Consider the following 111,669-nt stretch of genomic DNA (forward strand, 5'->3'; position numbering starts at 1 on the left):
CGACGACCTGCAATCCGCGGACGAGAAACTCGGCGACAGCATCGTCGACTACTGCAAGCAGGCGGCCGCCGACCCGGACAGCTCCAGCATCGTCATCTGCCGGCACGAGGGCGGCAACAAGGGCAAGCGTCTGCTCGATCGGCTCGTCCGCGCCGGCGCGCGCAAGGTCGAGGTACCCGACCTGAAGAAGCCGGACGCGAAACTCAACTACGTGCTGCAATGCTTCGAGAAACAGGGCAGACGAGTCGAGCCGATCGCCGCCCAGCAGCTCGTCGACGTGCTCGGCGGCAGCATCGGCGAACTCACCGCCATGTGCGGGCAACTGTGCTTCGATTTCGACGACGATCCGATCGGACTGGACCGGGTCAACCAGTATCTGACCGCCAACGCGCAGGTCACCGGATTCAACGTGGCCGACGCCGCCATGGCGGGCAACACGGCCGACGCGATCGTCAAGATGCGCTCCGCCGTGGAACAGGGCGTCGAACCGGTCGCGCTCATCGGCGCGTTGGCGTCGAAGCTCAGGGCCGTGGCGAAGGTGTCCGCGTTCAACACGGGCAGGATCAGCGCCGCCGAACTCGGCATGTCCCCGTGGGCGCGCAAATACGTGAAACTCGGCGGCTGGACGTCCGCCGGCATGGCCGCGTGCATCCGCACGCTCGCCTGGGCCGACGAGGAGTGCAAGACCAACGGGGGAGACCCCATGTATGCGCTGGAGCGCAGCATCGAGACGATCGCGACGAAAGGACGGGCATGAGCGGGGAGCGAAACGGGATGCGGGGCGACGGGACGATCGTCATCGAGGCGCCTACGGGCGACGACATGCGTGCATTGGGACGCCGTATCGCGGCGCGCGTACGTGGCGGCGACGTGCTGCTTCTGTCCGGTCCGCTTGGCGCCGGCAAGACGACGCTCGCGCAGGGATTCGGCGAAGGGCTCGGCATCGGTGAGCCGATCGTCTCGCCGACGTTCACCATCGCCCGTGAACTCGACGGACGGTTCGCCGACGGGAGCCCCGCGCATCTCGTGCACGTGGACGCATACCGTCTCGGCGGCGCCGACTACGCGCCCGGACAGGCGGCCGTGAACCGTCTGCTCGACGAACTCGAATCGCTGGGACTTGACGAGGAGCTCGAAGACACCAGCGACGATACGGTCGTGCTCATGGAATGGGGCGAGCAGATGGCCGCCGCGCTCGCGCCGGAACGGCTTGAAATCCACATCGCGCGCCCGCTGTCGGAAACCGGTTCCGGCGTCGCGTCCGGTGCCGTGGACGCCGACGGCGAACTCACCAGCGACGGCACGCGCATCGTCACGCTGGTGCCGGTCGGCGCGCGCTGGAGCGGGTTCACGCTCTGAGCGGGCGGCCCGCACGCGGCGGTGTACACTCTCTACAGGTCTGACTACAGGTCCGAAGAATCATGTCGGAGGAATCACGAGCACACGTCGGGAGGATGCATTGGGCTGCACATTGGTGATCGACACGTCATACGGCTCCACCGTAGGCGTCACAGGGCATGAGCCGATCGTCGAGACCGACTCGCGCACCCACGTCGAACGACTGCAGGTGAACATCGCGCGCGCGGTCGACGAAGCCGGATACGCGCCGCGCGACATCGACACGGTGATCGTCGGCACCGGTCCCGCGCCGTTCACCGGACTGCGCGCCGGCATCGTCGCCGCCAAGGCGCTGGCGTTCGCCACCGGCGCGGAACTCATCGGCCACGACGTGCTCGCACCGCAGGCGCAATGGAACCTCATCCGGCGCGGCAAGGCCGGCACGCTCGGCGATCCGAAGACGCGCCACGTGCTCACGCTCGCCGTGAACGACGCACGCCGCAAGCAACTCTACTTCGCGCTGTATGCGAGCCGGCTCGACGGCGATGGAACCGGCGAGACCGGCGACAACGGGAACACCGGAACCGCGGTCCGCGAGCTCATCGCCATGGACATCGACTATCCGCCATCAATCGCCGACCGCGTGAACGCCGCCGTACGCGAGGTCGCGGCGACGGCGGACGGCGAGATCGTCGTCGACGTCGTCGGCCATGGCGCGGCGAAATACGCCGACGCGCTGCGCGGCATCGACCATCTCGGCGACGTGACCGACGAATCCGTGTTCGACCAGGGACGGCAGGGCGTCGAGATCTTCGCGACCGACGCGACGCTCGCGCATGCGCGCGACCCGCAGGCACCCGTCGAACCGCTGTATCTGCGCCGGCCGGACGCCGAGGTGCCGGCGCCGCTCAAGCACGTGCTCGGCCATGAGGGAGCGGGGAGGAAGGACTGATGCTCGTCGCACTGGACGACCTCGACCGTGAGACCGCCGTCGCCGCCGTACGCGCGCTGGAGGTCGAGCTGTTCGGCAACCACGCGTGGAGCGAGAACGCGGTACGGCAGGAGCTCGACGCCCCCGCACGCGTCTACGTGTTCGACTGCGAACGCGAACAGGGCGACGGCGCATGCGGAGACAGGGGGGAAGGCCATGTGCCGGGCCCCGACGGCTGCGTGCCGGGCATCGTGCGCGGATTCGCCGGATACTGGTACGACGGCGAGGACGCGGAGATCATGGACGTCGGCGTCGGCCGACGCTACCAGCGCCGCGGACTCGCCGCGCGCATGCTCACCTGGCTGATCGGCCACGCGCGCGAACAGGGCGCGCGACGCATGCTGCTCGAAGTCGCCGTGAACAACGAGCCCGCCATCGCGCTGTACCGGCGGTTCGGATTCGAACGCGTCGGACTGCGCAGACGCTACTACCAACCGGAAGGCATCGACGCGTACGTGATGGCGCTGGAACTGAGCCCGCGCGTCGTCGGGTTCGCGGGAGCGAGGAGCCGCGAGGTGAGCGGGGCGGACGCGACGAATACGGCGGCGGGCGGAACGGACATGAACGGAGAAACGGAGAAGACGCGATGAGCGAACCGATCGTACTGGGCATCGAATCCACTTGCGACGAGACGGCGGCCGCCATCGTCCAGGGGCGCACGCTGCGCTCCAACGTGGTCGCCTCCTCGATGGAGGAGCACGCGCGCTACGGCGGCGTCATCCCCGAGATCGCCTCGCGCGCGCACGCCGAAGCGTTCGTGCCGTGCGTGTCCAAGGCGCTGGCCGATGCCGGCCTCGAACTCGCCGATGTGGACGCAATCGCCGTGTCCGCGGGCCCCGGACTCGCCGGATGCCTCGCCGTCGGCGTCTCCGGCGCGAAGGCACTCGCATGGGCGAGCGGCAAACCGCTGTACGGCATCAACCACGTGATCGGGCACATCGCCGTCACCCAGCTCCAGTTCGGACCGTTCCCCAAGGACACGCTCGCGCTCATCGTCTCCGGCGGGCACACGTCGCTGCTGCACGTCGAGGACGTGGCGCGGCACATCGACGTGGTCGGCACCACGTTGGACGACGCGGCGGGGGAGTGCTTCGACAAGGTGGCGCGCCTGCTCGGCTTCCCCTACCCGGGAGGCCCGCACATCGACCGGCACGCGCAACACGGCGACCCGCATGCGATCCGCGTGCCGCAGGGGCTCACGCAGGGCAAGGCCGGTGCGAAGCACCCGTACGACTTCAGCTTCTCCGGCGTGAAGACCGCCGTCGCCCGCTGGGTGGAGGGGGAGCAGGCCGCGGGGCGCGAGATCCCCGTCGACGACGTGTGCGCCTCGCTCGCCGACTCGGTGGCCACCGTGCTCGCGAAGAAAGCGATGCGCGGCTGCCGCCAGTATGATTCCGACACGCTGATCGTGGGCGGCGGATTCTCCGCCAACTCGCAGCTCAGGGCGAAACTGCTCGAATACGGGCGCTCCAACGGCGTCGAAGTGCGTATCCCGGAACTGAAGCTGTGCACCGACAACGGCGCGATGGTCGCGATGCTGGGCGTGAACCTCGTCGAGGCCGGGGTCGCGCCCAGCGCGCCCGATTTCGCCATCGATTCGGCCATGCCGCTGACCAAGGTGGTGATGTAGGGATTTCGGCGCCGGTCTTCGATGCCGCGTAGCGCGACACGCCGAGTTGCGTTATCGGAGACCGGCGCGTATATTCATCACTCGTTGCGAACGCGCCCGGTTGTGACTGGGAGTGGTTGATAATTGAATATTCCTGCGTAGCTCAGTTGGCAGAGCATCCGACTGTTAATCGGACGGTCACTGGTTCAAGCCCAGTCGCAGGAGCCCATCGGAAGCCATCGGCATGTCGCCGGTGGCTTTTTGTTTTCACTCCACCATGAACAGCCGACACGCCGAAGGCCGGGCAGTAAACGGTAGATATATACCGGCATGTCCGTGGGCGCCATACCGTGGCATCGATGCCGCGATCACGCGGAGTCCGAGAAACGGAGGAGACGGATCATGATGATCACCTTGTTGGATTTGTGTATTCTACTTGTCGTCGGTGCTGTGGCGTTGCTGATTTCATTCGTCATCGCGCCGTTGCGGACGCTTGCATTGGTGATTCAGAAACTCGTCGGGGCCTTTGGGGTGCTCCTTGTCATCACATGCGCCTTTCTCTGGTTCGATGGGCATAAACCCCCGATCGAGGTCGTGCTGCTCATTCTCGCCTGCATCGGCATCGGTGTGATGACCCAATGGTTCATCGAGCGACCCACCCGACGCGAACGGAGGCAATTGGAATACGAAGAACGGATGCTCCAGCTGCAGCGCCAGCGCGCGGAACTGGAGACTCGAGGGTTCATACCGGAGGAAGACACTGCCTACCGCACCTACCGCGCGTCGGCGACTCGCGGGAATCGGCCGCCATACGACGTGCGCTGATGGGAAGCGACACATGCGTGCGAATCCGAATCATGGTTCCCAATCGGGCATAATGGGATGTCGGCATTCACGAAAGGAATCAATGAGGATGCGGAACGAGAGTGAAGAAACGGAATCCGTCACCGTTGACGGCAAACCCACGGGAGCGAGGCGTCCGAAATGGCTGTGGCCTGTGGTCGCGGTCGTCTGCGTGGTTGCATTGGCCGCCGGGCTCGGCGGCTGGCGCGCCTATGGGGCGCATGGTTTGGAGGCTGCGAAGGCGTCGTGCGCGGAGGCCTCGGATGCGGCGCGTGTGGCGGCGAACGAGTATGACGCGCTGCTCAACGGGGATGCGGCCGCGGCGGCGTCCGTGAAGTCGTCGCAGGTGAAGGACGCGAAGACCGTCGACGCTCTGTCGAAGGCGGTCAAGACGGCGACTCCCGAATATTCGGGCTGCGTATCCGACGACAAGACCGGGATGGACGCGGCCACGGCAAAGCTCGATGAACAGACCGGCTGGTACAAGGCGCATGTGAAAAGCCTCAAGAAGGCGGTCGCAGCGGTGGAGTCGTCGAAGCTCGACAAGACCATCGATACGGCGACCGCGCTCCTCAAGTCCAGCGATGGGAAGGTCGCGGACGGCAAGACGCGCGACGAATTGGCGAAGGCCATCAAGGCGCGTGACGCGGACGCGATCGACAAGGCCACGTCCGCGGTGAACGCGAGCGTGAAGAAGAAGTCGGATGATGAGGCGAAGGTCAAGCAGGAGGCCGAAGCCGCGCAGCAGGCGGCTGCCCAGCAGTCGGCGGGCGCGGCCGCTTCGACCAGCGGCCAATCCTACGCGGGTGGTGGTTATGCGAACACCGGGTACTCGGGTGGCGGCTACAGCGGTTCGTCCTATTTGGGCGGTGGCTACACGGACCCGTCCACCCCGGCCATGGGCGGTGGCACGACCAGCGGTGGCACCACGGGAGGTGGGGCAGCCGACAGCGGCCCCGAATGGGGAGGCGGCTGCGAGGTCAGCACTTCTAACCCGTCTTGCGATACCGGTTGGATTCAATGGTGATTTGTAAGGTCTCGGCTCAACTGAGCCGAGACCTTTTCTTATGTGTGTTTTGCCGTTATCGGGTGTTTGGTTTTCCTGTGGTGCGTGTTGGGATGATGTCCGGGGGCTCGCCTGCCTGTCCTCGCCCGAGGGTGGGTGGCCGCGACACGCCGGGTTGCGTCATCGGGGTTCGGCGCGTATATTTTCCACTCGTTGCAAACCTGCGGGTTGTTCCGCTGGAGCGTGATAATTGAATATTCCTGCGTAGCTCAGTTGGCAGAGCATCCGACTGTTAATCGGACGGTCACTGGTTCAAGCCCAGTCGCAGGAGCTTCACCCCGGAAGGGCCTCGGCTCGACAGGGACGTGATAATTGAATATTCCTGCGTAGCTCAGTTGGCAGAGCATCCGACTGTTAATCGGACGGTCACTGGTTCAAGCCCAGTCGCAGGAGCTTTGACGGAAAGCCTCAGGTGCATGCCTGAGGCTTTCTGCATGTCGAAACCGAGGTGACAACGTAGCCGCAACCTTGGCGCAACGGATTCGGCGCGTCAGCCACGGCAAAACCGCGGATGGCGGTACCATCGAAGACGAACGGGAACGATCACGGCGAGGAGGCCGTCATCATGGATGTGAGGATACTGAGAATCGAACGGGGCGTATTCGCCGTGCTCCACAACGGAAGCGGAGCCGGAACCGTGCGCAAGCAGACCGTCGGCCTGAAATGCATGTGGCTGGCGGACGGTGCCAACGGTGCCCAGGGCGTGTTCCCCTCGAAGAAGACCGCAGCCCAGTGGCTCGTGCAGCGCGCCTGACGGCGTCGGCCCGCATACACCCTCCATACGGCTTCGGTTCACCTATGCGTTCGCTTGGTGAACGCAGCTTGCGCATGTCGCCTCACCGCCCTACAGTGTGCAACTGTTGATTACACGTCCAGGCCTGCACATTGGTAACGCGGACCCAGATAGCAAAGGACACCATCATGGCGCAAAGCTCCATCTCCATCACAGTCAACGGCGAAGCGAAGGAGGTGGAAGCAACCACCACCGGCGTCGAACTCTTCGCGGACGACAAGAACATCATCGCCGTGCGTCTCAACGGCGAACTGCGTGACCTGTACACGCCGCTCAACGACGGCGACGCCGTCGAGTCCGTCGCGCTCGACTCCGAGGACGGCCTCGGCATCATGCGTCACTCCGCCACGCACGTCATGGCGCAGGCGGTGCAGGAACTGTTCCCGAACGCCAAGCTCGGCGTCGGCCCGATCATCAAGGACGGCTTCTACTACGACTTCCAGGTCGACCAGCCGTTCACGCCGGACGATCTCAAGCAGATCGAAAAGCACATGCAGCGCATCATCAAGTCGTCCCAGTCCTTCCGCCGCCGCGTCGTGAGCGAGGAGGAGGCCCTCGCCGAAGAGGCCGACCAGCCGTTCAAGATCGAGCTGATCCAGGACAAGGAAGCGCACCTCGACCCGTCCACCGCCACCGAGATCTCCGGCAAGGAGCTCAGCTTCTACGACAACGTCGACCGTGACGGCAACGTCGTGTGGAAGGACCTGTGCCGCGGACCGCACCTGCCGAACACCCGCTTCATCAAGGCGTTCAAGATCGAGCGTTCCGCCGCCGCCTACTGGCGCGGCAGCGAGAAGAACCCGACCATGCAGCGCATCTACGGTACCGCGTGGGCCACCAAGGAGGACCTCAAGGCCTACCAGACGCGTCTCGAGGAGGCCGCCAAGCGCGACCACCGCAAGCTCGGCGCCGAAATGGACCTGTTCTCCTTCCCGGAGGAGATCGGACCGGGCCTCGCCGTGTTCCACCCGAAGGGCGCCGCTGTCATCAACGCGATGGAGGACTACTCCCGCGAGATGCACCGCAAGCACCACTACAGCTTCGTGCAGACCCCGCACATCACCAAGGGCGGCCTGTACGAGACCTCCGGCCACCTGCACTGGTACAAGGACGGCATGTACCCGCCGATGCACCTCGACGAGGAGCGCGACGCGGACGGCAACATCACCAAGCCGGGCGCCGACTACTACCTCAAGCCGATGAACTGCCCGATGCACAACCTGATCTTCAAGTCGCGCCAGCGCTCCTACCGCGAGCTTCCGCTGCGCCTCTTCGAGTTCGGCACCGTGTACCGCTACGAGAAGTCCGGCGAGGTCCACGGCCTGACCCGTGTGCGCGGCCTCACCCAGGACGACTCCCACATCTACTGCACCCGCGAGCAGATGAAGGACGAGCTGACCAGCCTGCTCACCTTCGTGCTCAACCTGCTCAAGGACTTCGGCCTGTCCGACTTCTACCTGGAGCTGTCCACCAAGGATCCGGACAAGTACGTCGGCTCCGACGAGATCTGGGAGGAGGCGACCAACACGCTGCGCGAGGTCGCCGAGGCGTCCCATCTCAACCTCGTGGCCGATCCGGGCGGCGCCGCGTTCTACGGCCCGAAGATCTCCGTGCAGGCGCGTGACGCGATCGGCCGCACCTGGCAGGTGTCGACCATCCAGCTCGACTTCAACCTGCCCGAGCGCTTCAAGCTCGAGTACATCGCGAAGGACGGCACGCACCAGCGTCCGGTGATGATCCACCGCGCGCTGTTCGGCTCCATCGAGCGCTTCTTCGCCGTGCTGCTCGAGCACTACGCGGGCGCGTTCCCGGCGTGGCTCGCCCCAGTGCAGGTGCTCGGTGTGCCCGTCGCCGACGAGTTCGCCCCGCACCTCGCCGGCTTCGTCAAGAGCCTCGAGGACGAAATGGTCCGATGCGAGATCGACTACTCCGACGATCGTTTCGGCAAGAAGATCCGCAACGCCTCCAAGTCCAAGGTGTCGTTCATCCTCATCGTCGGCGAGGAGGACATGAACAACAACGCGGTGAGCTTCCGCTTCCGCGACGGCAGCCAGCTCAACGGCGTCCCGGTCGACGAGGCGCGCGCCCAGATCCTCAAGGTAATCGCTAAGCGCGTCCAGGTCAACTCCGCCGACGACTTCAAGGCCGCCGTGGCCGACGAGCCCGTCGACGCCGAGTGATCCGCCGCTGATCCTCAGCGGGCCGGCCGGGATGCGGACGCCACGTCCCGGCCGGCCCGCGTTGTCGGCTTAACGCCATACAATCGTTTCGTTTGTCAGATATCCGTCTCATAACCTGCTAGGAGCATTATGTCAGGTCATTCCAAGTGGGCGACCACCAAGCACAAGAAGGCCGCCATCGACGCCAAGCGCGGCAAGCTCTTCGCCAAGCTCATCAAGAACATCGAGATCGCGGCCCGCATGGGCGGCGGCGACCCGGATGGCAACCCGTCCCTGTACGACGCCATTTACAAGGCCAAGAAGGCCTCCATGCCCGCCGACAACATCAAGCGCGCCGTCAAGCGCGGCTCCGGTGAAGAGGCCGGCGGCGCCAACTACGAGGACATCGTCTACGAGGGCTACGCCCCCGCCGGCGTTGGCCTCATCATCGAGTGCCTGACCGACAACCGCAACCGCGCGGCCGCCGAGGTCCGTTCCACCCTGACCAAGGGCAACGGTTCCCTGGCCACCTCCGGCTCCGTGTCCTTCAACTTCGAGCGCAAGGGCCAGATTGTGGTCCCGTCCGAGGGTGTGGACTTCGACAAGCTGTTCGAGGCCGCCGCCGAGGCCGGTGCCGAGGACGTCCAGGACGACGGCGAGGTCTTCACCGTCATCACCGACCCGTCCGACGTGCACACCGTGCGCCAGGCCTTGGTCGACGCTGGTTTCGAGTACGATTCCGCCGACTTGGTCATGGCCCCGAAGAACGAGGTCGAGCTCTCCCTCGAGGACGCCCGCAAGGTCTCCAACCTCATCGACAAGCTCGATGACCTCGACGACGTGCAGAACATCTACTCCAACTGGACCGCCTCTGACGAGGTCATGGCCCAGCTCGACGAGGAGTAGTCCGCACGTGATCATCCTTGGCGTCGACCCCGGGCTCACGCGCTGCGGGGTCGGCGTGATCGAAGCCGGCGCCCACCGCCGGCTTTCGTTTATCCACGTGGACGTCGTGCGCTCCTCGCCGGACGTGTCGCAGGACCTGCGCCTGCTCGCCATCTACAACGGCCTGGTCGAGAAGATCGAGACGTACGCGCCCGACACCGTGTCCATCGAACGCGTGTTCGCCCAGTCGAACCGCAATACGGTGCTCGGCACCGCGCAGGCGGCGGGGCTCGCCATGCTCGCCGCCGCCCAGCGCAACATCCCCGTGGCGCTCCATACGCCGACCGAGGCGAAGCTCGCCATCACCGGCAACGGCCACGCGCAGAAAATCCAGATCGAGCGCATGGTGACGCGCATCCTCAACCTCAACACGATGCCGACGCCAGCCGACGCCGCCGACGCGCTGGCGCTGGCGATCTGCCACGCCCTGCGCCCGGCCGGCGCGCTGCAGGGCGGCGAACGCGAGGAACATCTCACCCCGGCGCAACGCCAATGGGCGGAGGCATCCAAGAAGGCGACGAAACGCCGGTTCAACGCCGACCGCGGCATGTGACGCGACCACACCGCCATGCGACTTCGCGAAACGCCGCATGATGGTGTACACTGTCGAACAGCTGTTCGAAAGGAGTCGCCGTGATCGGTTCGCTGAAAGGTGTGGTGGAGACGGTCGACGCCTCGTCCGCGCTCATCGAGGTCGGGGGAGTCGGCTACGAGGTGCGCATGCCCGCCGCCGACCTGTCACGCGTCCACGGCGGCGCGGAGACGCGCGTCTACACGTATCTCAACGTCTCTCAGGACGCCATCACCCTGTACGGGTTCCTCGAGCCCGCGGCGAAACGCACGTTCCTGCAACTGCTCAAGGTCTCCGGCATCGGCCCGAAGGTCGCCCTGTCGCTGCTCTCCACGTTGAACCCGAACCAGCTCGCCAAGGCCGTGGCCGACAACGACGCCACCGCCCTCGCCAAGGCTCCGGGGCTCGGCAAGAAGGGCGCGCAGAAGATCATCCTCGAACTCAAAGGGTCGATCAATCTCGAAGACATCGAATCCGGGGCGGCCGTCACCACCGCCAAGCCCGAGGACAAGGGCGCGCTGCAGGTCGTCGAGGGACTCATCTCGCTCGGCTGGCGCCAGCAGGACGCCGAACACGCCGTGCGGGAGGCGTGCGAGGCCAACGGCATCGCCACGCCTCTCGCCGTCGGGGACGTGCCGCGCGTGCTCAAGCTCGCGCTGAACTCCCTGGACCGCGGCATCTGACAGGAAGACGTCTGACGAAGGACCGGAGGTGAACGGATGAACGAACCCTACATCAGCGGCTCGGTGGCCGAAGGCAACGAGAACATCGGGGCGAACGAGGAGTCGCTGCGCATGGTCTCCTCCCAGCCGGTCGGCAACGAGCCGGTCAGCGACGAGGAGCTGCGACCGCACGTCCTCGACGGTTTCATCGGCCAGCCGCGGCTCAAGGCGCAGCTCCAGCTGTTCCTCGACGCCGCGCGCAAGCGCGAGGTGCCGCCGGACCATATCCTGCTCGCCGGCCCTCCAGGCCTCGGCAAGACCACTCTGGCGATGATCGTCGCCAACGAGCTCGGCGTGCCGATCCGCATCACATCGGGTCCCGCCATCCAGCATGCCGGCGATCTCGCCTCCATCCTGAGCTCCCTCGACGCGGGGGAGGTGCTGTTCGTCGACGAGGTGCATCGTCTGCCGCGCGCCGCCGAGGAACTGCTGTACATCGCGATGGAGGATTTCCGCGTCGACGTGATGGTCGGCAAGGGGCCCGGCGCATCCTCGATTCCGCTCACCCTGCCCCGTTTCACGATGATCGGCGCGACCACGCGCGAAGGCATGCTGCCCTCGCCGTTGCGCGCGCGTTTCGGCTTCACCGCGCATCTCGACTTCTATCCCGTCGATGAGCTGGAGAAGCTCGTCGAGCGCTCGGCCTCGGTGCTCGGCCTCGCGTTGGAGGAGGGGGCGGCCCATCAGCTCGCCCTGCGTTCCCGCGGCACGCCGCGTATCGCGAACCGTCTGCTGCGCCGCGTGCGCGACTGGGTGATCGTCCACGACCTGCCGTCGGCGGGGCCGGACGACGTCAAGGAGGCGCTGGCCCTCTACCAGATCGACGCCGAGGGGTTGGACCGTCTCGACATCGCCGTGCTCAACGCCATCGTGCGCAACTTCAACGGCGGGCCGGTGGGACTCAACACCCTGGCCGCCATGGTGGGCGAGGAGTCGGAGACCGTGGAGACCGTATGCGAGCCGTATCTCGTGCGCGAGGGGTTCCTGGTGCGTACGCCGAAGGGCCGTGTGGCCACGCTCAAGGCGTGGGACCATCTCGGCATACGGCCGAAAGAGGACGTTGTCAACAAGCTTTTCTAAACTTCAGAAGTTGGACTAGTCGTTTCCAATCGGAAGGAATTCCCCTCAATGGATCCCAATATGCTTTTCATCGTCGTGCTCGTCGTGGTCATGGGCGGCATGATGTGGTTCCAGTCCAAGAAGAACAAGGAACGCCAGCAGCAGGTCAAGGACTTCCGCGCCAACCTCAAGCCCGGCACCGAGGTCATCACCATCGGCCAGATCATCGGCAAGGTCGTCTCCGTGGACGAGCAGTACGAGGAGATCGTCATCGACTCCGAGGGCTCTCTGCTGCGCTTCTCCTACAGCGGCATCGCCAAGGAGTACGAGCGCCCCGCCTTCATCTCCGACGACGAGGTGGATGAGAACGGCAACCCGCTCCCCAAGGACGAGGACGCCGCCGACGACGAGGCCCAGGTGGACGTCGACACGTCCGTCGAGCAGAACAACGCCGACGCGAAGAAGGCCGAGTGACCATGACCGGTAGCGACATCACGATTCGCGATCTGGAGAAGGTGGGAGCCGAGGACGCCGCATACCTCGTGTCCCTGATCCGTTCCGTCCCCGGGTTCCCGAAGGAAGGCATCATCTTCCGCGATTTCATGCCGGTGCTCGCCGACCCGCGCGGCCTCGACATCCTGCTGCGTGCGCTCGAAGCCGCGCTGCCGGTTCCGGCCGATTCGTTCGACGCGATCGCCGGTCTCGAATCCCGCGGATTCCTGTTCGGCCCCTCTCTCGCCCATCATCTCGGCAAGGGCTTCATCGCCATCCGCAAGGCGGGCAAGCTCCCGCCGGAGACCATCGGCGAATCCTATGACCTCGAATACGGCACGGCCAGTGTCGAGATCGAGACGACCGCCGTCAAGCCGGGGGAGCGCGTGCTCATCGTCGACGATCTGATCGCGACCGGCGGCACGGCGAAGGCCGGCGCCGACCTCATCGAGAAGGCGGGCGGCACGATCGCCGGATTCGGCTTCGTCATGGGTCTCGAAGGCCTTGACGGGCTCGACAAGCTCGGCGACGTCCCCACATCGACGCTCATCTCCATGCCGGCCTGATCCCGGCGCAACGGTTTTCGGCCGCCACCACAGCCCATCATGGGCATGGTGGCGGCCATGTCAATAGTCAACAAGTCACAAGCACACGGAAGAGCCATGGATCTTTACGAATACCAGGCGCGACAGCTGCTCGAGGAGCAGGGCATCCCCACCCCGAAGGCCGTCTACGCGCAGAACTCCCATGAAGTAGCCGAAGCCGCCGAACAGCTCGGCTACCCCTGCGTCGTCAAGGCGCAGGTCAAGATCGGCCATCGCGGCCAGGCCGGCGGCGTCAAGCTCGCCAAGACCCGCGACGAGGCGATTCTCGAGGCGGAGGACATCCTGCCGATGACCATCCACAAGCACAAGGTGAACGGCGTGCTCGTGGCCGAGGGCAAGAACATCCTCCACGAGTACTACGTGTCCATCTCCGTGGACCGTACCTCCCGCGACTACGACGTGCTCGCCACCGCCAACGGCGGCACCGAGGTCGAGGAGATCGCCAAGGAGCATCCGGAGGCGGTGAAGCGCCTGCACATCGAGGCCCTCGACGACTTTGATCTCGAGGCGGCCACGAAGATGGCTGAAGGCATCGGCTTCTACCATGCGGACGTCGACCAGGCCGCGCAGATCCTGCTCAAGATGTGGAAGTGCTTCAAGGAGAACGACGCGACGCTCGTCGAGATCAACCCGCTCGCCAAGATCGGCGATCCGGACGACGAATCCTCGAAGAGCCTGTGCGCGCTCGACGCGAAGATCTCCCTCGACGACAACGCCGCCTTCCGCCACGACGGCTGGAAGCGTTTCGCCGACCCGCTCGCCAACGACGAATTCGAGCGCCGCGCCAAGGACCATGGCCTGCACTACGTGCACCTCAACGGCCAGGTCGGCGTGATCGGCAACGGCGCGGGCCTCGTCATGAGCTCCCTCGACGCCGTCTCCGGCGCCGGCGAGGAGCAGGGCACCGGCATCAAGCCGGCCAACTTCCTCGACATCGGCGGCGGCGCCTCGGCCGAGGTCATGGCCGCCAGCCTTGAGATCGTCGTCTCCGACCCGCAGGTCGAATCCGTGTTCATCAACGTCTATGGCGGCATCACCTCCTGCGAGCAGGTCGCCAAGGGCATCCTCGAGGCGATTGACACGCTCGGCGGCACCAAGCCGATCGTCGTCCGCTTCGACGGCAACGCGGCCGCCGAGGGCCTCGCCATCCTCGCCGAATCCAACAACCCGAACGTGCACGTCGCCGAGACGATGGAGGAGGCGGCGCATCAGGCCGCCCGCATCGCGGCCGACGCCATCGCAGCCAAGGAGGCCAACTGATATGACGCTCTTCATCGAAGACGACGCCCCCGTCATCGTGCAGGGCATGACCGGCCACCAGGGCATGACGCACACCGCGCGCATGCTCAAGGCCGGCACCAACATCGTCGGCGGCGTCAACGCCCGCAAGGCCGGTCTCGATGTCACCTTCCCGGCCGCGCGCGACGGCGAGGATGCCACCATCCATGTCTACGGCTCCTGCGCCGAGGCGCGTGAGGCCACCGGTGCCAAGGCGTCGGTCGTGTTCGTCCCGCCGCGTTTCGCCAAGGCCGCGGTCGTCGAGGCAATCGAGGCGGGCATCGAGCTCATCGTCGTGATCACCGAGGGCATCCCCGTCGCGGATTCCGCCTACTTCGTCGAACTCGCGCTGCGCCACGGCGTGCGCATCGTCGGACCGAACTGCCCGGGCCTCATGACGCTCGCCTCCTCCGAGGAGACGCACGGCGTGAACCTCGGCATCATCCCCGACGGCATCGTCGGACGCGGCCCGCTGGGTCTCGTCTCCAAGTCCGGCACGCTCACCTACCAGCTGATGGGCGAGCTGAGCGACATCGGCTTCACCGCGTGCCTCGGCGCCGGTGGCGACCCGATCGTCGGCACCACGCTGCTCGAGGCGCTGCAGGCGTTCGAAGCGGATCCGAACACGAAGGCCGTGATGATGATCGGCGAGATCGGCGGCAGCGCCGAACAGGACGCCGCCCAGTGGGCCTCCGAGCACATGACCAAGCCGGTCGTCGCCTACATCGCCGGCTTCACCGCCCCCGAGGGCAAGCAGATGGGCCACGCCGGCGCCATCGTCTCCGGAGGCAAGGGCACCGCGAAGGACAAGAAGGAAGCACTGGAGGCGGTCGGCATCCGCGTCGGGCGCACGCCCGGCCAGGCCGCCGACATCATGCGTGAGGTGCTTGCGGGTCTCGAGCGGTGAACAATCCCGTAACATCGGCCCGCATCTCCGCGCTGCTCAAGGGCGTTCTCGCCGCGCTGGGCGCGATGGCCCTGTACGCCATATCGCTCGGCTGCTTCATCGCGCTGATGCTGCTGGTCATATCCATGGAGGAGGGCGGCGAGAGCCTGCCCTCCTCGGCATTGCCCCTGACCGAGACCATAGTGCTGCTCAGCCAGGGAACCGGCTTCACGTCCGGCCCCATCGTCGTGGGGGTCATGCCCCTGCTGCTCACCGTGATGCTCATCGCGCTGATCGCGCAGTGCGCGTCACGGGCCGACGCGGGGGCGCTGGGATGGTTGGGCGGTCTGGCCGTATGGATCGCGCTCAACCTGGTGTTCTCCGGCGGCACGAACATGGAGCTGCATGACGCGCCCGCGGTGATAGCCATGAAGACGGCCTGCGTGTGGACGATCGGCTACGCGTTCGCCACCGTTCCCGTCTCGTCCGCCGCATCGACCGTCCGGAGACGACTGAACGAACGGCTTTCGCCGCAGGTGCGCCGTATGGCGGCGCTCGGCCGGGTCGTCACCGGCATGCTGGCCGTCGTGCTGCTCGTGGCCGCCTTCATCGTCACGGTCGTATGGATCGTGCGCGGGTGGAGCGCCATGACCGCCCTGTTCGAATACGACGGCATGGAGAACGGCTCGCGCGTCCTCACCACCATCGCATCCCTCGCATGGCTGCCCAATCTCGTCGTGTGGGCGTTGTCCTGGTTCGCCGGGGCCGGGTTCCATATCGGCGAACTCGGATCGTTCACCATGTGGGTGGGCCAGTCGGCGGGTCTGCCGCCGCTGCCGGTGTTCGGTCTCATGCCCGAGCCGATTGCGGACGACCGCATCCGCATCGCCCTGCAATGCCTGATTCCGGCGTCCGCAGGCGTCATCGCGCTCCTCGCCATGCTCGTGCCGGGGCCGATGCGGGTCCGTCCGGTGAAACCCGCCGACGGCTCCGATGCCATGAAGCGGATCGTCGTCACCATGGCCGGCCATCTGGCCGTCCTGGTCGTTGCGGGAGCTGTGACGGTCGGCGCATGGTGCGCCTGCTTCGCCTTGTCCGACGGCGCGCTCGGCGCGCATCGGCTGTCCCACGTGGGCGTCGACATCCTGCCGTCCACCCTGCTCGTCGCGCGTTCGATCACATTCGGATTCGCAGCGGCGTGGCTTGCCGTGGCGGTGGTGTTGTCCGCCGTCTACGGGATACACTGGATTGTCGAACGCCATGCGGCACGGATCGCGAATGCCGCGGCCGTCGCGGCCGAACCGGCGGACCATGTCCCGGCGTCCGCGGACGACGGCGAGGATTCCGCCGACACCACGGACGCCGGGAATCCCGCCGACGTGGACGACGCCACGAAGGAGCATGAACGCGGAAGCGTGAAACCCCGTTCCGTCCGTTCCGAACGTGCCGTGCGTTCGGACACGTTCGAACGCGCCACCGCCGTGCGGCGCGCACCGCGCACCGTACGATCAGACAAGCTTGACCAACCAACCAAGGAGGAATCCGATGACAACAACGAATCGTCCGATTAAGCGGGCGCTGGTCTCCGTCTTCCACAAGGAAGGCATCGAAGTGCTCGCCGAGGCCTTCGTCAAGGTCGGCACCGAAGTGGTGTCCACCGGCTCGACCGCGAAGCGTCTCGCCGAACTCGGCGTGCCCGTCACCGAAGTGAGCGAGGTCACCGGATTCCCTGAGTGCCTCGACGGCCGCGTCAAGACCCTCGATCCGCACATCCACGCCGGCATCCTCGCCGACATGACCAACCCGGACCACGCCGCCCAGCTGGAGAAGTTCGGCATCAAGCCGTTCGACCTGGTCGTCGTCAACCTGTACCCGTTCGCCGACACCGTGCGCTCCGGCGCCGATGAGGCGGCCACCATCGAGAAGATCGACATCGGCGGCCCGTCCATGGTGCGCGGTGCGGCGAAGAACAGCGCCACCGTCGCCATCGTCACCGATCCGGCCGATTACGCGCTCGTCGCCGCCCGCGTGGAGAACGGCGAGGGCTTCAGCCTCGAGGAGCGTCGCTGGCTGGCCGGCAAGGCGTTCGCGCACACCGCCGCCTACGACGCGACGATCAACGAGTGGACCGCGAAGCACTGGCCGAAGCCCGCCACCATCGACGAGACCGACCATGACGATGAGGGCCAGCCGGTCGACGACGCGAAGTTCCCGGCCGCGTTCACCCGCACCTGGGACCGCTCGCACACGCTGCGCTACGGCGAGAACTCGCACCAGCAGGCCGCGCTCTACCTCGACCCGCTCGACCAGACCGGCTTCGCCCACGCCGAACAGCTCGGCGGCAAGCCGATGAGCTACAACAACTACGTGGATGCGGACGCCGCATGGCGCGCCGTGTGGGATCTCGCCCCGTCCATCGCCGTGGCCGTCGTCAAGCACAACAATCCGTGCGGCCTCGCCATCGGCGCCACCGCGGCCGAGGCGCACCGCAAGGCACACGCCTGCGACCCGGTGAGCGCGTACGGCGGCGTCATCGCCTGCAACACGACCGTCACCCTGGAGATGGCGGAGAGCGTGCGTCCGATCTTCACCGAGGTGATCGTCGCCCCCGCCTACGAGGACGCGGCGCTCGAACTGCTGAAGACCAAGAAGAAGAACCTGCGCATCCTCAAGGTGGCCGAACCGCCGAAGGGCCACACGCAGTTCCGCCAGATCGACGGCGGCCTGCTCGTGCAGGACATGGACCTCATCAACGCTACCGGCGACGATCCGGACGCGTGGAAGCTCGTCTCCGGCGAGCCGGCCGACGCCGACACGCTCAAGGATCTCGTGTTCGCCTGGCGCGCCATCCGCTGCGTCAAGTCCAACGCGATCCTGCTCGCCCACGACCAGGCGACCGTCGGCATCGGCATGGGCCAGGTCAACCGCGTCGACTCCTGCCATCTGGCCGTCGAACGTGCCAACACGCTGGCGGACGGCGCCGACCGCGCCACCGGTTCCGTGGCCGCGTCCGACGCGTTCTTCCCGTTCGCGGACGGCGCCGAGACGCTGATGAACGCCGGTGTGAAGGCCATCGTGCAGCCCGGCGGCTCCATCCGCGACGAGGAGGTCATCGAGGCCGCGAAGAAGGCCGGCGTGACCATGTACCTGACCGGCACCCGCCACTTCTTCCACTGATCGACGAACGGGGCCGGCCGTGCTCCTCTTCGGAGGGAAGCACGGCCGGCCCCGTCGGCATGGATATCGCAAACCGCAAACGCACGCAAACCAGACAAACGCACTGAGGTACAGGCATGAAAAACCATCCCTTCGTCTCCGAAGCCCATGAGGGCAAGCCGTGGTTCGAGTGGATCGTCGCCGCGCTGGTGATCGCTTCCGGCGTGCTCGCGGTCCTCGGATACACGATGGCCGCCACGGTGTTGATCTCCGTGACGGCCATCGTGACCGGGCTCATCCGTCTCATCATGCGCGAACGAAGCCCTTGGAAGGTGCGGTCAGTCGCGTTCGACTCCTTCATCGGCATCTGCCTTGGCGTCGGACTGCTCGCCACCTACTTCAGCGTGTACGGCATCACCCTGTGACGCCGCGGCGTCGTCCGCCTCGCCGTCCTCATCGGCCGTCGTCTCCTGCGCTTCCTGCGCGGAGTCGGCGGCCTCGTTGTATGCGGTGAGCTGGGCGGGGTCGTCGCCCTTCGCCTTCGGGGCGACGATCATCTGCTGGAGCACCATCACAAGCGCGACGAGCGCGGCAGCGAGCACCGGGCAGATCCAAAACACCCACAGTTGGCTGAGCGGTTCGACCTGAAGCTTCTGGTTCTGGGCGAACAGCGCGATGCCGGTGGCGCGCGCCGGGTTCAGCGCGGCGCCGGTGACCGGGAAGGCGACGGCGGCACCCACCGCGTAGGACACGCCGGTGGCCAGCGCGTAGCGCTTCGTGCCGTAGGTCGCCATGGCGGCGCCCACGATGAGCAGACCGGCGGCGAGCTCGACGGCGATCGCCTGGGTGATGGAGAAGTTGAGGCCATACTGGGTGAGCGTGCTGTAGGCGACGGAACCCTTGTCGAAGCCGTTGACGGTGGTGGTCAGCCACTGGGCCAGCGTGACGTTCTCGGAGGTGGGCAGCAGGAACTTAACGAGCATGCCCGCGAGCGTGGCGCCGATCACCTGGAAGACGATGTAGAGGATGCCGTCCACGAGCTTCGTGCGGCCGGTGACCATGGCCGCGACCGTCACCGCCGGATTGAACTGGCCGCCGGAGACTCCGCCGAGCGCGAGCACGGCGGCCGCGTAGACAAGACCCGTGCCGAGCGCGATGTAGGCGAGGTTCAGCTGGAAGACGATCGAGCCGAACGTGCTGAACACGTAGATGGCGAAGCAGATCAGGAAGGTGCCGACCAGCTCGGCCCCCACGCGAAGCGGCCACGGCTGTTCCTTCGTGATGTTCTCTTCAGATGTCATGTGTGTTTCCTTCGATTCTTGTTCGGAGTTGTTCCGGGGGCGCGGCCCGTCGGAGCACTGACAGTCTAGCAGTAGCACATCGGGCCGTATCCGGGGGGTACGGTATCATATTCAGGTTGGAAATACCCCTAGGCCACGTTGGGAGAACGATGCCAAACGCATATTCCCGCGCCATGAAAGCGCATGAAAGCAACAACGAAGGAATCCGACTGCAGAAGATCCTCGCCCAGGCCGGATTCGGTTCCCGCCGCAAGTGCGAGGAGATGATCACCGAAGGACGCGTCGAAGTGGACGGCGAACTCGTCACCGAGCTCGGCACCCGCGTCGACATGTCGCGCCAGCAGGTCCGCGTCGACGGATCGCGCGTGCGCATCAACCCGAACCACGTCACGCTCGCGCTCAACAAGCCGCGCCGCGTGCTCTCCGCCATGGACGATCCGAAGGGCCGCTACACGCTGGCCGACATCGTCGGCGACAAGTACGAACGCATCTTCCACATGGGACGTCTCGACTACGATTCCGAGGGTCTCATCCTCATGACGAACGACGGCGAGCTGAGCCAGCACGTCATGCACCCCAAGTACGAGGTCGAGAAGACCTACATCGCCACGGTCGAGGGCAAGCTGTCCGGCACCGTGTGCCGCCGTCTCGTCAAGACCGGCGTACAGCTGGACGACGGCTGGATCAAGCTCGACCACTGCGCGATCATCGACCAGAAGCGCGACGCCACAATCGTCAAGGTCGTGCTGCACTCCGGCAAGAACCGCATCGTGCGACGCATCTTCGGTTCGATCGGCTTCCCGGTCAAGCGTCTCGTGCGCACGCAGATCGGCCCGATCAAGCTGGGCGAGCTCAAGTCCGGTTCCTACCGCGTGCTCAGCCAGACCGAGGTCCGTTCCCTGTCGAAGGCGGTGGGCCTGTGATTCGCGTCGCCATCGACGGGCCCGCCGGCGTCGGCAAGTCGTCGACGTCGAAGGCGCTGGCCAAGTACTACGGTTTCGCCTACCTCGACACGGGCGCCATGTACCGCGCCTGCGCGTGGTGGTGCCTCAAGCAGGGCATCGACCTCGACGCGGAACAGGTCGATGAGCGCGTCGTCACCGAGGCGGTGGGCGAGTTCTTCACCGGCGATCATTTCGACATCTCCGTCGATCCGGACGCGCCGGCCGTGACCGCCGACGGTGAGGACATCTCCGAGGCGATCCGCTCCTCCGAGGTCTCCACGCACGTGTCCAAGGTGTCGAACATCATCCCGGTGCGCAACGTGCTCATCGCCGCCCAGCGCGCGTACATCGCGCGCGAGGCGGACAAGGAGTCGTTCTCCGGCGGGCTCGGCATCGTCGCGGAGGGCCGCGACATCACGACCGTGGTCGCCCCGGACGCGGAGGTGCGCGTGCTGCTCACCGCCCGCGAGGAGGTGCGCCAGGCGCGCCGCACCGGCCAGGCGGCCGGCGGCGTGGGTGCGGAGGACGTGGCCGCGCGCGACCGCATGGACTCGCGTGTCACGAACTTCACGACCGCCGCGGACGGCGTCGTCACCGTCGACAATTCCGACATGGATTTCGCGCACACGCTCGACACGCTGATCGGGCTCGTCGACGAGGCCATCGAGGAGCAGGAGTACGCGCGCTACGCCGCGAACCTCGAAGGCTACGAGCTGGACGAGGGCGACGAGGCGCTGATCGAGGGCCGCGGCGCCGGCGAGACGTCCGGGAAGCCCGGTCCGAAGCAGGTGGGCGTGCTGGCCGTCGTGGGGCGTCCGAACGTGGGCAAGTCGTCGCTCGTCAACCGCATCCTCGGCCGTCGCGTCGCCGTCGTGGAGGACACTCCCGGCGTGACGCGCGACCGCGTGAGCTATGACGCGGAATGGTCCGGCACCGATTTCAAGCTCGTCGACACGGGCGGCTGGGAGGTGGACGTCGAGGGCATCGACTCCGCCATCGCCTCGCAGGCCGAGGTCGCCGTGAACCTCGCCGATGCGGTCGTGCTCGTCGTCGACGGCCAGGTCGGCATGACCGACACGGACGAGCGCATCGTGAAGATGCTGCGCGCCTCCGGCAAGCCGGTCACACTCGCCGTGAACAAGGTCGACGATCGTGAAAGCGAGTATCTCGCCGCCGAATTCTGGAAGCTAGGACTCGGCGAGCCGTATGCGATCTCCGCGATGCACGGCAGGGGAGTGGGCGACCTGCTCGACGCGGCGCTCGACTCGCTGCGCAAGGCGGAGAAGACGTCCGGCTATCTCACGCCGTCCGGCCTTCGCCGCGTGGCGCTCGTGGGGCGTCCGAACGTGGGCAAGTCGTCACTGCTCAACCAACTGGCCCGCGAGGAGCGCACGGTCGTCAACGATCTGGCCGGCACCACGCGCGACCCGGTCGACGAGGTCATCGACATCGACGGCGAGGACTGGTTGTTCATCGACACGGCCGGCATCAAGCGTCGTCAGCACAAGCTCAAGGGCGCGGAATACTATTCGTCGCTGCGTACGCAGGCGGCGATCGAACGCTCCGAGCTGGCGCTCGTGCTGTTCGACGCGTCCGTGCCGATCTCCGACCAGGACCTCAAGGTTATGAGCTCCGCCGTGGACGCGGGCCGCGCCATCGTGCTCGTGTTCAACAAGTGGGATGCGATGGACGAGTTCGACAAGCAGCGTCTCGAACGCCTGTGGGTCACCGAGTTCGACCGCGTCACCTGGGCGCAGCGCGTGAACCTGTCGGCGAAGACCGGCTGGCACACGAACCGTCTCGCCAAGGCGATGCGCGAGGCGCTGGAATCGTGGGACAAGCGCGTGCCGACCGGCAAGCTCAACGCGTTCCTCGGCCAGCTGCAGTCCGCCCACCCGCATCCGCTGCGTGGCGGCAAGCAGCCGCGCATCCTGTTCGCTACGCAGGCTTCGACGCGTCCGCCGCGTTTCGTGATCTTCGCGACCGGCTTCCTCGAGCATGGCTACCGTCGCTACATCGAGCGTTCGCTGCGCGAGGAGTTCGGCTTCGAAGGTTCGCCGATCCAGATCTCGGTGAACATCCGCGAGAAGAAGAAGCGCAAGTAGGCGGATTACGATTCGCATCGACCCGATAATCGCCGTTTCCGGTGATGGCTATGCGTCATCACCGGAAACGGCGATTTCGGTATCCGTCCCTTCCACCGATGACGTGCGTCCGGACGCCTATGCTATGCGGCATGGGGAAGACAAGATTTCATGGCAAGGCACAGGCGTATGCGGCGGGGAGACCCGGCTATCCCGAAACGGCCATCCGGCATATCGGCGGACTGATCCGACGGGAATCCACGTCGGCGGCCGACGACGCCGATAGCCCCGATAACCGTGGCGCTCACGTCATCGCGGACATCGGCGCCGGCACAGGCAAGCTCACGGTCGCGCTGACGGAGCTGGGAATGCCCGTATACGCCGTCGAACCGGATGCCGACATGCGCGCCGAACTGACGGACCGCACGCACGGACTCGCCGACGTGACGGTGACCGCCGGCACCGCCGACCACACCGGACTGTCGCCGCACAGCGTGGATGTGATTACCGTCGCACAGGCGCTCCACTGGTTCGATCCGGACGCCTTCGCCGCGGAATGCCGTCGCATCGCACGCGACGGACGATACCTGCTGGTTTCGCTGTACAACGTCACGTCGTTTGACTCGGCGATGCGACCGGACCGGCATGACGGGCACGGTGACGTCATCACGGGCAGCATCCGGCATTTCGAGGACACGACGGCCATGTTCTTCCACAATCCCGAAATCCGTTCGTTCCCCAATCCGATCCACTACACGCGTGACGCATGGCATGCCTACATGGACTCGCACTCGCACAGCCCGCTGCCGGACGAAGCGGGGTACGAGGAGTACCGGACATGGGTGGATGGACTGTTCGACCGGCGGGCGGTCGACGGCGTACTGACCGACGACACCGTCTGCATGGTGGCCAGTGAATACGTGCGTCCCTGATCTGATCCTTCAATCGAGTTGGACGAAGCGGATGTTGTTCTCGTTGAGCTGGTAGCCGACCGCGATCATCTCCTTGAGATAGGCGCGCATGTTGCTGATTCTCAAATGATCGGCGCGTTCGGGTCCGCCTTGGCAGACAAGGGGATCATATGCATAGCAGTCGCCGTACTTCGGTATCGGCAGCCGCTTTCTTGCCGCCTTATACCCCCGGATGCCCAATACATCCCGGCGGAAGTACTCATCGGGGATATCTGCCAGATAATACTTGAGCGCGGATGATCGGAAGATGCTGTTGCGGAACTGGAGCGTCGCCACCGAGTCCCGCGCCTCCAACACGATCAGATCGCCGAATGCGGTCGCGAAGATGGGATCGGTACCTGGCTCTTCCATGGCAGGTGATACAGACGGACCAGCAACCCGGTCCAATCATCGGGATTGACGACGCGAAGGTATCCATCGCAGAAAGTGCCGAGACCCCATCGTTCCCATACATCGACGATTTGGGGCGGCAGTCTGTCATGCCACCGCTCGTACGAGCTTGGAGGCATCGGGCGGAACGGCACAAAATCATCGAAACAGCTCCGGTCATCCGGATCGATCATGGGCGTCCTTTCGCCGTGCGACTGGCCGCAGTCCAAGCGGCTCCGTTTCCCATATTAGAGACTCCCGCGAAGAGAGGTTACGACATGCGAGCCGCTGCCGGACGATCTTCAGGCCGACCTATTTGACAGACCGACCGACGGTCTGTATGCTGTCGATGATAGAAAACGAAAGGTTGACCGCATGGCACGCAATGCACATCCAGAGGAGACCGAACGGCGAATCCTTGATTCCGCCCGCAGGCTCTTCGCCGAAAAGGGTTACGAGAAGACGTCCATCCAGGACATCCTGAACGATCTGGGCGACCTCTCCAAGGGCGGCCTCTACCATCATTTCAAATCGAAGGAGGCGATTCTCGACCAGTTGAACGCCGACGAGTGGGCCGCCACCGCACGCCTCCTTGACGAACTCATCAGCCGCAAGGACATGAGCGCGCTTGAGAAGCTGCGTACGCTCATCGTTTCCGCCGTGGACGCCCCCGACCATCTGGACCTTGTCCGCTCCCAATTGGCCTTGCTCAAGGACCCCGCGTTCTTTACGGCGAACATGCGCTTCTGGTCGACAAGATTGCCGGAATCCTTCCGCACGCTCATCGATATGGGCGTGCAGGACGGCTCCATTCCCACAACGTATCCCGAGGAGGCGGCGCAGTTGCTCTCGCTCCTCGGCAACTACTGGCTCATGCCCTGCTTCTATCCCGCCGATCACGCCGACATGGAACGCCGCATCCGCTGCCTCGCCACGATGCTCGACGCCATCGGCGTGCCGGTGTTCGACGAGACGCTTATCCCGCGGGCGGTCAAGGGTCTCACGGCGCTGATGCCGGAAGGGGAGGCGGCGGTCGCATAGGCGGACACCCCAATGCGCCACTTCGCAAATCACCGCACCTAGATAGAGGGACGTTTTCACGCCTTTTGCCACGGGCATTCTCGTCACCACAACAGACCGACGGTCGGTCTGAATAGATGGTCATAACTCATCCACAGGAAAGGAATCCGCAATGACGAACGTATCCAAATACCCGATCCGACCGCAAAGGGACCAAGCCGCGGACCCCCTTCACGTACGCAACTTCTATCTGCTTGTCGCGGGTCTCGGCATATCGCTCTTCGCCAACCTCATGCTGCGGTTCGCCATGTCCATGTGGGTGCTTGACGAGACCGGCTCGGCGGCGGCGTTCGCTTCCATCCTCACCGCGAGCATCCTGCCCACGATCCTGCTCTCGCCCCTTGGTGGCGTGGTGGCGGACCGCACGAACCGCCGGACCGTCATGGTGATGCTCGACGCGCTCTCCGCCGTGACGGTGATTGCCTGCGCGGCGGTCTTCTCGGTCATCGGATTCAATCTGGGGGCAATCGCCGTGATGCAGGTGGTGCTCGCCGTGCTCGATGCCATGGAGACGCCTACGGTGCAGGCGGCGCTGCCGCAGATGTTCCGCTCCCATGGCGAGGACGTGATGCGGCGCGCGATGGCTGTGGTGAACGTGGTGAACCAGACGAGCACGCTCGTGCCGGCCGTACTTGGCGGCGTGCTCTACGCGGCGGTGGGCGTGATGCCCATGATGGGCATCACGATCGTGGGGTTCGGCACGGCCGCCGTCGTGGAGTGCTTCATCCGGCTCGGTGCCCCCGCACGCGCGGACGGTGGGCGTGCCTCGGCTTTGGACGATCTGCGCGCGGCCGGACGTTTCCTCACCCGCGAACGCCCTCATGTGCTGCACCTGGTGCTGATCTGCGCAGCGCTCAACTTCCTGGTGACGGGGTACGCGGAGGTCGGCTTCCCCTACATGGTGCGGACCGTGCTGGGCTTCGGCTCCACGGCGTACGGTCTTGCATACGGTCTCGTGGGAGTATCCGGTCTGCTCGGTGCGCTCGTCGGCGGACGGATCGCGAAGTCGCTTTCCATGCGGCGATTCCCGACGTCGATCGCCGCGTTCTCGCTCACCATCCTGCCGCAGACGCTCGTCATGATGCTTCCCGCAGGCGGGGGAGTGCGCCTCGCGGTACTCACGGCGAGCACCTGCGGGACCATGGTCGCCATCACCCTCGCGAATCTCATCGCCGTGCCGGCAATCCAGCTGGGCTGCCCTGAGGACATGACCGGCAAGGTGATGTCGCTCGCGCTCTCCGCGAGCATGTGCGCCCAGCCCCTCGGACAGATTGCGTACGGCTGGGCGTACAACGTCTACCCGGCGGGAGCGGTCCTGGCGATGACGCTCGTTCTGGCTGTCGCGATGCTGCCGCTGGTCGCGCACGTGGCCCAGCGGTTCTAGGGTGGGCTGTTTCGGCACGGTTTCGGCGCACCGTTCGATGTCATTGTGCACGCCCACACTGTTAAAGTACATCCAGCGCGCCGGAGCTATGGAACCTGACTTTGCCCTTCGGCATAGTTCAGCTTTTCAGTATATTGGATGAGCAAGGCTTCCTTACCTCTCGAACCCGTTATCGGCTCTGGAGCGCAGGGAGCCTTTCCATCAGTCTTCTGTATATGTAGCTTCGATGCTCATGTCCCATGCAGTCAACCCCGTGCCGCCGTCGGTGGAACTGGATGGCCAACCACGTGGTACGGGGATGCTTTGTCATCGCTGATGATGATTCAGCAACCGTCGAGAGCCCCACCCGCAAAATCGCGGGAAGCGAAACACGGTGTTCCACATCATGCCGTGTAAGGCCGGTTAGAATTGTTCGCATTCACGTACTGGCCTTCCACGGTGGTGCTCGTGCACGCGCGGATGCCGTCCAGCGTGCCCGCCAATCCGGAGTGGGCAGCGGCAGGTCGGGAGTGACCGGTCGTCATTCCGTCGCATTCCCGTTTGGCAGGGGTACCTTCCCGTCGTTCTCCGGAGGCAACTGGCGTATGAGGGGTGCCTGGGGGTGCCGCATCGAGGTACATTACGGCCGTTGCGGCGCCTGCTCCTCGGATAAGCCTTAATCAAGTACCCCTCGTAACGCAGGTGGATGTCCGGAGCGGTGAGGATGTACCCCTGCCAAGCGAGAAAGAGAAGCCCGGATTCGGACAAGCCCGACAAACCCACTCCTACATACCAAAATGTGAAGAGCCGTTAAAGCTCAGCGGGATCTCCGGGAAGAGACGCCCGCCGGTGTTGGACACGCACGCTTGCGAAGCTCGTTCGCGAGCGTGCGGGACAATGCCGCGCCGTTGATGTTCACGCGCAGCAGCTAGTTGGCCTATTCAAGACGCTTCAACATACGCAGCAGCAACGAAATAAATATGAAACACTACCGTGGTGTAATTAAAAAAAAGGAGTAATATGTCAATTCAATATAATTCAGCAAGACGTAACATAATATCCGAACAACAAGGGGTTCTTCTCTTTAAGAGATACCTACTGGGGCATAATTTTACACCATTTGATTGGCCACTGGAAAACGACAATGGCGTCGATGTGATTGGCATAGCATCATTGCCGCCATCAGAACTCACTCCCACAAGCACTAGATATACTCCTGTAGCCACAAGCCTTTTGGCCGGATTCCAACTTAAGTCATCTTCGGAAAGAGATAAGCCTCAAGATATTCCTGTAGGCAGACACAAAGATTACTGGATGCATGGAAGTTTACCTATATTCCTTGTCAATGTTCTAAATAAGACAAATTCTATATATATTGAAGATGCGATATCTGCGCTGCAAGATGATAATCTGGACAGTGTAACCGTCGATACAAGAATAGACGAGCCAGATGGATTGTTGGTTATCCAGCATGTCTGGGCCCGGACGGTTGCATGGTCATTGTGCCCGTCACTTGGTCGAACGCTTCGCAAACGGACACTAAGAGATATTAAGAACTATCAAGGACCAAACTCTCAGACCGATCCCATTTCCCCCTCTGTCTGGTCTTTTATCGCCAACTCCTTCTTTTCTGGAGATGGCTTAATGATTCGATCATGGAATGAAAATTATTCTTTCTTCAAGTTCATGGATGTAATGTTTCTCAATGATGATTTGAGGCAAGATTTTATTGCACAGATTTCCAATGTGGATGAGGAAAAGAATTCATATACTCCATCGAATGTATTTGGCGTACTGTATATACTGATTGAGATGTATACCGATTTTGGGAGGTTTCAAATAGAAATAAACGGCGACAGTAAAAAAGAACTTAGTTACAGAAAAAAAGAAATTAGTTTTGTTTCGATACATTATGCAATTATATTGACTGTGCTGTCGGCTCCTTTAAGGAGAGAGATAGCAATAATGCAGAAGAAAGATTTTTCGATGATTTAATCAAATATACTTACGGATCTATTTATAATATGGCGGACCATTCTGTCAAAGATGAAGAAAATGCATGGACCGTTCTTTTTGATATGAAAAAAAACAGTATCAAATATTTTATCCACACAGGCTTTACATCAAGAGCTTAAAGAAGCCTGCGGAAATAACATCAAGGCAAAATACTCTAGAATACTCAATATGAGCGCCATTGAAGCATCTCAATGGTAATTTGGGGCGCTATTGCTGTTTTGTGGGTAGTGGTTCGTCGTTGAGCCGTTGAGTGTGTAAGTGTGAGGGGCGTTCCCGCGCATTCTGCTTCCCGACCAAAGAAATGAACCACGGAAAACGCCTAGACAAGAGCTTATTCACCCGACTACTGAACGTCAAAAACACGGTCGTCGAGGACGCGCGGATCGTCGACTCGCCCCTGCGCCCCGAGCCCGTGCTCGAGGTCCATGTGCGCCCGCATGCAGGCATGCTCCGATGCTCTCGCTGCGGCAAACGCCGCTGCGGTTATGACCGGGGCGGCGGTGCCCGCCGTTGGCGTCATCAGGATTTCGGCTGCTGGCAGGTGGAGCTGGTCGCCGACATGCCCCGCGTGGACTGCCCGGAATGCGGGATCGTGGTCGCCCAAGTACCATGGGCGGAGCCCGGCAGCCGGTTCACGCGCGATTTCGAGTCGGAGTGCGCGTGGCTGATGAGCGCCGCCAACCAGAAGACGGTCAGCGGTTTCCTGCACGTGGCGTGGAAAACCGCGGGCAACATCGCCCGCAAGGTCGCCGAGCGGTTGAGGACGTCGATGCTGTGCCCGTTCGACGGCCTGCGCGCGATCGGCGTGGACGAGACCAGCTACTGCAAAGGCCACACGTACATCACCGTCGTCGACCACGAACGCCACCGCGTCATCTGGACGCACGACGGGTACGGCAAGGACGTGTTCGGCCGGTTCTTCAAGGCACTCACACCCGAACAGCGCGCCTCCATCCGGGTCGTCACCGGGGACGGCGCCCGCTGGATCGACTCATGCGTCGACGAGTGATGTCCGCAGGCGGAGCGCGTGCTCGACGGATTCCACATCGTCGGCTGGATGACCGGCGCGCTCGACAGGGGCCGCAAACGCTTGTGGAACCATGCGAGGCGCAACGGCGACGAGGAGGCGGCCAGACGCATGCGCGGCGTCAAATACGCGGTCCTGAAGAACCCCGACGGCCTGACCGGCAAACAGAACGAGACGCTCGACGGCATCGGGAACACGGACCCGAAAGGCCAGCTCTACCGCACCTGGCAGCTCAAGGAACTGCTGAGGACCCTGCTCGGACACCCAATCGGACAGGCCCGGGGAGAGCTGGACCACTGGGTGTTCTGGGCGTCCTACAGCCGCATTCCCGAAATCGTCGAACTCTCCAAGAAGATCCGGCGACGCCGGCCCGACATCCTCAGAACCATCCGGCTGGGCTATTCCAGCGCCAGGCTCGAGGCGTTCAACAACAGGATCAAGGTCGCCATCCGTATGGCTACGGCTTCCACCACGTCGCCAACCTCATCGCCCTGATCATGCTCCGATGCGGCGGACTCAACATACGACTACCACAACCAAGAACCTAACCCACGAAAACAGCAGAAGCCTCTTCTTCGGCTTGCTTTGCCATTCGATGCTCCTGCCATCCCCATCTCGTTGCATGAACAATGCACCAGCTAACAGTTCCTGAACTCGTACGGGATTTCGCCCTTAGACACCGGTAACGACTCGTCTACCCCCCATACTCCATAGATTGCATGCGGGCCGTGTCTTGCCAGCAAGCTAGCTGGCAAGACACGGCATATGCCGTCGATAGCAGAGAACGCGTCTACGTACGGGCTGTCAACAAGCACCGTAGCGTACCGAAGGGTGTCTCTCGCGACTTTCCATTGAATTCCTGATGTGTTGGGGGTGTATCCAACTCCTCCCAACGCCCCGCCTGTTGATGCCCTATCGTTTCGTGAACACCGCATAAACAGATAAAGCGTTTCCTGCTCGCGCGGCTACGGCTTCACTGAGTCTCGTGCGGGGCATTGCGACGGTAAAGTGTGTCCCGGACCCTGAATGCGCATCCTCCAGCGGCGATTCAGGGCCGCTCCGCTCATTCGTCGTTGCACCGAAAGGACCGCTCACATGCTCGTTGCCGCCTGTATCTTCGCGATTTTCGCAGGATTGCTCCATGTCGTCATCTTCATTCTGGAATCGTTCCATTGGACGGAACCGAAGACGATGGAGATTTTCTCCATTCGATCCGTTCAAGAGGCCGAGGCCACGAAGGAGATGGCGTACAATCAGGGCTTCTACAATCTTTTCCTCGGCGTCATGGCCATAGTGGGATCGGCATTGTCGCTGTCCGGATACCATGTTGCAGGAGCGGCTCTGATAACCGCCGGGACCGCATCCATGGCTCTCGCTGCATTGGTATTGTTCGCCGGCAGCCCCGACAAACGGAGTGCTGCGATCAAGCAATTCGCATTCCCCGCGATCGCTTTACTGCTTATGGGTGCTGCCATCCTGTTCTGACGAATCCGGCCGTTCCGGTTGGCTCGATACGAAGAAGACACGCCGATTTGCGTTTCCGTAGCCATCTGGTAAATTATTCGACTGTTGCAAATGCAACATCGGACCATAGCGCAGTTTGGTAGCGCACTTGACTGGGGGTCAAGGGGTCGCGGGTTCAAATCCCGCTGGTCCGACCAGATGGTCCGGAATCTCAACGATTCCGGACTTTTTGTATTCCACGACATGTCACCCGCTCTCTCTTGGAACGATGGAGGTTATAGGCCAAGGTGGGGCCCGCCACCGACACGCCTCATATCGCGGGCGTGTCGTCACGCAACACGCCGCCATCATCCTCCGAGCGCTTGCATCATCCGCGGCGCAGGGAATATCCTTGGACAAACGAAGGGAGTCTGTCATGTCAGAGCCGAACCAGACAGCACCTCAGGCGCAGCAGCCTGAAACAGAGATTCCGCAGTCCGAGTCCTCCGCCGTGGAACGGAGCGCATACGACGCGTACACGCAACAGTCGTACGTCCCTCCTGACGCCGAATGGCAATCCTACACGACGACGGGGGAGCACCCTCAGCAATCCGTATCCGGACAGCCCGGATATGGATATGCGGCACAACAACCCCAGCCGCAGATGGCGTACCCGTACGCCCAGCAGCCTGCGCCGCCGTATGGGGCACCCTACGGCTACCCGCGGCCCGTTTACACGGACCCCGCGGACAGCGGTTCGTTCGGATGGGCGGTCCTAGGATTCTTCGTCCCCGTCGCCGGTCTCATCCTTTGGCTGGTCTGGAAGGACACGCGCCCATTGGATGCGGCGAAAGCGGGCAAGGGCGCGCTCGTGTCGGTCATTGTATGGGCCGCGTTCGTCGTCCTGTACATCATCCTCGTCATCGTGATCATCATCGTGGGACTGTCGGCGAGCTCCGCCACCGGGGTCCTCGCCGCCGCGGCGATATGACGTCGTCCCGAGGGCGTGATTGGTGCGAATCCGGCGGAAGCGGCGTGTGAAAGCGCTTGTTTCCGCCGATTTCATCCTATCGTTCACCATTTCTACACGCCATGTTTTCCGGCATGACGATGGCGTTCTTCCAATATCCGGTACACTGGTCGTCTATCGAATAGTCGTAAAGGAGAGATAGTTGTCAGACGTTTTCGATAAGTCCGCCGCGAAGATGCGCGATCACGGCATGAGCGAAATGGCCATCAGCCAGTTCAGGCATCTGTACGATGTGTGGCGCAACGACGAGGGAGCCACCTGGATCAAGGAGGCCGATGTCGAACCTCTCACCGGCGTCCCGAGCTTCCACGATATCTACGACACGATCGATCACGACAAGGCCATCGGAGCCTTCGCCAAGACCGCGTTCCTCAAGCTCAACGGCGGCCTCGGCACGTCGATGGGCCTCGACTGCGCGAAGTCGCTGCTGCCCGTGCGCCGCCACAAGGCCAAGCAGATGCGCTTCATCGACATCATCCTCGGCCAGGTGCTCACCGCGCGCAGCCGTCTGGACGTCGAGCTGCCGCTCACCCTGATGAACTCCTTCCGCACCTCGGCGGATACGATGAAGGTGCTGCACCACAACCGCAAGTTCCATCAGGAGGACATCCCGATGGAGATCGTGCAGCACGTGGAGCCGAAAATCGACCTGGCCACCGGCGAGCCGGTCTCGTTCCCGCAGAACCCTGATCTCGAATGGTGCCCGCCGGGACACGGCGACCTGTACTCCACCATCTGGGAGTCCGGCCTGCTCGACAAGCTGGAGGAGCACGGATTCGAATACCTGTTCATCTCGAACTCCGACAATCTCGGCGCCCGCCCGTCCCGCACGCTGGCGCAGTACTTCGAGGATTCGGGCGCGCCGTTCATGGTCGAGGTGGCCCGCCGCACCGAGGCCGACCGCAAGGGCGGCCACATCGTCCGCGACCGCAAGACCGGCCGTCTCATGCTACGCGAGATGAGCCAGGTGCGTCCCGAGGACAAGAAGGACGCACAGAACATCGACAAGCACCCGTACTTCAACACCAATTCGATCTGGGTGCGCGTCAGCGCGCTGAAGGCGATGCTGGCCGAGCATGACGGCGTACTGCCGCTTCCGGTGATCCTCAACCACAAGACCGTCGACCCGACGGATTCGTCGACGACGCCCGTCCTGCAGCTGGAGACCGCCATGGGTGCCGCCATCGGCCTGTTCGACGGCGCCATCTGCGTGCAGGTCGACCGCATGCGCTTCCTGCCGGTCAAGACCACCGACGACCTGTTCATCATGCGATCCGATCGATTCCACCTGACGGATACGTATGAGATGGAAGACGGCAACTACATCTTCCCGAACGTCACGCTCGACCCGCGCTACTACAAGAACATCCACGACTTCGACGAGCGCTTCCCGTACAACGTGCCGTCCCTCGCCGCCGCCAATTCGGTGACCATCGAGGGCGACTGGACGTTCGGCCGGGACATCATCATGTTCGCCGACGCCAAGCTCGAGGACAAGGGCGAGGCCCGTTACGTGCCGAACGGCGAATACGTGGGTCCCCAGGGCATCGAACCCGACGACTGGATCTAAAACACAAAAAACGGAGCCAATTTTGGCGAAAAGCCGACGGCTCCGAAAAAAACACCGTAATATAGATGGAGGTTGCGCTCAAGAAGCGCAGTTGAGAATTAACCTTAACGATACGTGAGGACTAATGGCAGAGGGTAGCACCGGGAGGCGGCGTTTTTCCGACAAGTGGGGCAAGCATGAGCTTGACGTGTTGGCCGTGTTGTCATCCGCGTTCCCGCAATGGCTCACCTCACGTCAGATCGCACAGCGCGTGAAGGCGTATGCCGACTCGTACGGCGAGTTGGCCGATCAGGCGGCGAAGGCGGCATTCGCGAAGCAGTTCCAACGCGACCGTGCGAAGCTGGCCGCCATGGGCATCGCCATCGAGTCCCGTCAGCCCGAATACTCCTCCAAATCGGAGGGGCAGGACTTCGCCTCGTATCGTCTCCAGCTCGGCGACGAACCTCGGATTCGTCTGAGGTTCGAGCCGGAGGACATGTCGGTGCTCGCGGCGGCCAACTATCTCGCCCGCTCCATGTCCATGTCGAGCGACCACGAGCAGCAGTCCGGCAACGCCCACGCCTCGCGCACGGCTCCACGCGTGCCGCAGACCCCGATTCCCGGCCTCGGACTCGATTCGATCGCCCCGGGCCTCGGCACGCAGACCATCCCGGACGCGCTGGTGAAGGTCATCGACTCCCGTCGCTTCGCCGCCACCATCGATGTGGACGGCGAGCACATCAACGTCGCGTACACCGATTCCGATGATTTGGCGATGTATGTGCTGGAGCATCCGGGAGCCTCCATCGTGAGCCCGCAGGAGGCCGCAGACGCGTTCCACCGCCGTCTCAAGGCCGCGGAGGACATGCGTTCCGTCGAGGATGTGATGCGCGACGGCTCCATCGCGGCAGAATCCCGGGAAGGTTCGGACGCGGCCGATCCCGATGAGAAGGAGAGCGGCAAGTCCCACGGCAAGAAGGCCTCGTTCCAGACCGGCAGCGAGGTGGACCGCCGTCTGAGGCTCATGCTGTTCCTCTCCGCCCATCTCGGCGAGGAGTTCTCGCTCGAGGAGCTGGCCATCCGGTTCATCGGCAAGGCGAAGACGCCCGAGGAGCTCAAGAAGTCCGTGAACGTGATCCACAAGGATATCAACACGCTCACCACGGTCTCCGACGACGGCGAAATGGCGGGCAGCCAGTTCTTCGACATCGATTGGTCCCTGCTGGACGCCGAAGGCATCGTCTCCGCCACGAACTCGCTTGGTCTGGAACGTCTTGCGGGCATTTCGCCGCAGTATCTGAGCATGCTGACCGCATCGGTCAGCTATCTCGCGCATTCGCCGCTGCTCCCGGACGAGCAGCGCGCCCAGGCCGAGAACCTCTACCATCGTCTGCATCAGCACGTCAAGCCGGGGCAGACGCCATGGCTGAGCCTGACCGGATACGAGCTCGAACCCCATAACTTCGGCACCGTCAAGCGCGCCATCAACGCGAACTCGCTGCTGGACATGACCTACACGGACGGCGCCGGCAACACGCGCCGCCGGTTGGTCGCACCGGTCAAGATCTACGTGGATGAAGGCGTGTACTACGTGGCCGTCTGGACGGATGTGTCCAAAGCCGCCCCGGAGGACAAACTCAACCTGGTGCTCAGGAACCCGGCCGTCAACAGGGCGAACGGGAAGCCCCGCACATGGCAGGTGCTGCGCATCGCCCGCATCGAACAGGCCAAGCTGGTCGAACCGACCACGGCGCTCGACATTCCGGAGATGCCGTTGAGCGAGCTTCGCAAGTGGAGTTTCGACAACGGCACCGCCGCCACGTTCATCACCGATGCCAAGGACTCCGGATTCGTGCAGAACCTTCCCGGCGCCACCGTGGAGCCCTACGGCGACGGCGAGAAGGTCGACCTCATCGTATCCTCGGATTCATGGTTCGTGGCGTTCTGCATCGCGCATGCACGCCATATCGTGGCCGTGGCCCCGGAGACGCTTCGCTCGATGATCATCGCGCGTGCGCAAAGGGAGCTGAGCGTCGTCACGCATGACGGCGACACGGTCTGAAGCGGACGCTATGCCGCTATGACGGCGCGACGGAGGAAGGAGTCACCATGCCTTGGTGGGTTTGGCTGTTGCTGGTGTTGTTCATGCTCGCGATGATCGTCATCGGCGGCGTCTATGCATTCCGTCATGGCATGGCCGCCCTGCGTACCATCTCGCACACGGGGGAGCAGGTGACTGATCGGCTGGCCACCATGGGAGAGCCGGTCGAAATCTCCTCCGAAGACGATAAGCCCATCTTCACCCAGCCGTTGCAGGTCGCGGCCGAACGGTATGAGAACGCCCACGCCGAAGTCATCGCGCGCCGTCAGGCGACGCGTGACCGTCATGTGCAGGCATGGAAGCGATGGAAGGACGCTCTGTAGACACGATCATGGCCTCGAAGCACCATACGAACCACGTCAGCCGCAACGACGACGCCGGACGGGCATCATCGCCCGCCGCCCGATACGCGGCGTTCCGTAAGCGGCAACAGCGGCAGGCGGGGATCGCCGCACGGTTCGCCGGCACGTTGCCGTTCGAACTGGACGATTTCCAGAAGCAGGCGAACGAAGCCCTCGAAGCCGGCCGCAACGTGCTCGTGGCCGCACCCACCGGAGCCGGCAAGACCGTCGTCGCGGACTTCGCCGTCTTCCTCGCTCAGGAGCATAACGTCAAGGCGTTCTACACCACGCCGATCAAGGCGCTGAGCAACCAGAAATACCATGACCTCGTCGACGTCTACGGCGCGGATCGCGTCGGCCTGCTCACCGGCGACACCTCCATCAACTCGGAGGCGGACATCGTGGTGATGACCACCGAGGTCCTGCGCAATATGCTGTACGAGCATTCGACGACGCTCGACGCGCTCCGCTACGTCATCCTCGACGAGGTCCATTACCTCGCCGACCGGTTCCGCGGTCCCGTGTGGGAGGAGGTCATCATCCACCTGCCGGAGCGGGTACGCATCGTGGCGTTGTCCGCGACGGTGTCCAACGTGGAGGATTTCAGCCAGTGGATCTCCTCGGTGCGTGGCGAGACCGAACTCGTCGTATCCGAGAAGAGGCCCGTGCCGCTGGAGCAGCATGTGATCGTGCAGAAGGACGACCGCACCGAACCCGAGATCATCGACCTGTACCGTCGCGGAGGCGACGGCGACCAGACCCCCAAACTCAACCCGGAACTCGCCAACAGACTCGACCAGTTCGACCGCATCGCGGCGCGGCGCCAGGGCGAGGAGCGGCCGCGCAAGCATGGCCGCAGAGGGGAGTCCCGCGGCGGGCGCGGCAGGAACGGCGCTCCCGCACGCAAGCCGGAACGTCACGTGCCGCGACGTTGGGCGGTCGTGGACGAGCTCAACTATCTCGACATGCTGCCGGGCATCTACTTCATCTTCTCCCGCAACGGCTGCGATCAGGCGGTCGAACAGTGCATCAACGCCGGTCTGGAGCTCACCACCGAAGAGGAGATGCACCGCATCCGCCACATCGTGGACGAAATGGTGGAGGGGCAGCTCTCCCAGGCCGATCTCAAGGCGCTGGGCTTCTCCCGGTTCCGGTTCGCGCTCGAAGAAGGCTTCGCCTCGCATCATGCGGGCATGATCGCCCTGTTCCGCCAGATCGTCGAACGGCTCTTCGAGGAGGGGCTCGTCAAGATGGTGTTCGCCACGGAGACGCTGGCTCTGGGCATCAACATGCCGGCCCGCTGCGTCGTCGTGGAGAAGCTGGAGAAGTTCAACGGCACCGGACACGTCGCGCTGACGCCGGGGGAGTTCACCCAGTTGACCGGCCGTGCGGGACGACGCGGCATCGACACCATCGGCCATGCCATCGTCGTCGACCATCATGGGTTCGTGCCGGCCACGGCGGCCGCGCTGTCCAGCAAGCGCGTCTACCCGCTGCACTCCAGTTTCAAAGCCACGTTCAACATGGCGGTGAATCTTCTGAACTCCAGCGACTACGAGACCTCGCGCGTGACGCTTGACCATTCGTTCGCGCAGTGGGAGGCGAACGCCTCCGCGTGGCAGCTGGAATCGCAGATGGACACGCTCGAACACGCCATCGAAGGGTATGAGAAGGCGTTCGCCTGCGACCATGGGGACTTCCGCGGATTCATGAATCTGCGCATGCGACTGAGCGATTTGGAGAAGACCGAACGCAACCGGCTGAAGCGGACCGTGTTCCGCTCCGACGAGGAGCGGTCCAAGGCGTTCCGTGATCTCGACCGCCGTATCGGCGAACTGCGCAAGGCCGATCAGCATCACCCGTGCCGGGAGTGCCCCGACCTGCAGCAGCACCTCAAATGGGGGCATCGTTGGATGCGCGAGATGCGCGAGCTGAAACGCGTCAGGGAACGGTACGACTCACGCACCGGTTCGGTCGCACGCCAGTTCGACCGCATCTGCGACATCCTCACCGGGCTCGGCTATCTCGAGGAGGTCGACGCCGGTTCGACGCATGGTCGCGATTTGAGACTCACCGAAAGCGGCCAGCTGCTGCGTCACCTGTACAGCGAACTCGACGTGGTACTCGCCCAGGCGATCCTCACCGGCGCGCTGGACCTGCTGCCACCCGCGGGACTCGCCGCGGTCCTCTCCTCGCTGGTCTACGAGGCCAGACGCGGCGGCGGGGGAGAACCACGGTACTATCCCGGTTCCGTCCATGGTCCGATCGCCGTCGCGGCGGGCGAGCTCAAGGCGTTGCGCGACCAGATCGACATGTCGTGCGAGGATCATGGACTCGACCCGCTGCCCGATGTCGACGCCGGAATCCTGGACGTCATGTATGAGTGGGCGGACGGCCGTGACCTCGCCGACGTGCTGCACGGCACCGAACTCACCGGCGGCGATTTCGTGCGCAACGCGAAACGTCTGGTGGACATCCTGCACCAGATCGCGTCCGCCGAACCGTACATCGGTACGGGGCACGCCGATCTCGCGCATCGGGCGCGTCTCGCGGCGGATATGGTCAACCGCGGCGTCGTCGCGTACTCGGGCGTCGACTGACGGGCACGACCGGTGCCATGCGCCCGGCCCGCGGTGTACGCGGTGTCGCGATGGGCATGGAATAACCGCCACGTCCGAACTGTTGCGTAATGTGGATATGTCGAAAAACAAGGAGGAACCCGTACTATGGCCGAACGCAGTCTGCGTGGTATGAGCATCGGTGCGAAATCGCTGGAATCCGACAGCAACGTCGATTTCGCCGCACGTGAGGAAGTCGCCTACGTCTGCCCGAACGGGCATCGCACGATCCTGCCGTTCGCGGAAGGCGCGGAGATTCCCGACGAGTGGGAGTGCCGTTGCGGTTCCACCGCCCACCGTGAAGGCGAGGACGCCTCCGCCAACGAAATCGCCAAGCCCACCCGCACCCACTGGGACATGTTGCTCGAACGCCGCAGCGAGGAGGAGCTCAAGGAGCTTCTGGAAAAGCGTCTCAAGATGCATCGCGAAGGTTGGATTCCCGACTACGAGTGATGCAGGTGAACGACACCTGAACTTCATGCCCGGTCAACTCGACCGGGCATAATGCGTAGAAACCCGATACAGCAACAAGGGGAGTGACAATGGCCGAACATCCGAAGAACGTGGTCCTGCTCGATCTGGACGGCACGCTTACCGATTCCGCACCCGGCATCCTCGCCGCCGTCACGGAGACGTTCAAGGCGCTGGGCATGGCGGTGCCCGACGACGAGACGCTGCATCGCTTCGTCGGTCCGGCCATCAGCACGTCGCTCACGCTCAACCACGTGCCCGACGACAGGCTCGACTTCGCCGTGGAGACCTACCGCGACTACTACGGCAACAAGCAGGTGTTCGACGATCCGAACAACCCGGGGGAGAAAGTCTCCGGATGCTACGTCAACAAGCTGTTCGACGGCATCGCCGAGCAGCTCATCAAGCTGCGCGACGAGGACGGGTACTATCTCGCTGTCGCCACCTGCAAGCCCGAGTACCAGGCCAAGCCGATCTGCGAACGCTTCGGCGTCACGCCGCTGGTGTCCGGCATCTACGGCGCCAGCAAGGACAGCTCGCGCATCAACAAGGACCAGGTCATCCGGTACTGCTTCGAGAACATCGGTTTCGATGCCGCCGCGGGCGACCGTGCGCTGATGGTCGGCGATCGTTGGACCGATGCGGACGGCGCCAAGGCGTGCGGGCTCGATTGCCTGGGCTGCGGCTGGGGCTACGCCGAACCCGGCGAGCTGGCCGAACATGGATGCTACCGCATCATCGACCACGTGTCCGAATTGCGAGACGCAGTGAACGAGTACTTCGCGAAGTAAGTTCATTATTTGGACGGCGCGCGTGAATATTCAACCGAATATACAGTCGACTGAATATTCACGCGCGTCGTTTCATATAGCGCCGTAAATCACAATCGGTACGATACGAATAGGGAAACGACAAAGGCGAAACGGGGACCACGGGTGCGACAGGCGGCATGCGTGGCGTATCCGTGGGTATATACGGGCGGGCGTGTGCCTGCGAAGGCACCGCAATATATCTATTCTCAATTATCCGATAATGTACGTTATGTCAGATTGGCAATGTACGCGTGTACCCCGGCATGCCTCATCATCCGACATTCATGCCGCAATCCCCAATTGTCGCCCCCGTCGGACGCTCCCCCGATCACTTCCGCTTCGCGCGGTGCAGCCGCGCATCCATCTCGCTCATCATCGCGCGTCTCGCCTGCAGGTACAGGCATACGAGCTGCACGAGAATCAGCAGGATCACCACGGCTGCGGACGGCCAACCGTACCTGACGTAGAAATCACGCACGTCCGGATCGAACCCGCCATCGGCGAACCAGGTGAACGCCAGATACGGCGTCAACCCCAACAGCGCCGATGCCACGTGCGCGATCGTCACCGGCCAGCTCACACGATCCACGCCGCCCGTATACCGTTGCAGCAGGCCGCCGCGACGCAGGCAGATCACGATGATGTTGAGCGAAAGCACCACGTCGACGCACCACAGCGCCGCTGGAAGGATGTCCACCATGAGGCCCCCTGAATGTCGTAATACCGGGTATCGGCTCCGAAATACAACGAATCTGACATAACGTAGTCATGCCAGATTGATTCTCCACTACGTATACGACGGCTTCAGCGTCGCGCGGACTCCTGCTCCCGCTGGAGACGCCGCTCCTGGATCTTCCTACGCATGCGCGCAGCGGTCAGATCATCGATGGGGCGACCTGTGGAGCGTTTGGCCGGGGCCTTCGTCAGATCGACGTAGTCCTCCCCTTCCAACGCCACTCTGATCTGGTGCCATAGCGATCCGACCGATACCGCGAACACCGCCTTGCCGCTTTGCAGCAGGTCGAGCATCTGCTCGCTGGTGGTGCATTCGTGCACGTGCTGGCCGTCGCACATGATGGTGATGTGCTCGAGCTGGCCGACGGAACGCTGCGTGAGGAAGCTGATCGCCGTGGTCACGTTCTGCAGGTTCACGCCGGCGTCGAGCAGACGCTTGGACACGGCGAGGATGACGACGTCCTTGAACGAGTAGAGACGGCGTGATCCGGAACCGTGCGATGGCGTGATCGACGGTTCCAGAATCTGCTTGCGCGCCCAATAGTCGAGCTGACGGTAGGTGATGCCGGCGATCTTGGATGCGATGGAGCCACGGTAGCCGCGCATGATGTCCTCGTCGTCGGGAGTGGCGAACAGTTCCCCCTGCACGGCGTCCTCATTGAGATCGGTACGATCCTCGAGTCGCACGTGCAGATGAAGCCGACGATCATCCTCGTCCATCGCCACTCCCCTCGCTTGTTCCCGTGCCCGGCTACGCCCTGTGGACCATCGTCAGGAGATGACGGCCGACTTCGTGAAGAAGACGAGACGGAACTTACCGATCATGATCTCGTCACCGTTCTTCAACGTGGCCTGGTCGACACGCTGGCGGTTCACGTACGTGCCGTTCAGGGAACCGGCGTCCACGACGGTGAACACTCCCCCGGTGCGACGGAACACGGCGTGTGAACGCGAGACCGTGGAGTCGTCGAGCAGGATGTCGGCACGCGGGTCGCGCCCCACCGTCACCTCGTCCTCATCGAGCAGGTAACGGGAGCCGGACACCGCGCCTCGCGTGGAGATCAGCAGCGCCGTGCCCTCCGACAGTCGGGCGATGGTGTCGAGATCCTCCGTGGTGAGCGGACGGTCGCCGGTCGCGGTTACGGGAATGGTGATTGCGGGCAGACCGATGATGGTCGTCTCGCCTGCGCTGGGAATTGGTTCTGTCATGGTTTCCTATTCTACCGTCCTTGCGTACTTATATTGCTTTTCGCCGCGCACGGCGTTGATGACGACGTCGTCGGATTGTTCGACGGTGACGCGTGAACCGTACATGACTTTGAGTCTGGAGCCGATGCCGCCCGCGATGTTCACCGCGTTCTGCAGGTCCCCCGGATTGCCGATGGCACGCACCACATACGGCGTGTCGAGCGTGACGCCGTCGCACTGCAGCTTGCCGTCGTTGCCTTTGACGATCGAGGTGGAGGTGACGACGCGCACGTCTCCGATGGAGATGACTTCGGCGCCGGCGTTGCGCAGCTCCTCGATGAGGGTGAACAGCGTGGCCGCGTCGATGCTCTGCTTCGTGCCCTTGGTGATGCGGATGATCACGCCCTGCCCCTGCGCGGGCAGCCTGCCGGAGATGATGCCGCTGGTCTCCTCGTTCTGCTTGGCGATCTTCTCGGCCTGGTCGCGTTGGTCGGCGGCGGCCTTGAGGCTGGTGAGCTGGCTGGTGAGCTCGTTCTTGCGCTGTTCGAGGTTCGTGGCCTGCGTGCTGGTCTCGTTGATGAGGCGTACGAGCTCGTCCTCGCTCATCGTCTCGTAGGTGGACTGCGTGTTGTTGATCTGCGTCATGTAGCCGAAGCCGAGGAGGGCGCACATGAGCACGACGAGCAGCGTCGAGGCGAGCTTGGTCTTCAGTCCGGCCCCGCCGAGCTCACGTTTGCCGTCCCGACGTTTGCCGACCTGGGGGAACGATCCGGTCTCCAACGAATCGTTGCGTTTCTCGGCGGCGTCGCGCGCCTTCATCTCGCCGATGATGTTCCCGCCGTTCCGTGCGGGTTTCCTGCCTCGTCTCGCCATGTCAGCCTCGGAAGATGAACCGTCGGATGGCGGACACGTTGGAGAAGATGCGGATGCCGAGCACGACGATGACGGCGGTCTGCAGCTGCGAGCCGACGCCGAGCTGGTTGCCGAGCAGGACGAGCAGCGTGGCGGTGATGACGTTCGCGAAGAACGAGATGATGAACACGCGATCGGAGAAGCGGCGCTCGAAATAGGCGCGCGCGGCGCCGAGCAGCGCGTCGAGCGCCGCCACCACCATAATCGGCAGATACGGCTGTATCCATACGGGAATGTCCGGTTGGACGAACACGCCGATCACCACGCCGATGATCAGTCCGAGCACTGCTGCCATTACTTCGCCTTCCTCGCGTAGCTGATGTCTCCGACTACGGCCGCTTCCAGTGTAATCGACTTCGACTGTTTCATCTGCAGGGTGATGCCGGCGTCCTTGTAGGCGTCATACAGGGTCCCGAGCCTGTCGGGATCGGCGACCTGGGACAGCGCGGTCCTGTCCCCGATGGCCTCGATGCGGTACGGGCTGTCGACCGCGTCCAATCCGATGAGGATCGTGCCGCCGGCGGTGCGGATCGAGGTCTGGATGCCGAGCCGATGCCCGTTCACCGCGATCGCCTCGGCACCGGACTGCCAGAGCAGGGAGACGAGCTGCTGCAGGTCGGCGTCGGTGACGACGCGCAGATGCCCGCCGGAGGATTCACGCGGCGTGGCGCCGTTCGTGGAGCCATTGGAGGCGGCGATCGGGTTGGATACGGTGAGCGTGACGCCCTCGCCGGTCACCTTCACCTGGCCGCTGGCCATCTCGTCGTCCAACACGGTCTGCGTGGAGCCGGCGACGTCGAGACGTTTCGATTGCCGTTCGATCTGGCCGCGCAGCGTGTTCACCTCGCCGGTGAGCTTGCCGACGTTCTTCTGCGAGGATTCGAGTTCGGCGGCGAGCGACGCCCTCACCGCCTTGCGCGGATCGGAATGGAGCTGCTGCACGAACAGGCTGCCGAGGAATCCGACGCCGATGCAGACGATGAAGCAGACCACGCGCGTCACCCACATCATCATCGGCGATTCGCGGTGGGTGGCGAGGTTCGAATCGAGATAGATCGGGTCGAGCGGACGGTTGGTCAGATCGTCGATGAGTCTCAAGGAATCGTCCTGGCGGATGCGTCGGCGGCGTTCCCGCTCGCTCAGCGGAGCCGTTGCCTGGGCGGCATGATGGGATAGGAGTCCCCCGTACGCGTGGGAGAATGCCGAACGACGACGCCTTGTCGGCGCTCCGTCCGTTCCTCTCCCCGCTGGATATGATGCCGGCACCGGCTCGTCCACGCTCATGCGCGGGCCTTCTCACGCCGTTCGCGCTCTCGCTGCTCATGCCGTTGCGGCAGCTCCTGGCGCAGCACGGTGACTCCCTGGCGGAAGTAGATGTACCCGGCGAGCCAGTACATGGCGACGCCCCAGATGCCGGTGGCCAGCGCCGCCAGATGCAGCAGACGGAACAGCGACCCGGTGCCGAGGTCGGCGATGGTGAGCGAGACGATCGCCATCATGAGCAATGCGGTGCCGGTCTTGCCGACGAAATGCACGGGCAGCGGGCCATAACCGTATTGCGCGAGCCACAGCACCTGGATGGCCATGAACAGGTCGCGTATGCCGATGACGATGAGCATCCACCATGGGATGATACCGGCGACGCCGAGCGCGATGATCGAGCAGAGAATGAGCAAGCGGTCGGCCAGAGGATCGAGAATCTGGCCGATCTTGCTCACCTGATTGAGTCTGCGGGCGAGGATGCCGTCCAATCCGTCGGAGAGTGAGGAGACCGCCAGCACGATCAGGGCGTTCACCATTTCGTGGTTCGACATCAGCCATGCGATGAACGGAATCGAGATGATCCTGAACAGGCTGAGCAGGTTCGGAATCGTGAGATAGATGTCGCGCGGTTCCGGGCTGTAGGTCGACTTGGTGTTGCGTTCGGTCATGCTGTCGGTGTTTCGTTTGCCTCTGGTCGTATGGGGATTATGGCGTCGTCGCCCGCGTGGGTCAGATGCGCGACGCGGTCAGCGCGGTCACGATGATGCCGCGCGCGCCCACGTCGTACAGCTTGTCCATGAGCTGGTTGACCTTCGCCTTGGGCACCATGACGCGCACCGCGTTCCACTGCTTATCGTGCAACGGCGAAATGGTGGGGCTTTCGAAGCCGGGGGTCACGTCGATGGCGGCGGCGACCTTGGACACGGGGATGTCGTAGTCCATGAGCACGTAGCGCTGCGCGGTGATCACGCCTTCGAGACGACGGCTCAGGATGGTCAGGCGCTCGTCCTTCTCGTCCAGTCGCGGCGAGCGGATGAGGCACGCCTCGGAGTGCATGATCGGGTCGGCGAAGATGCGCAGGCCGGCGTTCCTCAGCGTGGTGCCGGTGGACACGACGTCGGCGATGAGGTCGGCGACGCCCAGCTGCACGGACGATTCGACGGCGCCGTCCAGATGGATGGTCTCCGCGTTGATGCCGTGGTCGACGAGGTAGTCGTGCACGAGCTTGTCGAAGGAGGTGGCGACGCGCTTGCCGTCGATGTCCTCCAGCTTGGAGAAGGAGGATCCGTTCGGCGCGGCGAAGCGGAACGTGGAGGCTCCGAAGCCGAGCGGCATGTGCTCGAGCGCGGCGGTGCCGGAGTTCTTGAGCAGGTCCTGGCCGGTGATGCCGCAGTCGATGGTGCCGCGGCCCACGTACACGGCGATGTCGAGCGGACGCAGGTAGAACAGTTCGATGTCGTTGTCCGGATCCTCGACGACAAGCTGACGCGAGTTGGTGCGCAGACGGTAGCCCGCCTCCGCCAGCATGTTCCAGGCGGGTTCGGACAGCATGCCCTTGTTGGGCACGGCGATTCTCAGCATGGTTTTCCCCTTAGTCATGGATGCGGCGCGGGCTATATCGCCCGCGCCGCGGAAACAGTCACAGGTGCTTGTAGACGTCCTCGAGGCTCAGACCGTGCTTGATCATCATGACCTGCACGTGGTAGAGCAGCTGGCTCATCTCCTCGGCGGTGCGGTCCGCGCCCTCGTATTCGGCGGCGATCCAGGTCTCGGAGGCCTCCTCGACGATCTTCTTGCCGATGAAGTGAGTGCCCTTGTCGAGCTCATCGACGGTCAGGGAGCCTTCCGGACGGGTCTTGGCCTTCTCGCTCAGTTCGGCGAACAGCGATTCGAACGTCTTCATGTGTCTGTGATGCTTTCTTCTTGGTTTCGGAATATGGAATCCCGCGGGGAAACCGTGCGTGTCGACGCTCAGTCGCGGTACGCGGCTGCGGCCTTCTCGCGGATGGAGTCGATGGCGGCCGCGCGGTCGTCGGCGCCGTACACGGCGGAGCCGGCCACGAGCACGTCGGCTCCGGCCTCGGCCACGATGTGCGCGGTCTTCGGGCTGACGCCGCCGTCCACCTGGATCTTGGTGTCGAGGCCGCGGCGGGTGATCTCGTCACGCAGGCGACGGACCTTGGCCATCTGGTTGTCGAGGAACTTCTGGCCGCCGAAGCCGGGCTCGACGGTCATGATGAGGATCATGTCGAACTCGTCGAGGATGTCGAAGATCGGCTCGACCGGCTCGGCGGGGCGCACGGCGAAGCAGGCCTTGCAGCCCATGTCGCGCAGCTGGCGGGCGAGACGGACCGGGGCGTGGGTGGCGCCCATGTGGAAGGACACGGAGGAGGCGCCGAGACGCGCGTATTCGGGGGCCCAGCGGTCCGGGTCCTCGATCATGAGGTGCACGTCGACCGGCAGGTCGGTGACCTCGCAGATGCGCTTGACGATCGGCTCTCCGAGCGTCAGGTTCGGGACGAAGTGATGGTCCATCACATCGACGTGGACGAGGTCCGCGTTGGCGATCGCCTTGAGGTCGCGCTCAAGGTTGCAGAAGTCGGCGGACAGGATGCTGGGGGCGATTTCAATCTTCTTCATGGTTCCATACCTTATCCATCAAATGGGACTATGGCCGGCGTCCGGGAGCGTTGCGCCGCCGGACGGGGCGGATGTTCAGTCGTCGTTCCTCGCGTGTTCGTCTTCGGAACGCTCCTCGGCCTGGCGCTGCCGTTCGAGCTCGTCCGCGGTGACCGCGGTGAGACGGGCGGCGAGCGTCGACGTCTCCCGTCCGACGCGGTGCAGCGCGGCGAACAGGACGCATCCGGCGAGGAAGACGAGGATGGCGGTCCACACGTTGGTCCTGAGGCCCAGGATCACGGTGGAGTAGTTGATGCGCACGTTCTCGATCCATGTGCGGCCGAGGCCGTACCAGATCATGTACATGGCAAACTGCTGGCCGGCCTTGAGCCGGTCGGCGAACCTGCGTCCGATCCATACGATGAGCGCGGCCCCGATGAGGTTCCAGATCATCTCGTACAGGAACGTGGGGTGGAACAGCGTGCCGGAAGGGCATGCGGTCCCCTGGTAGCACACTTCGGTGCTGCCGATCGCGTCCGCCGAATCGTTGAGCTTCAGTCCCCACGGCAGGGTGGTGGGCCAGCCGAACAGCTCCTGGTTGAACCAGTTGCCGAGGCGTCCGATGGCCTGCGCCACGAGGAGTCCCGGGGCGAGGCAGTCGGCGAGCAGGGCGAACGGGTAGCGCTTGTGGCGGCACCAGAGGAACGCGGCCAGCGCGCCCACGCCGATGCCGCCGAAGATGGCCATGCCGCCCTCCCACACCTTGAGGATATTGACGAGGCTGCCGGTGGGCGGGAAGTACGCGGACGGCGTGGTGATGCAGTGGTACAGGCGCGCGCCGACGAGCCCCGAGGGCACGGCGACGAGCGTGGTGTCGAGCACTTGGTCGAAGGTGCCGCCCACGCGCTTCCAACGGCGGGTGAGGATCCACACGGCGAAGCACACGCCGATGAGGATGCATACCGCGTACATGCGGATGGTCACCGGTCCGATCTGGAACTTCGAGAACGTCGGCGAGGGAATGTATGCGAGATTCATGGGTTTCATCGCTCTCATCCTACGACGGGCGCGCCGTGGATCCGACGCGCCCGTGCGGAACGGCGGACGTCAGGCGCGCGCCCCGTGGATGCCCGCGGCGAGTTCCTCGCTCTTGGCGGCGAGCAGCTTCAGGCCTTCGGCGGTGTCGCGCGGCGAACGGTTGTCGTCGGCGAGCAGCGTGTGCACAAGCGCCGAGCCGACGATCACGCCGTCCGCGTAGGAGCCGACCTTCGCGCCCTGTTCGGCGGTGGACACGCCGATGCCGACGCACACGTTCTTCGCGCCCGCCTTGCGGGTGCGTGCGACGAGCGTCTCGGGGGACGCGTCGATGCTCGCGCGTTCGCCGGTGACGCCCATGCGGGCGGCCGCGTAGACGAAGCCACGCGCGTTCCTCGCGACGACTTCGAGACGCTCGTCGGCGGAGTCGGGCGACACGAGGAAGATGCGGTCGAGCCCGTGACGGTCGGACGCCTCGATCCACTCCCCCGCCTCGTCCGGGATGAGGTCCGGGGTGATGAGGCCGGCGCCGCCCGCGTTCTCGAAGTCGCGGGCGAACTTCTCGACGCCGTAGTGGTAGATGAGGTTCCAGTAGCTCATGATGAGCGGCACGCCGCCGGCGTTGGCCACGGTCTCCACGGCCTCGAAGACGCGTCGGATGGTCTCGCCGTTGTTCAGGGCGATGGAGGACGCGGCCTGGATGACCGGGCCGTCCATGACCGGGTCGGAGTACGGCAGGCCGATCTCGACCGCGTCGACGCCGTGCTCGACCATCGTGCGGAAGGCGTCGAGCGAGACCTCGGGGTCCGGGAAGCCGTACGGCAGGTAGCCGATGAAGGCCGGCTTGTCCTCGGCCTTGAACTTCGCGAACATGGCCTCGGTGGGGCTGGGCCGGTGGCTGATGCCCAGCGGCTGGCCGGAGGGCGTGGTTGCTGCGTTTGTCATATCGAAAATCTCCTCCTGATGCTGTGCATCCGTCGCCGTTCAGGCGACCGTGTTCCCGTGCGCGCCGGTCACTTCGAGCGCGGCGGCCTGGTCGTCGGTCAGGTAGCCGAACCACTTGCCGGCGGTGGCCATGTCCTTGTCGCCTCGGCCGGAGATGTTGATGATCATCACGGCCTTGTCGTAGCCCTTCGCCTTGAGGTCGGCGGCGGCCTTGAAGGAGCCGGCGACCGCGTGCGAGCTTTCGATGGCGGGAATGATGCCTTCGGTCTGGCTCAGGTCGCGGAACGCGTTCATCGCCTCCTCGTCGGTGGCCCACGAGTAGTTGACGCGGCCGATGTCCTTGAGCCACGCGTGCTCGGGGCCGACGGACGCATAGTCGAGGCCGGCGGAGATGGAGTACGTGTCGAGCGTCTGGCCCTCGTCGGTCTCCAGCAGGTAGCTCTTGGCGCCCTGGAACATGCCGAGCTGGCCGGTGCCAGGGGCGAAGCGGATGGCGTGCCTGCCGGATTCGGGGCCGTTGCCGCCGGCCTCGTAGCCGTACAGGTTGACACGTTCGTCGTCGAGGAACGCGTTCATCACGCCGATGGCATTGGAGCCGCCACCCACGCACGCGCACACCGCGTCCGGATGGTCGATGCCGTACCAGTCCTTGAGCTGCTGCTTGGCCTCCTCGCCGATGATCTTCTGGAAGTCGCGCACCATCTCGGGGAACGGATGCGGGCCCGCGACCGTGCCGAGCAGGTAGTGCGTGTCCTTGACGTTGGTGACCCAGTCGCGCAACGCCTCGTTGATGGCGTCCTTGAGGATCTTGTCGCCGAGCGTGACCTCGACGACCTCGGCACCGAGCATGCGCATGCGCGCCACGTTGAGGGCCTGGCGGCGAGCGTCGATCTGCCCCATGTAGATGCGGCACTTGAGACCGAGCATCGCGCACACGGTGGCGGTGGCGACGCCGTGCTGGCCGGCGCCGGTCTCCGCGATCACGCGGGTCTTGCCCATGCGCTTGACGAGCAGCGCCTGGCCGAGCGCGTTGTTGATCTTGTGCGCGCCGGTGTGGTTGAGGTCCTCGCGCTTGAGGAAGACGCGGGCGTCGAGTCCGGTCTTCTCGCGGATGAGCTTCGCGAAGCGCGGCGCTTCGGTCAGCGGCGAGGGACGGCCCACATAGCGCTGCTGCAGCGTCATGAACTCCTTGTGGAATTCGGGGTCCTTCTTGGCCTCATCGTAGACGCGCTCCAGCTCGTCGAGCGCGGTGATGAGCGCCTCGGGCACGTATCGGCCGCCGAACTGGCCCCAGTACGGGCCGTGGTGTTCGCTCAACGGGGTGGTTTCTGATGCTTTCACTCTTGCTCCTGCCTTCACTAGTCGTTCAACCGCAAGTTCATGGTCGTCCGCCGTGGCGACGCCCTCGCCGACCAGCACCGCGTCGGCGCCGGCCCGGCCGTAGTCCTCGACCTCGACCGCGCCGAACACGCCGGATTCGGCGACTCGGATCACGTCGTGGGGCAGGTCGTCGGCCAGTTCGGCGTACTTGTTGACGTCGACCCTGAGGTTCTTCAGGTTGCGGGCGTTGATGCCGATGACCTTCGCCCCGGCGGCGATGGCGCGCTCGATCTCCTCGCGTGTGTGCGTCTCGACGAGCACGGTCATGCCCAGCTCGTGCGCCAGGCCGAGCAGGTGCCTCAGCTTCGCGTCGTCCAACGCGGCGACGATGAGCAGCACCAGGTCGGCGCCGTGCGCACGCGCCTCGTAAATCTGGTAGTCGGTGACGATGAAGTCCTTGCGCAGCACCGGGATGTGCACGGCGGCGCGCACCTTGTCGAGATCGTCGAGGGATCCGAGGAAGCGGCGTCCTTCGGTGAGCACGGAGATGGCGCTCGCGCCGCCCCGCTCGTATTCGCGGGCCAATGCGGCCGGGTCGGGGATGTCGCTCAGGTGGCCCTTGGACGGGGAGGCGCGTTTGATCTCGGCGATCACGGGGATGCCGTCGGCGCGCTTGAGCCATCGTTTCGCGTCGATCGGGGCCGGGGCCGTCAGCGCGGCCTTCCTCACGTCCTCCAACGACACGGTGCGCTCACGGGTCTGCTGGTCCTCCAGCGCGCCCGCCACCAATTCGTCCAGTACCGACATGGTCCTCCCTTGAATGTCTGAAGTCTGACCATGCGCCACCATAGGCCAACCATGTCCGCAACCGGCGCGCGCGTCCTACATTCCGGGCATGGGGGACGCATTCCGGCTCTCGCCGCACCGGCGTACCGCCGTACCGCCACGGTTCCGTGATGCCGTCGCCGTCAGTCGCCGCGCAACGCCGCCGTAGGGGTGAACCGCGCCGCGCGGGAGGCCGGATGGATGCCGGCGAGCGCGCCGACGAGGATGGCGGCGCACCATGCCGTCGGCAGGGATGTCCAGTCCAGTGCGATTGGTTGTCGTGTGGATAGTGCGACGCCTATCGCCGTTCCTGCGCCGAGCAGGACGCCGGCGAATCCGCCGAGTGTGGAGAGCAGTGCCGCTTCGGTGAGGAATTGCATGCGGATGGCGCCGGGGGTCGCGCCGAGCGCGCGTCGCAGTCCGATTTCGCCACGGCGTTCCATCACGGTGACGATCATCATGTTGGCGATGCTCGTTCCTCCCATGGCGAGTGCGATCGCGCCGATCATGAGTCCCAATGCGGTCAGTGAGTCGTCGGTGGCGTTGCGGGCTTCGGATAGGTCGGCGGCCGCGTTGACGGTCACGCCGGTTCCGGTGAGGTTCGCCGCGTGGGCGATCATGCGGCGCAGCGTCTCCGCGTCGCCGGGTTTCGTGCGTACGTAGATGGCGCTGATTCGGCTGATGGTTTGCGTTTGGTCCGGGTAGTGGGCTTTCGCGTATTTCGATCCGATGATCACGGATGAGTCGAAGTGCTGCGCTTGCGGCATCGGTTCGAGGATGCCGATGACGCCGTACCATGCGTCGTCGATGAGGATGCGGTCTCCGGTCGTGGTCACGCCGAGGCGGTAGGCGGCTTCGGAGCCGAGGATCGTGACGGGCAGGTTCTCGTTGTCCGTGTCGATGCCGTGGCCTTGTGCGAGGGAGGCGCCGAGGGCGTCGAGCGCGCCTGGTCTCATGACGGACAACGCCAGCGCGTTGCCGTTGGATTTGGGGACGAATTCGTTCTTGAAGATCCGCGCGTTCTCCGGTGGGGTGTCGAAGACGCCGACCCGTTCGACCTGTGGTTGGCGGGCGATGGTCTTCGGCGCGTACTGAGGCAATGGGATCGGCTGTCGTGCGGCGTCCTGTCCCGGCGTGACCACCTGCAGGTTCGCCCCGAGCGCGTCGAGTCGTGCGAGCAGCGCCGCCTGGTTCGATGCGGCGATGCCGGACAGCGCCACGTATGCGGCGACGCCGAGCGCGATGCCCAGTGAGGCGAGCGTCGTACGTGACGTCCGTCCGGTCGCGCCGATCCATGCCGTGTGCAGGAGGTCCATGATGCGCGTGCCAATCGGCCGCGTGGATCGTGTGTCGTCGTTCATGGTCGTTCCCCTTCCATCGGTTCCGTCGCGGCGGCGTCTCGCAGGGTGTCGTCCCGCACGTTGCCGTCCTGGATGTGGAGGCAGCGCGGGAAACGGGCCGCGATGTCGGAATCGTGCGTGACGACCACGAGGCTCGCCCCGTCGTCCGCCGCTTCGAGCAGCAGGTCGATGACCGCGTGTCCTGTGGCGGTGTCGAGTGCGCCGGTGGGTTCGTCGGCGAAGATGATGTCCGGCCGTTTGGCGAGGGCGCGGGCGATGGCCACGCGCTGCTGTTCGCCGCCGGAGAGCTGTGATGGGCGATGGTGGAGGCGTTCCTTCAGTCCGACGCGTTCCAGGGCCTCGATCGCGAGTGCCTTACGCGTTGCGCGGGGCGTGGATGTGTATTGGAGTCCCGTCGTCACGTTCTCCAGCGCGGAGACCGTCGGGATGAGGTGGAACTGTTGGAATACGAAGCCGATTCGCGCGGCCCGCAGCATGCTGCGTCTCCGTTCCCCCATCGCGGCCACATCGTCGCCGTCGTAGTGCAACGTGCCGCTGGTGGGCATGTCGAGCGTGCCGAGCAGCGACAGGAGCGTCGATTTGCCCGAACCGGACGGTCCCACGATCGCGATGCGCTCCCCGTGACCGATGGAGAGGGATGTCTCGTGCAGGATCTCCAATGGTTCGCCGTCCCGTCCGGGATGGCTTTTCGTCGCCCGCTCCAAGGTGAGGAGCGGCGCCGGCATGGTCGATGGCCGTACCATTCCGCTGCCCGTCATGACACCACCACCTTGTCGCCGGCTTCGAGCCCGTCGGCCTTCGTCAGCTGGACCCGCGCGTTCGCGACCAGCCCGATTTCGACGGGGATGCGCGTGACCGTGTCTCCGCGCACCACTTCGACCGCGTACGTGTTGCCCGCGGATGCGATGATCGCGGTCACCGGCACGATCAGCGATTCGCCGGAGCCCGCCTGCCTGGAATCCGCCGTATTCGGGATGATGAGTTGCACCGATGTCGTGCCGAAGCGCGCCACCTGGGTCTGGTCGGGGAAGTCGACGCGCGCGGAGGGCGGGGTGACCTGCCCGTCCTTGCCCGTGGATTGGCCGCCCTGGTCGACCGCCGTAAGCGCGGTGTCGATGGTCGTGTTGTCCGGCATGATGACCTGCACCTTGTCGCCGGCCTTGAAGGTGGCGGCCTGCGTGGAGGTCAGCGTGGCTTCCACGTGCAGGGCCGTACCCGTGTAGCTGCCGGGGCTGGCGTCCCTGTCTCCGAGTCTCGCGGCCACGGTCTTGACGCGGATCGGCGCCGATGGCGCCAGCACCACGGAGGACGGCTCGAACACGCCGTTGGCGGCGTCGCCGGCCAGGCCGAGCGAACGTTGCCATTGGCGGACCGCCTCACGGGTCAGCCAGTCGAAATGCCCGTCGATGGTTCCGGCGAAGAATCCGAGTTCCGCGAGGTTCTGTTCGAGCTGGGTCACGTCCGGGCCGTCCGGCGCATCCACCTGGAGCGTACGCCAGAAGGGCCGCTCGCCGTGGAAGAGCGGCACGGGCGTGCCGTTCATCTCGTACACCTGTTGCCCGGTGGCGATTTCGGCGCCGGGCGTGGGCAGTCGGGTGATGACGCCGGTGGCCGGCTGGAAGTCGGATGACGCGTCGTACTGTAGGGTCCCTCCCAGTCGGGTCTCGGCGTCGAGGACGCCCTTGACGACCGGCTGGGTGCGCAGCGTGGTCACATCGACCTTCGCGGCCGACGCCGCGCGTCCGATGCCGGTCGTATGCCCGACGAACGTCCACGGTTTGACCACCACGCACGCCACGGCCAGCCCCACGGCGACGGCGAGCGCCGCGATGCCCGTGATGGCGCGGCGGATTCTTCTGGTCCTCCTCGTTGCGGTTCGTGTCATGTCGGGCCTCTTTCGTTGCATGTTCCCGGTTCTTCCGGCCGGGGTCGGGGTTTGTACGTCTATTGGGCCGTGACGGATGAGGTGGCGGAGCCGTCGATTTCGCTCATCGTCTTCGTGTAGTCGTAGCCGAATTCTTCGGGCGTGCCGTCGAAGCCGTAGGCGATGTGGGCGTCGCCTACGGGGCATTCTTTGAGAAACCGTCTGAGCTCTTCCTCTCCGACGGTTTTGGGGATGAGAATCGTGGTGGGTTCGTCGCCGGTCGGGTCGGCGACCCAGGTGAAGCCTTTGGCCCGGGCTTTCCGGGCGTAGTGGAGTGCGGTGCGTTTGTCGTCTTCGGAGATGGTCTGGGGTGTGGCGAGGTCCTGCGCGGGTTGGCTGAAATCGGGGTTCTTCTTCTCGCAGTCGGAGTAGTCGGAGCGTTTCGGCTCGTATGGTGTGCCGGCGAGCGCGGTGGAGTCCTTGAACGCCACCCAGACGGCGTTGTCTTCGAGGCTGGTGTACATGGCGTTGGTGTAGAGCTGCTGGGTTGTGTCGTTGGTGTCGACGTTGGTGCCGTCGGCGTTGGCTTGGATGGGGTTGCCGGATTGGTCGATCATGCGCAGTTCGGCCATGTTTTTGGTGGTGGGGCGTTTGGCCTTGCCGTCGGCGCCGGGGGTGACGGGGCCGGCGGCGACTTGGGCGTCGAAGCCTTTGCCTGTGAGGCAGGCGACGAATCGTTTGGCGGTGGCATCGGTTTCGAGTGCGGTTGTGCCGGCCAAATCCGCGTCGTCGCCATTCGTGCCGGCGGCAGATGGTGTGGCGCAGCCGGCGAGCGCGGCGAGGCAGAATCCGGCTGCCGCGGTCAGTGCGAAGATGTGTCGGCTGGCTGCGAGGATTGGTTGGATGCTGGTCATAGCGTCCTCCTTGGTCATCTTGGGGATGGCGTGTCCCATTCCCCTGTGTGGTTGCCGTGTCTCCATCCAAGCGTGTGACGCGTGGAGTGTCCGTGTGGAGTCGGCTCACTTTCGGATTACCGTTTTCGTCGTCCCGTCGGGTTTGATGGTTCCGGCGGACCGGCCGGGGTCATCGTCCTTGTTGGACCGCATTGGTGTCGTATGGGTAGTCGCCGGTCCAGCTGAAGATGACGGGTGCTCCGTCGGCGGGGCATTCCTTGAAGAAGCGGCGCACGTCGGTTTCGGGCACGGTGTCGGGGATGATGATGTGCAGGGGTTCGTCGCCGGTCGGGTCGGCGACCCAGGTGAAGCCTTTGGCCCGGGCTTTCCGGGCGAATGCGAGCGCCGCGTCCTTGTCCTTCCTGCTGGCATGGGAGTCGTCGATGCCTGTGGAGGCCACGCCTTGGGTGAAGTCGGGGTTGGCGTGTTCGCACGCCGCGTAGTCACCCTGCCTGGACGCGTACGGCGAGCCGGCCAGGTCGGCGGCGCCGTCGGCGATGATGTACGGGAAATCGTCGCCGGTGACGGCGTTGCTGATGGTGCCTGTCGACGTGATGTTCGGGTACAGGTTCGGATCGGTGGTCCAATCCCGTGTGACGACGCCGCCACCGTCGTCGATGAGCTTGGGCTGTTTGGGGTTGCCGGCCGCGTCGATCTCCAGTAGGGCGACCTGGTCGTTGTGCTCCCCCACGACGCGCGCGTCGAATCCTTTCGAGACGAGGCATGCGACGAACCGGCGCGTGATGGTGGGGATCGGATACGTGTCGGTCGTGCCTTCGGAGCCGGCTTGCGCCGAAACATCCGTCGCGTCGGCGTCGTCCGTGGTGGGATGCGCGTATGGTGCCGTGCAGGACATGAGCGGCAGCGTCATCAGCGTCGCCGCCATGACCGCGGCGAGTCGTACGGCCGTTCCCGGTTTGTCGGTGGAAGCTGCGGTTATGCGTGCCATGATGCGGCCCTCCTTCACCATCCATCGAACACCGTCCGCGGTGGCATCCGGGTGGTCGGCGCTCTCACTTTCGTCTTACCTTGGTTCGGGGAGGATAATGACTGGTACGACGTCCGTCCTGGGACAGGAAGGAGACGGGGATGCGGATACTGATCGTCGAGGACGACCGTGAGCTGGCGGCCGCGTTGGATGATGCGCTGCGATACGAAGGGTATGCGACCGATGTGGCTTCGACCGGAGTGGAGGCGCTGTCGGCGCTCGCCGACACGGATGTCGGCATCGTGCTGCTCGACCGGGATCTGCCGGTCCTGTCCGGCGACGCGGTCATGGCGACGATCGCCGCGAACCGCATCCCCGTCGCCGTGATCATGCTCACGGCCGCCGCCGAGATCGGCGATCGGGTCAGCGGGCTCGATTTGGGTGCCGACGACTATCTGACCAAACCGTTCGCCTACCCGGAACTGCTCGCCCGCATCCGCGCCCTGCAGCGTCGGACCGGCAAAGGGCTCGCCGTACAGGCGGTCCTGACGCGCGGCGACCTGACCCTTGATTCGACGCGACGGCTCGTGTTCCGCGACCACGGGCGCACGCTCGTCAGGCTCACGCCCAAGGAGTACGGCGTGCTCCTGGAGCTCATGCGCGCCGACGGCGGCTACGTGGGCGTGGACGAACTCTACCGGAACGTCTGGGACGGCGACGGCACGGGAGAACCCTCCGACGCGGTCAAGACCACCGTATACTCGCTGCGGCGCAAACTCGGCGGCCGTGACCTGATCGTCTCCACCCGCGGCGAAGGATACCGGCTCTCATGACCGACGAAACCGATAGGACGACCCCCGTCGCCGGCTCCGGCGGAAGACCCGGCGTCCGGCATCGCGTCGCCACACGCTTCAGAGGGGTGCTCGACGGAATCCGTCCCAGGACGTTCCGTGCGAAGCTCACGCTCGCCATCGGCCTCGTGTTCCTCATCGCCCTCGGATCGGCCACCATCGTACAGATGTTCGTCGTCAACGGTATGTTCTCCTACGCGATGACCATCACCTACGAAAACGGCCGGAACGGGAATGGGGACGGCTCGAACGGATCGTCGTCGGACAACGACGACTATCTGTCGGCCCAAGGCTGGTCCACGGACCCCAATCCCGACGCATGGAGCCGATCGCACCGTTCCACGGGCGGGAACGTCCCCGACTTCCTCGGCTCCTCAAGCGACGGGAAGGGCGAGGGAAGCGCCAGCGGACGGATCAACGGCGAACCGTACCGCGTCGACTGGGGTGGCGACGGGTCGTTCACCATCCGCACGCCCTACGGCGTCTCCGTATGGAACCAGAACACCATCGCCAACGGGCTGCGCATCAGCGCCGCCATCATCTTCGTCGCATTCGGCGCGATCAGCATCCTCGTCATCTGGATCGTCACCTCGCGCATGGCGAAACGTCTGCAATCCATCAGCGACCAGACCGCCGCGCTCGACCCCTCCGACCTCGGCACGCGCATCGACGTGGAACGCGGGGATGCGGCGAAACGGAGCGCACGCGACGACGAGGTCACCCGGCTCGGCGATTCCATCAACGGGATGCTCGACCGCATCCAGGCCGCCTCCGAAGCGGAACGCCGGTTCGTGTCGAACGCGTCGCACGAGCTGCGCACGCCCATCGCCGCCGTCGAGACGAACCTCGACGCGCCCCTCGCGCAAGGACGGTTCCCCGCCGACGTGGAACCTTCCGTACGCCGTGCGCTCGCCGCCAACCGGCGCGGCGCCGAACTGGTCGACGCGCTGCTGACGCTCTCACGCATCCAAAGCGGCGCATACGGCAAGCTCGAAGGCAACGGCGCCGCGGATGCCGGCAGCGCCGCGGACGGGTCGACGGACGTCGCCGCCTGCGTGAGAGACGCCCTAGCGGACATGGACGCGGAGATCGCCGCACGCGGAATCGCCGTCACTATCGACATGGACGGGCATGACGGCATCACGGCGAAGACGAACCCGACGCTGATGCGGCTCGCCGTCGACAATCTCATCCGCAACGCCGTCATGCACAACACGGACTCCGAAGGCTCGATCGACGTGACGCTCGACCGCGAGGGGGACCGGCTCCTCCTGACGATCGGCAACACCACCGGGGAGCGACTGCCCGACGATCTGACCGAACTCGTCCAGCCGTTCCATCGCGGCGTGAACTCCCGCATCAGCGCCGTCTCCGGCGTGGGACTCGGCCTGTCCATCGCCGACGCCGCATGCGAGGCGATGGGCGTGACGCTGCGCCTGTCGCGGGAGGAACGGGAGGGAGCCGACCGTTTCCTCGCCGGAATCGTCGGGATTCCCGTGGCATAGGCGTTCCGGCGTCTTCCCCACCCTTGGCGGAGACGCCGGAACGCCGCCCGTGCCCGATGGAGACGTCTCAGGCGAGCGAGGCGCCGAGCTCCCTGATCCCGTCGAGCTGCTTGGCCGCGGCTTCGCGCTTGGCGGGGTCGTCGTCGCCCATCGAGAGGTTATCGACGTAGACGATCTCGACGTCCTTCACGCCGCAGTACTTCATGAACGTCTGGCGGCGGATCTGGTTGTCCAACGCCTCGCCGATCCCGTCGGACTCGTACCAGGATTCCGGGCCGCCGGTGAGCATGATGACGCGCACGGTCTTGCCGGCGAGCGCGCCGGGCGTGCCGTCGGCGTTGTAGGCGAATCCGCGGCAGATGACGCGGTCGAAGAGGCCTTTGATCATGGCGGGCATGGTGTACCAGTAGATGGGGAAGACGAGTGCGATCACGTCGGCTTGGGCGAGGCTGGTCTGGATGGCTGCGACGTCTTTGGGCGTGTCGGCTTTGCCGAGGTAGTGGGCGCGGTCGGCGCTGGTGTAGACGGGGTTGAATCCGGTGTCGTACAGGTCGATGGTGTGGGTTTCGCCGCCGTGTGCGCGGAATCCTTCGGCGAAGGCTTTGCCGGCGGCGTTGGTGAGGCTGTGGTGTTCGGGGTTGGATGTGATGATGAGTGCGGTGCGTGTGGTGGTTGTGTTCATGGTTCCATTGTCCCGCCATGCCGGACGGGGTGGACGGGGTGGCATGGCCGCCGGTTGACTTCGTGTGGGGCGGTCGTGTAGCATGCGGGTGTTGGATAGTAGTTCCCACGGCTATGGAAGCCGTTCGAAGCATTGGTTGTCGCCGTCATTGTTCCGTCTGCTGGGGGTTCCGGCGACTGTTTGTTTGTCCAGGAGAGTGTTCATATGAGATTCATCGCTGTCGATTCGACGTTCGATCATGATTCGCGTGCGACGGATGTTCCGGAGGGCGTGCGCGTCCGGATCACCCGGCTGACGCCGCATCTTGATTATGATGTGGCCGTCACGGTGCCGGAGGGCATGCTTCCGTCGCGTAGGGAGACCACGCCGGGCGCGTTGATCGTGGGCGGGGCGATGGTGCATCATCGTTCGTTCCGCGAGCTTGGCGAGGCGGAGCGTTGGGCCCGGGAGTTCACCGACGGTCTGCGGGATGTGGCGGCGGTCGAATGATATCGTGGCCGGCCGGCGGCGTGCGTCGCTGTTGTCGCGCCGTGCCGTCGGCCGCCGCTCCCCCGCCGGTCAGTTCTCCCGCAGTCCGCGCAGCAGGGCGATCTCCTCGCGGTGCGTGTCGGGTGTGTTCTCCTTGGTTTCGAGGATCATCGGCAGCGTGTTCATGCGCGGGTCGTTGACGAGACGCGTGAAGAACGGCAGGCCGAGCTTGCCGTCGCCGATGTTGGCGTGCCGGTCCTTGTGGGAGGCGAGGCCGTATATGGAGTCGTTCGCGTGGATGGCTTTGACCTTGTCGAGGCCGATGACGTCGTCCAGTCGGCGGATTACGCCGTCGTAGTCGTCGACGAGGTCGTAGCCGGCGTCGAACACGTGGCAGGTGTCGAATGTGACGCCTATGCGCGTGGGGTCGTCGAGCCGGTCGATGATGGAGGCGAGTTCCTCGAAGCTGCGCCCGCATTCGGTGCCTTTGCCGGCCATGGTCTCCAACAGGATCGTGATGCCCGTGCCGTCCGCCTGTTCGGACACGCGGTCAAGGGCTTCGGCGATCAGCCGGCATCCGGTTTCCGCGCCCTGTCCCACGTGGGAGCCGGGGTGGATGTTGAGGTAGGTCTCCTGGCCGGCTTCGCGGATGGGCGCGAGCAGGCGCATGTCCTCGGCGAGCGCGTCGATGGCGAACGCCCGTTTGGCCGGATCCTTGCCGGCGAGGTTGTACACGTAGGGCGCGTGGACGACGAGCGGCCCATAGTGTTCCGCTGCCAGTCGCGCGCCGAACGCGGCCGCCTTGTCCGGGTCGAGGGCCTTCGACCGTCTGCCGTATGGGGAGCGTGGGAAGAACGCGAACGTGGTGCCATGTTCCGCGTGTGAGCGTGCGATGAGCTTGTCCCATCCGCCCGCGGTGGACAAGTGCGATCCGATGAGCAGTTCCGTCATGTCGTCGCCTTTCGTGTGGTGTTGCGTGTAGTCTGCTATGCGGTGTTCCGTGACCGCATGCCGTGGGGTGGCCGCGTTTCCGTCAGCCGTTGCCGTGGTCGATTTCGGTCCAGGTTTCGCCGTCGTCGTCGAGCAGGAGATACCAGGTCATGGATTGGGGTCCGCGGCTGAGCGACGGTTCGAAGCCGTCGCAGGTGAAATCGACGTCGGCCATGAGTATGCGGTCGCGGCCGTAGCGCTTGTATGCCTCGTAGATGCTGGACGAGTAGCTTGGGGATTCGCGCTTGGTCTTGTCCTCCAAGTCCAGAATCCGATCGGTCCGCGTCTCGTCGTAGGCGACCTTGTCCAGCGTGCATCCGCCGAAGCCGGTGAACGCGTTTGCGATCGTCTTGCCGGCGGCGTCAAGCTGTTTCCGTGTGAACCGATCGGAGGCGGAGTACGTGTATCGCGCGTGCGCGATGTCGCCCGGCCGGTCCGACCACCATCGTGCGAACGCGAACAGTCCCACGACGGCCAGGACGATGATGACGGCGATGACGACTCCCACGCCGCGCCTCCGGTCATGTTCCTTCACTGTTCCGCCTCCTCCATGGATTCTCATGGTTTCTATAGTCTAGGGTGTTCTTCTGATCGGATGGAATCTGACCACGTTCAGGCGTTCATCGTTTCGTTCGCGTTGACACCTTCGACGAGCAATCGTGAGATACGCGCATCGGCGAACCGCAGCGAGCAGTCGTCCGATTGGATTCTTCCCAACAGGTCGATGGTGCCGAACCAGATGAGCTCATCGTCGAACACGGCGAATTCAGTGCAGGCGTTCACGGCCTGTACCGAGCATCCCAATGCGCGAAGCCTATCCATGTTGCGTGTTGTCCGCGAGCGCGATGTCTCCGTCGCGTTGGCCGGGACGCGTACGTTGACGGTGATGGCCACTCCCCTGCCTGCCGCTTCGAGAATCACATCGGTCACCTGGTCGATGGCATGCCGTGTAAGATATCCGGCGCAGAGCGTGATCGTCCGTCGGCAATGTCTGATGTCGTTGCGGAACATCGTATGGAATTCGTCCGCGTTGATGATGGGGACGGTCCGATCGCCGTGGCGTTGTCCGGCGAGCGCGTTTTTGCGTTCCAGCAGGGCTTTCGTCTTCGCTTGGCGTCTCGCATCGGATTCACTGCCCGGCAGCATCGGCGTGTATCCCTGCGCCGCATATGTCTTCAATCGTTTACGGTACATGCTGGCGGCCATGGGAATGGTCACGTCGATGTAGTCATAGACGCGTACCTCACGTTTCCCCTCGTTGTCCCGGTGCAGTCGTCCGACATACTGGGCGACCGACGCTTCCACGGATACAGGCGCCGTCAGCATGAGCGTATCCAATCGTCGGCAGTCGAATCCTTCGCCGATGTAGCTTCCGGTCGACACGACGGCGAGGCCGTCTTCCGAGGGGATGCGCTTGAGCTGTTCGAGCTTGTCGTGTCGGCTCTTCTTCGTTTCGGCACCGTAGAGAAGAATCACATGACTGCATTCTCTTTTCTGGAGAGCGTTCGCGAGCGCTTGCGCATGTTCGATGCGTTTCGTGAGCAACAGCGGTGTTCTGCCTTCATCGATGAGCGTCATGGCGTCGTTGACGATCATGGTGTTGCGGTCTTCGTCACCGCATGCGGCTTCCAGGTATTCGTGGTAGGTGTATGGTTCGACGAGCTCGTAATTGGTTGCCGTGAAGCGTGGCACGTATCGTCTGGAGAAACGTTGCGTCGCCATGTGCTCGTTGACGTCGATGGTGTCACGGACCGGCCCGCATCGCATGGTGACGATCGGTTGCATGCCGTCGTCGCGTTTCAGGGTTCCGGTGAATCCGTAGACGTATTTCGCGTTGGTTTCTCGGGCGATCGCTTCGGTGTCTGGGGATGCCACGTGGTGACATTCGTCGAAGATGATCATGCCGTAGCGGCTGACCACGTCTTTGACGTGTTTGGTTCCGGCGATGTCGCCTTTGTCGAACAGTGATTGCGCCAGTGCGATGTCGACGATGCCGTTGGGCTCGTTGCGCCCGGTTCCTATCTGTCCGATGATGTGGCGTTTTCTCCGGCTGACGCGTCCGGTTCTGGTCAGTAATGGCGGCAGCGTCGCGGTGATGTCGAGGAACTGCTCAAGTCGTTCCCTCCATTGTTCGAGCAGTGCGGAAGAGCGCAGGATGATCAATGCGTTGGTCTTTCTTTCGGCGATGAGGTTCGCCGCGATTACGGTTTTACCGAATCCTGTTGGAGCGGTGAGGATACCGTCATCATGTGCCAGCAAGTTCTGCGCCGCGATGTTCTGACGTTCGCGAAGCGTTCCCGTGAATTCCACTTGGATCCGTTCGCCCGGGTTGCGTTCGTTGCGGTATGACACGACGGTTCCCGTGCGGCTCAGCAATGAGGTCAGGGATTCCTTGCACCCTCTCGGCAGGAGAATATTGTCGTCGGTCTCCTCGCCACGGTAGATGATTCGAGGCTTGTCGTAGATGGGTTGGCGCATGGCTTGCGCCCGATAGAAGTCGGGGTTGGCGAACGCAGCGAGCCGGCGTATCGCGTTGAGTGCTGCTTGAGTCATACCGTCCTTGGGGATGACGAGCATGCTGCATTCGATGATGGTGACGGACCGTGGCGTGTCCGTCGAGGAAAGGTCGTGGAATCGGACTCCTGACGGTTGGCCGTTGTCCTTTGCTTTATCGGAAGCTCGATGTGCGCCGGAGGCGGGATTGCCCGATGGTCCGATTGCTGTTGTCATCCGAGCTGCGATGGCGCGTACCTGTTCAGGTACAACACGTTTGATTGAGGCGAGATACGCCCATTGGTCCGGGTATGGATTGAACTGTTCGTCGATGAATACGCTGTTGCCGTTGTCACGTGCCATGCGCTGCAATGGGAGTGCGATCAGGTTGCCGAATCCTCCGGAAGGAAGAACATCCTGATTGGGGAACATGCGGTCGTAGGACCGAAACTCGATGTGGACCAGGTCTGAGGCCTCGGTCAGCAACGCGTCTCCCATGTGCCGGACCTGTGCCGCATCCATCGGCTCGTCGAGGAACAGCCACAGGTGCCCGCCGTCTCCGGAGCGCGATCGTTCCATGGCCGGTTCTATGCCGTATCGCTTGCAGACGTTTCTGACCGCCATGATTTCATCTCGCCATCCGTCATCATCGAAGTCGATGGCGAGGAACCAGACCGTCGACTCCTTGGACATGGGGTAGAGCCCGACGACATTGACGAGCCGCTCATCCCGTTTGGTGAATGGTCGAGGAGCACCTGATCGGTCAGTGGCTTGCATCGTCGCTGCCCAGATGGAGTGGGAATACGTTTGCCGCTTGCCAAAGTGGTCCATTCGTTCCATGCCGCCGGCGCATACCCGGTTTTGCCGGTTTTCCTGGACACGAACCCGTGCGCATAGACATCGTCGCGACCGCGGAACAGGGAACGGAACAGCTTGATTTTCCGTTCGGATGAACTGCGCGCTGTGACCGGCCCATCACTGGCGTCGGTCACCGGACTACCGGGCATATCGGGGAGGGACGTGTCCGCCTGATTCACCTCAGGCTGGTCGGGATGTTCGCATGCTTTCGTTTCCTGACGGCCGTACCAGCCGGACCAGTCGGTGACGGCTTCGACGTTGTTGCCGTCCGGGTCGAGTATGAACGCGGAATAGTATCCGGGATGGTAGGGGCGCGGGCCGGGCGCGCCGTTGTCGCGGCCTCCGGCGGCGAGCGCCCGCATATAGAAGGCGCATACGGCGGCCTTGTCCTGTGCGAGGAACGCGATGTGGGTGACCGGGCATGCGGATGGTCGCGATGCCTCCGGTTCGGTCGTCTCATCCGCATGATCGGCTTCGTCGGCGGGCGACAGGTAGAAGTCGGAGTGCGGGGTGCCGTCGTCGACGCCGAATCCGAGCGTGGGTTCGTGGTGGGCTTTGACGATGTAGCCGAGCGGGGCGAGCGCCTGCGTGTAGAAGGCGATGCTGCGGTCGATGTCGCGTACCTTGAGCGTCAGATGGTCGAGCATGCCTCCACTGTAGCGCGGGCGGCGTGGCGTGCGTTCCGTCCGCGCTCCCCCGGTTCAGCCGAGCCGGTATGCGGCGGCCGCGGAGCCCATCGCCAGGGACGCGGTCCTCGCGTGCTCCCGGCATTGGCGGTACGCCTGTTGGAGGGCTGCGACGACGGCGAGCGTACGTTCCGCGTCGGTGTCGCCCGGCTGGACGGTGACGGCGTCCAACGCGCGCTGGCCGAGCGCCTGGAACCGGCTTTGCACGGGTTGCGGCCATTTCGCGTATCCAATCGCCGTAGGGAACACGTCGGTGACGAGCCGACGCGCATAGTCGATTCTCGCCTCGTCGGGCAGTCCGGCGATGGTGGCGAAGACGAGCACCCAGTCGCGGTGCAGGGATTCGCAGACCCGTCCGATCGTCGGCAGGTCGGCGGCCGGCTGCGTGCGGAGTTCCTTGGCGGTCCCGTCCGCCGTGGCGATCTCCTGCGACGGTGCTGTCGCGGCCGGCTCGGCCGCCGGGTTCGCGATCCGCTTGCCGGGGGCCGGTTTGCCGTCCACGGCGGATCTGAGCTTCAGCGTCTCGCAGGCGCAGGCCGCCTCGTCGCGCATCGTGGGCCACTGGTCTTCGGGGACCGGCTTGTAGGTGAAGTCGAGCGCCTCGCACACCGGTTCGGCGATCTGGAGGAACCGGGTGCGGGTGATGCGCCCCTTGCGGCCGCTCGTCCATCGGATCGAGGTCGCGGCCCAGATGATGCTGGGACTGTTCGGACAGGGCGCGACCATGAGCGGTTCCCCGTCGGCCTTGGGCATGGTGGCGCGGTCACGGTCGGTGAACAGGGTGACCAGCCGGATGTCGCGTCGTTTCGCCTTGCGGCGTTTGCGCGTGTCCTTGTCTTGCGTCCGGCTGTGCAGTCCCCAGGATCCGATCTCGAACGCGGCCTTCCGGTCGGGGAAATACATGTCGAGCTCCTGACCGTCCAACTGATCCGTATCCCCCTGGACGATCGTCTCGTCGGGCATCAGCCACGCGAAATACGAGTGGAACAACGCCTCCTCATAGGAAACCGGCATGCGGGACCAGCCTTTCGGATCTGTGGGACACCATCGGGACTCTGCGAACATGATAGCCGCGGTCACGCCGTCCCGCTTCCCGCCGCGCAACGCGGCATGTACCCGGGAAGCCGATACAATCGGAGCGTTCACCACGGGCGAGAAGAAGGGAAGCATCATGGAACGGGCGATCATGACCTCCGAGGCGTTCCTGCGGCGACCGTCCGACGAGGCGACGGAGGCCGATCTGCCGGTGGCGGCCGACCTCATGGACACGTTGGCCGCGCACGCGGACTCGTGCGTCGGCATGGCCGCGAACATGATCGGCGTCGCCAAGCGGATCATCGTGTTCCATGACGAGGCGACCGGCCGGAACATGATGATGCTCAATCCGGTCATCGTGGAGAAGTCGGGCCGGTACGAGACCGAGGAGGGGTGCCTGTCCCTGAAGGGCGTGAGGCCGGCGGTCCGCTACGAGCGCATCACCGTCACGTATCGGACGCGACGCTGGCGGGAGGCGACCGCCGCGTTCGACGGGTTCACCGCCGAAATCATCCAGCATGAGATCGACCACTGCGACGGCATCCTCATCTGACGGCATGTGCCGGGAACGGGCAACCGGCCATGGATTATGCCTATAGCGTCCGCCGCATGGCCACGTCATGCCGGCTGCATAATGATGGGGAACGCTGGCGGCGAAGGGACCGCGGCGACGACACGAAAAGGATGGTCTGGACCATGACGGACAAACGCGTGAAAGTGGGGAACAGCGACCTGGAGGTGTTTCCGCTCGTGCTGGGCGGCAACACGTTCGGCTGGACGAGCGACGAGGCGACCAGCCGCAGGGTGCTCGACGAATACGTGGAGGCCGGAGGCGACTTCATCGACACTGCCGACGTGTACTCGGCGTGGGCGCCGGGCAACGCGGGCGGCGAATCCGAGATCATCCTCGGACGTTGGCTCGCCGTGCGCGGCAACCGCGACAAGGTGGTCGTCGCCACAAAAGTAAGCGAGCACCCGCAGTACAAGGGGCTCTCGCACGACAACGTGATCGCCGCGGCCGACGAGTCGCTGCTGCGTCTCGGCGTCGACGCGATCGACCTGTACTATGCGCACTTCGACGACAAGGCGACGCCGCTCGAGGAGACGGCGGCGGCGTTCGACGAGCTCGTCAAGGCGGGCAAGATCCGCGCGATCGGCCTGTCCAACTACACGGCGGACCGCATCGGGGAGTGGTTCCGCATCGCCCGCGAACACGGCTACGCGCTGCCGGTCGCGCTGGAACCGCACTACAACCTCGTCACGCGCGGCGACTACGAGCGCACGCTCGCGCCCCTCGCCGCACAAGAGAACCTCGCCGTGTTCCCCTACTTCTCGCTGGCCGCCGGATTCCTCACCGGCAAATACCGTTCCGCAGCGGACTCGGAAGGCAAGGCACGCCAGGGCATGGTCGCCGGCTATCTCACCGCCGACGGCTTCGCGCTGATCGACGCGTTGGACGAGGTCGCCAAAGCCCACGGCGTGGCGATCGCCACGGTCGCGCTCGCCTGGCTGCGCCACCGCCCGCAGGTCGCCGGCCCGATCGCCTCGGCGCGCACGCCCGAACAGCTGCCCGCGCTCCTCGCCTCCGTGGACCTCGACCTTGCGGCCGATGAGATCGCCGCGCTCGACAAGGCGTCCGAACCGTTCACGAAATGACGTCGCCAAGATCCCGACCTCACGATGAGGCGGGACGACTAGATGACTACTAGGCACCGCTAAGGCGGGTCGCCTTCCGAACATCGCATGACGAATGCGGCCGGAAGACGACCCGCCTTTCTCATTCCGGGCATCGAAGAAGCGGGGCCGACACATCGGTGGGACACAACGAAGCGTCCTACCGAACGTCCATGCGTTTGAGTCGGCATGGCTCTTCCCCACTCCGAGTATTCATATGAAAGCTTATTTCTTATGAATGGCAAGGCTGTTTTCTTCCATATGTATGCGTCTTTCATATGAAAGAAAACAGTCTTCGGAAAACACTTCGAACTAGCCGGAAAAACGGCTGTATTTCGCCGTTTTAATTCATAATGCAGTCGCTATCATTTGAATATTCGGCACGGAAACGCGCGCTTGCCGACGGCCATTCGGTCCGAATGGCCGCGAACTACGAAGGCGGGTCAGTGCGACAGCGTCTCCATCGCCTCGGAGACGACGTCGACGAGCACGTCGACGACATCCGCGTCACCGATGCCATCGTCGCATCGCCGCGACCATTCCAGCAGTGATTCGATGATGCAGTCGATGATGAGGGAGACGGACAGGCGCACGGGGAAACCGACGCGCGCACCGCCGTCGGCAGCGGCGTCGTCGCTTCCCCATACCGCCGCGACGGCATCCGCCCACTGCGGTATGCGCGCGTACAACGCGACACGTAGCCCCTCGTCGAAACGCACGATGCGCAGCCGGCGCGCCAGCTCCTCCAACTGTGAAGGTTCGAGTCCGCCGAGCACCTGCGGTACCATACGCCGGACGAACCCGATTGGAGAGCCGCCCCTCCGCTCCTTGACCTCCCGACGCAGGTCGGCGAACATCTCGCCATCCGTCGGGAACCCCAGGACGAGATCCTCCTTGGACGGGAAATACCGGAACAGGGTGATCGCGGACATGCCCGCCTCGTCGGCGATGCGCTGCGTGGTGACCTTGTCGTAGCCGTACTCGTCGAACAGGCGCAACGCGGTCTCGCGGATCGTCGCGCGCGTGGCGATCTTCTTGCGCCGCTGCCAGCGGGCGCGCGCCACGGTCGCCTTCACCGAAACGCCGCGACGGCTCGTCCGATCCTTCTCATCCTCCACGTCGAACAGGGTCGGCGCGTCCGACAATGCGACTGCGGCCTTCCGACGCGGCATCGCATCGTCGTTCTTCCTCGCATCAACGGACATGGCTTCCTCCTCGCGTCCCACGCGTCTCCCCATCGGACATCACCATGGTACCCGCGAGCGGACGGACGCGCGTAGACTGAACCGCATGTGCAGAAGGTTCGCGCTTGACCTGGATTGGGACGCGGTCGCCCGGTGGCTCGACGTCGGGGAGGACGACATCAGACGCGACCGGCTGCCGCGCCCCTCGTACAACATCGCGCCCACACGAACCATCGGCGTCGTCGCGCAGGGACGCGACACACGCCGGCACCTGACCGGCGCGTACTGGACGCTCGTACCCCGGTGGAGCCGGAGCAAAACGCTCCCCTACCCCACATACAACGCGCGCGTCGAATCCATCCACACCAAACCCACGTTCGCCGAATCGACGCGCTCCATGCGCTGCGTCATCCCCGCGAGCGGCTACTACGAGTGGAAGGGCAAACGCCCGTTCTACTTCCATGCGGACGGCGACGAGCCGTTGGCGATGGCCGGACTGTACTCGTGGTGGCGCGCCTCCGACGCCTCGCCGTGGCGGCTGACCGCCACGATCGTCACCTGCCCGGCCGTGGACGGGCCGGCGAGCGTGCACGACCGCATGCCGCTGCTCGTACCGGACGACATGACCGCGGCATGGCTGGACCGTGCGGTCGACGGCGCGCGTCTGACCGGTCCGCTGCGGGAGCGGGGCACGGAGCTGTCGCGCCGGCTGCGGTTCCATGAGGTCGCGCCGTTGCCGGCGGACGACGACGGCCGGCGTCTCATCACGCCGGTCGAACACGTCGAACCGATCCGGCTGTTCTGAACGCCGGACGGAAGACCATTCAGGGAGGAATCAGGGAATCCCCCGATGGCAGGCGGCACCGCGCGATGGGACAATGGGATGATTGCGGCATATGGAATCCATACGTGAAGGAGTGAAGAGAACATGAGGCTGATCGGCAATATCCTGTGGCTGGTGCTCGGCGGGCTCGCCATCGCGTTCGGATGGGCGGTGATCGGTCTGGCGCTGTGCATCACGATCGTCGGCATCCCGCTGGGGCTCCAGGCGTTCAAGATGGCCGGGCTCACGCTCACCCCGTTCGGCAAGACCGTGCGCTACGGCGGCGGATTCGGCTCCACGCTCGCGAACATCATCTGGGTGGTGCTCGCCGGACTCTGGATGGCGATCGGCTACGTGATCGCCGGACTCGCCAACTGCGTGACCATCATCGGCATCCCGTTCGGCATCCAATCGTTCAAGATGGCCAAGCTCGCCCTCTGGCCGTTCGGCGCGCAGATCCAGGACCTGTAACCCATCCGTCCGCCCCGCCTCGGCGGGGCGCGGCACGTCCGTCGACTATCATGGATGGAAAATCGGAACATTAGTCGAGCCAAAGGAGCCTCGCATGTACGTCGTTCTGGAATCCTTCGCATACAGCTGAGAGCCGGGCCCCCACCTGCCTTCCACATCATGGTGTCACGGCCGGCGACCATACGGCCGTGACGCGTCTTTATGCGAACTTTCCGAACGCCGTCCATGAACGGTGCGCAGCATCCACCACACAGTCCGTCGATCGTCGACGGTGACGAGTGGCGGGCCGCGCACCGATCATGGCGCATCATGAAACGAGGCCCATCATGAACGCCGACGACCACCCGAACCCGATCCACACGCAATCCCCCGATTCCCCTCCCAACGCGACCATCACGCCCACCGCGACCACTCCCGCGAACGGACCGTCGCGACGCACCCGCCCGCTCTGGCGGCTCCCCGCATACCGCCGCTGGTTCGCCGCCGACACCGCCGACGTGGTCGCCGTCAGCCTGCGCACGTTCGCCATACCCTTGCTCGGTCTCGCCCTGTCCGGCTCGACGTTCGTCGCCGGACTGCTCGTCACCATCGAATCGGCGATCGGACTGACGCTCATGTCCGTCGGCGGGGCGCTCGCCGACCGTCACGACCGGCGTCGACTGATGATCCTGCTCGGTCTGACCGGCACCGCCCTGTCCGCCGCGGTGACGGTCATGCTCGCCGCCGGGACGATGCGCGCGACGACGTTCGCCGTGGCGGTCGTCCTGTTCGCGGTGATGAACGGACTGCTCGGACCGTCGAACGACGCGATGCTCAAATCCCTGGTGCCGATGGACCGGTTCGCGAAGGCGCAGGCCATCCGCGAGGCGCGAGAGTCGTGCGTCGAACTGTCCGGCGGCGCGATCGGCGGACTCCTGTACCGGATCGCCGGATGGATGCCGTTCCTCGCCTCCGCGCTGCTGTACCTGACCTCCGTGTTCGCCTCGCTGGCGTTGCCGAAACAAAACGGCGACGCCGCCGATGGGGACTACATCCCTTCCTCTCCGGACGTCGGCAAGCCGTCGTTCCTCTCCCAGTTCGTCGAAGGCTGGCGGTGGACGCTGACCCGCAGGACCGTGCTCGCGGCGATCGCGCAGGGCGCGGTCATGAACGTCGCCTGCTACGGGAGCATCATCGGCGTACAGATCATGCTGGCGGAACGCGGCACGGACGCGGCGCTCATCGGACTCGTCGGCACCGCCACCGGAGTCGCCGCGCTGATTGGCTCGTTCGCCGCCGGATGGCTGGTCGAGCATGTGCCGACCGGTCGGCTCATCATCCTCACGTTCGCCGTGTTCACGGCGGCTATGCTGCCGCTCGTGTTCACCGACTCGTATGCCGCGGCGGTCACGTGCATGGCCGTGGCATCGGTGCTGTTCCCGGCGTTGAACGCGGGCGAGCTCGGGTTCATCTTCGGGCGCACGCCGGATGACATGCAGGGCAGGGTGTCCACCGTGTTCGAGACGACGGTCGGCGTGCCGGGCGCGTTGGCGCCCGCGTTGGTCGGATGGCTGCTGCAGACGCCGGGATTCGGTTTCCGCGCGGTCATGCTGCTCGTCGTCCTGTGTGCCGCCGCCGGACTGCTGCTCGCCTGCCTCACTCCGACGCGGCGTATCCCGTTGCCCGCGCTATGGGAGCAGGTCGGGTTGTAGTCGGAAGATCCGCCGCTTCTACCGGTAGTTGGCCATCTCGAGTTCGGGGCCCAGATCCTCGGTCTGGGTCAGTCCGGTCTCGTGGAAGCCGATGTGCCGGTAGAAGCCGCGCGCGTTGTCGTTGAACCCGGACACCCATAGCGCGAGACGGTCGTTGCCGACGGCCCGTTTGCCGGCTTCGACCAGCATGCGTCCGACACCATGTCGATGCCAGGATTCCAGCACGTACAGCGAAGCCAGTTCCGCCGCGTCAGGACGGTCGATCGGCGGCCGAGGCGTGCGCAGCAGTTCCGCGAACCCGATCACGTGATCGTCCGCGAGCGCCACCAGCGTGACCTGGCCGGGGTCCTTGGCGTGGGCTTGGGTGAGTTTCAGCGCGAACTGCGGGGTAATGGCGTCCACGATGTCCTGCGGGATGCGCCCTTGGTTGAGTTCGCGCCATGTGCGGGACTGCACCTGCGCCTTCTCCTCGAACCATCGTGGTTCGATCGGCGTTATGCGGATCGTCATCGGTTCCCTTCGCCGCGTTGGTTGTGCTTCGTGTCAGTCGAGCCGGTTCGCGTCGATGATTCGGTCGTCGAGGAACCAGTAGTCGTGCGGGTCGCCGCGCAAGGCGGTGAACGGCACCGGGCGGATGCCGGCGGCCGAGGCCTTGTCGAGTAGGTAGCGGCGTACGATCCACGGATATTCCAGCACGCCTGACTCGAGGTCGATGATGCGTCGGACGGTTTCACCGTCGACTCCGAAATCGGCGCCGATCCGGTCGACGGTCAAGCCGAGCAAATCCATGTTCTCGCGGAATTCGCGGATAGTCGCCTCACGTTGTGCGGTGGTCAATGACATATCGTGCTCCCCCTTTGCTGATGCCGCAATGTCGACTGCATAGAGTCTACCGCCGTGGATGCGGTTCGCCCATCGGAGAATCGCATGGGACCATTCGATATGAGACCGGCATCAGGAACGCCTGCCGGCCTCACCGCCCCCGCCGCCAGCCGGTCGCCGCGGCGACGCCGGACACGACCTGCACGCAGAACAGGCCCGTGAGGAAGAGCGGGACGACGGGCTGGTAGGTGTGGTAGAAGTCGACCATGTCAGGCTGCGCGTACGGTGCCGCGATGGCATACGTCGCGTAGGCGAGCAGCGCGACGAACGCCGAACCAGCGAGCATTGCGACCACCGCCACGCGCAATCGACGACGCTCGCCCTCAGCCCAGGCCAGTGCTTTGAACGCGACTATGATGCATATGGCGACCAGCAGATAGCACAGCAGCCCGTACGTGGGCAGCATGTCGATGATGGTGAATGTCGATTCCATTGCGTCACCTCATATCCGGAGTTTCTGGACCGCCTGGCCACCCCTATCGTCTTCGATCGAAGGATGCGCGGATTCGTTGTCCTATTCGATTATCGCTTTCACCTTCCCACCGGCACAACATCGTGTCAAGCAATCGCATGACGGCCGTCGACCATGGTTGACTCCATGATGCCAGAACACCCTGAAGGCTCACTCGATTCCTCGTTGTACACGCCTGGAAGCCGTTATGCCTAGACGATGCGGCTCACGCGTCTTCACACCAAAGCCGCATATTCCATGATAAGAAAAACAAGCAGCCAACCGAGCAGCACCAGAATGGCTGACGTCAACTGGACATTCCCATCCGGCATCGTGCGGATTGTAGTCGAGTAGAAAAGACTCCGCGTCATAGGAGCCGCGGAGACAATGAATGGTTTGAGTAGTATCGGCGTCAAAGAATAGACGGCTAGTCCGAGCAACACGTTTCCGGCGGTCAAGGTCAGTGATAACACAGCGACTCCGTTCATCGCCGCCAACGCCGTGTATCGAAAGACGAGATTGATGCCACTGCCGCTTCCGTAGACAATCGCATCACCGGCGGCGTCCACCAAGGTCAACAGCAGGGTGGCGGCGAGGATGATGGTTTTTGACGACACGAGAGCGACCGCCATCCGATACCGGGAGCCGACGATTATCGCCGCTATCGTGGATTCTTCCGAACTGAGCTCGATATTCGCCAGTACTGCGGCGACGATTATCGTCGCCTGCGAGGCCAGCGTCATGCTGCTCGCGACATCCAATGGGTTGGCTCCAGAGGCGTCCAAACTGATCGGCAGTGCCGCGACCGTGTACACGAGAACTACCCAGCATACGGCTAACACGCACGCAACCTGTAGGATGCGTGCAGTCGCATCCTTGTACAACAGGGCTGTGATTATATGAAACATCCCTATGCCTTCGATTCGCATAGAAGTCGGATACGCGCGATTGTCGCGATGCACAACATTGCAACGAGCCAGCATCCCATGACAATCGAGGATGCCGCCACGGGGATGTCCCCAGCATCGTCGATTCGCCCGAACGCGAAGCTTTTGCCGCCGATCATCGGCAGCAGCACGTCCGCATGAATCACCTTCAGTACGCCGGACAGCGAGACGACGAGCAGCAGGAAGATCACGACCAATGCCGGCACGTCACGTTTCGTGACCACGGCTGCGATGTAGCCGATCAGTCCCATGACCACGGCGAACACCGCGACACGCAACGGTGTCGTGATCACGGTCTTGGTGAAGAACATGGGCCGCAGGGCGGGATGCAACGTCGCGACAAGTGCCACCACGTTCAGTGCGGACGACAGCAGCGAGACGCCAGCGCAGTAGATCACGGTCGCGAGTACGTCTCCGATTGCGAACGGCCAAGGCCGGTTGACCAATAGTCGCAGTTGTCGTTCGTCGCCTGCGCGGAATCCTGCCGCGACGTTCAACGCCACGATGATCGGAATGAGGATGATCGAGGTCTGGTAGGGAGAGGCAAGCACGGCGTCGGATACGATATGCATCGGATTCGAATCCAGGGAATCCGTCGAGCGTATGGCGCCGTCCGCGGCGATGGACACCGTCGAGGAGATCGTCTGCACGTCCAGCATCGCGAACAACGCGGTGAGAGCCAGTACGGCGAACACCGACCAATAGAACTGCCGGTTCGCGCAGTACCGCACCAGTGAACAGGACACATACCGGGGTGAAACATTCGTTCCCATCCTGCTCACTCCTTCACCACACTGAAGTACGCCTGTTCCAGACTGCCGTAACCGTCGAGGAGCGTGTCGATGTCATCGTCGAGCACTTTCCTCCCGCTCGACAGGCCCACGACGTGGTCAGCCACCAGTTCCAGTTCGGCCATGTAGTGGCTGGAGACCAGGACGGTCCTGTGATCCGATACGTAGTCCTTGATGAAGTCACGCACCCATTTGATGCCTTCCGGGTCGAGACCGTTCAACGGCTCGTCCAGAATGAGATATGGGGCATCGGTCAGTATCGCGGTCGCGATGCCCAATCGTTGTTTCATGCCGAGCGAGTAGGTCTTATACGTGCGGTTGCGCGCCTCGTACAGGCCCACAAGACGCAGGCATTCATCGCAACGGGAGAACGGGATGTCGGCGGCCAGTGCGATCCAGCGTAGATGATTGAGGCCCGTACGCGACGGATACGGTGCCAATCCGTCGATGAACGAGCCGACGGCAGTGAGCGGCTTGGGGCCAAGTTCGTTGTACCGTCTGCCGTCGAACGTGGCCGTACCGCTACTGGACGGTTCCAGTCCGAGCAGGATGTGCAGCAGGGTCGATTTGCCGGCGCCGTTCGGCCCGATCAACGCCGTGACCTTGCCTTGCTCGGCTCGGAACGACACATCGTCCAATACATGTTTGCTTCCGTAGCTTTTCGACAGACCGTGAATCTCAATCATGACGTCCTTTCACGACTCGCAGCACTCCACCTCTCGGAATATGTCTCCATCAAAGGGCTCCTGCTGTGGCCGCACAACAACGCGTCAAGCGATTGCATGACATGTCGACTATGGTTGACTTCACGTGATACCGGAGTCAAAGGTCATTCCCTCCACGTGTGTGCGAGGAGGGAATAGTCAAGAAGTACACACATCGCTGAAACGTACGATGCCGGTCAGACGTCATCAGCAGTCATCGCACACATCACCACCGAATGACGAGAGCTTTCCTCCTGATTACGCCGATTCGGGAAGCAGTCGAAAACCATTCAGGGTCACTGGCCGATCCAGTGCTGAACATACGCGACAACACCCAGAAATGCGCCTACGCCCACTCCGAGGAAGGTGGGCCCCCATCCTCGCAGCCAGTCCGCGAACAGATTGGTTGAGGATTTCGCGGAGTCCCCAGTCCTCGGTTTCATTCCGTCCGGGCTCGCTTGCATGCTCATGGTCGCTCTCCCCGGTATCCCGGCGTTCTTCACGGCCAGATATAGAGCTATGACCAACAGCGACACCCCAACAGCCCGGCAGAGTATGCGGAAGACATCTTCCGATACCGCGAATGCGAGAGCCTGCAGCGTTATGGATGCGAACAGCAGTATGACGACCGGCCGTCCGGCATTGCGTCCATGCGCCGACCTGTTATCTGTGGGCTTCTTCATGGCGATCACCTCTCTTCTTCGAGCCGTTGTCCATAGTGATCCGGCTATTACTATTACACACCGCTGCGCATCGCCTCCGCAACGTCACGTCAAGCGACCGCATGACATCATCGATGCCGCCGTTTCGCGCCGGAAGGCCATAGTCTGGCGGCGGTACAGTGGACGTCATGGGACTTGGGAACGAGCCGGACACGACAGGTGCGACGGGCACGATTCGCATCGGCGTATTGGACAACGATCCGTTCGCGTTGGACGCGATGTGCGCGATGATCTCGGCCATGTCAAGGGATTTCCGCATTATGTGGGCCACCGGGTCGCCCGCCGTGGCGATCGAGCACTGTCACAACACACGTACCAGACCGGATGTGCTTGTGCTGGATATGGCGTTGGGCGGCGTCACCGGCGCGGACGTGTGCCGGCGCATCCGACGCAGAACGAGCGAAGTGGGCGTCATCTGTGTCACCTCGTATTCGACGGACGTCTACCGGGATGAAGCGATTGCGGCCGGCGCGCAGGGATTGTTCGCCAAAGAACGGCTCAAAACCGACATCACCGAAGCGATACGGCAGGCGGCTCATGGCTCGCCGACCGCCGCACAGGCCGCGACCGGGTTCCGGGACGCGACGTCGGCTCACACGATGCTGTCCGACACGGTGCCGGCGCGGATGTCCGAGGACATGAAGGATTCGCTGTCCGCCCGCGAGAAGGACATCCTGCGCCTGTACGCGAAACGGCTCACCACCGACGAGATCGCGCAACGACTCGGCATCGCCAAAGGCAGCGTATTCACGTACGTGCATCGCGCGGCCGGCAAGCTCGGCGTGACCAGCCGCAAGGAGGTGCTTGAGGCATGCGCCCGATACGATCTGCTATAGACCGGATTGCCGGACGAATTGGTCCGGGCAACGACCATCCGGTCATCTCGGCGACATGTGTGCTGCTGACTGCGGCCCTCATCGCGGAATACATGGCCCGGGCCACGACAGATGCTTCCTCAACGACGAGCGTGCAGCATCTTGTATTGGTTCTGGCGATGCTCGCTGGTCTGATCGGCGGCATGTTCCGCCCGCAATGGTTTCTCTGGGCGGCGCTTGTGGCCGGGGAGATGCTCATGCTGGCGATGCCGATGATCACACCACTTGCCATCATCATCACCTGCACCGGGTTCCTCGCCTATCTGGACACATGGTCAGGTGCAATTGCCACCGGAATGCTGCTCATCTCCACCACGTTCGGCGTCGAACCCGGAAGTGGCCGTCAGCTGGTGGCTACGCTGCAAAACCTCGCGTTCTACTGCTTCCCACTACTGACCGGTCTGTTGCTGCACATGATGCGACAGCGTGACCACGACTCATATCTGCTGCGCCGCCAGCAGGAACGCGAGGACACGGCCCGCGACCTGCACGACACCATCAGCAATGACCTCGCCTACCTCATCCTGCGCATCGACCACGCCGAAACCAATGGCATGCCCAACAGCGAACACGAATACCGGCAACAGCTCCGGGAACTACGCGACGCGGCCAATCGCGCCATGACCCATACGCATGAGGTCATCGAATCACTCGAGGAACGTGAATCGCAGCACCTACAGTCGGGAGTGTCGGAAGCGCGAGACGGAACACCAACACCGCTTCCGGCCGACGATTCCGTCACCGTACAACAAGGAGAACTGCAATCCCTGATCGACGGCGAGGAGACGAAACTCGAATCGCTCGGATTCACCGGCGACAACCTGCTCGGCGAACTCCGTCACCCGCTCTCCCCCGACATGATGCGACTGCTCACGGGATTGCTGACCGAACTGTACGCGAACATCGCCAGGCATGCCGACCCGGTCGAGTGGTATGCGGTCTCCATCAGCTTCGATATGAACGACGGAATCCGCATCTCAGTCAGCGACACCACCGCCGAACATGACGAGAAACTTGGAATGGGCAGCGGACTCGACCGCTACCGCACCATCATCGAAACGGCCGGCGGCACTTTCGAAACACACGCACAAGCCGGGCACTGGCAACTGGATGCCGCCATACCAGATACAACACAAGAAACATGACCGGCAGCCGCCGAGAATCAGACAGAGACCAGCTCGCCGTGGGTCAGCTTATTCCCGCAACAAGGTCTTCGCAGGCCAATCACGGCTCATGGTCCTTCCCTGATTCCGATACACCATCCAGGTAATGGTTTTTGGCATCGAGATTCGCGATGACTCCGCATATGACAAGCCACATGACAAGGATGATGGCAAGGGCGAGGAGTATCCACCACCAAATCATGTCCATGTTATTGATGTCGCGGGTCGCGATGACGCCGACCGCCACTTCCACTGTCATCAGCGCAATCAGAACACCGCATCCGAGAAACACGAACGCGTACTTGCGGTGCACGTATTCCCATGTCTCATCCGAGGCGATCGTCCAACGGGTCTTGATGCCGACCTGATAGTTCCGCTCCAATCGGCCGTCTTTCGCGGACCGGTACGTGGAGAAGCACCACCGGGCCGTCAACAGGAAAATAACAATCAATCCCAGAAGCATGTTCCCAATCCTTTCCTACGTTCACCCGCGAATGATACGCTCTCCCGCACTCACGTCACCGGCGCGACGATCATCGTTCCGTTGAACCGCCGGACGCCCATACGAGCAGGGCGCCGGCGACGGAGACGACGATGACGCCGAGCATGGCTGTGGGCGTGATGGTCTGGCGCAGGATCAGCGCGGCGATGACGACGCTCATGGCCGGGTCGATGGAGAACAACGTGCCGACCACGCGTGCCGACGTGATGCGCCCGGACAGCGTGTCCATCGTGTAGGGGATCGCCACGCCCAGCACTGCCGACGCGACGATGACGCCCCATTGGGAGGGCGTCGCATGCGTGGCGTGGCTGACGGATATCGGCAGGGTGGCGAGCGCGGCGACCGTGACCGACAGGGCGAGCCCGTCCAGTCCGGTGCCTGTCTTGCCGACCTTGTCGGCGAACAGCGTGTACAGGCCGAAGCAGACGGCCGACCCCAGTGCGAACAGGTATCCGGTCGGGTTGAAGTAGCCGTCCGGTGTGAACGAGATCAAGCCCACGCCCGCCAGCGCGACCACCGCGCACAGGCCCTCGCGCCAATGATGGGAACCGGCGAGGGCGACCACGCAGGGGCCGAGGAATTCCAGGGTAACGGCCACGCCCATCGGGATACGATCGATGGCCGAGTACAGGCAGATGTTCATCGCCGCCATAGCCAGCCCGTAGGCCGCGATGCCCAGCCATTCGCCTTTCGACCGACCGGCCAGCTTCGGCCGGATGAGCGCGAGCATGGCGAGCGCGGCGACGAGCATGCGCATGGAACTGACCGGAATCGGCCCGAGGGCGTCGAACAACGAGGCCGACAGCGATGATGATGTCTGGATGCCCAACGAACCGATCATCACCATGCCCGCCGCGGCCATCACACGACCGCGTTCAGAACGCGATATCCGACGTTTCCCCACTCTCGACTCCCCCGAAGACAGGCATTCCGCCACGCCGGCCACAATCAGCCGTCGGAGCACGGCGAATCATGCCGATATCCTTATCACGCAACGCGTTGCCATGATACGGCCGATGAAGACACGGAAGACATGCCACGTCGACTATGGACGACATGACAGCAGGACGGCGTGCAGGATCCACGTGCCGTCTTCGGCCGAAGTGACGATTGAACCTCCGAGAGCATTGAACCGCGCGCGATGCAGGGCCAGTCCTTTTCCTGAGCGCGGCTTGTCCGGCAACGGCGGATGCCTGGCGATGTCGTTGACCTGATCGGCGGACAGGCCGTCGTCATTGCGGCGCACGACCACCCGGTATGCGCCGGACGGGTCGCCATGCACGGCGATGTTGGTGTACAGCTCGCGAAGCAGACCGATGAGAGCGGTCTCCCGTTCGCGGGTGGCATCGTCCGCATCCGTCGGCTCGCCTTCCGGCAGGTCGTCGATCATCGTCGAATCGCCGGTGAAGCCGAGTCGCGCCAGAAGCCGGTCGTTCCGGTCCAGCACGTCGCGGACACGTGCGGGGAACGTGACCGCCGCACCATCACTGTCGTTGCACTGTCCGGCGCGACCATCATCGTCTCCGACGCCGGTCCCGTCGCCGTCATCCCCGTCGAGCATGTCGATGACCGTGCGCACCTCGCCGAGCGTGCCGATCGTATGCCGGTACAGGTCGTCGAACAGCTCGGCATGCTCGTCGTCCGTCGCGCGTGACCGTTCATAATCCAATCGCATGGCCATGTACGCGAGATCGTTTGTCACCGCGTCGTGGATCCGACTCGCCGCCCGCGCGTCGCGTCGCATGGCCTCCAGACGGTCACGCTCCCGCTCGTAGCGCAACCGGTCCCGTTCGGACTGCACGGCTACGGCTCTCCACGACATCGCACGGCCGAACACGTACACGACGAAGAACGACACCAGCAATATCACGTAATCGCCGAACGGGATTCCAGCACGTGCCGCGACCATCCAACGCGCCGCGGCGATCAACGGCGGCATCAGCCACCACCATCGTGACTTGCCGTACCGGCCGACCGCCGCCAACGCGACCCACATGCCATAGAACAGGCTCGCCCCGCCCGTATCCGGCAGGAGGGCGCACGTCACATACGTGACGGCGACCGCCATGCTCATCGGCAACGGATACAACGGCAGCACCAGCAGGCACAGGATGTGTACGACCGTCAGCGTCGTGGTGGCCACGAGCTGCGCGGGATACTCGACCATCTCCAACACCGTCAAGCCTACAGACAACAGCACGACGCACCACATGACCGGCCCCACGCCGGCGGCACGGACACGATCGAGGATGCGTCTGGCCAGTCCTGTCAGTCCTGCAGCATCAGCCATTCGGCCACCGCCTGCGTCCGGTTCCGCGCGCCGAGTTTCCTTGCCGCGCGCATCACATACGTCTTCACCGACGACTCCCCCACATGCAGCAGTTCGCCGATCTCGCGCGAGCTCCTGCCCTGCGCGCACAGACGCATGACCTCGCGTTCACGCTCCGTCAACGCCGCCACGGCAACGGACGCGGACACGCCCGAGCCCAAACCCGAACCCGCGACGGAACCGCCATCGGCGACGGTCCCCTCGTGCGCGACGAGCGACGTATGAGACCGGCCGGCCGCCGGATCGGACACGTACCGGGTCCGCGGCATACGGCCGTTGGCCAACGCGACCGCCGCATCGCAGATCTCCTTCACCCTCGCCTTGTCCATCACGCATTGCGCGCCCGCGGCCAACGCGTCGGCGGCGTAATGCTCCAACGAGAACGACGTGATGCCGATCAGCGCGACGTCGGTCGTCTCCCCACGGACTCTCCGGCACACTTCGACGCCGTCCATCCCCTCCAACGACATGTCCACCAGCAGCACGTCCGGCCGGGAACCGGCCGACAGGCAACGGGCGACGGCGTCCCGGCCGCGACGGCACGTCCAGACCATCTTGGCTTCGGGAAGATCCCGTCGAATCAGCAGCGTCATCATCCCGAGCGTCAGCGGATCATTGTCCACCATCGCCAGATCGAACCGTTTCCCGTCGTACATGGTCCACCACACTACAACGCCCGCATGCCGTTCCGTCACGCCGAAACGGCGCGCGGCAGATTCCCACTAGTACAGCTGGTCATGCGAGCCGGTGCGGGTAAGCACCAGTTGGAGTTCATCACGGTCGATACGGTAGATGAGGAGCCAGTCGCCTTCGATATGAATCTCCCGGTAGCCTTTCCAATTGTTCACCAGCGCATGATCGCGGTACTTGGTCGCGAGCAAATCGCGATCCTCTGCCATCAGAGCCTTAACGGCGGCGCGCATCTTATCAACGTCGTAGTGCTTCTTGACGACCGCCTTGAAATCCTTCTTGAACTGCGTGGTGCGGAAAACAGTTCTAAGCATCCATCAGATCCTTCATCAGCGCATCCACGGAGTCGAACGTCGCCCCTTCACGTGCATCGGCTTGACGACGAGCCTCAGCGTTGACCGGATTCTCCCTTGTCGCGCGGAACGGCATTCCGTTATCGGTGATGGATTGCCGAAGGAACATGTTCAATGCAGTGGACAAATCCAACCCCATCGATTCATAAAGGGCCTTCGCCTGCCGCTTGACCTGCGGATCGGTCCTGAAACTGATCGTCGCGGTATCCGTCATCACACACCCCAATCACAACGTGCCAATGTACTAACATTGTAACACACTCGAATATCATACGGAGACAGCCATTGCGTCGGTTTCATCTGCTCATCGAGCATTTCGCGCGCCATTTCGCGCACTTGTCCATTCGTCGGCGGTGATGATGCGGTAGACGCCGTCGTACCGGCGGTCGATGAGCGGATAGTAGTCCTGCTTCGATTCGCCGACGACGTGCAGTCCGCACTTGGACATCACGCGGCCGGACTGCGGGTTCTGCGTGTAATGGCCTCCCCATACGGCGTCCACGCGCAACGTGCCGAACGCGTATTCGAGCACCGCACGCAACGCCTCGGGCATGTATCCCCTGCCCCAGAACGGGCGTCCGATCCAGTAGCCGAGCTCCAGCGCGTTGTCGCCCAAGTACCGTCCGCAGCGGGCTTCGAGCTCCGGATCGCCCGTGACGACGTCGGTGGTGTAGTGGCTGACGGGTTTGAGCGCGATGCTGCCCACCGGCGCATCGGCTTCGACCTTAGCTTCCGCACTCCCTTCGTCATCCTTGATGGTGATGGCCCAGTTGTTCTCGACGGCGAGGATGTTCCTGATGTCATCCATGCTGCCTTCGACGCTGGTGTGCGGAGGCCATCCGCAACGCAGCCCGACCTCCGGGTCCGAGGCGTACCGGAACAGCGAGGCGGCCTCGGCCGCGTCGTCGACCCTCCACGGTCGCAGCGTCAGCCGTTCGGTCTCGATTCTGTCCATGATGCACCTCTCATCACCCGTCATATGTATGCGTCCGGCATGAATCCGATACGGGTCCGTCGGACGCGTTCACCCTACCGCACACGCGCGAGTCACGCCGGCATATGCACGCCGTATCGCGCATGAATCGGCGACGATCACCGCAGTCGCTCCGTCACCGTGAAATGCTCCAGCACGACCATGGTGCCGTCGTCCACGACGAAATCCGGGTCGGCGAACCAGCCGCGGTATTCCTCCGAATTCCAGAAGGATTCGTGCGTGCGACGCCATTGCGCGACGGTGACGTCGCCCTCGCCTTCGTCGATGGCCTGCCGGTCGGTGACGCTTCCCAGCGGGACGGTCTCGACCTCCGTGGTCTCCAATACGGCCACGGGACGATCGGCGGAATCCACCAGCGCGGAACGGTCGCCAACGTGCGGCAACGGTTCGTCGTCCTCCGCATAGTCCATCAGCAGCGCGGCCGTGGCGGTCTTCGCCCCGGAGAGAATGAGCGCGACGAGACGGTCGCGCTCCGGGCCGGGAAAGCCGAATTCCGCCTCCGGCAGCCGCGCGATGGATTCGGCATCACTGTGTTCGATCATCGGCATGGTTCAGACCGTAGCATCACCGATGGCGTTGTCACCCGCGGCGTAGTCGGGAGCGACAACGCCATGCCTACCGTGTCCGCTCTGCGCCGCGACGGGTTTGGATCTCACTTTGGCGGTGAAATGCTCCGATTCGATTCTCCATACCGTGACGCTTCTCACCTGCGCGTCGGTGAACTCCACATGCGGCATGTGCGCCTGATGCGCCATCAGCGACCGCAGCCCGTGTCGGCGCGAGTCGAGATCGTCGACGATGGAGGCGACGCCTTCGCCCACGATCGATTTGAACGATTCACCCCAGCCGCACGCCATGCGTCCCGCGACGATCCCGCAGTCCGTGCGCATCGAGAATGCGACCGGCAGACGGTTGCCGGCGGCGCGGATCGCATCGATCTTGCGCCCGCGCACGGCCGAATGCATCCACAGGACGAGACGGCCGCGAATCGCGATTCGCACCCCTATTTCACATCGGCGCGACGCACCACAAGGACACCGATCGCATAGAGGACCACCGCCCAGGCGAGCAGCATCAGACCGGACTGCCACCAGGTCGGGTCGAAGCCGCCCGAGGTCGCGACCGAGGCAACCGTGTCAGCCGCGGATGAACCGCCAGAACCCGAGCCGGCGCCCACGGCCCCACCACCAGTGGCACCCATCAGCGCGACCGTCGCGCCCGTAACATCGACGCCACCGGTCAGGAACGTCGTCGCCGCCTGACTGGGCAGGCACGCCGCGACGGACTTGATCCACGCGAACCGGTCGCCGGCGAGCGAAACCAGAGACAATACCGAAGGCGCGATCATGACGATGCCGATGAGCGCGAACACGCCACCCACCGTGGAACGGCACAACCCGCCCAAGCCCAACGCCATGACGGCCGTGACCGCCAGCACGCACGCGCCGCCAAGCACGGTGACCCACGGCAGCAGACGCTCGGAATCATCCAACGTTCCCACGCCACCGGCCGATGTGGCGAACAGTGCGTACGCGACACCCCACGACAGCAGCAACCCCGCCAGCGCGGACAGGAACGACAACGCCGCGGTCACGGCGGCCTTCGCGTTCATGAACAGCACACGATGCGGATCGGCGACGAACGACATCTGCACGGTGCGGGTCGTGTACTCGCTGGTGACGGTCATGACGCCGAGGATGCCGGTGACGATCATGCAGGTGACGGTGAAGCCGCCCACCGACGACCACATGAGGCTCGCGGGCAATTCCACCGGATGCGCGAGCGCCTTGCCGGTGCCGGGATCCATGCCGGCGATGAGCGTCATCGACCATGCGGACAGCGCGGCGCCGGCCGGCAGCAGCACGAGGTTGAGGACGAGCAACACGATGGTGGACCGGATGCTCAACGCTTTGACGATTTCGCTGCGGAACACGCCCCATGCGTTGAGGCGTGCGCCACCGACTCGCACGCCGCCGGTCCGCGTGGATGCGCGAGCGAGGCGCGCACCGTCCCGTCCCGCCTGTCCGACGGTTCGCCTGTCCGACCGTGTCCCCGGCCGTCCGCGTCCTTTCGACGCGTGCGCTCCCCTGCTCATCGCGTCACCTCCTGCGGACGGTTCGGCATATTCCCTTGCGGACGATTTTCTATGGCGACGTTTCTCCCGTCCGGTACCGTCGACGCGTATTCGACCGCGGTATGCGTCAACGCCATGTACGCCTCCTCGAGCGAGGCGCGCTCCTCGAGGAACTGGTAGATGACGAGTCCGGCGCGTGCGAACACGTCGGCCGTGGCTTTGAGGTCGGCGCCGACGATGCGGAACGCCTGCCCTTCCTCCGGGTCGCCTGCGGCACGCGCCGCAGGCATCACGCTCACACCGGCCGCATGCGCGAAGATGGCGTACAGCTTGGCCGGATCCGGGGTGACGACGCGAATCGAATGCCGCGAATGTTCGGCGACGAACGCGTTCACGGTGGTGGTTTCGAGGATGCGCCCCTGTCCGATGATGACGAGATCGTCGGCCGTGAGGGCCACTTCGCTCATGAGATGGGAGCTGAGCAGCACGGCCCGCCCCTGTGAAGCGTAGTACCGGCACAGTTCGCGCACCCATTTGACGCCTTCGGGATCGAGCCCGTTGACGGGTTCATCGAGGACGAGATTGTGTGGGTCGCCGAGGAGCGCCGCCGCGATGGACAGACGCTGACTCATGCCAAGCGAGAACTGACCGGCGGGACGTTGCCTCACCGCGGCGAGTCCGGTCATGTCGATGATCTCATCGACACGTTTGCGGCCGATGCCGTTGGTGAGGGCGAGCGCACGCAGGTGCGCGTAGGCGGATCGTCCGGGATGGGCCGATTTGGCGTCGAGTACGGCTCCGACGACTCTCATCGGCGCCTCGATGCGTCCGATGGGCCGTCCGTCGATGAGCGCACTGCCTTCGTCGGGGCGGATCAGGCCGAGAGCGGCGCGCATTGTGGTGGATTTTCCGGCTCCATTCGGTCCAAGGAATCCGGTGACTTTGCCGTCTTCGGCGGTGAAGGTGACGTGGTCGATGGCTTTGCGCGCGCCGCCTGCCGCACCACGCCGGGCAGCCGAACCGGGTACCGTTCCGCCGCGCCCTGCCTGCGTACCGCGCGTCCCTCCGCCGCGTGTCCTTCCGAATGATTTGGTGAGCCCCTGTATCTCGATCATTGCGTTCCTTCCTTGGATGCCGAGCGGATGATTTCAAGCCTACCGTGGATTGACGCGCCTCGCCGAATCGTCAATCCATGTGTCTCCCCACCTCACCGAACCGCATCGCGTTCCCTCTTATCTCCAACGGACACGGAACCTCATCCTCAAGGATGAGGTGCGCGTTCATCCTTGTGACCGATGGAAATCCCGCGCGGCCGGGAAGACCATGGATGCAAACAGTCGGCAGCGTCGTGTGACGCGCGGCCCGTGGAGACAAGACAGCCTTGGCCTTGACCTCCGGGGACGCTTCTCATGGAAGGTGGATCATGCCAGCTATATCGGCGACGAATCTCTCAATCGGATACAGGAACTCCCCGATCGTCAGCGACATCAACCTGCAATTACGTACGGGCAGGATCATCTGCCTGCTCGGGGCGAACGGCGCGGGCAAGACCACGCTGATGAAGACGCTGCTCGGACGAATCAAGCCCGTGAGCGGGAACGTCACGTACACCGGGACGAATATCAACGAGATGTCCGCGGCGATAGACCACCCCAGTTTCTTCCCCTATCTGAGCGGCAGACGGAACGTCGAGGTGGCCTCCGCGTTCTGGGAACTGGACGTGGACCCGGAGACGGCGTTGGACGCTGTCGGCATCGACCGCGCGGCGCATGGGCGGAAGGCGAAAGACTATTCGACGGGCATGAAGGAGCGTCTGGAGCTGTGCCTCGCCCTCGTACCGCATCCGAGATTCCTGTTCCTTGACGAGCCGCAGAACGGCATGGACCCCGATGGCATGATCGCCTTGTCCGAAATGCTTCGCGCCTATCGGGATAAGGGGAACTGCGTCGTCATCTCAACGCATCTGCTCCATGAGATCCAGGGAGTCCCGGACGAATGCATCATGATCCGACATGGCCGGGCCGTGCAGGTCGCGAATCTGACCGGGGTGAACCTCGCGGATCTGTATTACGGGAGGCATGAGTCGTGAGCGCCATTTCTCCCATTCGCGCGTTGGTCGCCTATTACTGGAACGTATGGTATTCCCTCGCCGCGGTGTTCGGAGCCGTGTCGTCTCTCCTGCTGGGTGCGTGGATCTCAAGCGCGGCGAACGGAACCCCGATAACCGGAGGGTATTGCATCTACTTCACCGGCACCCAGCCGCTGATCTGCCTCACGCTGCTCTTCGCCTGCGATGACAGGGTTGCGAAAGCGCACTACGGTGGTTTGCCGCGCCGGGTGTATTCCGCATGGAAGCCATGCTCGCTCAGGACCGTGTTCCGGGTGCTGCTTCTGGTCTCCGTGAACCTGCTGAGCGTATTGTGCTTCGACGCCATCATGGTCCTGACGGGCATCAAGATGCATCCGAATCTGGCTGCTGTCCTGTGCTTCGTCGCGCTGCAGAGCCTTGCGGTTTCCCTGATCTACTCGATCATCGAGATCGCCGCCGATTCCAGGATCGCCGGAATCGTCACGGGCGTCCTCTGCTATGTATGGGTCATACTGCCGGGTGACCTTCCCGACCATGCGACGCCTTACGTCGCGAACGCCCTACGGGCCGTCGGATTGCACCTGAACGGTACCGTGATGTCGCCGGCGGAACTGGCGGGCCAAGCGCCCGTCGACCCCGTGATGGTCGTCGTCCCGATTGTGGCGCTCATGGTCGCCTATGTCCTGTTGAGCTGGTTCCGTTGCAAAGGAGCGGATAAGAAATGAAATCCCTGATCCGTATCGAGCGCGTGTCGCTGATCCGCTGGTCGACGCTCGCCATCATGGCCGTGCTTTTTCTCCCGCTGCTTTTCTTCCGTTACGGGAACACGGGCGCGGTGGTGCAGTCGGCGATGGTGATGGCGCTTCCCATAGCCACGGCCGGTCTCGTCTTCTCCCATGCGAGGGTGCCCTCTTCGTATCGTTCCTTCAGCATCCACGATCGGCTTCTGCTTCGCTTTACCTTGGAGTCGCTGTCGCTCGGCGTCGTGGTCAACGTCTGCCTGACTTTGCTGTATGGATTCGCCATCGGATTTGCCGTCAATGAGCGGCCTCTCTCACCGCATACCGTTGTGATGCTTGTGTTCGCCGCCGTCGTTCTTTCCCTTGCATGCTTCGCCCTGCGACTCTGGGCCAGTCCCCTCGTCGCATGGAACGTCGTCGCCTTCTTCGTCGTCGCCGGGCTTACGGTGAGCTCCGGCATGTTCGAAGACGCGCCGATGCTGTACGCCGTCATACCGACCACATGGGCATTACACGGAACGGGATTCGCCGGTTATGTGATTCCGGTCGGCATCGCCGTCGCCGCGATAAGCGCATGGCTGCTGCTCAAGGCGGTGATACGCGAGGCTCCCAATACGATTAGGAACTATGTATCATAAGGGATATGAGTGTTCTTTCCCTGGGCCAAGTACGAGACGCCGCACGGAAAACCGCCCCGAACCATGGGGTGGGAGAGATGTATGTCTATGGTTCCGTTGCTCGCGGGGACAACAACGCTCTTTCCGATGTCGATCTCGTCTATCGGCTGAACGAAGGGCAACGGGCCACGGCGGGAACGATTCTGTCACTCAAGGATGATTTGGAATCCACTCTCGGTGCTCCGGTGTCACTGTTGTCCATGCGCACCCTACTGTTCAACGCACAGCACACTGCGTCGGGGAAACGATTCTATGATGCCATCAAAAACGATTTGACAAGGATTATGTGAGCATAATCGAGAACGTGATGCGCTCCTGCTGGACGAATTGGTCGAGCATCTTGAATATGCGCATGAGGATGTGTCTCGATTGGATCGGGCCGAAGAATTAGCCTTGAGCCGTAGAGACCGCAATTCGGCGGCAATTGTACGCATGCATAGGGAACGATTCATACTTCCCGAAGGTGTCGTGCGGCCCAGACGATGAGACGTACGCGGTTGGTCTGACCGGTTTTCCTGAGGATGTTGCCGATGTGGGTTTTGACGGTGGATACGCTGATGCCGAAGCGTGCGGCGATCTGCTCGTTGGAATCGCCTTGGACGATGCGGGCGAGGATGTCGCGTTCCCGGCTGGTGAAATCGGGAAGATCGTCGTCGTTCCTTCCGACCGATGCCTCGTCGTCCGCGGATGCCGTCACCGCCGCCGTCGTCCGGACGGAACCGGTGGCAAGCCGTTGGCTGAGACGGTTCATGGTGGCGGTGCCCATGACGGTGTTACCCGAGGCGGCGGCACGTATGGCGTCTATGAACTGTTCCGCACTGCTGTTTTTGAGGAGGAATCCGCTGGCTCCGGCATCGAGCATGCCGATGGCGTAGGCGTCGGTGTCGTATGAAGTCAGGCCGATGACGCGTGTTTCCGGCAGATCGTGAATGATGATGCGTGCAGCTTGGATGCCGTCGAGTCCGGGCATGCGCACGTCCATGAGGATCACGTCCGGTTTGGATTGGTGGGCCGTGCGTATCGCGGTTTCGCCGTCCGCGGCCGTGGCGATGACGGTCATATCGGGCTGTGCGTCGATGATGCGCGTGAACCCGCTGAGTATCAGCGACTGGTTGTCGACCAGCATCACGCGAATGGGCTGCATCCGGTGTGCGTTTTCCGTCATTGCCGCCGTCCTTCTTGACGGTGTCCGTCGCCCGTCTCGTTCAATGCCGCCGCCACCGGTTCTCTCTGATGGGACAGCGGCCAGACAGCATCGATTGAACAGAGCCCACCCGTCATGCTGATGCTGGCGTGACCGCCATATTGCTCGCACCTCCACCGGATGCCGTCAAGACCGTGTCCGCGCCGTCGCCATTTGGTGGTATTCGGTGACGTCGATGCGCAAGAAAGAGACGCATACGGGTTTTCGCAGTGCAATCGAATCGCATCGCCGGTGATGGTCAGGGACAGATCGACGCAGCGAGGTTGTGCGTAGCGCAGCGCATTGGTCAGACATTCCTCGGCCACACGGTATACGGCGTGAGACAGTCCCGTCGGCAGACACGATAGCTTCATGCCCTCCTGATGCAGGTCAATGATCAGTCCTTGCTTCCGATATCCGGCGATGAGAGCGTCGAACTGGTCGAGCGTGGGTTCCGGCAAACGGTCTTCTCTCGTAATGTCGGATAGTAGGGCCCGCAAATCGGCGACGGCTTCGCGTGAGGCTTGGGAGATGTCCGCGAACACCGTGCGTGATTTGGAATCGGCGGTGGTCGTTCTGCCGCTTTCGGCTTGGACGGTGATGCTGGTGAGCGCGTGGGCGAGGATGTCGTGCATCTCGTGGCTGATGCGCATGCGTTCCTCCAATACGGCCAGCCGCGCACGCATGTCGCTGTCGCGTTCGGCCATGATCCGGCGTTCCTCCTCCACCTCAAGTCTCATATCCTTGGCACGGTTGAGCCGGCCCGCCTGCCATGCGGACAGCATCAGACTGCCCGCGAACAGGCCGGCCACGGGCATCGTCCAATCCGGGGAGCAAACAATTACCAAGTGCAGGCCGAATGCGACGATGGGCAACAGACACGACGCCAAGCCAACCAGCCGGCGACGCCTCACCCGACCTGTCCCGCACAGAAACACGGATACCACCGCCATGAGCTGGCCGATCAACGTGAACGAGCCGTAGATGGTCGTATATGCGGCGGGGACGACGGTCGCCGATACGGCGAATACGGTGAACCGCCGTCGCACGAACACGATGGAGGCGACGGCCACGCTCGCCCATGCCCAATCGCCCATGCCCGCCGCACCGAACAGCATGCACAACAGCACGCCGAACAAGGCGACCGTATCCTCTGCACGAACCTTCATACCAACGACGTTACCCGTATCAGTTGGCCGATGACATGATTCGCAATGATGATTCCCACTCTCCTCGTTCCAGAGAACTCATACCTAGGTACCGGTCCATTCATACTTCGATACCGGTCGGATGCGGATTGGTTCTTCCGGATGATACCCCGCACGATTCCATCCCCATAAGTTGGTTGTGCGAACGGAAGGTTCGGCGCATCGGCGATCGAATCATCCGTGGAACACAGGAAGGGGCTGGCATGACAGGCATAGCAGGAACAAACGGCGGCATGACCGTGCATCCGGCGGCGGTCAAGGCGATTGACGTGCACAAGACGTACGGTTCCGGCATGGCCGAAACGGTCGCGGTGGCGGACATCACGGCCCGGTTCGAGAAGGGCAGGTTCACGGCGATCGTGGGCCCGTCGGGGTCGGGCAAGACCACGTTGCTGCATCTGCTGGCGGGTTTGGATACGCCGACTTCCGGCCGGGTGATTATCGATGGCGTGGATATTTCGACGTTGTCGGATGACGCGTTGTCCGATCTGCGGCGCGACCGGATCGGGTTCATCTTCCAGGATTTCAACCTGCTGCCGTACCTGACGGCGGAGCAGAACATCGAGCTGCCGTTCACGCTGCGCGGCAGAAAGCCTGACCGGCAGGCCATACGCGGGATCGCGCGCGAGCTGGGCATCGAGAATCGGCTTGATCACAAGCCTCAGGAGATGAGCGGCGGGCAACGGCAGCGCGTGGCGGTCGCCCGCGCGCTGGCCGGGAATCCCGCGGTGGTGTTCGCGGACGAGCCGACCGGCGCTCTGGATGTGAAGTCGTCGCGCCAGTTGCTGGTGATTTTGCGGGATATGGCGTCGCGGCGCGGGCAGACGATCGTGATGGTCACGCATGATCCGAACGCCGCCGCTTACGCCGACCGGGCGCTCGTGGTACGTGACGGACTAATCGCGGCGGATATCGCACATCCGACGGCCGCCGACGTGGTGCGCGTGCTCGAACAGGACGCTGGTTCTTTCCTCCCGCCGGCGGGAGGTGTCGCCACAGGCGACGGAGGGTGGTCGGATGCCGTCCCCCGAAAGGACGGTGTGCGATGATCCGGGTGGCATGGGCGCAGATCAGGCATTCTCCGTCCCGACTGCTCGCCGTCCTGTTGGCGGTGGTCCTGTCGGCGGCGATGCTGACGGGCACGGTCGTGTTCCAGGGCACGTCCACCGCGAGCATGGCCACGGTCACGGCCGCGCCGTTGAAACCGGTGGACGTCATCATCGATCCCGGCGACGCCGAAGTGAAATCCTTGAAGACCTCGTGGGCCGAGGACGTGCTTGCCGAGGCGCGTGTCAACGGCAAGGTGAAGGCGACGGCTCCGTATTATGCGGCCACGGTCACCGCGTACGGCATGGATGCGCGTGGCACGGCGAACGTGTATTCCGTCGCCCGGGACCCGTCCCTGCGCTGGTTTGGACTGGAGTCCGGCGACTGGCCGCGGTCCGCCGACCAGATCGTCGTCTCGCAGGATACGGCCGACAAGCTCGGTGTGCGGGTCGGCGGCACGGTCACGTTGAAATCGTCCGACGGCACGAAGCATGCGGTGACGGTCAGCGGCATCAATGATGTGCGGTTCAAGCCGATGACCGGCACCGACTACGCGATCTACGCCGATCCGTCGTACTTCGGTGACATGACGCCGGGTGAGCTGTTCGTCAAGCTCAACGACCCCTCCGACATCGATTCGGTCACCCAACGTCTTGCGACGGCGGCCAAGGTGGATGGTGTCACGGCGGTCACGGGCGTGGAGATGATCCGTCAGGCGTCGGCGATGATGGCCGGCGGCAGCACGCAATTGACCGTGATTATGGCGGTGTTCGCCGTCATCGCCCTGTGTGCCGCGATGATGGTGATTTCCAGCACCTACCGGACGTTGATTGCGCAACGCACGCGGGACATCGCCATGCTGCGTCTGATCGGAGCCAGACACGCGAACATCCGGTCGCTGGTATTGTCCGAAGCGCTGATCACCGCCATAGCCGGCACGTTCATCGGCGCCCTGATCGGCGTGGGCGGCGGTTACGCGGCCATGACGGTGATGGGTCAGACGTTCGGCGGGTTCGCCGCCAACCCGCTCCTGCTGGCGGGAACGCTACTGCTGACCATTCTGGCCACGGTATTGACCGCGTGGACGACCGTACGCCACGCCACGCGCATCCCACCCATCCAGGCATTGGACGGAGCCGCGCAGTCCGGAGACGGCAACGACGATGTGACGGCGGATGGCAAGACGTATAACGGCAGTGTTCCGTGCATCGTGTTCGGTGCAGTGTGCGCGATCGCCGGCGTCGCGCTGCTATGGGTCGGTGCGGCCGGGTTCCACATGCCCATCGCGTTGGCCGGTGGTCTTGCTTTGGCGCTCGGTCTCGTGCTTGCCCTGCCCGGACTTGTCGCGATGCTCATGCCCATCATCGGTGCGGCATTGTCCGTTTGCGGATTGGCGGGCAGACTGGCCGCATCGAATCTGACGGCGAACGCACGACGCGCGGGCGGCACCGTCACCGCGGTCGCGTTCGGCATCAGCCTGATCGCCGCGCTTTCCTCGGCCGCGGCCACCGGCACCGCCACCATCAACGCCGACCTTGACCACCGCTATCCGGTCAGCGCCGCCCTCTACACGCCGGACGGCAATACGCTCTCCGACAAAGTCCTGCAGCATGCCAGCGAAATCACCGACGCGCGAGGCTCCTACCCGATACGCACCATCGACATCGACCACACGCCGGACGGAGCGAAGACCACACCCCGGATACTCGACGTCATCCCCGACAACGCCGCCGCAGTCTTCGCCACGGACAACCCGTGGCATGCCGGTGAAAAGGACGGCTTGCCGGTCGCGCTCGTCCACCCGCGCTACATGAGCATCATCGGCATCAGGGAAGGTGATACGCTCACGCTCACCGTCGCCGGTGTTCCCGTCACGGTCAGGGCGCACGCCTCGCAGCTCACCGAATCGCCGAAACTCGCGGTCATCATCACCGACGGCCAACTCGGCGCACTGCCGCACGCCGCCACCATCGAGCCGGCGTTAAGGACCAGCATGATCTGGTTCAAGGCCAGACCCGGCATCGACCGCGCCAAGCTCGCCGGCCAGGTTAACCGGCTGGCCGTGGCCGATCCGAACGCCACGGTCGGAGGTGGCATCGCCGAAAGCAACGACATCCTCAACGTACTCAACATGCTGCTCATGCTCTCCTACGCGATGCTCGCCATCACCGTCATCATCAGCCTGACCGGGCTCGCCAACCAGCTCGCGCTGTCCGTCATCGAACGAACCAACGAAATCAGCATGCTGCGCGCGCTCGGCACCAGACGCGGCGTCATCCGCACGGAAATCGCCATCGAAGCGCTGACCCTGACCATCATCGGCACGCTTGTTGGCCTGCTCGTCGGCCTGCCGCTTGGGCCAGCCGGCGTCAAAGCCCAGATCGGCGGCATGACCCGTCAATTCACCACGCAACTGTCATGGACGCAGATCGGCGTGCTCATCCCCGTCATCCTCATGGCGGCGCTCCTCGCCGCGGCCATCCCCGCGCGCAACGCCACCCGAATACAACCCGCACAAGGCCTCACCAGCTGAAAGGACGAACAGGCCGAAACCACAGCAGCATACGATTCCGACCTCTTCTCCCCCATATCGCCACCACCGCATCACTGGATGCGAAAAACCTGCCGATTAATCGCCCTACTGGGCCCATGCGAATGGGCTTACCTCACATGGGCCCAGACTCCACTGTTATTCCAATAATCAACATGTTGTTGATATTGTTTTTCGCTATCGATAATCACCATGTTGAGCATCATCGGTGGCTTCGGTCGGCCGAAGTCCGCCGAAATCGGGATAATCGCGTGGATGATCCTATGAACGACACGAAGGAGAAAGACATGATCGACGGGTTCAAGAAGTTCATCTCACGCGGCAACATGATCGACATGGCGGTGGGCGTGGTCATGGGCAGCGCGGTCACCTCCGTGGTGAACGCGATCGTGGACAGTCTCATCAATCCGCTCATCGCGATGGTGTTCGGCAAACCGGACATGAGCGGCCTGCTCGCATTCACGTTCAACGGAGCGACCGTTTCGCTCGGCGCGATCCTGGGCGCGCTGCTCAACTTCCTCGTCATCGCCGTGGCCGTGTACTTCTTCATCCTCGTGCCGATCAACAAGTTCCGTGACATGACCGACGCGATGCTCGTCAAGGCGAAGCTCAAGCAGGAGGAGGACGAGAAGGCGAAGGAGCCCGAGGTCTCTCCCGAGGAGCGCACCGTCGAGCTGCTCGCCGAGATCCGCGACCGGTTGGCGGCGGCTGACCATGACCTCACCCTGACGAAGAAACAGGCCATAGCGCCGAATAACCCCTGACTTCCGCATTGCGCGTCTCTTTCACGATGTGATAAGCTGAAGTTGACTTCACATGAAGGGAACTTCAGATTCCCTGACCGTTTGAATCATCCATCAGGACTATCGCACGCCAATGAAGGAAGGCGGTGATCGGGACATCATGAAGACCAAGGTCCGCGAGTACCGCAGGATGGCGGATATGACGCAACAGGAGCTGGCGGATATGGTGTATGTGTCGTCGCGCACCATCATCTCCATCGAGAAAGGTCGATACAGCCCTTCGCTCATGCTCGCCTACCGGATGGCACGGGTGTTCGGTGTCACCGTTGAGGACCTGTGCCTGCTCGAGGAAAACAGACTCATCGAAGACAAGGAGCACGGCTATGCGTAGGCACAACAATAACGATGACAGGAAAGACAGCGAGGCGAACGTCCCAGACAGGACGAAGAGGAGAGGCGTGGCCCGAATGGACATACTGTGGGTCGGCATGGCCGTGACGACGATCGGATTGTCCGGCGTTGGGATGCTCATCGACGATCCCCGTCTCATCCCCGTCCCCTTGTGGCTGTCCATGACGACATGTGCAATGCTGACCCTGGCAGGACTCGGACTGATTATCACGGCGTTCGTCCGACCTTGCACGTCGGCTGGCGACGAACCGCAGACGACACGGCTCGCATCACGGCCCACGTCCAGGCAGACACGGTGGACACGGATTCGGATGTTCGCCGCGGCGGGCATCGTACTCGCGTGGATGGCGGTGTTCATCATCGCCGGAGGCATCCGCTACGGCTGGGCGGGCGCGGCATTCAGAGGATGGTGGACATCCAGCCTGTGGTGGCTCGTCCCCGTCGTGGTCTTCCTGATCGGCGGCATCGTGACTGAACGAGATCCGTTCTCGGTTCCACGCGAGGACGAACGCGAACTGCTCATCAAGACAAAAGCCGCGGCCACGACCTCACGAATCATGGTCCTGGTGTGCGTCGGAGCCGAGGTCCTGCTTATGGAGGCGTCGTTCGCGTTCGGCTCGAAGCCGCTCATGTACGTGGGGCTCGGATTCCTCGCCGCACTCGTCATTCACACGACGGTCTCGATGATCGTCAGGTCATATTACGACAACCGCATGTGACGGCGGACGGCATTCCGTGCGCCGCCGTCCCTGCCTGCTACTCTTCCAGGTCGGCGGCGCGCAGGTTGCGGGTGATGGCGCGTTCGCGGGCGCCCTTCGTGGCGTGGAGTCCGGCGGCGACGAGCAGGAACATCACCGTGCAGCAGATCCAGAGCACGCGGCTTCCGAATCCGCTGATGATCCATCCGCCGACCAGCGGCGCCGCCCCGTTCGACAACGCCCAGACCAGGTTGTACAGGCCCTGGTAGGTGCCGCGCGCCTCGGCCGGCGCGAGGTTCGCGACGGTGGTCGCGGCAATCGGGAACGTGCCCAGTTCGCCGAACGTCCACAGGACGGTGGCGAGCGCGAAGGCGTGCCATGTGGTCGCGCCGATCTGGAACATGTATCCGACCGCCGTCATCAGCATGCCGAGCACGAGGACGCGCGTGTTGCTCATCCGGTTGAACACGGCGATGGCGGGAATCTGCAGCAGGCACAGCATGGCGCCGTTGATGGTCAGCAGCACCGAATACCGGTCCGCGCCCATGCCGAGGCCGGTCATCGCGATCGGCAGGCCGCTGGTCATCTGGAAGTACGCGATCGTGTAGGCGAACATGAGCACGACCATCGACATGAACGGCCAGTCGGCGAGCGCACGACGGTAGTTGCCGAGCATCGAGACGTTCGTGCCGCGCTTCCCGTCGGCGGCTGTGGGGCGGCTCCCGGCGACGCCGGCTTCCGGGGTTTTCGGCGTGTGCACGCGCGCCTCGTGGAAGAAGAACGCGAGCAGGCCGGTGGCGACCACGAGGATGACGGCCTCCACGTAGAACATGAGCGTGTACGAGATCTTGACGAGCTGGTTCGCGATGATCGGTCCTGTGGCGAAGCCGAAGTTCACCGCCCACGTCTGCAGCGTGTATGCGCGTTTCTGGTCGCGCATCGGCACCACGTCGGCGATGTACGCGGCGATGGCCGGCGTGGGGATGGAGGAGATCGCACCGTAGACGAGCAGCATCGCGCCCATAAGCGTCGGATCGTCGATGAACGAGAGGAGCACGAGCATCGCCGCCGAGCCGAGCTCTCCGGAGATGATCATGGCCGGGCGGCCGAACCGGTCGGACAGGGAGCCGCCGAACAGGCAGCCGAAGATTCCGCCGAACCCGTACATGGAGACGATGGTGCCGGCGAGTCCCGCGTCCATGTGCAGGTCCTTGACGAGGTACATGGACATGAACGAGATGACGAACCTGCCCATCCATAGGATCAGCAGGGCCAGCCACAGGCCCCAGAACAGCAGCGGCAGGCCGAGGACGGCGCGGCGGCGCGTCCTCTCATCCGTCCTCTCACACGCGGGTTCGCACATGGGCCACCATCCTATGAGCATGCTCGTACACGTCCGGCATCCGCCGGAATCGGACACATGCATGGACTGCGCGCCTGTGTGGCCGGTTCGCCCATTAGAGTGGATGCGGACAGCTCCACCGTCCAAGGCGGGGAGACCGACAGTGAAGGAGTCAATCATGGCGGATAGGGCGTTGATCGTGGTGGACGTGCAGCCGACGTTCTGCGAGGGCGGCGAACTCGGCGTCGAGGGAGGCGACGCGGTCGCGAAGCGCATCGCCGCATATGTAGAGGCGCATCGCGGCGACTACGCGTATATCGCGACCACGCAGGACTGGCATATCGAGCCGGGCGATCATTGGTCGGAGCATCCGGATTTCGTGGACACGTGGCCGGTGCACGGCAAGGCGGGCACGCCGAACGCCGACCTGCATCCGGCGATCGCCGCACTCGGCATCGCGCATCATTTCAAGAAGGGCCAGTACGCTGCCGCCTACTCGGGTTTCGAGGGCATCGAGGACGATACGGATCGCATCCAGTCGCGCGACGAGGTCCAGGCGGCGCAGAAGCAGGGGCTGACGCTCGCCAACGCGCTCAGGAAAGCCGGCGTCGAAGCGGTGGACGTGGTCGGCATCGCCGAATCGCATTGCGTCAAGGAGACGGCGCTCGACGCGGCGGGACTCGGCTACCCGGTCACCGTGTTCGAGGATCTGACCGTGCCGGTCAGCGAGGAGCTGGGAGCCGCCGCGCGCAAGGAGATGGCCGCCGCGGGGATCACCCTGCGAGACTCCCGGTGACGCGCCGACCCGACAACGCGGGGCGCAGTGGCATAAAACGAGGGAAAGAGGAGAAGGCAGGAATCCGTGGATAGCGAACTGTTCGAGAAGGCGCCGATCCCGAAGGCGTATTTCGCGTTGACGATGCCCGTCGTGCTGAGCATGCTCGTCACGCTCGTCTACAACATGATGGACACGTACTTCGTGGCGCACACCGGAGACACGAGCATGGTGGCCGGCGTCTCCCTGACCGCGCCCATGTTCACCGTGATGATCGCGCTCGGCGACATCTTCGGCCTCGGCGGCGCCTCCGTCGTCTCCCGCCTGTTCGGCAGGAAACGGTATGACGACGGACGCCGTCTGAGCGTGTTCTGCTTCTACGGGGCGATCGTCACCGGACTGGTCATCGTCGTGCTGGGACTCGTCTTCCGCACGCAGATGCTCACCCTGCTCGGCGCGACCGACGACACGTGGACGCACGCCTCCGAGTTCTACACGCTCATCATCATCGGCTCGCCGTTCATCATCGTCTCGATGACGCCCACGAACCTGCTGCGCACCGAAGGCCACGCCGTCCCCTCCATGATCGGCTCGATCGTCGGCACCGTCGTCAACATGATTCTCAACCCCCTGTTCATCCAGGGGCTCGGCTGGGGAGCGGCGGGCTCCGCAGGCGCGACCGTCATCGCCAACATCTGCACCGATGCGTATTTCGTCTGGTTCCTGCTGAAACGCAGCCGCAACCTGTCCATCGACCCGCGGCTCATGTTCGGCACCGCGACCGCGGCCGCCGCCACGGCGAAACGCCGTCTCGACATCACCGCGCTCGAGATCCGCAACATCCTCGCCATCGGCATCCCCTCCGCCATCACGAACCTCACGCAGAGCGTCGGCCTGGTCATGGTCAACCTGTTCCTGCTCCCCTACGGCACCGACACGGTCGCCGCCATGGGCATCGCCCTGAAGGTCGTCATGATCGCCGTGCTCGTGTTCGTCGGATTCGCGTTCGGCGCGCAGCCGCTCATCGGCTACAACTACGGGGCGCGTAATATGCGCCGACTGCACGGCATCATGCGGTTCGCTTACCTGTTCCTCTGCTCGTTCGCCCTCGTCATGACCGTCGTGCTGAGCGTCTTCGACCGGCGGCTCATGCGCTTCTTCATCGCCGACGAACGGATCGTCACGCTCGGCGCGGGCATGCTGCGCATCCAGCTGCTGAGCCTCGTATGCGTGGCGATCGTCATGGTCACCACCTGCACGTTCCAGTCGACCGGCAAGGCGTTGGGAGCGTTCGTCCTGTCGATCAGCCGTCAGGGTCTGATCCTCGCCGTCACCCTGGTCGCCGGCTCGCGCCTGTTCGGCTATGACGGCGTCATCGCCGCGCAGGCGCTCGCCGACCTCGTCACCGCGGTGATGGCTGCCGCCCTGTTCGTCGTGATGCTGCCCGAACTGCGCGTGAGGCCCGACCGGAACGGCAGATAGCCGCCGCCGTCCTCGGCCTGCGGACCGCCGCAACCGCAACCGTCACTGCCGCCATTGGCGCAGCACGCTCTGCGGGACCTTGGACGCGTCGAAACGGTAGTGGCCGGTGACGGTCATGTGCGTCCTGAACGCGAGATAGTCGTTCTCACGCTGCCGCTGGCCCATGTTGTGCAGGATGAACGCGGTGCCGTCCGCGTCGCGTTTGTCCGAGACGATGCCGATGTGTTTGACGTTCTGGAACACGACGACGTCGCCGCCCTGCCATTGCGCGTGATCGGCCGGGTCGAGCGTCAGCTTCTCCCCGTATTTCGAGAAGAACACGTCGAGCACGCCGGTGCGACGGAAGTCGATGTTCGGATCCGGGTTCGGCGCGACGGCGGCGTAGCTCGCCGGATCGGCCGCCACATCCGCGTCCACCATGGCCTTCAAATCGTATCCGGCCGTCTTGAACGCGCGCCACACCAGATCGGTGCACGCGCCGCGGTCGTCCGGCGGATAGCCGCCCTCATAATAGCCGTCGTCGTAGGCGGGCCGGTTCTCCGCATCCCTGCGGGCACCGGCGACGATGTCCGCGTAATCGTCAACCCCGTTGCCGTTGTAGTCGACCGGGCTCACCGCCTTCGGATACTTCGCTTCGGCGGCGGCGCTCGGAGCCGTCGCATCCGTCGACGTCTCCCCCGCCGCATCGCCGGAACGCCAATCCGTCCCCGTCAGTGTGCGCACGGCGATCGAACCGGCGACGCCCAGCACGACGACCATCAGGACCACCACGATCCATGCGACGACGCGACGGGACCGCGTTCCCCTCATTCTCCGTCGCCGTCCACCGTCCTGTTCCATCATCACCGGCACCTCCCCGCATACGCTGCACGACATCCGACCAACCACTCGCCGCCCATTATCCTCCCCCGACCTCGTTCAGGGCAACCATCAGGGTCGTTCCCAGGGTTCTCTTGCCGAACAACCACAATCGGACTGGTAACGTGAGACGCGGCATCACGGATTCGGACAAGAACATCACGGAAGCCGGAAGGGGCGATCCCATATGACGAAACGCACGGCACCGGGCGCGCGGCGCGGCTCGACGGCGCTCCGCCACGCGCTCATCATCGTCGTGGCCACCATCTGCATCGTCACCGCCGTGATCGTGGGCGTCGTGAAGCTCTCCGCGCAATGGCTCGCCGGCTTGGGGGACGCAGCATCCTCTGCGAAGGACACGAGCGCATACTGCATGGCGAAGCAGACGGACGGCGTGATGAGCTACGTGCTGTCCACCGAACAGGCGCGCAACGCGGGCCTCATCACCGCGATCGGCGTGACGCGCGGACTGCCCGACCACGCGGCCACGGTGGCGCTCGCCACCGCCATGCAGGAGTCGAAGATCACGAACCTGGAGTACGGCGACCGTGATTCGCTGGGGCTTTTCCAGCAGCGTCCCAGCCAGGGGTGGGGCACGGTCGAACAGCTCATGGACGAGACCTACGCGACGAATGCGTTCTACGACGGGCTGGTGAAGGTGTCCGATTGGGAGTCGATTCCCGTGGAGGACGCGGCGCAGGCGGTGCAGCTGTCCGGCTATCCGGACGCGTACGCGCAATGGGACGGGTTGGCGCGCGCCTGGGCGCAGTCGTTGACCGGCGAGGTCGCCGCCGGCGTGGGGTGCAGGCTACCGGGCGACGTCATGTCGTCGGATCCGGACGGATTGACCGCCGGACTGCAGGGCGCGTATCCGTCCGTCACGTCATCGTCGTCATCGAAATCGACGGATGACGCCGGCGAAAGCGGGGACGGGAATAATGCCACGGGCGACGGCGCGACGGCCACGACCGTCACCTTCACCATGCCGAATGGACTGAGCGACGGGAACACACGTCGTGCGGTCTGGCAGACGGCGACGTGGATCGTCGTCAACGCACGTCACTACGGCGTCACGACGATCACCGCGAACGGCATGACGTGGACGCGCGCGGCGACCGCGTGGACCGGCGACGAGAAGGCGGGGAACACGGTGACGGTCACGTTCGCGTGACCCTCGCCATGTTCCCCGCCCGAATCCCGGAAAAACGCCGGAAATCCCGGAAAGAAGCCCGGGAGACTACAGTTCGCGCAACTGGGCGGCGATCTGGATGGCCTCGACGCTGGCCTCCGCCTTGTTGCGGGTCTCCTGCCATTCGTTGGCGGGCACGGAGTCGAGCACCAGCCCGGCGCCGGCCTGCACGCTCGCCTCATGGTCGCGCAGGAACGCGGTGCGGATGGCGATCGCCATGTCCATGTTGCCGGAGAAGTCGAAATAGCCGACGGTGCCGCCGTAGATGCCGCGGTCGGCGGGCTCCAGCTCGTCGATGATCTCGATGGCGCGCGGCTTCGGCGCGCCGGACAGCGTGCCCGCGGGGAACGCGGACATGAACACGTCGAACGCGGTCATGTCCGGGTTGACCTCGCCGGTGACGGTCGAGCAGATATGCATGATGTGGCTGAACCGTTTGATGTCCATGAGGGACACCACTTCGACGGTCTCCGGCCTGCACACCTTGCTCAGGTCGTTGCGCGACAGGTCGACGAGCATGATGTGCTCGCTGCGCTCCTTCGGATCGGCGAGCAGCTCCTTGGCGAGGCGCGCGTCCTCCTCCGGGGTCTTGCCGCGCGGCCGGGAGCCGGCGATCGGGAAGGTGAGCGCGTGACCGTCGTCCACCTTGATGAGCGTCTCCGGGCTGGAGCCGATCACGTTGAAATCGCGGCCCTCGGCGTCGGTCAACGCCATGAAGTACATGTACGGGCTTGGGTTGAGCGTGCGCAGCACGCGGTACACGTCGAACGGATCGGCGGGCGAGTCGATGTCGAGGCGCTGGGAGATGACCGTCTGGAACACGTCGCCGTCGATGATGTGCCGCCGCGTGGCCTCCACCGCCTTCTCGTACACCTCCTTGGGGGTGCGGAAACGCAGTTCCGGCTGTTTGACGCTGGTGTCGAGCGCGCTGACGCGGGCCTCGCCCGGCGTGGGCGTGGCCGCGTTCTCCTGCATGCGGTCAAGCCGCCTGACGGCCTGGTCGTAGGCAATGTCGGCGCGCGTGGGCTTGTCGTCCACATTCACCGCGTTGGCGATGAGCCACACCGAACCGGACACGTGGTCGACGACGGCGATGTCCGTGGCGAGGGCGAGCACCATCTCCGGCTGGCCGGTCTCGTTCGGGGCCTTGGCGCGCAGCGTCGGCTCCCAGTGGCGGATCGCGTCCCAGCCGACGGTGCCGACCAGACCGGAGGTGAGGTTCGGCAGCCCCTCCACGCGCGGCGCCTTGAGCGTCTTCAGCGTGGCGTGCGCGACCTCGACCACGTCGCCGTGCGTGGGGACTCCGGCGGGTACGGTGCCCAACCAGTCGGCGTTGCCGTCCTTGTCGGCGCGCAGCTGCGCCATCGAGTTCACGCCGATGAAGCTGTAGCGGCTCCAGGAGCCGCCGTATTCGGCGGATTCGAGGATGAACGTGCCGGTGCGGCCGCCGGCGAGGCGCTCGTAGAAGCCGACCGGGGTGAGCGAGTCGGCGAGCAGACGGCGCACGATCGGAATCACGCGGTAGCCTTCGCCGGCCAGTTCGAGGAACTGTTCGCGGTTCGGCCAGGTGCCGCCCCAGTTGAGATGTTCGACGCTGCACTCGGTCATGCCCGTGCCTCCGTTTCCCTATCGTCCGCATGTGCTTCGCAGTCGGAGCCATTGGAATCGTCGGCGCCGTCGGCCTGTTCCGGCGTACGATGGCCGACGGCCACCGGCAGCGGTCCGCCTTCGAGGAAGCAGCTGCGTTTGCCGGTGTGGCATGCGGCGCCCACCTGGTCGACCTCGACGAGCAGCGCGTCGCCGTCGCAGTCCAGGGACACGCCCTTCACGTACTGCACGTGACCGGACGTGTCGCCCTTGCGCCAGTATTCCTGGCGGGATCGCGACCAGAAGGTCACGCGCCCCGTGGTGAGCGTGCGCCGGAGCGCCTCGTCGTTCATGTAGCCGACCATGAGCACTTCACGCGTGTCGTACTGTTGGATGACCGCCGCCACGAGGCCCTTCGCGTCGCGCTTGAGCCGCGCGGCGATGCGGGGGTCGAGTTCGGTCGTGTTGTCGTAGATGATGTCCGTCATTGCAGTCTTTCCGTTGGTTCCTTGGGTGTTCCGGCGCATGTCCGCGCGTGTCTCAGCGCACCGTGTAGCCGTGGCGTTTGAGCTCCGCCTTCACGTCGGCGATGGTCATGAGCCCGAAGTGGAAGACCGATGCGGCGAGCACCGCGTTCGCGCCGGCCTCGATGGCCGGCGGGAAGTCCTCGACCTTGCCGGCGCCGCCGGAGGCGATGATCGGGATCTTGACCTCCTTGCGCACGGCGCGGATCATCTCGAGGTCGAAGCCCTCCTTCGTGCCGTCGGCGTCCATCGAGTTGAGGAGGATCTCGCCGGCGCCCAGCTCCTCGGCGCGTTTCACCCACCAGATCGCGTCGATGCCGGTGGACTTGCGGCCTCCCATCGTCGTGACTTCGAAACCGGACTGCGTGTGCTGCTCGCCCTTCTCGCGGCGCGCGTCGACGGACAGGACCAGCACCTGGTTGCCGAAGCGTTCGGCGACGCGGCTGATGAGCGTCGGATCGTTGATGGCCGCCGTGTTGACGCCCACCTTGTCGGCGCCGCAACGCAGCAGCGAATCCACGTCCTCCGGGGTGCGCACGCCGCCGCCCACGGTCATGGGGATGAACACCTGCTCGGCGGTGCGCGACACGACGTCAATCATCGTGTTGCGGTGCGAGCTGGAGGCGGTCACATCGAGGAAGGTGAGCTCGTCGGCGCCCTGCCGGTAGTATTCGGCGGCGAGCTCCACCGGATCGCCGGCGTCCTTCAGATTCTCGAAATGCACGCCTTTGACCACTCGTCCGGCATCGACGTCCAGGCACGGGATGACTCGAACCGCCAGCGACATAACTCCACTCCCCTGTTCGCAAGGTTTTCTTCTGTACGACACCCCAGACTACCGGCCGCGCGCCGTACGGGCGGCCGGCGTCTCACTTCGCGCGCTCGAACGCCTCCCGGGTCTTGGCGGCGAGCTGCCCGCAGGCGCCGTCGATGTCCTGGCCACGGGTGTCGCGCAGGGTGGCGGTGATGCCCGCGTCGTGCAGGATCTCGAGGAACCGCGCCTCGTCCTCCGGCTTGGAGGCGGTCCAGCGGGAGCCTTCGATCGGGTTGAGCGGGATCGGGTTCACATGCGCCCAGTCGTCGCCGTAATGGTTGAGACGCTTGGCGAGCAGACGCGCATGCTCGGCCTGGTCGTTGATGCCGCGCATCAGCGCGTATTCGATGCTGACGCGGCGCTTGGAGGCCAGCCAGTAGTCGTGCGCGGCGTCGAGCACCTGCGTAGTGTCGAAACGCTTGTTCATCGGCACGAGCTCGTCGCGCAGCTCGTCGCTCGGCGCGTGCAGGGAGACGGCGAGACGCACCGGGATGCCTTCGGCGGCGAGCTTCCTGATGCCGGGCACGACGCCCACCGTGGAGACGGTGATGCTGCGCGCGGAGATGCCGAAGCCCTCGGGCGGCATGGCGGAGATCTGGCGCACGGCGGACAGGACGGAACGGTAGTTGCCCATCGGCTCGCCCATGCCCATGAACACGATGTTGCTCAGGCGCCCGGGGCCTCCGGCGACCTCGCCGTCGCGCATCATGCGCGCGGCGACGCGCACCTGTTCGAGGATCTCCCCGGCGGACATGTTGCGGGTGAGTCCGAGCTTGCCGGTGGCGCAGAACGGGCATCCCATGCCGCAGCCGACCTGGGAGGAGATGCACAGCGTGGTGCGCGTCGGATAGCGCATGAGCACCGATTCGATGTGGGAGCCGTCGAACAGGCGCCACAGCGTCTTGATGGTGGCGCCGTCGTCCGCCACCTGGCGGGTGACCTCGTGGATGAGTTCGGGGAAGAACGCGGCCGCCGCCTCGTCGCGTTTGGCGGCCGGGAAGTCGGTGAATTCGGCGGCGTTCACGTCGAAGCGCCCGTAGTAGTGGTTGGCGAGCTGCTTGACGCGGAACTTCGGCATGCCGAGCCCCTTCGCGGTCTCGACGCGCTGTTCGGGCGTCATGTCGGCGAAGTGCAACGGCGGCTTGCCGCGGCGCGCATGGTCCTTGGACAGCACGTCGCGGAACGCGCCGGTGGTGCCTCCCGGCGTGATGCCGGTCTCGGGGGCGTCCCCGTCGATGATGGGGTTCTGGTCGGCCATGGGTGGCTTCCTTTCGTCACGGTTCATCACGTGTCATCGTTCGTCGTTCGTCGCGGTTCTCCCGCGAAAACGCGGAACGGGCCGGACAATCGTCACGACTGTCCGGCCCGGGGATCGTCCGGTTCCTCACCGGCCGCTGGTCATCGGCGTCACGGCGTCACAGGCCGGTGAACCACAGGAGGATGCAGGTGAACGGCGCCGCCATGAGGATGGAGTCGACGCGGTCCATCACGCCGCCGTGGCCCTTGAGCAGGTGGCCCATGTCCTTGATGCCGAGATCTCGCTTGATCATCGAGGCGCACAGGTCGCCGAACGTGCCGACCACGCCGACGAGCACGCCTTCGAGCACGGGCACCCACCACATGGCGGCCCACACGTCCGGCGTGTACGTGCAGAACAGGACGGCGAACGCGCCCGCCATGGCGAACAGCACCGATCCGGCGAGTCCCTCCCAGCTCTTCTTCGGCGAGATGCGCGGGGAGAGCTTGTGCTTGCCGAGCCATGCGCCGGCGAACAGGCCGCCGGTGTCGGACAGGGCGGGCAGGAACACGAGCATAATCGCGTGGGCGACCGGATGCCCGTGGAAGGTCAGCGGCATGACGATGCACGCGGCGAGCACGGGGATGTACAGCACGGTGAGCACCGACACGGACACGTGGCTCAGCCGGGAGTGGTGCTGTTCGCCGCCCTCATGGTTGAACGAGGATTCGAGGCGCGCGCCCGCCTCCGTGTTGGAGAGCTTGTCCGCCACGGCGAGCGACAGGCGGTTGCCGAAGCTCAGCTTGGCGGTGGCGGTCATGGAGACGAGCATGATCGACGCCATCGCGCACAGCGCCATCGCGACGACGTGCAGCGGCGCGTAGTAGGTGGCGAACAGGGTCGCCGCCGAGCACGCGCACAGCATGACGAACGGGATGTGCAGCCCGACGGTCGCGAAGTCGACGCGCAGCTCCCACAGGGCGAGGATCATGAACACGACGATCAACGCCACGAACAGGTCGATGCTGAGCAGCATCGCGGCGAGGATGACGGCGATCAGGACGACGGCGGTGCCTACCGCCTGGGGCATGTTCCGGCCGGTCTTCTTGTTGATCTCGTCGAGTGCGACTTCGGCCTCTTCGTGGAGTTGTTCGTTGCGTTCCATAACGGCGTGCGGAGGCTCAGACCTCCATGATCTCCTTCTGCTTGGTCTCCAGCAGGGTGTCGATCTCGTCGGTGACGGACTTGGTGACCTTGTCGAGGTCCTTGAGGAGACGATCGCCCTCGTCCTCGCCCATGTCGCCGTCCTTGACGGACTTGTCGATGCCTTCCTTGGTCTTGCGGCGGATGTTGCGCACCGCGACCTTGCCGTCCTCGGCCTTCGCCTTGGCGAGCTTGACGTACTCCTTGCGGCGTTCCTCGGTGAGCTCCGGCATCGTGATGCGAATCACGTTGCCGTCGCGGTTCGGGCTGACGCCGAGGTCGGAGTTGCGGATCGCCTTCTCGACGGCGCCCGCCTGGGAGGCGTCGAACGGGGTGACGGAAAGGGTGCGCGGCTCCGGCACGCCGATGGAGGCGACGGCCTTGATCGGCGTGGGGGCGCCGTAGTAGTCGACCACGATGCCATTGAGGAGGGCCGGGTTGGCACGGCCGGTGCGGATGCCCGCGAAGTTCTCCTTGGTGTTCTCGACGGTCTTGGCCATCTGCTCCTTGGCCTGCTCGACGACGTTTGCCATGTTGTGCTCCTTGCTGTTCGTCTGCGAACGGTTCGTTTACGGTTTGCTTCCCTACCGATTGTAGGGTCTCGGCGTGGTTCCGGGCTATTCCGCCACGCGCGATTCGGCGGTGGACACAAGCGTGCCGATGTCCTCGCCGAGCAGGGCGCGGGTCACGTTGCCCGGCTCCTCGAGGCCGAAGACGCGGATGAGCTTCCTGTTGTCGCGCGCCATGGACAGGGCGGAGGCGTCCATCACGGCGAGGTTGTCGACCAGGGCGCGGTTGTAGCTCAGGGTCTCGAAGCGCTTGGCGTCCGCGTGCTTGCGCGGGTCGGCGGTGTACACGCCGTCGACGCCGTTCTTGCCCATCAGGACCTCGTCGCAGTGGATCTCCAGCGAACGCTGGATGGAGACGGTGTCGGTGGAGAAGTACGGCATGCCCGCGCCGGCGCCGAAGATGACCACGCGACCCTTCTCCAGATGGCGGATGGCCTTGAGCGGGATGTACGGCTCGGCGACCTGGCCCATGGTGATGGCAGTCTGCACACGGGTGGCCTGGCCCTCCTGCTCGAGGAAGTCCTGGAGCGCGAGGCAGTTCATCACGGTGCCGAGCATGCCCATGTAGTCGCCGCGAGAGCGGTCGATGCCGGCCTGCTGCAGTTCGGCGCCGCGGAAGAAGTTGCCGCCGCCGGTCACGATGGCGACCTGCACGCCCTGCTGGACCGCGGGGACGATCTCCTCGGCGATGCGCCGGATCACCTTGGTGTCGATGCCGACCCTGCCGCCGCCGAACGCCTCGCCGGACAGCTTGAGCAGCACCCTGCGCGGCTTGTCTTTCGCCTCGTTGCCAGTCATACTGTTACACCCTTTCGTTCTCGGATGCGCCGTGCGGCGGATCGACGCCGCGCGGCGCATCCACGAAAATTACCATCTGACAGGTTATCCGCCGTTCCCGACACCGTGCGGCCTCACCGTGTAGCGATGCGCCGGGAGCGTCCCGAGGGGGCGGTGCGCGGGGTTCACCGTCCGCCGCCCAGCCGTTCCGCGATCAGGTTGAGCGCCGAACCGGCGACGACGAGCAACGCGCCGCACCAGAACGGCAGGGACAATGACAGGCCGAGGATGAGCGAGCTTGCGGCGACCGACAGCACGGGCGTCGCGTATGAGGCAACGGCGAGCGTCCTGAGGCTCCCGTGCAGGATGCCGTACCCCCAGAACGCGTATCCGCCGCCGATGACGGCGGCGCAGGCGATGACGGCGAGCCAGTCGAGCGGCCCCGGCATCGATGCCGGCAATCCCTCACCCGATGCGAGGTGGATGATCCACAGGGAGGCCGCGACCCCGGGGAAGAAGACCGATGTGCCGTCCAGCCCGCCGGACATGGCGGGGGTGATCACCGCGTAGAGGGACCATGCGAACGCGCCGAGGAAGGCGAGCAGGTACGGCAGCGGATCAGACATGATATGTCCGATCGCCGCTTCGGGACGCAACCCGCCGTTGCCGCCGACGGCCAGCGCCACGCCCGCGGTGGCGACGACGGCACCCGGCAGCGCCCGCCGCACCGCTCCCCTGCGTCGCGGTCGGCCGATGGCGGCGGCGAGCAGCACCATGAGCGTGGGCCACAGGTAGTTGACGAGACTCACCTCGACGGACTGCTCGGCGGTGGACGCCAATCCGATGGACAGGGAGATGGAGGATTCGTAGAACACGAAGAGCGCTCCCCCGACGACCAGGTAGCGTCTAGGATAGTCGCGGAGCGGCGCGGGGCGATGGAAGACGAGCAGCAGCATGGCGCCGCTCGTGTAGATGAGCGCCGAGCCGAGCGTGGCTCCGAACGATTCGGCGACGACGCGCACCAGCCCGGTCATGAGGCTCCACACCGCGATGGCGAGCAGCCCCACGGCGGTCGCGCGCGTCGCGGGCACGTATCCATGACGTTTCTCGTCGGCATCCATATCGGTTCCCCCTCGTTCCTTCCGGTTCCTTCGGTTCCGCGGACTTTCCGGGAATACGATAGCGGCCGCGCATCACCCAGGATGCGCGGCCGCCGTCATTCAGCGTGTCGCATGACCGTCAGCGGACCGTAGCGGCCGATCCGACGGAATCCGACGGGAGGGGGCCTCAGGCCTCCTCGCCCTTGCCGACCTCGACACGGGCGAAGGCCAGGGCCTTGCCGCCGACCTCTTCGAAGAGCTTGCCGACGGTCTTGGACGGATCCTTGACGAACGGCTGCTCGAGGAGGACGACCTCCTTGAAGAAGGCGTTGAGACGGCCCTCGACGATCTTCGGGACGATCTTCTCCGGCTTGCCCTCGGCGAGGGACTTCTCGGTGGCGACGCGGCGCTCGGACTCGACCACGTCGGCCGGGACGTCCTCGCGGGTCAGCCACTTGGCACCCATCGCGGAGATCTGCAGCGCGGCCTCGTGCGCGACGGCGGCGCCGGCCTTGTCGGTGGCGATCATCGCGACGATGCTCGGCGGCATCTCGGCGGACTTCTTGTGGGCGTAGATCTCGACGTGCTCGCCGGAGATCTTCGCGAACTGGCCGACCTTGACGTGCTCGCCGAACAGGGCGGCGGCCTCCTCGATGGCCTCCTTGACGGTCTCGTCGCCGGCCTTGGCGGCCAGCAGCTCGTCGGCGTTGTCCGCGTCGGCGGCCACGGCGTAGCCGAGGATGGTGTCGGCGAACTCGACGAACTTCGGGGTCTTGGCCACGAAGTCGGTCTCGGAGTTCAGCTCGACCGCGTAGCCGGTCTCGCCTTCGGCGCCCGCGACGACCTTGGAGGCGATGGTGCCTTCCTGGGCCTTGCGGCCTTCGCGCTTGCCGGCCGCGGCGATGCCCTTGGCGCGGATGATCTCCTTGGCGCGGGCGACGTCGCCCTCGGCCTCGGTCAGGGCCTTCTTGACGTCGAGCATGCCGGCGCCGGTGTCCTCACGAACCTGCTTGATCAGAGCGGCGGTAATTGCTGCCATGAAACTTGTCTCCTTGGGATGAAAATCGATTGCGTTCCCCTATGACAGGAGGTGCAATCATCGTTGCACCTCCCATCCTAGCGGTAGGTGAACCTTCGCGGTTCACGCTCGGCGAATCCTTAAGCGGGGATTCACTCGGCCTTGGCTTCGCCTTCGGCGGCCGGGGCGGCGGTGGCGTCCTGGTTCTCCAGGAGCTCCTTCTCCCAAGCGGCCATCGGCTGCTCGGAGGCGCCCTCCTCCTTGGCGGCCTTGCCGGAACGCTCCAGCAGGCCGTCGGCGACGGCGTCGGCCATGAGGCTGGTCAGCAGCTCGATGCCGCGGATGGCGTCGTCGTTGGCCGGAATCGGGTAGTCGACGGACTCCGGGTCGGTGTTGGTGTCGACGATGGCGACGACCGGGATGCCCAGCTTGTGGGCCTCCTCGACGGCCAGCGCCTCCTTGTTGATGTCGACGACGAACATCGCGGACGGGGTGCGGCCCATGTTGCGGATGCCGCCGAGCTGCTTCTCCAGCTTGTCCTTCTCGCGCTCGAGGAGCAGCAGCTCCTTCTTGGTCAGGCCGGAGCCGTGCACGTCGGAGAAGTCCATCTCCTCGAGCTCCTTGAGGCGGTTGACGCGCTTGGAGACGGTCTGGAAGTTGGTCAGCATGCCGCCGAGCCAGCGCTCGGAGACGTACGGCATGTTCACGCGGGTGGCCTGGGTGGAGATGGCCTCCTGGGCCTGCTTCTTGGTGCCGACGAAGAGCACGGTGCCGTTGTGGGCGACGGTGGTCTTGATGAAGTCGTACGCCTTGTCGATCATCTCGAGCGACTTGAACAGGTTGATGATGTGGATGCCGTTGCGCTGGGTGAGGATGAACTGCTTCATCTTCGGGTTCCAACGACGGGTCTGGTGGCCGAAGTGCAAACCTGCCTTCAGCATTTCGCTCATCGTGATCTGAGCCATGGTGATGCTACCT

Annotated in this window: 113 protein-coding genes, 4 tRNA genes and 6 pseudogenes (1 of these 123 running past the window's edge); 62 read left to right on the plus strand and 61 right to left on the minus strand. The window is 64.2% G+C overall.

Annotated features, from left to right (window positions below):
* The 23 genes from holA to AC1AYN_RS03530 form a co-directional block, all read left to right on the plus strand.
* Window positions 1-757 carry the 3' portion of a DNA polymerase III subunit delta gene (holA, locus tag AC1AYN_RS03420; RefSeq protein WP_476501732.1) on the plus strand. The gene continues 212 nt to the left of window position 1, outside the view, so the window shows 757 of its 969 coding nt (coding positions 213-969); its start codon lies off the left edge, out of view; the stop codon is at window positions 755-757.
* A gap of 17 nt (window positions 758-774) precedes the next feature.
* On the plus strand, window positions 775-1,359 hold the full coding sequence (gene tsaE / locus AC1AYN_RS03425; protein ID WP_476502020.1) for a tRNA (adenosine(37)-N6)-threonylcarbamoyltransferase complex ATPase subunit type 1 TsaE: 585 nt from the start codon (window positions 775-777) through the stop codon (window positions 1,357-1,359).
* A 100-nt stretch (window positions 1,360-1,459) separates the two neighbouring features.
* A complete protein-coding gene (tsaB, locus tag AC1AYN_RS03430) occupies window positions 1,460-2,290 on the plus strand; it encodes a tRNA (adenosine(37)-N6)-threonylcarbamoyltransferase complex dimerization subunit type 1 TsaB (RefSeq protein WP_476532103.1) in 831 nt (276 codons plus the stop codon).
* Window positions 2,290-2,919 carry a GNAT family N-acetyltransferase gene (locus AC1AYN_RS03435; protein WP_476532105.1) on the plus strand — a complete coding sequence of 210 codons (630 nt, stop codon included), beginning with the start codon at window positions 2,290-2,292 and terminating at the stop codon, window positions 2,917-2,919. The genes tsaB and AC1AYN_RS03435 overlap by 1 nt, the downstream gene beginning before the upstream one ends.
* On the plus strand, window positions 2,916-3,959 hold the full coding sequence (gene tsaD, locus AC1AYN_RS03440) for a tRNA (adenosine(37)-N6)-threonylcarbamoyltransferase complex transferase subunit TsaD (RefSeq protein ID WP_476501729.1): 1,044 nt from the start codon (window positions 2,916-2,918) through the stop codon (window positions 3,957-3,959). The genes AC1AYN_RS03435 and tsaD overlap by 4 nt, the downstream gene beginning before the upstream one ends.
* Window positions 3,960-4,090: 131 nt before the next feature.
* Window positions 4,091-4,163, plus strand: a tRNA-Asn gene (locus AC1AYN_RS03445).
* Window positions 4,164-4,340: 177 nt separating this feature from the next.
* Window positions 4,341-4,763, plus strand: coding sequence for a hypothetical protein (locus tag AC1AYN_RS03450; RefSeq protein WP_476532106.1), 423 nt, complete (start codon window positions 4,341-4,343; stop codon window positions 4,761-4,763).
* 88 nt (window positions 4,764-4,851) lie between these two features.
* Entirely contained in the window at window positions 4,852-5,808 is a 957-nt protein-coding gene (locus AC1AYN_RS03455; RefSeq protein WP_476532108.1) for a hypothetical protein, read from the plus strand.
* A gap of 237 nt (window positions 5,809-6,045) precedes the next feature.
* A tRNA-Asn gene (locus tag AC1AYN_RS03460) sits at window positions 6,046-6,118 on the plus strand.
* Window positions 6,119-6,167: 49 nt separating this feature from the next.
* A tRNA-Asn gene (locus AC1AYN_RS03465) sits at window positions 6,168-6,240 on the plus strand.
* A gap of 118 nt (window positions 6,241-6,358) precedes the next feature.
* Window positions 6,359-6,601 (plus strand): hypothetical protein, encoded by a 243-nt coding sequence (locus AC1AYN_RS03470; protein WP_476532110.1) that lies wholly within the window; start codon window positions 6,359-6,361, stop codon window positions 6,599-6,601.
* A 167-nt stretch (window positions 6,602-6,768) separates the two neighbouring features.
* Window positions 6,769-8,820 (plus strand): threonine--tRNA ligase, encoded by a 2,052-nt coding sequence (gene thrS / locus AC1AYN_RS03475; RefSeq protein WP_476532112.1) that lies wholly within the window; start codon window positions 6,769-6,771, stop codon window positions 8,818-8,820.
* A 129-nt stretch (window positions 8,821-8,949) separates the two neighbouring features.
* Complete coding sequence (locus tag AC1AYN_RS03480; RefSeq protein WP_476501726.1) at window positions 8,950-9,705, plus strand: YebC/PmpR family DNA-binding transcriptional regulator; 756 nt, start codon at window positions 8,950-8,952, stop codon at window positions 9,703-9,705.
* Window positions 9,706-9,712: 7 nt separating this feature from the next.
* Entirely contained in the window at window positions 9,713-10,297 is a 585-nt protein-coding gene (ruvC, locus tag AC1AYN_RS03485; RefSeq protein ID WP_034528302.1) for a crossover junction endodeoxyribonuclease RuvC, read from the plus strand.
* Window positions 10,298-10,377: 80 nt separating this feature from the next.
* Window positions 10,378-10,998 (plus strand): Holliday junction branch migration protein RuvA, encoded by a 621-nt coding sequence (ruvA, locus tag AC1AYN_RS03490; RefSeq protein WP_476532114.1) that lies wholly within the window; start codon window positions 10,378-10,380, stop codon window positions 10,996-10,998.
* A 36-nt stretch (window positions 10,999-11,034) separates the two neighbouring features.
* Window positions 11,035-12,117 (plus strand): Holliday junction branch migration DNA helicase RuvB, encoded by a 1,083-nt coding sequence (ruvB, locus tag AC1AYN_RS03495; protein ID WP_476532116.1) that lies wholly within the window; start codon window positions 11,035-11,037, stop codon window positions 12,115-12,117.
* A 48-nt stretch (window positions 12,118-12,165) separates the two neighbouring features.
* Window positions 12,166-12,570 (plus strand): preprotein translocase subunit YajC, encoded by a 405-nt coding sequence (gene yajC, locus AC1AYN_RS03500; RefSeq protein WP_476532118.1) that lies wholly within the window; start codon window positions 12,166-12,168, stop codon window positions 12,568-12,570.
* A 2-nt stretch (window positions 12,571-12,572) separates the two neighbouring features.
* A complete protein-coding gene (locus tag AC1AYN_RS03505) occupies window positions 12,573-13,154 on the plus strand; it encodes an adenine phosphoribosyltransferase (protein ID WP_476501722.1) in 582 nt (193 codons plus the stop codon).
* Window positions 13,155-13,250: 96 nt separating this feature from the next.
* Window positions 13,251-14,453 carry an ADP-forming succinate--CoA ligase subunit beta gene (gene sucC / locus AC1AYN_RS03510; RefSeq protein WP_476532120.1) on the plus strand — a complete coding sequence of 401 codons (1,203 nt, stop codon included), beginning with the start codon at window positions 13,251-13,253 and terminating at the stop codon, window positions 14,451-14,453.
* Between the two features lies 1 nt (window position 14,454).
* Complete coding sequence (gene sucD / locus AC1AYN_RS03515; protein WP_476501720.1) at window positions 14,455-15,378, plus strand: succinate--CoA ligase subunit alpha; 924 nt, start codon at window positions 14,455-14,457, stop codon at window positions 15,376-15,378.
* A complete protein-coding gene (locus tag AC1AYN_RS03520; protein WP_476532122.1) occupies window positions 15,375-16,928 on the plus strand; it encodes a cell division protein PerM in 1,554 nt (517 codons plus the stop codon). The genes sucD and AC1AYN_RS03520 overlap by 4 nt, the downstream gene beginning before the upstream one ends.
* A complete protein-coding gene (gene purH, locus AC1AYN_RS03525) occupies window positions 16,903-18,534 on the plus strand; it encodes a bifunctional phosphoribosylaminoimidazolecarboxamide formyltransferase/IMP cyclohydrolase (protein ID WP_476532124.1) in 1,632 nt (543 codons plus the stop codon). The genes AC1AYN_RS03520 and purH overlap by 26 nt, the downstream gene beginning before the upstream one ends.
* 116 nt (window positions 18,535-18,650) lie before the next feature.
* Window positions 18,651-18,938: a DUF3017 domain-containing protein gene (locus tag AC1AYN_RS03530; RefSeq protein WP_476501717.1), complete on the plus strand. Its 288-nt coding sequence runs from the start codon at window positions 18,651-18,653 to the stop codon at window positions 18,936-18,938.
* Here AC1AYN_RS03530 and AC1AYN_RS03535 read toward each other — a convergent pair.
* Window positions 18,852-19,814: an MIP/aquaporin family protein gene (locus AC1AYN_RS03535; protein WP_476532126.1), complete on the minus strand. Its 963-nt coding sequence runs from the start codon at window positions 19,812-19,814 to the stop codon at window positions 18,852-18,854. The two genes, AC1AYN_RS03530 and AC1AYN_RS03535, sit on opposite strands and share 87 nt — an antisense overlap.
* 149 nt (window positions 19,815-19,963) lie before the next feature.
* On the opposite strand from AC1AYN_RS03535, the gene AC1AYN_RS03540 reads away from it, so the two are divergent.
* From AC1AYN_RS03540 to AC1AYN_RS03550, 3 genes are all read left to right on the plus strand, one after another.
* On the plus strand, window positions 19,964-20,737 hold the full coding sequence (locus AC1AYN_RS03540; RefSeq protein ID WP_101623001.1) for a pseudouridine synthase: 774 nt from the start codon (window positions 19,964-19,966) through the stop codon (window positions 20,735-20,737).
* Window positions 20,734-22,863 carry a bifunctional cytidylate kinase/GTPase Der gene (der, locus tag AC1AYN_RS03545; RefSeq protein WP_476532128.1) on the plus strand — a complete coding sequence of 710 codons (2,130 nt, stop codon included), beginning with the start codon at window positions 20,734-20,736 and terminating at the stop codon, window positions 22,861-22,863. The genes AC1AYN_RS03540 and der overlap by 4 nt, the downstream gene beginning before the upstream one ends.
* Before the next feature lie 131 nt (window positions 22,864-22,994).
* Window positions 22,995-23,774, plus strand: a complete 780-nt coding sequence (locus tag AC1AYN_RS03550) for a class I SAM-dependent methyltransferase (protein WP_476532130.1) — start codon at window positions 22,995-22,997, stop codon at window positions 23,772-23,774.
* Window positions 23,775-23,783: 9 nt separating this feature from the next.
* Here AC1AYN_RS03550 and AC1AYN_RS03555 read toward each other — a convergent pair whose 3' ends face one another.
* Window positions 23,784-24,164: a T6SS immunity protein Tdi1 domain-containing protein gene (locus tag AC1AYN_RS03555; protein ID WP_476532132.1), complete on the minus strand. Its 381-nt coding sequence runs from the start codon at window positions 24,162-24,164 to the stop codon at window positions 23,784-23,786.
* Entirely contained in the window at window positions 24,113-24,376 is a 264-nt protein-coding gene (locus AC1AYN_RS03560) for a GAD-like domain-containing protein (protein WP_476532134.1), read from the minus strand. Before AC1AYN_RS03560 ends, AC1AYN_RS03555 begins: the two co-directional genes overlap by 52 nt.
* Window positions 24,377-24,557: 181 nt before the next feature.
* Here AC1AYN_RS03560 and AC1AYN_RS03565 point away from each other — a divergent pair, with 181 nt between their 5' ends.
* From AC1AYN_RS03565 to AC1AYN_RS03630, 14 genes and pseudogenes are all read left to right on the plus strand, one after another.
* Entirely contained in the window at window positions 24,558-25,223 is a 666-nt protein-coding gene (locus AC1AYN_RS03565; protein ID WP_476532136.1) for a TetR/AcrR family transcriptional regulator, read from the plus strand.
* Window positions 25,224-25,374: 151 nt separating this feature from the next.
* Window positions 25,375-26,646 carry an MFS transporter gene (locus AC1AYN_RS03570; RefSeq protein ID WP_476532138.1) on the plus strand — a complete coding sequence of 424 codons (1,272 nt, stop codon included), beginning with the start codon at window positions 25,375-25,377 and terminating at the stop codon, window positions 26,644-26,646.
* Window positions 26,647-27,645: 999 nt separating this feature from the next.
* Window positions 27,646-28,620: a hypothetical protein gene (locus AC1AYN_RS03575; RefSeq protein ID WP_476532140.1), complete on the plus strand. Its 975-nt coding sequence runs from the start codon at window positions 27,646-27,648 to the stop codon at window positions 28,618-28,620.
* Window positions 28,621-29,086: 466 nt separating this feature from the next.
* Window positions 29,087-30,163 (plus strand): annotated as a pseudogene (locus AC1AYN_RS03580) (ISL3 family transposase).
* Between the two features lie 600 nt (window positions 30,164-30,763).
* Complete coding sequence (locus AC1AYN_RS03585; RefSeq protein ID WP_476532142.1) at window positions 30,764-31,153, plus strand: DUF1304 domain-containing protein; 390 nt, start codon at window positions 30,764-30,766, stop codon at window positions 31,151-31,153.
* A 99-nt stretch (window positions 31,154-31,252) separates the two neighbouring features.
* Window positions 31,253-31,329: transfer RNA gene (locus AC1AYN_RS03590), tRNA-Pro, on the plus strand.
* A 218-nt stretch (window positions 31,330-31,547) separates the two neighbouring features.
* Window positions 31,548-32,102: a PLD nuclease N-terminal domain-containing protein gene (locus AC1AYN_RS03595; protein ID WP_476532144.1), complete on the plus strand. Its 555-nt coding sequence runs from the start codon at window positions 31,548-31,550 to the stop codon at window positions 32,100-32,102.
* A gap of 214 nt (window positions 32,103-32,316) precedes the next feature.
* Window positions 32,317-33,711: a UTP--glucose-1-phosphate uridylyltransferase gene (locus AC1AYN_RS03600; protein WP_476532322.1), complete on the plus strand. Its 1,395-nt coding sequence runs from the start codon at window positions 32,317-32,319 to the stop codon at window positions 33,709-33,711.
* Between the two features lie 124 nt (window positions 33,712-33,835).
* A pseudogene (locus AC1AYN_RS03605) lies at window positions 33,836-34,550 on the plus strand (helix-turn-helix transcriptional regulator); the annotation flags it as partial.
* Between the two features lie 86 nt (window positions 34,551-34,636).
* Window positions 34,637-35,752: pseudogene (locus tag AC1AYN_RS03610) on the plus strand (helix-turn-helix transcriptional regulator); the annotation flags it as partial.
* Window positions 35,753-35,799: 47 nt separating this feature from the next.
* Window positions 35,800-36,114: a hypothetical protein gene (locus tag AC1AYN_RS03615; RefSeq protein WP_476532146.1), complete on the plus strand. Its 315-nt coding sequence runs from the start codon at window positions 35,800-35,802 to the stop codon at window positions 36,112-36,114.
* An 8-nt stretch (window positions 36,115-36,122) separates the two neighbouring features.
* On the plus strand, window positions 36,123-38,732 hold the full coding sequence (locus AC1AYN_RS03620) for a DEAD/DEAH box helicase (protein ID WP_476532323.1): 2,610 nt from the start codon (window positions 36,123-36,125) through the stop codon (window positions 38,730-38,732).
* A gap of 126 nt (window positions 38,733-38,858) precedes the next feature.
* Window positions 38,859-39,203, plus strand: a complete 345-nt coding sequence (locus AC1AYN_RS03625; RefSeq protein ID WP_034528258.1) for an RNA polymerase-binding protein RbpA — start codon at window positions 38,859-38,861, stop codon at window positions 39,201-39,203.
* A gap of 89 nt (window positions 39,204-39,292) precedes the next feature.
* Window positions 39,293-40,012 (plus strand): HAD hydrolase-like protein, encoded by a 720-nt coding sequence (locus tag AC1AYN_RS03630; protein ID WP_476501698.1) that lies wholly within the window; start codon window positions 39,293-39,295, stop codon window positions 40,010-40,012.
* 349 nt (window positions 40,013-40,361) lie between these two features.
* On the opposite strand, the gene AC1AYN_RS03635 is transcribed toward AC1AYN_RS03630, so the two are convergent.
* The 18 genes from AC1AYN_RS03635 to AC1AYN_RS03720 all read right to left on the minus strand — a co-directional run bounded on the left by AC1AYN_RS03635 (window position 40,362) and on the right by AC1AYN_RS03720 (window position 56,002).
* Entirely contained in the window at window positions 40,362-40,733 is a 372-nt protein-coding gene (locus AC1AYN_RS03635; protein ID WP_476532148.1) for a hypothetical protein, read from the minus strand.
* A 104-nt stretch (window positions 40,734-40,837) separates the two neighbouring features.
* Window positions 40,838-41,488 (minus strand): MerR family transcriptional regulator, encoded by a 651-nt coding sequence (locus AC1AYN_RS03640; protein WP_476501696.1) that lies wholly within the window; start codon window positions 41,486-41,488, stop codon window positions 40,838-40,840.
* A gap of 51 nt (window positions 41,489-41,539) precedes the next feature.
* Complete coding sequence (locus AC1AYN_RS03645; RefSeq protein ID WP_476501695.1) at window positions 41,540-41,977, minus strand: FHA domain-containing protein; 438 nt, start codon at window positions 41,975-41,977, stop codon at window positions 41,540-41,542.
* 6 nt (window positions 41,978-41,983) lie between these two features.
* A complete protein-coding gene (locus tag AC1AYN_RS03650; RefSeq protein ID WP_476532150.1) occupies window positions 41,984-42,829 on the minus strand; it encodes a DUF881 domain-containing protein in 846 nt (281 codons plus the stop codon).
* Window position 42,830: 1 nt separating this feature from the next.
* Window positions 42,831-43,163, minus strand: coding sequence for a small basic family protein (locus AC1AYN_RS03655; RefSeq protein ID WP_101623019.1), 333 nt, complete (start codon window positions 43,161-43,163; stop codon window positions 42,831-42,833).
* Window positions 43,163-44,152 carry a DUF881 domain-containing protein gene (locus AC1AYN_RS03660; RefSeq protein WP_476532152.1) on the minus strand — a complete coding sequence of 330 codons (990 nt, stop codon included), beginning with the start codon at window positions 44,150-44,152 and terminating at the stop codon, window positions 43,163-43,165. The genes AC1AYN_RS03655 and AC1AYN_RS03660 overlap by 1 nt, the downstream gene beginning before the upstream one ends.
* Window positions 44,149-44,799 (minus strand): CDP-alcohol phosphatidyltransferase family protein, encoded by a 651-nt coding sequence (locus AC1AYN_RS03665; protein ID WP_476501692.1) that lies wholly within the window; start codon window positions 44,797-44,799, stop codon window positions 44,149-44,151. Before AC1AYN_RS03665 ends, AC1AYN_RS03660 begins: the two co-directional genes overlap by 4 nt.
* A gap of 61 nt (window positions 44,800-44,860) precedes the next feature.
* Complete coding sequence (gene hisG / locus AC1AYN_RS03670) at window positions 44,861-45,712, minus strand: ATP phosphoribosyltransferase (protein ID WP_476501691.1); 852 nt, start codon at window positions 45,710-45,712, stop codon at window positions 44,861-44,863.
* A 58-nt stretch (window positions 45,713-45,770) separates the two neighbouring features.
* Window positions 45,771-46,034 carry a phosphoribosyl-ATP diphosphatase gene (locus AC1AYN_RS03675; protein WP_034528235.1) on the minus strand — a complete coding sequence of 88 codons (264 nt, stop codon included), beginning with the start codon at window positions 46,032-46,034 and terminating at the stop codon, window positions 45,771-45,773.
* A 68-nt stretch (window positions 46,035-46,102) separates the two neighbouring features.
* Complete coding sequence (rpe, locus tag AC1AYN_RS03680) at window positions 46,103-46,771, minus strand: ribulose-phosphate 3-epimerase (protein WP_034528233.1); 669 nt, start codon at window positions 46,769-46,771, stop codon at window positions 46,103-46,105.
* A gap of 75 nt (window positions 46,772-46,846) precedes the next feature.
* Window positions 46,847-47,788: a prolipoprotein diacylglyceryl transferase gene (lgt, locus tag AC1AYN_RS03685; protein ID WP_034528231.1), complete on the minus strand. Its 942-nt coding sequence runs from the start codon at window positions 47,786-47,788 to the stop codon at window positions 46,847-46,849.
* 69 nt (window positions 47,789-47,857) lie between these two features.
* Window positions 47,858-48,730, minus strand: a complete 873-nt coding sequence (trpA, locus tag AC1AYN_RS03690) for a tryptophan synthase subunit alpha (protein ID WP_034528229.1) — start codon at window positions 48,728-48,730, stop codon at window positions 47,858-47,860.
* A 39-nt stretch (window positions 48,731-48,769) separates the two neighbouring features.
* A complete protein-coding gene (locus tag AC1AYN_RS03695) occupies window positions 48,770-50,857 on the minus strand; it encodes a bifunctional indole-3-glycerol phosphate synthase/tryptophan synthase subunit beta (protein ID WP_476532154.1) in 2,088 nt (695 codons plus the stop codon).
* Between the two features lie 161 nt (window positions 50,858-51,018).
* Window positions 51,019-52,236, minus strand: a complete 1,218-nt coding sequence (locus tag AC1AYN_RS03700) for an ABC transporter permease (RefSeq protein WP_476532155.1) — start codon at window positions 52,234-52,236, stop codon at window positions 51,019-51,021.
* Window positions 52,233-52,961 (minus strand): ABC transporter ATP-binding protein, encoded by a 729-nt coding sequence (locus AC1AYN_RS03705; RefSeq protein WP_476532156.1) that lies wholly within the window; start codon window positions 52,959-52,961, stop codon window positions 52,233-52,235. Before AC1AYN_RS03705 ends, AC1AYN_RS03700 begins: the two co-directional genes overlap by 4 nt.
* Before the next feature lie 29 nt (window positions 52,962-52,990).
* The gene (locus tag AC1AYN_RS03710) at window positions 52,991-54,121 is read right to left on the minus strand and encodes a peptidoglycan-binding protein (RefSeq protein ID WP_476532158.1); all 1,131 of its coding nucleotides are present in this window, start codon (window positions 54,119-54,121) and stop codon (window positions 52,991-52,993) included.
* Window positions 54,122-54,180: 59 nt separating this feature from the next.
* Window positions 54,181-55,014 (minus strand): hypothetical protein, encoded by an 834-nt coding sequence (locus tag AC1AYN_RS03715; protein WP_476532159.1) that lies wholly within the window; start codon window positions 55,012-55,014, stop codon window positions 54,181-54,183.
* A 169-nt stretch (window positions 55,015-55,183) separates the two neighbouring features.
* The gene (locus AC1AYN_RS03720; protein ID WP_476532161.1) at window positions 55,184-56,002 is read right to left on the minus strand and encodes a hypothetical protein; all 819 of its coding nucleotides are present in this window, start codon (window positions 56,000-56,002) and stop codon (window positions 55,184-55,186) included.
* A 140-nt stretch (window positions 56,003-56,142) separates the two neighbouring features.
* Between AC1AYN_RS03720 and AC1AYN_RS03725 the strand changes: the two genes are divergently transcribed.
* Together AC1AYN_RS03725 and AC1AYN_RS03730 are read left to right on the plus strand one after the other, a co-directional pair.
* Window positions 56,143-56,814 carry a response regulator transcription factor gene (locus AC1AYN_RS03725; RefSeq protein WP_476532162.1) on the plus strand — a complete coding sequence of 224 codons (672 nt, stop codon included), beginning with the start codon at window positions 56,143-56,145 and terminating at the stop codon, window positions 56,812-56,814.
* Window positions 56,811-58,337, plus strand: coding sequence for a sensor histidine kinase (locus AC1AYN_RS03730; protein ID WP_476532164.1), 1,527 nt, complete (start codon window positions 56,811-56,813; stop codon window positions 58,335-58,337). The genes AC1AYN_RS03725 and AC1AYN_RS03730 overlap by 4 nt, the downstream gene beginning before the upstream one ends.
* Before the next feature lie 67 nt (window positions 58,338-58,404).
* On the opposite strand, the gene AC1AYN_RS03735 is transcribed toward AC1AYN_RS03730, so the two are convergent.
* Window positions 58,405-59,019 carry an NAD(P)H-dependent oxidoreductase gene (locus AC1AYN_RS03735; protein WP_476532166.1) on the minus strand — a complete coding sequence of 205 codons (615 nt, stop codon included), beginning with the start codon at window positions 59,017-59,019 and terminating at the stop codon, window positions 58,405-58,407.
* Between the two features lie 132 nt (window positions 59,020-59,151).
* On the opposite strand from AC1AYN_RS03735, the gene AC1AYN_RS03740 reads away from it, so the two are divergent.
* Entirely contained in the window at window positions 59,152-59,508 is a 357-nt protein-coding gene (locus AC1AYN_RS03740) for a hypothetical protein (protein WP_476532168.1), read from the plus strand.
* A gap of 69 nt (window positions 59,509-59,577) precedes the next feature.
* Here AC1AYN_RS03740 and AC1AYN_RS03745 read toward each other — a convergent pair whose 3' ends face one another.
* The 6 genes and pseudogenes from AC1AYN_RS03745 to AC1AYN_RS03770 all read right to left on the minus strand — a co-directional run bounded on the left by AC1AYN_RS03745 (window position 59,578) and on the right by AC1AYN_RS03770 (window position 65,528).
* On the minus strand, window positions 59,578-60,438 hold the full coding sequence (locus AC1AYN_RS03745; protein ID WP_476532170.1) for a deoxyribonuclease IV: 861 nt from the start codon (window positions 60,436-60,438) through the stop codon (window positions 59,578-59,580).
* An 82-nt stretch (window positions 60,439-60,520) separates the two neighbouring features.
* Window positions 60,521-61,012 carry a hypothetical protein gene (locus AC1AYN_RS03750; protein ID WP_156963185.1) on the minus strand — a complete coding sequence of 164 codons (492 nt, stop codon included), beginning with the start codon at window positions 61,010-61,012 and terminating at the stop codon, window positions 60,521-60,523.
* Window positions 61,013-61,089: 77 nt separating this feature from the next.
* Window positions 61,090-63,663, minus strand: a complete 2,574-nt coding sequence (locus AC1AYN_RS03755; protein WP_476532172.1) for a TOTE conflict system archaeo-eukaryotic primase domain-containing protein — start codon at window positions 63,661-63,663, stop codon at window positions 61,090-61,092.
* Window positions 63,558-63,977 carry a TOTE conflict system archaeo-eukaryotic primase domain-containing protein gene (locus AC1AYN_RS03760; RefSeq protein WP_476532324.1) on the minus strand — a complete coding sequence of 140 codons (420 nt, stop codon included), beginning with the start codon at window positions 63,975-63,977 and terminating at the stop codon, window positions 63,558-63,560. The genes AC1AYN_RS03755 and AC1AYN_RS03760 overlap by 106 nt, the downstream gene beginning before the upstream one ends.
* Before the next feature lie 84 nt (window positions 63,978-64,061).
* Window positions 64,062-64,475, minus strand: a pseudogene (locus AC1AYN_RS03765) (VOC family protein); the annotation flags it as partial.
* A 54-nt stretch (window positions 64,476-64,529) separates the two neighbouring features.
* Window positions 64,530-65,528 carry a hypothetical protein gene (locus tag AC1AYN_RS03770; RefSeq protein WP_476532174.1) on the minus strand — a complete coding sequence of 333 codons (999 nt, stop codon included), beginning with the start codon at window positions 65,526-65,528 and terminating at the stop codon, window positions 64,530-64,532.
* Window positions 65,529-65,685: 157 nt separating this feature from the next.
* Between AC1AYN_RS03770 and AC1AYN_RS03775 the strand changes: the two genes are divergently transcribed.
* Both AC1AYN_RS03775 and AC1AYN_RS03780 read left to right on the plus strand, forming a co-directional pair.
* A complete protein-coding gene (locus tag AC1AYN_RS03775; protein ID WP_476532176.1) occupies window positions 65,686-66,102 on the plus strand; it encodes a peptide deformylase in 417 nt (138 codons plus the stop codon).
* Between the two features lie 143 nt (window positions 66,103-66,245).
* Window positions 66,246-67,205 (plus strand): aldo/keto reductase, encoded by a 960-nt coding sequence (locus tag AC1AYN_RS03780; protein WP_476532178.1) that lies wholly within the window; start codon window positions 66,246-66,248, stop codon window positions 67,203-67,205.
* A 461-nt stretch (window positions 67,206-67,666) separates the two neighbouring features.
* Here AC1AYN_RS03780 and AC1AYN_RS03785 read toward each other — a convergent pair whose 3' ends face one another.
* Entirely contained in the window at window positions 67,667-68,428 is a 762-nt protein-coding gene (locus AC1AYN_RS03785; RefSeq protein ID WP_476532180.1) for a TetR/AcrR family transcriptional regulator, read from the minus strand.
* Between the two features lie 85 nt (window positions 68,429-68,513).
* Between AC1AYN_RS03785 and AC1AYN_RS03790 the strand changes: the two genes are divergently transcribed.
* The 3 genes from AC1AYN_RS03790 to AC1AYN_RS03800 all read left to right on the plus strand — a co-directional run bounded on the left by AC1AYN_RS03790 (window position 68,514) and on the right by AC1AYN_RS03800 (window position 71,392).
* Entirely contained in the window at window positions 68,514-69,212 is a 699-nt protein-coding gene (locus tag AC1AYN_RS03790) for an SOS response-associated peptidase (protein ID WP_476532181.1), read from the plus strand.
* 123 nt (window positions 69,213-69,335) lie between these two features.
* Window positions 69,336-69,701 carry a YccF domain-containing protein gene (locus tag AC1AYN_RS03795; RefSeq protein WP_476532183.1) on the plus strand — a complete coding sequence of 122 codons (366 nt, stop codon included), beginning with the start codon at window positions 69,336-69,338 and terminating at the stop codon, window positions 69,699-69,701.
* A 326-nt stretch (window positions 69,702-70,027) separates the two neighbouring features.
* On the plus strand, window positions 70,028-71,392 hold the full coding sequence (locus AC1AYN_RS03800; RefSeq protein WP_476532185.1) for an MFS transporter: 1,365 nt from the start codon (window positions 70,028-70,030) through the stop codon (window positions 71,390-71,392).
* 18 nt (window positions 71,393-71,410) lie between these two features.
* On the opposite strand, the gene AC1AYN_RS03805 is transcribed toward AC1AYN_RS03800, so the two are convergent.
* The 7 genes from AC1AYN_RS03805 to AC1AYN_RS03835 form a co-directional block, all read right to left on the minus strand.
* Window positions 71,411-71,902, minus strand: a complete 492-nt coding sequence (locus AC1AYN_RS03805) for an N-acetyltransferase family protein (RefSeq protein WP_476532186.1) — start codon at window positions 71,900-71,902, stop codon at window positions 71,411-71,413.
* Between the two features lie 33 nt (window positions 71,903-71,935).
* Window positions 71,936-72,235, minus strand: a complete 300-nt coding sequence (locus AC1AYN_RS03810; RefSeq protein ID WP_476532188.1) for a DUF2316 family protein — start codon at window positions 72,233-72,235, stop codon at window positions 71,936-71,938.
* A gap of 130 nt (window positions 72,236-72,365) precedes the next feature.
* The gene (locus AC1AYN_RS03815) at window positions 72,366-72,707 is read right to left on the minus strand and encodes a hypothetical protein (protein WP_476532189.1); all 342 of its coding nucleotides are present in this window, start codon (window positions 72,705-72,707) and stop codon (window positions 72,366-72,368) included.
* Window positions 72,708-72,961: 254 nt separating this feature from the next.
* Window positions 72,962-73,540 (minus strand): hypothetical protein, encoded by a 579-nt coding sequence (locus AC1AYN_RS03820; RefSeq protein WP_476532191.1) that lies wholly within the window; start codon window positions 73,538-73,540, stop codon window positions 72,962-72,964.
* Window positions 73,541-73,635: 95 nt separating this feature from the next.
* Entirely contained in the window at window positions 73,636-74,445 is an 810-nt protein-coding gene (locus AC1AYN_RS03825) for a hypothetical protein (protein ID WP_476532193.1), read from the minus strand.
* A 5-nt stretch (window positions 74,446-74,450) separates the two neighbouring features.
* Window positions 74,451-75,149: an ABC transporter ATP-binding protein gene (locus AC1AYN_RS03830; RefSeq protein ID WP_476532195.1), complete on the minus strand. Its 699-nt coding sequence runs from the start codon at window positions 75,147-75,149 to the stop codon at window positions 74,451-74,453.
* A 314-nt stretch (window positions 75,150-75,463) separates the two neighbouring features.
* Window positions 75,464-75,850 carry a hypothetical protein gene (locus AC1AYN_RS03835; protein WP_476532197.1) on the minus strand — a complete coding sequence of 129 codons (387 nt, stop codon included), beginning with the start codon at window positions 75,848-75,850 and terminating at the stop codon, window positions 75,464-75,466.
* Between the two features lie 167 nt (window positions 75,851-76,017).
* Between AC1AYN_RS03835 and AC1AYN_RS03840 the strand changes: the two genes are divergently transcribed.
* On the plus strand, window positions 76,018-76,725 hold the full coding sequence (locus AC1AYN_RS03840; RefSeq protein WP_476501664.1) for a response regulator: 708 nt from the start codon (window positions 76,018-76,020) through the stop codon (window positions 76,723-76,725).
* A complete protein-coding gene (locus AC1AYN_RS03845; RefSeq protein WP_476501663.1) occupies window positions 76,701-77,909 on the plus strand; it encodes a histidine kinase in 1,209 nt (402 codons plus the stop codon). The genes AC1AYN_RS03840 and AC1AYN_RS03845 overlap by 25 nt, the downstream gene beginning before the upstream one ends.
* Before the next feature lie 79 nt (window positions 77,910-77,988).
* Here the strand turns inward: AC1AYN_RS03845 and AC1AYN_RS03850 are convergent, their stop codons facing one another.
* From AC1AYN_RS03850 to AC1AYN_RS03900, 11 genes and pseudogenes are all read right to left on the minus strand, one after another.
* On the minus strand, window positions 77,989-78,390 hold the full coding sequence (locus AC1AYN_RS03850; protein ID WP_476501662.1) for an SdpI family protein: 402 nt from the start codon (window positions 78,388-78,390) through the stop codon (window positions 77,989-77,991).
* 70 nt (window positions 78,391-78,460) lie between these two features.
* On the minus strand, window positions 78,461-79,291 hold the full coding sequence (locus AC1AYN_RS03855) for an EamA family transporter (protein ID WP_476532325.1): 831 nt from the start codon (window positions 79,289-79,291) through the stop codon (window positions 78,461-78,463).
* A gap of 183 nt (window positions 79,292-79,474) precedes the next feature.
* Window positions 79,475-80,719, minus strand: a complete 1,245-nt coding sequence (locus AC1AYN_RS03860; RefSeq protein ID WP_476532199.1) for a sensor histidine kinase — start codon at window positions 80,717-80,719, stop codon at window positions 79,475-79,477.
* Window positions 80,698-81,414, minus strand: coding sequence for a response regulator transcription factor (locus tag AC1AYN_RS03865; RefSeq protein WP_476532201.1), 717 nt, complete (start codon window positions 81,412-81,414; stop codon window positions 80,698-80,700). The genes AC1AYN_RS03860 and AC1AYN_RS03865 overlap by 22 nt, the downstream gene beginning before the upstream one ends.
* Window positions 81,415-81,480: 66 nt before the next feature.
* On the minus strand, window positions 81,481-81,762 hold the full coding sequence (locus tag AC1AYN_RS03870; protein ID WP_476532202.1) for a type II toxin-antitoxin system YafQ family toxin: 282 nt from the start codon (window positions 81,760-81,762) through the stop codon (window positions 81,481-81,483).
* Window positions 81,755-82,015 carry a type II toxin-antitoxin system RelB/DinJ family antitoxin gene (locus AC1AYN_RS03875; protein WP_034528193.1) on the minus strand — a complete coding sequence of 87 codons (261 nt, stop codon included), beginning with the start codon at window positions 82,013-82,015 and terminating at the stop codon, window positions 81,755-81,757. The genes AC1AYN_RS03870 and AC1AYN_RS03875 overlap by 8 nt, the downstream gene beginning before the upstream one ends.
* A 90-nt stretch (window positions 82,016-82,105) precedes the next feature.
* Window positions 82,106-82,756, minus strand: a complete 651-nt coding sequence (locus tag AC1AYN_RS03880) for a GNAT family N-acetyltransferase (RefSeq protein ID WP_476532205.1) — start codon at window positions 82,754-82,756, stop codon at window positions 82,106-82,108.
* 137 nt (window positions 82,757-82,893) lie between these two features.
* Complete coding sequence (locus tag AC1AYN_RS03885) at window positions 82,894-83,343, minus strand: ASCH domain-containing protein (protein WP_476501656.1); 450 nt, start codon at window positions 83,341-83,343, stop codon at window positions 82,894-82,896.
* 3 nt (window positions 83,344-83,346) lie between these two features.
* Window positions 83,347-83,778: pseudogene (locus tag AC1AYN_RS03890) on the minus strand (pyridoxamine 5'-phosphate oxidase family protein); the annotation flags it as partial.
* A 20-nt stretch (window positions 83,779-83,798) separates the two neighbouring features.
* The gene (locus AC1AYN_RS03895) at window positions 83,799-84,728 is read right to left on the minus strand and encodes a hypothetical protein (RefSeq protein ID WP_476532207.1); all 930 of its coding nucleotides are present in this window, start codon (window positions 84,726-84,728) and stop codon (window positions 83,799-83,801) included.
* A gap of 158 nt (window positions 84,729-84,886) precedes the next feature.
* Window positions 84,887-85,984, minus strand: coding sequence for an ATP-binding cassette domain-containing protein (locus AC1AYN_RS03900; RefSeq protein ID WP_476532209.1), 1,098 nt, complete (start codon window positions 85,982-85,984; stop codon window positions 84,887-84,889).
* Window positions 85,985-86,292: 308 nt separating this feature from the next.
* Between AC1AYN_RS03900 and AC1AYN_RS03905 the strand changes: the two genes are divergently transcribed.
* The 4 genes from AC1AYN_RS03905 to AC1AYN_RS03920 are packed head-to-tail and all read left to right on the plus strand — an operon-like array spanning window position 86,293 to window position 88,665.
* A complete protein-coding gene (locus tag AC1AYN_RS03905; RefSeq protein WP_476532211.1) occupies window positions 86,293-86,958 on the plus strand; it encodes an ABC transporter ATP-binding protein in 666 nt (221 codons plus the stop codon).
* Window positions 86,955-87,683, plus strand: coding sequence for a hypothetical protein (locus tag AC1AYN_RS03910; protein ID WP_476532213.1), 729 nt, complete (start codon window positions 86,955-86,957; stop codon window positions 87,681-87,683). The genes AC1AYN_RS03905 and AC1AYN_RS03910 overlap by 4 nt, the downstream gene beginning before the upstream one ends.
* Window positions 87,680-88,336 (plus strand): cytochrome C oxidase subunit IV, encoded by a 657-nt coding sequence (locus AC1AYN_RS03915; protein WP_476532215.1) that lies wholly within the window; start codon window positions 87,680-87,682, stop codon window positions 88,334-88,336. Before AC1AYN_RS03910 ends, AC1AYN_RS03915 begins: the two co-directional genes overlap by 4 nt.
* A 5-nt stretch (window positions 88,337-88,341) precedes the next feature.
* Window positions 88,342-88,665, plus strand: coding sequence for a nucleotidyltransferase family protein (locus AC1AYN_RS03920; RefSeq protein ID WP_034528183.1), 324 nt, complete (start codon window positions 88,342-88,344; stop codon window positions 88,663-88,665).
* Window positions 88,666-88,823: 158 nt separating this feature from the next.
* Here the strand turns inward: AC1AYN_RS03920 and AC1AYN_RS03925 are convergent, their stop codons facing one another.
* Complete coding sequence (locus tag AC1AYN_RS03925) at window positions 88,824-89,540, minus strand: response regulator (RefSeq protein WP_476532218.1); 717 nt, start codon at window positions 89,538-89,540, stop codon at window positions 88,824-88,826.
* Entirely contained in the window at window positions 89,537-90,727 is a 1,191-nt protein-coding gene (locus tag AC1AYN_RS03930; protein ID WP_476532220.1) for a sensor histidine kinase, read from the minus strand. The genes AC1AYN_RS03925 and AC1AYN_RS03930 overlap by 4 nt, the downstream gene beginning before the upstream one ends.
* 242 nt (window positions 90,728-90,969) lie before the next feature.
* On the opposite strand from AC1AYN_RS03930, the gene AC1AYN_RS03935 reads away from it, so the two are divergent.
* From AC1AYN_RS03935 to AC1AYN_RS03955, 5 genes are all read left to right on the plus strand, one after another.
* Window positions 90,970-91,815, plus strand: coding sequence for an ABC transporter ATP-binding protein (locus tag AC1AYN_RS03935; protein WP_476532222.1), 846 nt, complete (start codon window positions 90,970-90,972; stop codon window positions 91,813-91,815).
* Window positions 91,812-94,346, plus strand: a complete 2,535-nt coding sequence (locus tag AC1AYN_RS03940; protein WP_476532224.1) for an FtsX-like permease family protein — start codon at window positions 91,812-91,814, stop codon at window positions 94,344-94,346. Before AC1AYN_RS03935 ends, AC1AYN_RS03940 begins: the two co-directional genes overlap by 4 nt.
* A 305-nt stretch (window positions 94,347-94,651) precedes the next feature.
* Window positions 94,652-95,128 (plus strand): large conductance mechanosensitive channel protein MscL, encoded by a 477-nt coding sequence (gene mscL, locus AC1AYN_RS03945; RefSeq protein ID WP_051922907.1) that lies wholly within the window; start codon window positions 94,652-94,654, stop codon window positions 95,126-95,128.
* Between the two features lie 139 nt (window positions 95,129-95,267).
* Window positions 95,268-95,498, plus strand: a complete 231-nt coding sequence (locus AC1AYN_RS03950) for a helix-turn-helix transcriptional regulator (RefSeq protein WP_034528153.1) — start codon at window positions 95,268-95,270, stop codon at window positions 95,496-95,498.
* Window positions 95,499-95,829: 331 nt separating this feature from the next.
* A complete protein-coding gene (locus AC1AYN_RS03955; RefSeq protein ID WP_476532226.1) occupies window positions 95,830-96,237 on the plus strand; it encodes a DUF2178 domain-containing protein in 408 nt (135 codons plus the stop codon).
* A gap of 37 nt (window positions 96,238-96,274) precedes the next feature.
* Here AC1AYN_RS03955 and AC1AYN_RS03960 read toward each other — a convergent pair whose 3' ends face one another.
* Window positions 96,275-97,579, minus strand: coding sequence for an MDR family MFS transporter (locus AC1AYN_RS03960; RefSeq protein WP_476501635.1), 1,305 nt, complete (start codon window positions 97,577-97,579; stop codon window positions 96,275-96,277).
* A gap of 157 nt (window positions 97,580-97,736) precedes the next feature.
* Between AC1AYN_RS03960 and AC1AYN_RS03965 the strand changes: the two genes are divergently transcribed.
* Together AC1AYN_RS03965 and AC1AYN_RS03970 are read left to right on the plus strand one after the other, a co-directional pair.
* A complete protein-coding gene (locus tag AC1AYN_RS03965) occupies window positions 97,737-98,354 on the plus strand; it encodes an isochorismatase family protein (protein ID WP_476501634.1) in 618 nt (205 codons plus the stop codon).
* Window positions 98,355-98,420: 66 nt separating this feature from the next.
* Window positions 98,421-99,815 (plus strand): MATE family efflux transporter, encoded by a 1,395-nt coding sequence (locus AC1AYN_RS03970; protein ID WP_476532228.1) that lies wholly within the window; start codon window positions 98,421-98,423, stop codon window positions 99,813-99,815.
* Between the two features lie 42 nt (window positions 99,816-99,857).
* Here the strand turns inward: AC1AYN_RS03970 and AC1AYN_RS03975 are convergent, their stop codons facing one another.
* Window positions 99,858-100,625, minus strand: coding sequence for a DUF1287 domain-containing protein (locus AC1AYN_RS03975; protein WP_476532230.1), 768 nt, complete (start codon window positions 100,623-100,625; stop codon window positions 99,858-99,860).
* A 235-nt stretch (window positions 100,626-100,860) separates the two neighbouring features.
* Here AC1AYN_RS03975 and AC1AYN_RS03980 point away from each other — a divergent pair, with 235 nt between their 5' ends.
* On the plus strand, window positions 100,861-101,844 hold the full coding sequence (locus AC1AYN_RS03980) for a cobalt transporter (RefSeq protein WP_476501631.1): 984 nt from the start codon (window positions 100,861-100,863) through the stop codon (window positions 101,842-101,844).
* Between the two features lie 66 nt (window positions 101,845-101,910).
* Here AC1AYN_RS03980 and trpE read toward each other — a convergent pair whose 3' ends face one another.
* From trpE to rpsB, 10 genes and pseudogenes are all read right to left on the minus strand, one after another.
* Window positions 101,911-103,470, minus strand: coding sequence for an anthranilate synthase component I (trpE, locus tag AC1AYN_RS03985; protein ID WP_476501630.1), 1,560 nt, complete (start codon window positions 103,468-103,470; stop codon window positions 101,911-101,913).
* A 74-nt stretch (window positions 103,471-103,544) separates the two neighbouring features.
* Window positions 103,545-103,937 (minus strand): annotated as a pseudogene (gene hisI / locus AC1AYN_RS03990) (phosphoribosyl-AMP cyclohydrolase); the annotation flags it as partial.
* A 52-nt stretch (window positions 103,938-103,989) separates the two neighbouring features.
* A complete protein-coding gene (gene hisF, locus AC1AYN_RS03995) occupies window positions 103,990-104,760 on the minus strand; it encodes an imidazole glycerol phosphate synthase subunit HisF (protein ID WP_101623070.1) in 771 nt (256 codons plus the stop codon).
* Window positions 104,761-104,842: 82 nt separating this feature from the next.
* A complete protein-coding gene (gene rlmN, locus AC1AYN_RS04000) occupies window positions 104,843-106,045 on the minus strand; it encodes a dual-specificity RNA methyltransferase RlmN (protein ID WP_476501629.1) in 1,203 nt (400 codons plus the stop codon).
* 157 nt (window positions 106,046-106,202) lie between these two features.
* Window positions 106,203-107,189, minus strand: a complete 987-nt coding sequence (locus AC1AYN_RS04005) for a phosphatidate cytidylyltransferase (RefSeq protein WP_476501628.1) — start codon at window positions 107,187-107,189, stop codon at window positions 106,203-106,205.
* A gap of 16 nt (window positions 107,190-107,205) precedes the next feature.
* The gene (frr, locus tag AC1AYN_RS04010) at window positions 107,206-107,760 is read right to left on the minus strand and encodes a ribosome recycling factor (protein ID WP_476501627.1); all 555 of its coding nucleotides are present in this window, start codon (window positions 107,758-107,760) and stop codon (window positions 107,206-107,208) included.
* 84 nt (window positions 107,761-107,844) lie between these two features.
* Complete coding sequence (pyrH, locus tag AC1AYN_RS04015) at window positions 107,845-108,594, minus strand: UMP kinase (RefSeq protein ID WP_476501626.1); 750 nt, start codon at window positions 108,592-108,594, stop codon at window positions 107,845-107,847.
* Window positions 108,595-108,758: 164 nt separating this feature from the next.
* Window positions 108,759-109,694 (minus strand): aromatic amino acid DMT transporter YddG, encoded by a 936-nt coding sequence (yddG, locus tag AC1AYN_RS04020; RefSeq protein ID WP_476532232.1) that lies wholly within the window; start codon window positions 109,692-109,694, stop codon window positions 108,759-108,761.
* Between the two features lie 166 nt (window positions 109,695-109,860).
* On the minus strand, window positions 109,861-110,712 hold the full coding sequence (gene tsf / locus AC1AYN_RS04025) for a translation elongation factor Ts (RefSeq protein ID WP_476501624.1): 852 nt from the start codon (window positions 110,710-110,712) through the stop codon (window positions 109,861-109,863).
* Between the two features lie 131 nt (window positions 110,713-110,843).
* Window positions 110,844-111,656, minus strand: coding sequence for a 30S ribosomal protein S2 (rpsB, locus tag AC1AYN_RS04030; RefSeq protein ID WP_476501623.1), 813 nt, complete (start codon window positions 111,654-111,656; stop codon window positions 110,844-110,846).
* Window positions 111,657-111,669: the final 13 nt, after the last annotated feature.

Source organism: Bifidobacterium sp. LH_413 (assembly GCF_056357015.1).

What these genes read in the sequence shown, in the direction of transcription:
- tsaE (WP_476502020.1), top strand. Translation starts at nt 775, where the DNA reads ATGCGGGGCGACGGGACGATCGTCATCGAGGCGCCTACGGGCGACGAC.
- AC1AYN_RS03435 (WP_476532105.1), top strand. Translation starts at nt 2,290, where the DNA reads ATGCTCGTCGCACTGGACGACCTCGACCGTGAGACCGCCGTCGCCGCC.
- tsaD (WP_476501729.1), top strand. Translation starts at nt 2,916, where the DNA reads ATGAGCGAACCGATCGTACTGGGCATCGAATCCACTTGCGACGAGACG.
- AC1AYN_RS03450 (WP_476532106.1), top strand. Translation starts at nt 4,341, where the DNA reads ATGATGATCACCTTGTTGGATTTGTGTATTCTACTTGTCGTCGGTGCT.
- AC1AYN_RS03455 (WP_476532108.1), top strand. Translation starts at nt 4,852, where the DNA reads ATGCGGAACGAGAGTGAAGAAACGGAATCCGTCACCGTTGACGGCAAA.
- AC1AYN_RS03470 (WP_476532110.1), top strand. Translation starts at nt 6,359, where the DNA reads ATGGCGGTACCATCGAAGACGAACGGGAACGATCACGGCGAGGAGGCC.
- thrS (WP_476532112.1), top strand. Translation starts at nt 6,769, where the DNA reads ATGGCGCAAAGCTCCATCTCCATCACAGTCAACGGCGAAGCGAAGGAG.
- AC1AYN_RS03480 (WP_476501726.1), top strand. Translation starts at nt 8,950, where the DNA reads ATGTCAGGTCATTCCAAGTGGGCGACCACCAAGCACAAGAAGGCCGCC.
- ruvB (WP_476532116.1), top strand. Translation starts at nt 11,035, where the DNA reads ATGAACGAACCCTACATCAGCGGCTCGGTGGCCGAAGGCAACGAGAAC.
- yajC (WP_476532118.1), top strand. Translation starts at nt 12,166, where the DNA reads ATGGATCCCAATATGCTTTTCATCGTCGTGCTCGTCGTGGTCATGGGC.
- AC1AYN_RS03505 (WP_476501722.1), top strand. Translation starts at nt 12,573, where the DNA reads ATGACCGGTAGCGACATCACGATTCGCGATCTGGAGAAGGTGGGAGCC.
- sucC (WP_476532120.1), top strand. Translation starts at nt 13,251, where the DNA reads ATGGATCTTTACGAATACCAGGCGCGACAGCTGCTCGAGGAGCAGGGC.
- sucD (WP_476501720.1), top strand. Translation starts at nt 14,455, where the DNA reads ATGACGCTCTTCATCGAAGACGACGCCCCCGTCATCGTGCAGGGCATG.
- purH (WP_476532124.1), top strand. Translation starts at nt 16,903, where the DNA reads ATGACAACAACGAATCGTCCGATTAAGCGGGCGCTGGTCTCCGTCTTC.
- AC1AYN_RS03530 (WP_476501717.1), top strand. Translation starts at nt 18,651, where the DNA reads ATGAAAAACCATCCCTTCGTCTCCGAAGCCCATGAGGGCAAGCCGTGG.
- AC1AYN_RS03535 (WP_476532126.1), bottom strand. Translation starts at nt 19,814, where the DNA reads ATGACATCTGAAGAGAACATCACGAAGGAACAGCCGTGGCCGCTTCGC.
- AC1AYN_RS03540 (WP_101623001.1), top strand. Translation starts at nt 19,964, where the DNA reads ATGCCAAACGCATATTCCCGCGCCATGAAAGCGCATGAAAGCAACAAC.
- AC1AYN_RS03550 (WP_476532130.1), top strand. Translation starts at nt 22,995, where the DNA reads ATGGGGAAGACAAGATTTCATGGCAAGGCACAGGCGTATGCGGCGGGG.
- AC1AYN_RS03555 (WP_476532132.1), bottom strand. Translation starts at nt 24,164, where the DNA reads ATGGAAGAGCCAGGTACCGATCCCATCTTCGCGACCGCATTCGGCGAT.
- AC1AYN_RS03560 (WP_476532134.1), bottom strand. Translation starts at nt 24,376, where the DNA reads ATGATCGATCCGGATGACCGGAGCTGTTTCGATGATTTTGTGCCGTTC.
- AC1AYN_RS03565 (WP_476532136.1), top strand. Translation starts at nt 24,558, where the DNA reads ATGGCACGCAATGCACATCCAGAGGAGACCGAACGGCGAATCCTTGAT.
- AC1AYN_RS03570 (WP_476532138.1), top strand. Translation starts at nt 25,375, where the DNA reads ATGACGAACGTATCCAAATACCCGATCCGACCGCAAAGGGACCAAGCC.
- AC1AYN_RS03575 (WP_476532140.1), top strand. Translation starts at nt 27,646, where the DNA reads ATGTCAATTCAATATAATTCAGCAAGACGTAACATAATATCCGAACAA.
- AC1AYN_RS03585 (WP_476532142.1), top strand. Translation starts at nt 30,764, where the DNA reads ATGCTCGTTGCCGCCTGTATCTTCGCGATTTTCGCAGGATTGCTCCAT.
- AC1AYN_RS03595 (WP_476532144.1), top strand. Translation starts at nt 31,548, where the DNA reads ATGTCAGAGCCGAACCAGACAGCACCTCAGGCGCAGCAGCCTGAAACA.
- AC1AYN_RS03600 (WP_476532322.1), top strand. Translation starts at nt 32,317, where the DNA reads ATGCGCGATCACGGCATGAGCGAAATGGCCATCAGCCAGTTCAGGCAT.
- AC1AYN_RS03615 (WP_476532146.1), top strand. Translation starts at nt 35,800, where the DNA reads ATGCCTTGGTGGGTTTGGCTGTTGCTGGTGTTGTTCATGCTCGCGATG.
- AC1AYN_RS03620 (WP_476532323.1), top strand. Translation starts at nt 36,123, where the DNA reads ATGGCCTCGAAGCACCATACGAACCACGTCAGCCGCAACGACGACGCC.
- AC1AYN_RS03625 (WP_034528258.1), top strand. Translation starts at nt 38,859, where the DNA reads ATGGCCGAACGCAGTCTGCGTGGTATGAGCATCGGTGCGAAATCGCTG.
- AC1AYN_RS03630 (WP_476501698.1), top strand. Translation starts at nt 39,293, where the DNA reads ATGGCCGAACATCCGAAGAACGTGGTCCTGCTCGATCTGGACGGCACG.
- AC1AYN_RS03635 (WP_476532148.1), bottom strand. Translation starts at nt 40,733, where the DNA reads ATGGTGGACATCCTTCCAGCGGCGCTGTGGTGCGTCGACGTGGTGCTT.
- AC1AYN_RS03640 (WP_476501696.1), bottom strand. Translation starts at nt 41,488, where the DNA reads ATGGACGAGGATGATCGTCGGCTTCATCTGCACGTGCGACTCGAGGAT.
- AC1AYN_RS03645 (WP_476501695.1), bottom strand. Translation starts at nt 41,977, where the DNA reads ATGACAGAACCAATTCCCAGCGCAGGCGAGACGACCATCATCGGTCTG.
- AC1AYN_RS03650 (WP_476532150.1), bottom strand. Translation starts at nt 42,829, where the DNA reads ATGGCGAGACGAGGCAGGAAACCCGCACGGAACGGCGGGAACATCATC.
- AC1AYN_RS03655 (WP_101623019.1), bottom strand. Translation starts at nt 43,163, where the DNA reads ATGGCAGCAGTGCTCGGACTGATCATCGGCGTGGTGATCGGCGTGTTC.
- AC1AYN_RS03660 (WP_476532152.1), bottom strand. Translation starts at nt 44,152, where the DNA reads ATGAGCGTGGACGAGCCGGTGCCGGCATCATATCCAGCGGGGAGAGGA.
- AC1AYN_RS03665 (WP_476501692.1), bottom strand. Translation starts at nt 44,799, where the DNA reads ATGACCGAACGCAACACCAAGTCGACCTACAGCCCGGAACCGCGCGAC.
- hisG (WP_476501691.1), bottom strand. Translation starts at nt 45,712, where the DNA reads ATGCTGAGAATCGCCGTGCCCAACAAGGGCATGCTGTCCGAACCCGCC.
- AC1AYN_RS03675 (WP_034528235.1), bottom strand. Translation starts at nt 46,034, where the DNA reads ATGAAGACGTTCGAATCGCTGTTCGCCGAACTGAGCGAGAAGGCCAAG.
- rpe (WP_034528233.1), bottom strand. Translation starts at nt 46,771, where the DNA reads ATGAAGAAGATTGAAATCGCCCCCAGCATCCTGTCCGCCGACTTCTGC.
- lgt (WP_034528231.1), bottom strand. Translation starts at nt 47,788, where the DNA reads ATGAATCTCGCATACATTCCCTCGCCGACGTTCTCGAAGTTCCAGATC.
- trpA (WP_034528229.1), bottom strand. Translation starts at nt 48,730, where the DNA reads ATGACAAACGCAGCAACCACGCCCTCCGGCCAGCCGCTGGGCATCAGC.
- AC1AYN_RS03695 (WP_476532154.1), bottom strand. Translation starts at nt 50,857, where the DNA reads ATGTCGGTACTGGACGAATTGGTGGCGGGCGCGCTGGAGGACCAGCAG.
- AC1AYN_RS03700 (WP_476532155.1), bottom strand. Translation starts at nt 52,236, where the DNA reads ATGAACGACGACACACGATCCACGCGGCCGATTGGCACGCGCATCATG.
- AC1AYN_RS03705 (WP_476532156.1), bottom strand. Translation starts at nt 52,961, where the DNA reads ATGCCGGCGCCGCTCCTCACCTTGGAGCGGGCGACGAAAAGCCATCCC.
- AC1AYN_RS03710 (WP_476532158.1), bottom strand. Translation starts at nt 54,121, where the DNA reads ATGACACGAACCGCAACGAGGAGGACCAGAAGAATCCGCCGCGCCATC.
- AC1AYN_RS03715 (WP_476532159.1), bottom strand. Translation starts at nt 55,014, where the DNA reads ATGACCAGCATCCAACCAATCCTCGCAGCCAGCCGACACATCTTCGCA.
- AC1AYN_RS03720 (WP_476532161.1), bottom strand. Translation starts at nt 56,002, where the DNA reads ATGGCACGCATAACCGCAGCTTCCACCGACAAACCGGGAACGGCCGTA.
- AC1AYN_RS03725 (WP_476532162.1), top strand. Translation starts at nt 56,143, where the DNA reads ATGCGGATACTGATCGTCGAGGACGACCGTGAGCTGGCGGCCGCGTTG.
- AC1AYN_RS03730 (WP_476532164.1), top strand. Translation starts at nt 56,811, where the DNA reads ATGACCGACGAAACCGATAGGACGACCCCCGTCGCCGGCTCCGGCGGA.
- AC1AYN_RS03735 (WP_476532166.1), bottom strand. Translation starts at nt 59,019, where the DNA reads ATGAACACAACCACCACACGCACCGCACTCATCATCACATCCAACCCC.
- AC1AYN_RS03745 (WP_476532170.1), bottom strand. Translation starts at nt 60,438, where the DNA reads ATGACGGAACTGCTCATCGGATCGCACTTGTCCACCGCGGGCGGATGG.
- AC1AYN_RS03755 (WP_476532172.1), bottom strand. Translation starts at nt 63,663, where the DNA reads ATGTCCAAGGAGTCGACGGTCTGGTTCCTCGCCATCGACTTCGATGAT.
- AC1AYN_RS03760 (WP_476532324.1), bottom strand. Translation starts at nt 63,977, where the DNA reads ATGCCCGGTAGTCCGGTGACCGACGCCAGTGATGGGCCGGTCACAGCG.
- AC1AYN_RS03770 (WP_476532174.1), bottom strand. Translation starts at nt 65,528, where the DNA reads ATGCCGGTTTCCTATGAGGAGGCGTTGTTCCACTCGTATTTCGCGTGG.
- AC1AYN_RS03775 (WP_476532176.1), top strand. Translation starts at nt 65,686, where the DNA reads ATGGAACGGGCGATCATGACCTCCGAGGCGTTCCTGCGGCGACCGTCC.
- AC1AYN_RS03780 (WP_476532178.1), top strand. Translation starts at nt 66,246, where the DNA reads ATGACGGACAAACGCGTGAAAGTGGGGAACAGCGACCTGGAGGTGTTT.
- AC1AYN_RS03785 (WP_476532180.1), bottom strand. Translation starts at nt 68,428, where the DNA reads ATGTCCGTTGATGCGAGGAAGAACGACGATGCGATGCCGCGTCGGAAG.
- AC1AYN_RS03790 (WP_476532181.1), top strand. Translation starts at nt 68,514, where the DNA reads ATGTGCAGAAGGTTCGCGCTTGACCTGGATTGGGACGCGGTCGCCCGG.
- AC1AYN_RS03795 (WP_476532183.1), top strand. Translation starts at nt 69,336, where the DNA reads ATGAGGCTGATCGGCAATATCCTGTGGCTGGTGCTCGGCGGGCTCGCC.
- AC1AYN_RS03800 (WP_476532185.1), top strand. Translation starts at nt 70,028, where the DNA reads ATGAACGCCGACGACCACCCGAACCCGATCCACACGCAATCCCCCGAT.
- AC1AYN_RS03805 (WP_476532186.1), bottom strand. Translation starts at nt 71,902, where the DNA reads ATGACGATCCGCATAACGCCGATCGAACCACGATGGTTCGAGGAGAAG.
- AC1AYN_RS03810 (WP_476532188.1), bottom strand. Translation starts at nt 72,235, where the DNA reads ATGTCATTGACCACCGCACAACGTGAGGCGACTATCCGCGAATTCCGC.
- AC1AYN_RS03815 (WP_476532189.1), bottom strand. Translation starts at nt 72,707, where the DNA reads ATGGAATCGACATTCACCATCATCGACATGCTGCCCACGTACGGGCTG.
- AC1AYN_RS03825 (WP_476532193.1), bottom strand. Translation starts at nt 74,445, where the DNA reads ATGGGAACGAATGTTTCACCCCGGTATGTGTCCTGTTCACTGGTGCGG.
- AC1AYN_RS03830 (WP_476532195.1), bottom strand. Translation starts at nt 75,149, where the DNA reads ATGATTGAGATTCACGGTCTGTCGAAAAGCTACGGAAGCAAACATGTA.
- AC1AYN_RS03835 (WP_476532197.1), bottom strand. Translation starts at nt 75,850, where the DNA reads ATGAAGAAGCCCACAGATAACAGGTCGGCGCATGGACGCAATGCCGGA.
- AC1AYN_RS03840 (WP_476501664.1), top strand. Translation starts at nt 76,018, where the DNA reads ATGGGACTTGGGAACGAGCCGGACACGACAGGTGCGACGGGCACGATT.
- AC1AYN_RS03845 (WP_476501663.1), top strand. Translation starts at nt 76,701, where the DNA reads ATGCGCCCGATACGATCTGCTATAGACCGGATTGCCGGACGAATTGGT.
- AC1AYN_RS03850 (WP_476501662.1), bottom strand. Translation starts at nt 78,390, where the DNA reads ATGCTTCTGGGATTGATTGTTATTTTCCTGTTGACGGCCCGGTGGTGC.
- AC1AYN_RS03855 (WP_476532325.1), bottom strand. Translation starts at nt 79,291, where the DNA reads ATGGCCGCGGCGGGCATGGTGATGATCGGTTCGTTGGGCATCCAGACA.
- AC1AYN_RS03860 (WP_476532199.1), bottom strand. Translation starts at nt 80,719, where the DNA reads ATGGCTGATGCTGCAGGACTGACAGGACTGGCCAGACGCATCCTCGAT.
- AC1AYN_RS03865 (WP_476532201.1), bottom strand. Translation starts at nt 81,414, where the DNA reads ATGTACGACGGGAAACGGTTCGATCTGGCGATGGTGGACAATGATCCG.
- AC1AYN_RS03870 (WP_476532202.1), bottom strand. Translation starts at nt 81,762, where the DNA reads ATGCTTAGAACTGTTTTCCGCACCACGCAGTTCAAGAAGGATTTCAAG.
- AC1AYN_RS03875 (WP_034528193.1), bottom strand. Translation starts at nt 82,015, where the DNA reads ATGACGGATACCGCGACGATCAGTTTCAGGACCGATCCGCAGGTCAAG.
- AC1AYN_RS03880 (WP_476532205.1), bottom strand. Translation starts at nt 82,756, where the DNA reads ATGGACAGAATCGAGACCGAACGGCTGACGCTGCGACCGTGGAGGGTC.
- AC1AYN_RS03885 (WP_476501656.1), bottom strand. Translation starts at nt 83,343, where the DNA reads ATGCCGATGATCGAACACAGTGATGCCGAATCCATCGCGCGGCTGCCG.
- AC1AYN_RS03900 (WP_476532209.1), bottom strand. Translation starts at nt 85,984, where the DNA reads ATGATCGAGATACAGGGGCTCACCAAATCATTCGGAAGGACACGCGGC.
- AC1AYN_RS03905 (WP_476532211.1), top strand. Translation starts at nt 86,293, where the DNA reads ATGCCAGCTATATCGGCGACGAATCTCTCAATCGGATACAGGAACTCC.
- AC1AYN_RS03915 (WP_476532215.1), top strand. Translation starts at nt 87,680, where the DNA reads ATGAAATCCCTGATCCGTATCGAGCGCGTGTCGCTGATCCGCTGGTCG.
- AC1AYN_RS03920 (WP_034528183.1), top strand. Translation starts at nt 88,342, where the DNA reads ATGAGTGTTCTTTCCCTGGGCCAAGTACGAGACGCCGCACGGAAAACC.
- AC1AYN_RS03925 (WP_476532218.1), bottom strand. Translation starts at nt 89,540, where the DNA reads ATGACGGAAAACGCACACCGGATGCAGCCCATTCGCGTGATGCTGGTC.
- AC1AYN_RS03930 (WP_476532220.1), bottom strand. Translation starts at nt 90,727, where the DNA reads ATGAAGGTTCGTGCAGAGGATACGGTCGCCTTGTTCGGCGTGCTGTTG.
- AC1AYN_RS03935 (WP_476532222.1), top strand. Translation starts at nt 90,970, where the DNA reads ATGACAGGCATAGCAGGAACAAACGGCGGCATGACCGTGCATCCGGCG.
- AC1AYN_RS03940 (WP_476532224.1), top strand. Translation starts at nt 91,812, where the DNA reads ATGATCCGGGTGGCATGGGCGCAGATCAGGCATTCTCCGTCCCGACTG.
- mscL (WP_051922907.1), top strand. Translation starts at nt 94,652, where the DNA reads ATGATCGACGGGTTCAAGAAGTTCATCTCACGCGGCAACATGATCGAC.
- AC1AYN_RS03950 (WP_034528153.1), top strand. Translation starts at nt 95,268, where the DNA reads ATGAAGACCAAGGTCCGCGAGTACCGCAGGATGGCGGATATGACGCAA.
- AC1AYN_RS03955 (WP_476532226.1), top strand. Translation starts at nt 95,830, where the DNA reads ATGTTCGCCGCGGCGGGCATCGTACTCGCGTGGATGGCGGTGTTCATC.
- AC1AYN_RS03960 (WP_476501635.1), bottom strand. Translation starts at nt 97,579, where the DNA reads ATGTGCGAACCCGCGTGTGAGAGGACGGATGAGAGGACGCGCCGCCGC.
- AC1AYN_RS03965 (WP_476501634.1), top strand. Translation starts at nt 97,737, where the DNA reads ATGGCGGATAGGGCGTTGATCGTGGTGGACGTGCAGCCGACGTTCTGC.
- AC1AYN_RS03975 (WP_476532230.1), bottom strand. Translation starts at nt 100,625, where the DNA reads ATGAGGGGAACGCGGTCCCGTCGCGTCGTCGCATGGATCGTGGTGGTC.
- AC1AYN_RS03980 (WP_476501631.1), top strand. Translation starts at nt 100,861, where the DNA reads ATGACGAAACGCACGGCACCGGGCGCGCGGCGCGGCTCGACGGCGCTC.
- trpE (WP_476501630.1), bottom strand. Translation starts at nt 103,470, where the DNA reads ATGACCGAGTGCAGCGTCGAACATCTCAACTGGGGCGGCACCTGGCCG.
- hisF (WP_101623070.1), bottom strand. Translation starts at nt 104,760, where the DNA reads ATGTCGCTGGCGGTTCGAGTCATCCCGTGCCTGGACGTCGATGCCGGA.
- rlmN (WP_476501629.1), bottom strand. Translation starts at nt 106,045, where the DNA reads ATGGCCGACCAGAACCCCATCATCGACGGGGACGCCCCCGAGACCGGC.
- AC1AYN_RS04005 (WP_476501628.1), bottom strand. Translation starts at nt 107,189, where the DNA reads ATGGAACGCAACGAACAACTCCACGAAGAGGCCGAAGTCGCACTCGAC.
- frr (WP_476501627.1), bottom strand. Translation starts at nt 107,760, where the DNA reads ATGGCAAACGTCGTCGAGCAGGCCAAGGAGCAGATGGCCAAGACCGTC.
- pyrH (WP_476501626.1), bottom strand. Translation starts at nt 108,594, where the DNA reads ATGACTGGCAACGAGGCGAAAGACAAGCCGCGCAGGGTGCTGCTCAAG.
- yddG (WP_476532232.1), bottom strand. Translation starts at nt 109,694, where the DNA reads ATGGATGCCGACGAGAAACGTCATGGATACGTGCCCGCGACGCGCGCG.
- tsf (WP_476501624.1), bottom strand. Translation starts at nt 110,712, where the DNA reads ATGGCAGCAATTACCGCCGCTCTGATCAAGCAGGTTCGTGAGGACACC.
- rpsB (WP_476501623.1), bottom strand. Translation starts at nt 111,656, where the DNA reads ATGGCTCAGATCACGATGAGCGAAATGCTGAAGGCAGGTTTGCACTTC.